This is a genomic window from Candidatus Paracaedibacteraceae bacterium, from assembly GCA_019636055.1.
Lineage (GTDB): Bacteria > Pseudomonadota > Alphaproteobacteria > Paracaedibacterales > Paracaedibacteraceae > Paracaedibacter.
Window position 1 is genome coordinate 115,343 of the sequence record JAHBYH010000001.1, and the last position, 115,343, is coordinate 230,685.

Below are 115,343 nucleotides of genomic sequence, written 5' to 3' on the forward strand. Positions count from 1 at the left end.
CGCCTCTATATTGAGTTTATGCGCCACGGCATGGTGGATGAGCAAAAAATTGAAACAGCTCTCCTTGATCTTGCCTATACCCACAATATTCCTATTGTTGCAACTAACGATGTGTTTTTCTCAACCCCTGAGATCTATGAAGCCCATGATGCTTTGTTGTGTGTTGATGAGGGTGTTGTTATTGCAACGGAAGACCGTCGCCGCCTAACACCTCAGCATTATTTTAAAACAGCTGATGAAATGACCGAGCTTTTTGCAGATTTGCCAGAAGCTATTGAAAACACCGTTATCATTGCTCAACGGTGCTATTATCGCCCCCTGCCCCGCAAGCCGATTTTGCCCCCTTTTGAGTCACCTTCAGGCCTCAGTGAGCCGGAAGAAATGCGTCTTCAAGCTAAAGAAGGTCTGGAAAAACGTCTGCGTGAACAAGTCTATACCGCAGACATGAGCAACGAAGATCGTCAAAAAACCCATGACCATTATTTTGAACGATTGAATTATGAAATTGGCATCATTGAACGCATGGGATTCCCCGGGTATTTCTTGATCGTTGCTGACTTTATTAAATGGGCGAAATCACAAGGCATCCCTGTAGGTCCAGGTCGCGGATCCGGTGCCGGATCTCTGGTTGCGTGGTCACTCACGATTACCGATATTGACCCGATTCGTTTTGGCCTGATCTTTGAACGGTTTTTGAACCCAGAACGTGTATCCATGCCTGACTTTGACGTGGACTTTTGTCAGGATCGTCGCGACGAAGTGATTTCGTATGTTCGTCAGAAATATGGTGACGACAAAGTTGCACAGATTATCACCTTTGGTAAGTTACAAGCCCGCATCGTCTTACGCGATGTGGGGCGCGTCCTTCAGATGCCGTATTCTCAGGTCGATCGTATCTCAAAGCTTGTCCCCAATAATCCAGCCAATCCAACGACACTACAACAAGCATTAGAGATAGAACCCGCACTTGAGGAAGCACGCCAAACTGACACAACCGTTGAAAAATTAATTGATATTGGGATGAAGCTCGAGGGATTATATCGCCACGCCTCAACCCACGCAGCCGGTGTTGTGATCGGTGATCGCCCGCTTTATGAGCTGGTTGCCCTATACAAGGATGACCGTTCAGAACTCCCTGCCACCCAGTTCAATATGAAGTTTGTGGAAATGGCAGGCCTTGTTAAATTCGACTTCTTAGGCCTTAAGACCCTGACCGTTATTCAAAAAGCATGTGAGATGGTCCGCAATAAAGGTATTGATATCAATATATCCCACATCCCCCTTGATGATCGAACCACATTTGACCTTTTAACCCGCATCGAAACCGTCGGCGTTTTTCAGGTTGAAAGTGCGGGAATGAAAGACGTTTTAAAACGCATGAAGCCGGACCGTCTGGAAGATCTCGTGGCATTGGTTGCGTTGTATCGTCCAGGTCCCATGGACGATATCCCACGGTATACGGCTTGTAAGAATGGTGAAGAAGAAATCACATATCTTCACCCAGAACTCCAGCCTATTCTAGAAGGCACCTACGGTGTCATGGTTTATCAAGAACAGGTTATGAAAATCGCACAGGACTTAGGTGGCTACACTCTGGGAGCCGCGGATTTGCTGCGTCGCGCGATGGGTAAAAAAATCAAAGAGGAAATGGACGCCCAAAGCGCCCTCTTCGTTAAAGGAGCAACAGAGCGAGGCATCGATGCTGATGTTGCCCAACAAATCTTTGATCAAATGGCAAAGTTCGCAGGCTATGGCTTTAACAAATCTCACTCGGCACCCTATGCTCTTCTCACCTATCAAACGGGTTATTTAAAAGCCAATCACCCTCTTGAGTTTTTCGCTGCTTCAATGACATACGATATGCAGAACACAGATAAACTCAATATTTTCCGTCAAGATATGTTGCGTGCAGGCCTTCCTCTTCACTGTCCTGATGTTAATAAATCCATGGTCACCTTTGCTGTTGAGGGGGATGGTGTTCGCTATGCTCTTGCTGCTGTTAAAAATGTCGGCGAAGTTGGTATGGAATCGCTTGTAGCAGAGCGAACCGCTAAAGGCCCGTTTAAGGACATTCATGATTTTGCAAATCGTATTGATCCAAAAGGACTCAATAAACGCCAATTAGAAAACTTGATTGCAGCCGGTGCCTTTGACAGCCTTTATGGCAATCGTGGAGAGTTATATATCAATGCCGAAGAAATATTAAAAACAGCACAGTTATGCCAGTATGAAAAAACCAGTCAACAAGCCTCGCTGTTTGGTGCAGTAGAAAACACCGTAATTCCGGTTAATATTCGCAAAGCCATGGATTTTGACCCTCTTGAAAAACTTCAAAAGGAATTCGAAGCCCTCGGGTTCTTTATGTCCGCTCATCCTTTGGATGTCTATGGCGACAGCCTAGCCCGATTAGGGATTGTTAAAAGTGTTGATTTGCCAAACCAATCTGATGGTAGTTCTATCAAACTTGCCGGCGTCATTATTGTCAAGCAAGAGCGAACCTCAAAGACTGGGCAAAAATTTGCCTTTATTCAACTATCAGATTCTACAGGAGTTTATGAAATTGCTGTATTTTCCGAAGTCTTTAGCCGCAGCCGAGATATCTTAAACCCGGGAACAGCAATCCACGTATCAGGCATTATCCGTTTTGATGGTGATGATTTCAGGATCACAGCCCAAGGTATTGAACCTCTTGAGAAAATGACGCAAGGCACATCCCAAGCTATCACAATTCACGTGGACAGTCGCGTCAAAATTCCAATCCTAGCTGCATCGCTAAAGAAAATCCCAGAAGGACCGACAAAACTTCTTGTAAACTTTGTCCAGGATGCCCAAATATCTGTGAAGTTAGCTGGTTTTTCCGGAATTTCAATGACAGCCGAAGCACGATCAAAACTATTAGGAATTGAGGGCGTCAGAAAAATCGAAGGATAATACCAATATAAAAGGATTATTCTGATGATTAAATTAAAAAGTCTTCTCTTCGCAAGCACCCTATTTTCCACAGCAATAGCTGCTGAGACAACGTTAACAACACTTTTTCCTAATTGTTCGGATGACACCTATACAAACTGGATTACCCCTAATTGCCCAAACTACCAGCCCTGGTCAGGACCGAGTTTTCTTGCAACAGATGATTTATCACTCGACCAAATAAATGCGCGAAAAACATTCCATCGCCAAACAAGGTCACATTTCTTAAATCTCTTTAGAAATAGCCCGGACGTTCCGAATGGTGTAAAAATACAACTCGACCAAGTATTAGATAGCTTTGTTCATAAATGGGAACAAATTGTATCCCCCATCCCCCCAGAATCACCTAACTTTTTTTACAATGCAAATTATAACAGTAGTTTAACTGCTTTGATTCTTGTGACTTATTTAGGGGACATCATTCAACAAAAAGAAAGCCCTTGGACAAGACCAACGTATACACTGTCTGAAAACGACTATTTTTTCGTATCCGATTCTAAAATTGTCGAGTATAAAAAGGGAGATAAAGAGAAGCTAGCCAACTTTATTTTAAATAACAAAGAGTCACTCTGGACAGCCTATAAAAATAGCCCGCTCATTCGCGATCTTATAAATTTTGGCATTATCCGCGCCCAACAAGCAATTCAGATTAAGCCTGAAATTTTACAAACCCATGAGTCGATAATTAATAGATTAGACCGAATGATTGTACTCTTAAGTGCTCATTTTCCTGAACTGCGAAAAATACGTATTAATCCCCTACCTGACGCTCCAAAAACCTATGATCAAGGACGTAAAATGGCGCAGGCACTCGGCATGGCCCTCACCGATCAAGACCTAGATGAGATGGGGGCGATCGACTGGTCCCACGGTCGTTTTGATTTAACAACACTTGACTCACAATTAGCAGAACGGCAAGCCTTACATCTTGCAGCGTTCTTGATGCTCAAAAACTTTTTAAAAGATCAGAATTTTGAATATACGGATGAATTCCCAAGCATCTTAGAACAGCAACTATCCATGTTCCATTCGACAATGCAGAATCTAAAATATGTTATTACAAGGCAAACTACTGAAGCCCCTCATATCTATAACACCCTTGAGCAATTGAATATGAATTTGACGAAATTATGGTATGATTTCCAAATAGTTCGTGGCAAAAAACACTATTCAGATGAGGTCAGCTTTATTGGTTGGAATAACACAAAGACACAAAAACCTGAACCTTATTATCTCATTGGTGGTAACTTTGAAATAACAAAAGAATGGAAAGAATTTATCAGCACCAAGTCTGCTGCTTTAATCTCATTCCTACAACACAATCCAATTATCCAAGACGTGATTACCTTTACCACATCCGGTACGATCCTTTGCCTTAAAAAACTAAAGGACCACTATACCAAAGAATTCAATACTCAGGATAAAAAGTACCAAAAGTGCAAAGATAAGAAAATCCCTCCAAAGGATAAAAAACTTTTTATGACGGCTCGGGCTGCCGCAAAAGAAAAACTTGATAATATCGCGGCCATTATTGCCAACATGAACGAGTTGGTTCAGAACTTCACACCTTATTTTCCGCACCTAAAAGGCGTCAAAGTTGGCAAGGATGAAGCAGAAACTCTAGTGTTCGATACAATCGAAAAACCACTTGATGTGGGTACAGCGAAGAAGAAAAAGAAGAAGAAAAAATCAAAGGCGGCTGCTGTGGAAACAGCAGCAGAAGCGACAGTCACGGCTGAGCCACAAGTTGATCCTGCCGTTGAAGCTGATCAACAACCTGTTTTGCCTGCAGCACAAGAGCCAGAAGCCGCACCGGTTATTGCGAGTGATGACAAACCTGTTGAATTGCCTGCTGCATCAGAACTAGAGGTAAAACCAGTTGTTATTGACAAAAAAGCCGACTCCTCGGCCGCTCAACCAACATTAGAAAGATCAACATCCGTCAGAGAAATAATGACTGTGGATGAGCGTCGTAGAATGATTGATGAGCGTCGTAGATCCCGCCAGCTGCAACGAACTGAATCCGGCTGTTTTGTCAAAGGGGTTGATTATCAAGCTAAACCATCATCAAGACCACCATTAGAACGCACTCAGTCTGTATTGTTCACACGGGTTAGTAAGGTGCTGTTTGCTAAGACTAAACATCAGAAGAAATACGACACCATCTGTGATGAATACCCAGAAATGATGGCAGAAATAATGGCTAATCCTTGGGCCACATCCGGGCTTGGAAGTCCAGAACTATTGTCTGGAAACTTTGCAGGGTATATATCACGACGACTCAACGATAAGGATCGCTTGGTCTATAAGGCCGACCGAGACAAAGACGGGAACGTGATTCTGACAATCATGAGTGTGTCAGGCCATTACACCAAAGGGAAAAGCTGATCCCTATAACGGTCAGCTTGTTCTTGTCCAGTTGTCAACCCATACAATGTAAAATTTTTGAATATCTCGTTCATAACATCGGTATTGTCGTTAGGATCTTGTAAAATTAACCCCAAATGTTGTCGACGCAAATCAAGTAAATACTTGTATTTTTTAGCCTCACCGGATGTCATCCTATGTTTTGTTATTAAGAATCTTTCAAAGACTTGAGGTAAAGTAACTTCATTAACTTGTTCAAATTTCTCCTGACAAAATTCTGAAATAATGCGACGCCATCTGAAAAACTCGCCAATTAATCGAACGGTTTCGTCTTGATCTATGCCTTGAACTAGCTGATACTTAGATCCCTTCATGAGCATTTGCAGAACTAAATCATCAAGTTCAGTCCAATTATGGCTGTATGTTTTCTTCTTTAATGGTGCCTGATAACTGGATATTTTTAAACCATCGTAATCAACATATTTATCTAAAAAAGCCCGAATACGTTGAACCCCTTCAACAGCAGAGAGTCCTTCCTCCTTCAAATTTAATTTACCAATTCGCGTCGGGTTTTCTAAAGTCTGATTGCCAATATACAGCGTGAGGCTTGTTCTTGTTTGTTTTATTGATGGAAATCCCCAAATGATCCAATCCGGCATGTGAATACCGCGTACGGTCTTTTCCCCCTGTACACAATGAAAAGCTTGCTTTAATCGCTCTAAATATTGGGGAATATCATGGCGATAAACGCGATACGCCCGGGAGAGTTTCTTGTTCGGAATTCTGAGAGGAGCTAAGCCTTCTGCATCGTGGTGTAGCGGAATTAATTTTTCCCGCTCCAACATTCCAGATGTTATATCTTGGCTAAATACAGCCCCCATAAATAATAGTGTACCAATGTGAAGCACTTTATTCCTCCATTAATATCCTATATTGACAGTATACATTTTTAGTATAATAATTATTTATTTATTTTTTTATTAACACCAATTGTATTAAATAAATCCTACTGCGAAATGTACGGAACATGGTATAATACAGCATTTCCTTGCAAAATACTGTAAATGCGCTATACATTATTTATGTATAGAAGAGGATCATATGCAATATAATTTTGAAATCACAGACAGCGCAGCTAAACGAATTACCCATCTAGTTGATCAAGGACAGGTGCATGGCAAAAACTTGCGCATATCCGTATCGGGTGGCGGTTGTTCCGGATTCCAGTATGCATTCTTGTTTGATGACACCATTCTGGCTGAAGATAAAGTCTTTGAACATGGGGATGCGACAGTAATTATCGATGATATTTCGCTGGGACTCTTAGAAGGATCTGTCCTAGATTACGTCGAGGATATGGTCGCCTCAACCTTTGTGATCAAAAACCCTAATGCAGCCTCATCCTGTGGATGTGGAAATTCATTTTCTGTTTAAACAGATATAATCACCGATCCTCTAACTCGACCAAACACCCGAGACAATCTTTCGGATGGAGAAAAATCACAGGTTTACCATGAGCACCGATCTTAGGATCACCTAAGGGACGAATCCCTTTTTCTTGCAAACTACGTGCAGCCACGGTTACATCATCAACTTCAAGGCAAAAATGATGAATACCGCCAGTAGGGTTTTTCTCAAGGAATTTTGCAATTGGGGAATTTTCGCCAAGGGGGTATAGAAGCTCAAGCTTCGTGTTCCCTAAATCAACAAACACGGTTGTCACCCCATGTTCAAGCATATCATCAGCTTTTGAAACATTTCCACCAAGAACATCTCGGTAAAAACTAACCGCTTGATCTAAATCAGGAACAGCAATAGCAATGTGATTTAAGTTGCCAATCATTCATTCCTCTCACGTTCGATCTCAACCCCAACACTTGTCGCATTCGAATAAACATCGAGCTTTTCAACACGACACCAAACATGATTCATTCTTTTGTCCGCCAGACATAAAGTTGCAATTTCTTCAGCCAACGTTTCAACGAGGTGAATATGCCGACTCTGAGCCAACGACGTAATAGATTTGATCAGTTGATCATAGCAAACAAATTGACCATGGTAGTTTTTATCATCCGGCACAGGCATAGAAACTTGACACCGTAAGTTTAGGCGAACAGTTTGACGCGCCAAGGCTTCTTCCGGGTTAATACCAATATAGGTTTGAAAGACGACATCATTGATCAGAAGCGTCCAGGTTTTATTAAGTTTAGGCACACGCCGAGCATTAGGAAAAACAAGTGTCTTGACCATTTTTAATCGTACCTCGCTGATTTACTAGGTGGCATTGCCCAACCTAGATGCTGCCCCCCATCAACAGCAATAATTTGTCCCGTGACAGATGGCGATTTCCAAAAATATTCTACCGTTTCGGCAATCTCTTGTGGCGAAATTGGTTTTGCAAGAGGCAACTCTTTATACTGACGCTCAAACTGTTGATCTGTTTGCCTGTCATTTTTTAAGGTAGGCCCCGGCCCTATTCCGTTGATGCGTATATCAGGAGCCAGTGCCAATGCCAAAGATTGTGTCGCGCCCCATAGTGCATACTTGCTTATGCTATAGCTAAGATAATGGGGCGTCAAGTTTAGAACGCGCTGATCTAAAATGTTAACGACCAGCCCTTGTTTACATAATCGCGCAAATTCTTGTATCAATAGCATTGGGGCCCTGAGGTTGGGCTCTATATGATAATCCCAAGATTGTCGATCCATAGTTGCAATTGAGTCATAAGCAAATGTAGCAGCATTGTTCACCAATATATCAATCCCACTAGCTTGATCTATTGCATTTTGGATCAAAGATCGAACCTGAATTTCATCGCTCAAATCCGCCTGAACCAACCAACACTTTTGCCCAAGATTCTTGATCTCGAGCCGCAATGCTTTGGCCTGATCCACTGATGTATGATAATGGGCAATAACATCCCACCCTTGTTTTGCAAAGTGCAAACACATTTCGCGACCAATTCGTTTAGCCGCACCAGTGACAAGGATGACCGACATTGTCACTCCCCATAAATACTAGTACCTGACAGCTCTTCTTCGATACGAATCAACTGGTTGTATTTTGCAATACGGTCAGAGCGGCATAAAGATCCTGTCTTGATTTGACCGGCATTTACTGCCACAGCCAAATCAGCGATTGTTGAGTCCTCTGTCTCTCCTGATCGATGAGAAATAACCACCTTGTATCCAGATCGCCGAGCTAAACTGATTGTATCCAATGTTTCGGACAAAGTACCAATCTGATTAACCTTGATCAAAATTGCATTGGCGGCCTTTTCTGTAATACCCTTATGCAAACGCTTAACATTAGTCACGAATAAGTCATCTCCGACTAATTGAATCTGATGGCCAAGCTTTTGAGTTAACAGCTGCCACCCTGTCCAGTCATCTTCGCCAAGCCCATCTTCGATCGATACAATCGGATAATCTTTGACCAAATTCGCATAATAATCCACCATGCCAGCAGAATCCAAAACCTTACCTTCGCCCTTTAGATGATAATCCCCATCCTCATAAAATTCATTAGCAGCAACATCTAAAGCCAAAGTCACATCCTCACCGGCTTTATATCCGGCTTCAGAAATCGCTTTCAGGATAAAATCAAGCGCTTCACGCGTACTTGCCAGATTTGGCGCAAATCCCCCTTCATCACCAACGTTGGTGGAGTGTCCTGCTTTTTTCAACAATCCTTTAAGATGATGGAAAATTTCTGCTCCCATACGAATTGCTTCTGCCATTGAGCCCGCACCGTTGGGAATAATCATAAATTCTTGGATATCGACCGGATTATCTGCATGCGCCCCACCGTTTAAAATGTTCATCATAGGAACGGGCATAACACGCGCATTGATTCCCCCGATGTAGTTATAAAGAGTTTGCCCTAGACAGTTAGCTGCAGCTTTTGCCACCGCGAGACTAACGCCGAGAATAGCATTAGCCCCCAGTTTTGCCTTGTTTTCTGTGCCATCTAAGTCAATCATCGCCTCATCAATACGTCGTTGATCAAGAGCATCCATTCCTTGCAGAAGTGGAAAAATCTTATGCTCGACAGCCAAGACAGCTTGTTGAACACCCTTTCCTAAATAACGGTCTTTTTCACCATCTCGCAATTCTACGGCCTCATGACTACCTGTTGATGCCCCAGAGGGAACAGCTGCTCGCCCAAACGAACCATCTTCAAGAATGACATCAACTTCAATTGTTGGGTTTCCACGAGAATCAAGAATTTCACGAGCTAAGATATTTTCAATTATCGACATGATTGGCCTTAGTATTTTGATAGTATATACAGAAATTGTATCATGGCTTCTTGGGACATTCTAGCTGAAACCACCTCACTCTCAATGGGAGAGGTGGGAGTCCCCCACAACAAAATCAGCTAACTTAACCGCAGCATCTGAAACAGCAAACTGACGAATTCTCATCGCATATTGATGACGACACTCGGAATCTTGAATTAAACGATGCAGCACTGAAGCAAGGCTCTCTGACGTTAGAGCTTTTTCTTCGATCATTTCTGCGACACCTGCATCAACCATAGGCTGAACATTCCAATACTGATGATTATCCATGGCAATTTTTAAGGGAACAAAAATCGCAGCACGTCCAACAATGGCAATTTCGGTGACCGTCATTGCACCAGCTCGGCAGATGATGATGTCTGCACCAGAGATACGCTGAGGCATATCAGGGAAAAAGGGTTGTAAGAGATCAACCTGACAGTCTGTTTCAGCATACGCCTGATGCACATTATCGACAATCTCAGAACGAGCTTGATGAACAATGTGAATCCGTTGCTGGATCTCCGTTGGCAATAAGGCAACTGCTTTGGGTACAATGCGACCGAATAGATCCGCCCCTTGACTTCCGCCAAATACAAACAAGTTAACACAAGAATTATTCGGTATAGATTCAGGCGGACTCAAAAATACATCCCGAACAGGATTTCCGACAAACACAGCCGAATCCGGGGCTCCCTTTGTAATAGGCATCCCGATGGCGATCCCTTTTGCGACCCTAGCCATTAAGCGATTCACCCGGCCCAGAACGGCGTTTTGTTCATGAATATAGATTGGTACCCCTGACAACCAAGCCCCAAGCACAACAGGAGCCGATGTATAACCGCCAAATCCGACAACAGCATCCGGCTTTGTTTTATAGAAATCAACAGCTAATCTAAGACCATGAAATACAACAGACACAAGTTGTTTGATCTTCCCAATCAGACCTACGGCTTTGGGAATAGATAAAATTTTTACCTGATCAAACTGTGAGCTATCTTGGTACTGTGAACCCCGTTGATCTGTTATCAGGTCAACTTTGTGTCCCCGTTTTTTAAGTTCAGCAGCTAAACTCAAAGCTGGAAAGACATGTCCGCCCGTACCGCCTGTCGAGAGAATAATGTGTTTCATAAATGATCGATTACCCCATATCGTTTACGTGTCAAGGCCAATACAATACCCATTCCTAAACCAAGAGCTAACATGGAAGATCCGCCATAGCTCACAAACGGCATCGTCATCCCCTTGGTCGGGATAATATGCAAAGTTGACGCCATGTTAACTAAGGACTGCATTCCAAATTGAAATGCAATTCCAGAAGTTGCCAAGATAACAAACAGGCTATTCTCATTGACCACTCGCAAATATGACCGAATAACAACAAAGCCAAACAAAGCCACAATAAGCAAGCAAACAAAGACGCCAAATTCTTCACCCGCTACTGCAAAAACAAAGTCAGCATGGGCATCCGGAATGTGCTTTTTGACAATTCCCTCCCCTGGGCCTCGACCAAAAAACCCTCCATTTTTAAAGGCTTCTAAGGATTGCGTAATCTGGTACAAATCATGTTTTGGATCCCCTGATGATGGGTCTAAGAACTGGTCAACACGACGGGTAACATGAGGCAAAAACAAATAGGCTCCTAAAGCACCAATAACGCCTACACTCGCAACTAAGGCCATCCAAAACAAGGGAATCCCTGCGACAAAAAGTTGACATCCCCACGTGGCAACAGTGACAATCGTCATCCCAAAGTCTGGTTGTAGAATCAACAAAAAAACATACAGACACAAAAACAAAAAAGACATAGAAATCCCAGGGAACGTAGGATTTCTTAGTTTTTCAGACATCATCCATGCACTAATCACAGCCAACACAGGTTTTATAAATTCCGAGGCTTGTAAAGAAAACCCACCTAAGTTAATCCAACGCTTTGCACCCTTAACCTCGGTTCCAGTTAAAATTGTTGCAACCATCAAAGCCAAACCGACAAAGTACACAATTACCGCCAACCGTCGAATATGACGGGGCATTAAGAGCGACGACCCAATCAAGACAGCAAGGGCCGGCAAAATCATCAACATGTGACGCTTGACAAAAAAGAAGCCACCAATCCCCAATCGATCAGCCACAGGAGGGCTTGCCGCAAAACTCAACAATACCCCAATAATCATAATCATTAGGATAACACCGAAGCTCCAGCGGTCAACGGTCCACCACCATCGTCCTAAGATACTGCTGTCCCGTCGTGAAAACGTGTGCTTAAACATGCCCTTCCCCTATTTCTAGCAACCCCCATAGCAAATGCGATCAAAGTCCCATCTGTGCAGCAATAATAGCATTACGAGCCAGAGCATCAGCATGTTCATTTTGGGGATGCCCTGCATGTCCTTTGACCCAATGCCATGTAATATCATGATGTGACAAAACCTCATCCAATGCTAGCCACAGATCTTGATTCTTAACAGGCTGTTTATTAGCTGTTTTCCAGCCATTTTTCTTCCAACCATCCATCCATTTTGTAATCCCATCCTTTAAATACATACTATCGGTATAAAGATTAACCTTACAACGCACAGGCAAAGCTTTTAAGGCAAACAATGCCGCTGACATTTCCATGCGGTTATTGGTGGTCTGTGCCTCACCGGCACTTAGCTCAGACTCGGCTGCTTGGAATTCAACAACAGCCCCCCACCCCCCGGGACCAGGGTTACCACTGCAGGCACCATCCGTATAGATAGCCACAACAGGCAATACCGCAGATTTATAAGTTGAAAGAAGATCAAGGGCATCAATAGGTTTTATCATCAGAGCAGGATTCATTTCTCAATTATACTTGAATTACTTTAATTCAGAATGCCTTGAATGAGCTCTGTCGTCAAGAATTGCTGTTCCAGGTTTTTTGTATTTGTGTTTTTTCCATCTCCCCCTCCGTTAGAGAGATATGAGACCCCGCTACCTACACGGCGAATATCGGCGATTTTGATTTGATGTCTCTTACGTCACATTCACGTTAAAACAGATAGATATCATCATCCTTAACGTCGGGCACCTTAGTAACGGTATTCCATAACCACCGAAGCGCAGCTCTTGAAACCCCAACTGCAGGTCGGATCACTGATTCTATTCGTTTCTGAGTTGGCGCATGAAGCATTGCAGCTTCGGCTGCCGACTTTGCAACTAACACAGCCCCAGCAGCAAGGACAGCAGATGTTGTACCATCATCAACACCGACACTAGATAAAGCAACATTACATCCGGTCATAACAATCATACCTGCTGCGGCTGAGCACGCCATCGCTGCGCCCTGCATCAAGGCAGACGGTTTATGTTTAGCAACCTCATTAGGGTGACTTACACTGAAACGTGCTTGCCCCTCTTCCTTGACAAGCGAATAAGGGTCTATTTTTTGTTGAGTGAACTGGCCGACAACACTTGGCAAAGCAGCAGTACAAGTTGCAGCTGTAATCGTCGTATCTAGAAATTTAATCGGGGGAGCAACCGTTTCAACAACTGCCGATTGAAGCATGCCCATTGCCCACGGCAATTTGCCCAACCCCAATGACAAAGCATTATACAATGTGTACTCAGCAAATATCGAAGCAAAAGTACGATGGGCAACCGGATTGAATGTCCCCGTCTGCATCATATTTTCGACATCTGTTTTAAACCCATCTATAACAGCTTGCCGCTCATCCCGACTTAACGCTGGATCATCAATTTTATGACGAATCAGATCTGCCATCATTGCCATATATTCCCGCTGAGCTTTATCTGGAATCTTAGAAAAATCTATCGCAAGGATTTCCTCACCCTTGACCGGAGTACGAATCACCATTCCCGAAACATTTTCTTCGCGCACCGCTTGAACCAAAGGTTTCCCCCCCACAGGAATAAGCGCCCGTGATAATTCTGTGGGTATTGAGCGCGGACAAGACAAATGATCATGAACAGGTTCAGCAACAACAATCCGACGCTTATCAAGATTTTGATCAACAGTTGGCCTAGATAGTAATTTTTTCAAAAGAATGGATTTTTCTGATCGAAAACTGCCGCTAAACATTTGTAGCCTGAGTATATCTGCTAGGATTTTTCGTTTTTCAGCAAGCGAAAAGCGACCATAACCATCCATTATAGAGTAAAACTGTTGGAAATTAATTCGATCAATCTTAACTTTTACTAAAGCCCTATCTGTTTGATTCGGTTGCCCCATAAATATCATGATTCCGGAACGCGCCCCATCACGCATATTACCAAAATCTCGGCCAATAATTCTAAATTCAAAATTACCAACATAAACTAGATACCGTTGATCAACATTGTAAAATAACCCTCGGATAGATCGACCAAAAGTGGGGTTTCTTTCTAAAATTTGGCCATTTTGCAATGTTATACCCAAACCAGGAAATCGCGTTTTCTGATAGGTTTGTGCATCAGGAAAAAGCGCATCGAACATTGTATCCAAAGAAATACCAGTCAAATCAAATAATAGCTTAGACGATGAAATAATTTTTGCGAGAGACTCAGGAGTTTCTACGCCTGGCAACGGCTCAGCAATAAGGGTCATAAGCAATAAACGTTCCAAATATTGGCTTTGCGGCGTTGATTTTTCAGGCAGAGCCGTATCAAGCATTTTTTGTTGTTCTGGTGTCAGTCGCGTTGGCATAGTTTTCGATGAGGGAATTATTCTTTCAGGCCAACCAGCAACTAAAGAATAGCTAGAAGAAAGAACCAGCAGCAAAGATATAATAACCCTAAACATCTCTCACCTACATCAATAATCGATCCGTTAATTTATGAATAACCCCTTTGGCCGCACGCTCTGTCGCTATCTCGACTTTTTCACCACGACGCCACGCATCTTTATTCGTTGCAAAAGCATCATTATCATAAACTTCAGAAAAAACATTGGCCTTTGTTTTCGTGTTCAACAAAGTAAACTTCACAAATAACTTTGTTGTCGGTTTTTCACCAAAAGATTGCTGATCGAATTTTGTTATATCGACAGTTAGGTGGTAAGTTCCTTTCCCATCCTCAGACAATAAGTCACCAGAATTCAAGGATTCTTCAATAGCTTTCTTAAAATTATCATTGTCAATTTTTGCGTCATTGTAAAATTCGGTTTCTTCGCCACCTATCACTTTTTCAACCACAACATTTTTGTAATACTTAGACGTATTTGTAACCTTTTTCTTTTCCGGAATGGTATAGACCATATCCGATACATCTGCCGGGCTACTGCAACCGGCAATAATCAGACATAACAAAATGGCACAGCGCTGCATAATCTAAACCTCAATTTATAGGTAAATCATGATGAAGCGGTTCTTGAGTTCGCCCTTCACCAGGAAATCCATATTCAACTCCTGCAGACGACCACGGCTTCTCCTGAGGACTCATCTTGTCAATATTGTTTTCTTGAGACGGTATTGACAAAGGTGCATTTTCATCGGTAGGCATATCAGAGCCATAAACTAACGCTGGCATAGAATCTGGCACCAGAGGACGGGCATCCTCAACTTTATTTAAGTCTACATCAGGATTTGAATTATCGGATTGTGAATCTAAATTAAGATCAGACGGTAACACTGGTATTTCAGCCACAGTTTTATCTTCTTCACCGTGAACCCCAGACAAAACCGATGAGTCCGTTTGCTGCATATCTTCTGTTTTTGAAGATGAATCCGTATTATTGACTCCGGGTGCTGACATGATACGTCCCGGCCCGTCTAAAAGCTCGGGTTGCGCTAAAACAGCAACCTCACCACCGGCCCAATCACCATTACTAACTTCTGACTTTATAGGGGGAATAATTCTTGTCTGTCCGTCCAATCGTGTGTCTTTAACAGGAATATCAGGTTGAGTCAGCCCAAAGAACATTTTAATACGATCAATTATGCCAACATCTTTCGATGTATCATCTTTTTCACATGCTGAAAGCATCAGAAAAACCATCAACGCAGATTTTTTCATGGTAGACTCCTCTATTTAATTTTAGAGTGCCTTAATTTAGTTAATAAAATCTAAATATCAATATTTATTAAAATTAAATATTTTATAATAATAGTAAGGGCAACCAATAGTAAAATTGTTCAAGCTGATTTTTCAATCAACGACTAAACATGAAGCATACGATGTCAAAAAGCCAAATAAGATGGCTGTCTATCAAGGGATGACAATGATTAAATTAATGTTCTTAATACTCTCTAGCAATGCGTTTGAATCGGGAATTGACCTGCCTACGAATTAAACAAAAAACTCTATTTAACGAGAGTTCGATATAAGAAAGATCAAACACGCTCGTCATCTCCGACGAGCAAGGCTAGGGTTTCGCTAGAAAACCTTAGCTTTGCTAGTCGAGGATGACGGATTCTATTGCTGGATAGACCTTCTTATGTCGAACTGACGTTATTAATAGAAAGAGCAACCCTGCAGCACAAATATTTACAGAATCTCAGAACGAAACGGAAACACTATTTCTGCCTTATATCGATGGATTTGCAAAATACCTCGCGGATCTTGAAACCCAGAAAGGGCGCAGCAGAGAAGCTTATCTAGAAACCATACAATCCCTAGATAATTACTTACTAAATTTCAAATTACCCGCAGGCCTTAGATTCCGAGAACCTCTGCCATGGAATAGTTCCCGGCAGGACGATGAATCAGCCATAAAGCAGCCTTGACAGCACCTTGAGCAAAAAGTCGCCGAGATAACCCTCGATGGGATAACTCTATCATTTCATCTTGTCCGATAAAAGCAACCGTATGATCCCCAACGACGCCACCTCCTCGACGTACAGAAAAACCAATTTCTGCACTGCGTGGGCCACGACGGTCCATGTTGACATCCTTTCGATCAAAACTCTGACTGCGCCCCTTAGCGGCAAACTCAGCAAGACTCAGTGCAGTCCCCGACGGCGCATCAACTTTATGACGATGGTGCGTTTCCGTGATTTCAATGTCGAATGTTTCATCAAGAACCTTTGCTACTTCCTGAGAAATCCTAGCAAGAACAGCAATTCCCAAACTCGTATTCGATGCTTGAATAATAGGGATATGCTCAGAAGCCTTTTTTATAGCATCCATATGATCTAAATCTAAACCCGTTGTACCAATGACAAGAGGCTTATTTTGAGAAACAGCTAAATCCAAAACATAAGACAACGCCTGAGGCACTGAAAAATCAATCAAGACACTCGCCTCACTAACCAAACCTTCATCCCCACTCGATGTACGGCCACCACAACATTCAGCGTGCGAATGACTGCTCAGAACAGAACAGATTTCTTGCCCCATTCGGCCAGACTTACCAAAGATGAAAACCTTGGTTTTACTTACCATTCCATAAATCCTTTACTTTTTTAAAGAACCCGGATGATTCAGGGCTATTCGCTTCATCTGTGGTAATTTTGGCAAAATCCTCTAAGATTTCTCGCTGTTTTTTGCTTAGGTTTTGTGGTGTCTCAACAGCAGCTTCAACATACATGTCCCCTCGATAATCAGCCCGCATAATGCTCATCCCTTTACTTTTTAAGCGGAATTGATGACCGCTCTGTGTGCCCATCGGGATTTTCATTTTTGCTTTACTACCATCAATTGTTGGCACTTCGAGCTCTCCACCCAAAGCAGCTGTTGTCATCGGAATCGGAATGCGACAGAAAATATCGCCGCCTTGACGTTTAAAGAGTTTATGGGAACGCACACTCACAAAAACATACAAATCACCGGCTGATGCCCCTCTAAGTCCAGCTTCGCCCGCCCCAGAAACACGAATTCGCGTGCCATCATCAACACCCCCGGGGATCTTGACATCTATAGATTTTTCACGGCGTTTGCGTCCACTGCCATTACAAGTTTTACATGGCTTGCTAATTGATTCGCCAACACCATGACAAACAGGACAAGTCCGTTCAACGGTAAAGAAACCTTGCTGAGCACGAACACGTCCTCGGCCATTACAACCGGCGCACTTGACAGGTGCTGCACCATCTGCCGAGCCTGATCCCTGACAGGTATCGCACTGATCAGCGACTAAATAGCGAATTTTGGCTGTTGTTCCGTGAAAAGCTTCTTCTAGGGTGATTTCCAAATCATAGCGAATATCCGCCCCACGCATATTAGTTTCTGATTGACGACGGCCACCGCCATCACCAAACATTTCATCAAATATATCGGCAAACGATGATGTAAAGTCAAACCCACCAAAACCAGCACCTCCGCCACCAGGACCACCGCCCATACCACCCTGATTAAAGGCAGCATGACCAAAACGATCATACGCAGCACGTTTTTGATCGTCTTTTAAAATATCATAGGCATCTGTTGCTTCTCGGAATTTTTCTTCAGCAGCCTTATCCCCCGGATTTTTATCCGGATGGTACTTCATGGCAAGCTTACGATATGCTTTCTTAATTTCATCACCACTGGCGCCTTTAGCAACGCCCAGGACTTCGTATAAATCTTGTTTTGACATTAGTTTTCAACCCCAAAGTGAAGTAATGCGTTTGAGCTATTATAGCCATGATCACAAAGTTTTAGCAATCCCAAAGTGCGACTGCTAATTCAGGCCACTTGACCCCATTGCCAAGAACTTATCATAACGATGACGCAATAAGGCATCACCATCCATTTTAGAAAATGTTGAGATATAGTGCTCAATTTCACGAGTTACAGCCTCAATTGCGACCTTTGGTTCACGATGCGCCCCGCCAACTGGCTCTGGCAAGATCTTATCGATCACACCTAAACCATACAAATCTTGAGCTGTTAGCTTTTGCGCTTCTGCGGCCTCAGATGCTTTTGTTGCACTGCGCCATAAAATTGAAGCACAACCTTCCGGAGAGATCACAGAATAAACAGAGTTTTCCAGCATCAAAACAGCATTTGCTGCAGCAATCGCAATTGCACCGCCAGAACCACCTTCACCAATAATAATACTGATCAATGGCACTTTAACACGCAAGCAAGATTCAATACTTTTAGCAATTGCTTCGGCTTGGCCGCGTTCTTCGGCATCAATCCCTGGATAGGCACCCGCTGTATCAACAAAAGTTACAATTGGAAGGTTAAAGCGATCAGCCATCTCCATCAGCCGAACAGCCTTACGATAGCCTTCAGGTTTTGCCATGCCAAAGTTATGTTTAACACGGCTTTCAAGGTCATTCCCTTTTTGCTGACCAATAACCATAACAGATTGGCTCCCAATTTTACCTAAGCCACCAATAATTGCTTGATCTTCAGCAAAGCAACGATCCCCTGCAAGAGGCAAAAAATCAGTAACAATTGAGTTTAAATAATCAAAAAACTGTGGGCGATTTGGGTGACGTGCCACTTGTACTTTTTGCCATGGTGTCAAATTTGAATAAATTTGTCGCAACATCCGATCAACTTTTGATTGCAGGCGCGAAATCTCCTCAACAATATTTAAGTCACCTTTTGATGATAGATGTCGCAACTCTTCAATCTTGCCTTCCATCTCTGCTACCGGCTTTTCAAAATCCAAAAACACAGCCATTTAATTATTCCTTATTCTTAAAACATACTAGGACTATACCGTAACTTATTATTTCGATGCTAGATGATTTTTAAAATCTCAATTAATATGTCGATTTTCAGCAAAGTCTATATATAACAATAGTGAATTAATGCACTATTTATAGGTGCTCCAAACGAAAATCAGAGAGTTATAGCCATAATACAAATCTGACTGAAGCGTGAGATCCTCATTTCCGATGAGCAAAGCTAGAATTTCCAAGAAAGCCCTAACTTTGATTGATTGAAGATCCCGCAAATATGATTTGGCAATTGCTAGAATGACGCGTTCAATTAAGAAATAAAAGATATGCTTCTTTGGTTTAAAATAACAACGAGCTAGTCTCTCAAACCTTTTTCGTGTATTCTCAGCATAAACAATCAACTTATGTTATGGTCTATGTTGAGAATACGCTATTTACTCGAATATCTTCCGCTTTATCTTATATATTGCCTTTGCCGAGTTCTTGGTTTTTCAAAAGCATCCGCACTAGGTGGCTTTGTTGGCCGTACAGCGGGATATGCCTATGCACAACTAAGTGGCGTCGCAGATAACAATATTCGCCGCGTATTTCCCAAACTCTCGACAAACGAACGTCGTAATCTGATAAAAAAAGCTTGTGATAATATGGGACGCACGTTCTTTGAGTATTTCGTCCTTGATATCGCTGATCGCGATCCAAAATTTAAATGCACCCAAGTCAACGGCAAAATTATGGAATTGATGGCTGAGGATAAACCACCAATAATGCTATTTTCTGCTCATCTTGGAAATTGGGAAGTCGGCGCAAAAAATATCACAGATTCGGGCTATTCCTTAACACCGATTTACCGCCCCATCAATAACCCCTATGTCGACGCCTTAATTTTAAAATGTCGTGGTCGAGTTGTAACAAGTCAAATTGCAAAAGGACGACGATCTGGAATTGAGTCTATCCGCACATTAAAAGCAGGAACAAATATGGTTGTTTTGGCTGATCAAAAATATAACGAAGGTCTTGACATCCCATTTTTTGGCGTTTCTGCAAAAACAGCTGATGGATTCGTCAAACTTGCAAAAGCATCAGGTGCCAAAATTGTTCCCATTGTTATCACTCGTCACAACAAAACAGAGTTCATAGTCCGTTTAAGTGCACATATTATGAACCCTGAAATTGAATCCATCGAAGAAATTCTAACGAAATGCAACTCGCACATAGAAGACTGGATTAAAACCTATCCGGAACAATGGTTTTGGTTCCATCGACGTTGGGATAAAAAATTATATAAAAAGCAATAAGAATGGCAATACCCCTTCAAACTTTACTTTATGGATTCATCAGCGGATTTTGCCTTCTTCTTAGCGGAAACACACTAAACTTCTGGCTTGCTGAATCAGGCACGAGTCTAATTACTCTTGGATTATTTTCACTAGTCGCTCTCCCCTATTCTCTCAAATATCCAATCGCCATCCTCATTGACCGTATCCCCATTAAAGATGCGTACAAGTTACTTTCAGCAACAGTCGGGATAACATTCAGCCTTTGGCAACTTTCTGAAACCGCAGCCGCAAATTTCACAGCTATCGCCCTTTGGGCAAGCCTGATCGCGACAACCGCTGTCATCCAAGATATTTATTTAGATAAATACCGCATTGATAAAACCCACGCGAAAAATACAGGAAGCAGTGCCGGTGGGTACATTACCGGCTATCGCTTAGGAATGCTAACTTCAGGCGCGGGATTGATTTTTACATCAACGATGGTTGAATGGTCAGCCTTATTTAAAATTAGCGCTGGACTATGTTTATTTCTTGGAGGTTTAGTCTACACAACCTTCCCTTCTCAAAAAAAGAAACATAAATCAACATCATTTAAGAATTTTTGGCGCCCTATTCTGAAAATTGGCAAAGGTAAAGAACTTGCTTTTATCATCGCAATCGTAATTTTGTACCGACTTGCGGATAATCTTTTGGCAATTCTCGTCAATCCATTCCAGTTATCACTGGGGTTTTCGGCCGCAGAGATCGCAACAGCCTCTAAATTTTTCGGAACTGCCATGGCCCTTGTCGGCGGAGTTATTGGCGGAAAATTATTGCAACACAAAAGTATTAATTGGGGGTTGCTGACATTTGGTCTTATTCACGTTATCACCCATGTGTTATTTATTATGCAAACCTATGTTGGCTATAACCTTGCTTTTTTATACCTTACTAACGGAGCAGAAAGCTTAACAGGCAGCATGGCAATGGTTAGTTACATCGCTTTTATCACCAGCCTATGCAACAAACGTTTTGGCACAGTGCAGTATGCGCTCCTCAGTTCAGTCATGGGGTTTTCTCGCACGTTAATCCCCTCTAGTATTGGACTACTAGCACAGAACACGACATGGACAGTTACATTTATCATCATCACGCTAACAGGCATACCAGGCCTGATATTGTGTTGGTACAGGAACAGGTGATTCTGTCTAGAATATCGCCACGCTCTATGATAAAGTTTCTATAATTAATCACGACAGATAGAAACCACAATGAAACTCAGTCAATACTTTATTCCAACTTTGAAAGAAACCCCTGCCGAAGCTCAAATTGCGTCCCACAGACTGATGCTACGCGCGGGTCTTGTTAACCAAGAAACCAGCGGCATATATACATGGCTGCCTTTGGGGCTCAAGGTCCTTGAGAACATCCAAAAGATCGTTTGCGAAGAACAAGAACGGATTGGCTGTCATAAAGTTCTCATGCCGACGATTCAACCGGCTGAATTATGGAAGAAATCAGGCCGTTACGAAGCGTACGGCAAAGAAATGCTACGCATCACAGACAGACACGACCGTGAAATGTTGTATGGCCCAACCAACGAAGAAGTCATCACGGACGTTGTTGCACAATATGTAAAAAGCTATCGTGCTCTCCCTCTCGTCCTCTACCAAATCCAATGGAAATTCCGCGATGAAATTCGCCCTCGTTTTGGTGTCATGCGCGGTCGTGAATTCCTAATGAAAGATGGTTATTCTTTTGACTTAACAGTTGAAAGTGCAACAGAAACCTACAAAAAGATTTACGAAGCCTACTTACGAACATTCAATCGCATGGGGCTGACGGCTATCCCTGTTCGTGCTGATACAGGTGCTATCGGTGGGAATCTATCCCATGAATTCCAAATCGTCGCACCAACAGGCGAGAGTACAATCTATTACGATGCTAAGTTTGACGATTTATCCCCGGAACAAATGACATTTGATGTTGCCAGCAATCTTTATGCTGCCGCAGATGAAATGCACAAACCAGAAGATTGCCCTGTTGCTAAAGATCAACTCAAAGAAGCGCGTGGCATCGAAATCGGTCATATTTTCTATTTTGGAACAAAGTATTCTGAACCACTTGGTGCTAAAGTGACAACACCAGAAGGAAAAACCATTCCCTTGGAAATGGGATCTTATGGTATCGGTGTTTCTCGTCTTGTCGGCGCAATTATCGAAGCCTCTCACGATGACAAAGGAATTATTTGGCCAGAAGCCGTTGCCCCATTCAAAGTTGGCCTGATCAACTTGAAAGCTAGTGATACCAAAGCAGATACCCTTGCCGAAGGATTATACACACAACTCAAAGCGGCAGGCATTGAAGTCTTATACGATGATCGCGATGAACGTGCCGGTACTAAATTCGCGGATATGGATTTGATTGGCCTTCCTTGGCAAGTTGTCATTGGCAACAAAACAATTGACACAGGCATGGTTGAAGTCAAATACCGGAAAACAGGTGAAAAGAAAGACATTGCGCTGGATAAAGTTATTGAGCTAATTTAAAAAAGGGAGCAGAAATTGCTCCTCTTTTATTTTTGGGTCATTGCCACCTTGTGATAACAACAGATTGCATCAATATAAAGTAAAATTCTATGGATAATTTACGATATCTTAAGATGATTGCTGTAGGATTTATAATAGGTTCACTCTGTTTAGGCGATGTTTTTCATGTTTGAATATTTAAAAAGAATTACCATCCAACTGCTCACAAAACGCAACTTACGCTTTGACATTTTATCTAGTTTTTTTGTTATTCAGGTTCTTACAGCTACATCAATCGTCTATTACACTTATTCAAACAATACTGCATCCATGCTTGAACTCTCTCAACAGATGATGGATGACTTAAGCGAATCGAAAATTGATCGTATTCGCAATAGATTTGAAGGCATTCAAACAGCCGTTCTTATGGGATCCTATATCGTCAAGAACCCAGAATTAGTATCGACGCAAAACAAAGTACTTTTGGATTACTGTGTTGCTGTCGTAAAACAGTACCCCTTCCTAGAAAGTATTTTTATTGGAACTGAAGAGGGAACTTTTTTCCAGGTAAAAACACTTCCCCCAAACTCGACATACAGAGCCAACCAACGACTTCTGCCCATCAAAGCCAAAGTCGCTGTTCGTGTCGTGCAGCAAAACAAAAACGAGGCATCAGAAACTTGGTCATATTTAGATAGTGATTCAAGAGTCATTGAGACCGAAAAACTTCCTATGTCACAAGTAAACTATAACCATAAGGTTCGCGAATGGTATCAACGCGCCCTACAAACTCGAAGTCAAATCTGGACAAACATTTATATTTTTTCTACAACGCGTTTACCCGGTGTCGCCAATGCTATTCCAATAAGCACAGAAGATGGCAACTATTTTGGTGTCATCGGAGCAGATGTCCCATTAGATAGTTTTTCAGAAATCCTTAAAAATATTCACTTCAAAGGTTTATCTCTTGTCTTAACACAAAAAGGTGAGATTGTCGCCTCTCCTTTCGAAAGCCATCCAGCTCGAGTCTCGATTACAGGCGGAGAAACTCAGTTGGTGACTGTGAATGATCTCACTAATAAAATCCCAGCAGAAGCATTTCGAGTCTACAGTTCCACAGGAGAGAAAAAATTCCTCTTTAATTTTGAAGGGAAAAAATATATTGCTAACTTTAAAGAATACGATCCAAAAATATTTAAAGATTGGATCTATATCTTTATCATGCCTATTGATTCGTTAATTGGTCAAATTAAGCAAACACAACAAAATACCCTAATTATCAGCTTCTTTATTTTATTCCTATCGATAATTTTCATAACATACCTAGCCCATCGTGTTTCAAAACCAATTACCCAACTGACCCATCAAGCTAATCGCATATCAGGATTTGATCTGACTTACCCCGAACAGGTTGTCTCTGCTATTGAAGAAATTCAGCAACTTCAAGCATCAATAAATACCATGCGCGTTAGCCTTGTATCCTTTGGAAAATTCGTCCCCAAAAAATTAGTTCAAAAGCTCTTAGAAAATGCTACTGAGGTTAAAATTGGTGGTAAATCGAAGAAAATAACGATCATGTTCACAGACATTGCCGATTTCACAACAATCAGCGAAAATTACCCCGCTGACAAACTTGTTACCCACCTGTCAGAGTATTTCGAAGAAATAACAAAAATTATTGCCGACTGTAATGGGACTATTGATAAATTCGTAGGTGATGCAGTTATGGCTTTCTGGGGCGCGCCAACTCAAGATAAAGATCAGGCTTTGAATAGCTGTGCTGCTGCTCTTTTAATTCAAAACTGTCTAAGTGATTTAAATCGGAAATGGAATTTTGAGAAAAAGCCGATCCTCGTTACGCGAATTGGAATTCATTCAGGAGAAGCCATCGTCGGTAATATGGGATCGTCATGGCGCATGTTTTATTCAGCCCTAGGGGATAATGTAAATCTTGCCTCTCGTTTAGAAGGAATTAACAAAAATTACGGTACATCCATCGTTATTAGCGATGATACACTCCACCAAATACAAGATCATGCCATCGTTCGCCCACTTGATTTAGTTGCCGTAAAAGGTAAGAAAAAGGGTGTAAAAATTTACGAGTTGATTGCTTTAAAAAATAGCAATCCTATTTTACTCCCAACTGATGAACAAATTGATTTCTGTAACAAATTTGAGCGTGGCGTTACTCTTTACAGAGATAGGCGCTGGGAAGAAGCGATTGAAATCTTTAAAAATATTGAAATTAATTATGGTAAAGATAAGGTAGCTGAAATTTATATTGATCGTTGCCAGCAATATAAGAAAAACCCACCCCCCAATAACTGGGATGGCGTTTTCCAAATGAAAGAAAAATAGGGTATTTCTAATGGGCTTTTGACTTTGTTTTCACAAAAAATAAATTTCGCGCATAAATAAAAAGCCCCAGACCCTGCCCCACAATAAAGACCGGGTCTTTAATATGGATGGCATAGATAAAAAGAATGATACCACCCGATAGACTCAAAATCCAAAAACTATTGGGAATAATACTCTTCTTGACTTTCTCACTTGCCAGCCATTGAACTAAAAAGCGAGCGCCAAACAAAATCTGTCCGATAAAACCAAAGATTTTCCAAAATAAGACGAGGGTCAAATTAATCCTCAATAAAATTTATTTTAGTTTATCTTAGAATTATCCGCTATTTTCTTCAACCATCTAATTTTACTGGCGCGTAAATTTACCAATAACCTCAAGATGTTCTGACCATAAAAATTGATCCAATGGCGTCACAGAATCCAAAACAAAACCAGCATCACATAAAACCTTAGCATCCCGAGCAAATGATGCCGGGTTACAGGAGATATAAACCACGTGTTTCAATGCTGATCGAGCAATCAGTTGTACCTGAGCTAACGCACCAGCCCGCGGCGGATCAACAAAGATAAAGTCGTATTGCCCTAGCTCATCCACAGACAGGGGATTCTCAAACAAATCTCGTTTTGTCACCGTGATTGGAACCTGAGCTTGATTCGCTGCGTTTTGTAAGGCAGTAATCGCATCATTCTCGCACTCAAACGCATCCGTTGGTCCCTTCTGTGCCATCAAAAAGGTAAATGTACCTCGCCCTGAGAACAAATCAACACCGCGTGAAACTTTCTCCGGCATATACTCTGATACTCGTGACAGCATAAAGTCATCAGCATCGTCACTGGCTTGTAAGAACTTACCAGCTTCGACAGGAACATCCACGCCTGAAAAATTGACAATAGGCTCACGGAACGTCACAAAAGAACGATAATTCAATAACAATCGCGCGACATTATTCTCACGAGCAAACTCCGTTAAGGTTTCAATTTGTTCTAGTGTCGGATTCTTAAAGTGCATTGACTTTAGATTAACGTCTAGACCGACTTTGGTTGCCAAAATATCAACTGTACCTGACTCACGTTGTTGGAACATCCCAGCAAGCATGTCTCTGAGTTTTGGAATTAAGGCTTCAATTTCAGGCAAAACCAAATGACATTCTTGATTATCAATAATCCATTTTGTTCCCCGACGCATATACCCAATCATCATCCCTTCATATCGATGAGCAAATGTCAAAGAAATCCGACGACGACGGCGTGCCGGGATAATATGAAGATCTCGCCATTCCTGTGATTCTACACCATGGAATTCAAGCGCACGTTTTAAAAGGCCAACCTTATAGTCACCATAAGCTTGTGAATTCAAATGCTGAAGTTTGCACCCGCCGCACTGTTCAAAATGCACACAAACAGCATCCTGCCGTACAGGAGAACGTTCAGAAAAACCGGTCACTTCAATCCGCGAGTACTTCTTTCCCTTGATAACGTCAAACTCAACAACATCACCTGGTGCAGTAAAGGGGATAAAATACTTCTGGTCATCAACAACGCCAACACCATCACCATCAATACCAATCGTTACTATTTTTGCTTTCATCGATACTTCCAAATTAGACAGAATCCCTAATTATGACCTATAATCTATTTAAACGCCAGTTTATTTAAATTTAATTTTATATTTATTTTACTTAAATTTTAAAATACTCTAGTTCTAGAGTTATTTTTAAATTGAGGTTAAGATGAATAAAATTATGAGGTTAACAATAATATTAGGAATAACATCAGCAATATCTTATGCTGCTGAAGATGATCACACATCTTATCCTCCCGACGCACCATCACAAATTGTTAGCCCTAATCAAATGGTAAATGGTGAGAACTACAGTTCATCTCAGAAAGTACGCGTTCTATTCCAAGAGGGAATAGACCATAAATCGAGCTTAGAACAAACATCAGGGACAATAGTATTAGAACCCGACATGTCTCCTTTAGAGGCTATTACCCTAGCTTTAAAATATCCGGCATCTATCCCTAATAGGATAGAACAACAAAAGATTAAATATACATCATCATATGCCATCCTGACTGATAGTTTCCCAATTTATGTAACTTATCCTTTTTATAATGAAAGTTCATATGTTTGGGCAAACGGCATCAGCACCACTCAAACCATCCGACAAGCAGAATTGAATGGTATATCCTTAATAACGTTCGACATTGAAGCAGGACTTAGAGTCATGATTGCAACAGGCGCTAAACTTCCAATTATCGACGATCAATTTATAACAAAATCCGCAGAAACTTTAGCCGGAGCAACTCCAGCCCTTAAAAATCTGACTCTTCCCCTTTTCTCTCTATCGACTCAAAGCCTAGTGAACACCGAAGAACTTGTATTGAGATCTGCCTTTATTTCTACGCGTTATAATGTGCCAGAAGGGACTCTATTCGGCAAAATTGCTCCACAATCAAATGATCATATTATTGATCGGTGCTTTTCATTTGCACTCTACGCATCACAAACACGTCGAGCCTATTTATCCGGACTTGTTAATTCAACAAAAGATATAGAATCCATGCCGGCGACTTACTGGGATTACATACCCAACATTCCGGGAAGTCAATGGTTCACCAGCACACTCAAATGGGCAGGTCTATCATGAAATTATGTTCACTTATCCTTATGCTAAACATCCATCAAACCAATGCAGCAGAGTGCGTTTGCCCGTATGCGGAAGCACTACTGGACAATGATATTTCGGATTTAATTGGTCATAGCCGCGGGCATGAACCAGCCCCTCCTCACTATAAAGCAGTTGTTGCCTCAAGTTCACCCCCAACATCACCACGTCAAAAGGTTTTTCACCCCGCAGCAAAAGAAGAGCTAGATTCACACATCAGCACAGAGACAGAAAACCATTTCACTGAAATATCAACGGATGAATTCGAGAAATTACCAAAATTCGGAACAGCATACCTTGGTTTTTACCATTTAGACATATCGACAAGCTTTCCTTTTAACCCCAAGTTTAATTCTCTACAGTTCGATAATTTCAATGCGAGAGCATCCACAGGTATTGGTCTTTGCGACCATGCAAATGGTATGATTCGCCTCTTAACAACAGATAATAATTTCATATACTTTAAGTTTGGCTCAACCCCTATTACAGATACAGATATTTTCTCTTTTTCTCAAAAAGTAGAAGTTGATATCTGTGAAATAACGCTTCCGCATTTCCTAATTCATGAAACAAAAGAATTTCAGGCTCCCCAAAAAGAGTGCATATTAACGAAGACCCCTTTTGGAATTGTCCGACAAAAATACGCCATCGAATTTGATCCGACATGTGGTGAAAAAAAGGATAGAGGAAAATACACGACTCCTTCTCTTAAATATACCTTTAATTCACCATTCAGTTTTTGCCTGACTGATATATTACATACAAAAACATTTGCTCTTGGCTCTATTCAAAACTCAGAGCAACTCGTTCAATTCACTCAATCCCGATTTAATCTCGGATGTATACCGCCAAAATACGGAGAATATGATGAATAGATTTATCCTTTTAGCCTTTTTAGGAACAGCAATGATTAGCCCCCAATCCATAGCCACAGAAATCCAGACTCCGTCAGAAACCACAACAAAAGCAGATCTTCGATTGGCCAACAAAGTTGCAGAAACATTCTTAAAAGACATGCCACCTGAAGTCCAATGCGATGCAGGTTATAAGGAATTTGCTCCCCACGGGACGCTTATATCAAAAGATTTTACTGATAACTGGGCTAAAACTATTGAATCACTTCTGAACAACCTCGGCTTATTTAAAGGCATGGCGAGCGATGCAATGACTCAACGTCAAGTCGCACTGGTTGAATCTATTGTCAAAGACTACCAAATGATGCTCGCCCTCAACAATCACTATCGACGCCTCAGTCTTTTCATGCCACCAAATCTTATTGATCCACAGGATGCGATGGATGTCGTCGGTTACATCTTTGGCAATGTTAACAGCTTGATCACCAAGGGATTTGATAAACAAACCGCAGCAGCTCGCTTTACCTGTTATATTGGCACCGAAGAAACCCCCGGTTTTATCCAAGGGGCAATCGATGAACTTACCCGATTAATTGCGTTATACAGCCAGTCCGGAGATATTCTTTACCCATCAATTCGCCAGATTAATGATATTGTGGGGCAAGAAAAAATTGATGCGATCCTAAAGGAATTGCCATCCCTTATCGGCGAAGGTCACGAAGAAATTATCGCACGATTTGCCCAACAAATTAAGCAATACCAAGAGTTTATTGCAATCCACATCACGCCACATGCCCCGCAAGAAAGCCAGCTACCGCGTGATATATACCTTACATACCTCAGACTCTATGGTGTATTTGATACTCCGGAACAACTGATTGAGCGCGCGGAACAAGACTGGGATATTTATTACAAACGGTATCAAGACCTAGCTGTAGAAGTTGCCCGTGAGCATGGCCTTGATATAACCGATCCAGCACAGTTAATTGAAAAACTAGAAAAGGAAAGCGGATCAACCGACAAAGATGTTGTAATGCAACGATATCGTGATGCCCAAGCAAAAATGGAAGAGTTCATTAAACGTGATAACCTTATGACTCTGCCTAACAGACCAATTCGCGTCCGTCCGGGAACAGATGCTGAAGAGGCAAGTTTCCCTGTCCCCCATGTCAATACGCCAAACTTCATAGGAAACACAGGCAATATTTGGCCTGAGTTTGTTTTGTGTGATCTGGTTAATAACTCTAGCCCCCTTACAGCAGATCCTCTGATCGTTCATGAAGGACGGCCAGGCCACGATCTGCAATTTTCACGGATGGTAGAACTCTATCTTCAAGGAAAAATGAATTTAATTGAAACAGTTATTGCTAGTAATTCAGCCAATGCTGAAGGCTGGGCGCACTACGTTGAATATCTCATGACACCGTACATGAGCAAGGAATCACAACTCTCTGCCTTAAAAGATCAATTACTCCGCATTGCTCGCATGTTCTTAGATCCGCAACTCAATACTCAACAAATCGGCTATGATAACGTTGTCAAATTTGTCACCGAAAAAGTTGGACACGCAGGCATGGCAAAATCAGAAGCCAATCGTTATAGTTTTATGATTCCGGGACAAGCAACATCCTATCGCTATGGCGCCATTAAGATCATGGAATTAAGGAACAAACTACAAACTGAAATGGGCGATGAATTCACGCTTCAAGCCTTCCATGATGCAATTCTTTCTTTCGGATTACTGCCCGTAGATCTGTATGCCGATGTATTACCGCAACGGATGCAGGAACTCAAAACAAATTAGCGAATTGGTCTAAATAGTTTTTCAGAGGAACACCCCATCCGAGCAATTGTGATGGGGTATTTTCTATTCTGATATTTCTCAAAAACCTTTTCTGTAGGAATACCCTTTTTCTTAAAGACTTCCTGACGGACCTCTTCGATTATGTTATGAAAATCCAGATTATTTAATTGCTCGAGGGGTTTGCCAAACTTCATACGAATCATCAAACTGACTTGTTGGGATGCTTCTTCTGGTTTCATTGTTCTCAATTCCGGATACATCTCCGCAAAATAACTTGCCAGAACATTGCGAACAGAGCCAATGTTTCTTGCTTGGGCATGCCCCCCTGTTTGTTCAAAAAAGATTATAGTTAGCGTATTTAGATTTTCTGGGGTAATTGTTCTATTATCATTCCCCTCGAATTTCCATTCTCTAAATAAGGGAGCATAGCAAATAGCATGTTGACGATCCTGTCGATTAGCATCAGGTCTAACATCAGGCACAGCTGTTGTTAAATTCTTTAGCGGTTGATTATTAGAGCATAACTCCGGATGACTCGCACAAAAACTTTGTTTACATTTGGTACCCACGAGTTTGGGATTACAGTTATTACATTTTTTCATATAGTAATCAAGACTAGCACATTTATTCGTGCGACAGTCCGTTAAACAAATAGCCTGGACTTGTGATGCACATAAGAAAGCAACCAAGAATTGAACTGAACGCATATTTCCCTCCATATATCCTTAAGAATAGGATAGAAGGAAAGCATTAACGTTATGTTAATTTTCGCCTAAGATTTCCTTGAAAAATGGCAGAGATAAAGAGCGTTGATGTTTTAACGTATTATCGTCAATTAGCTGTACTAAATTATGAATCGTTTCATAAGATCGATCAAATCGTCGGTAAATATATTCCATGATTTCATCACCACAAATGATCCCTTTGTTATATAGCTCTTTTTTCAACAATTGACGGAATAAATCATCATCCGGTTCTTGGATCGTAAGACAGGGTAAGCTTCGCAATCGAGACGCCAAATCAGGGAGATTAAAAGAATGACCTGACGGGGTTTGCTTGCCAAAATAAACAGCCTGACCATGATGCTCTTTAATCAAATTAAACAAGTGAAACAACCAAGATTCATCATCAAATCGATCATAGTCATCAATGATCAGGAATGATTTGGACTGCACTAGGGTTAATTGATCGTATTGGCGATAATTTTCAGGTGATAAGTATATCCCCAACAATGATCGAGCCATATGCGTTTTACCGCTCCCCTCGTCTCCACAAACGACAACCTGAGGCAAAGGCCAATTTGGCCATGATGATAACCACTGCCACACATCCATATTAGATGAACTCAGCAATAAACTGTCTTGGTCAGTAGGCATCTGATTGGGCAGAGAAATCGACAACTGCATCATTTAATCCAGATAACACTTGGTCGTTTTATACCATTCCGTTGTTGTTCGGATAATCACACCGACAATAGCAGCCACAGGCAAGGCAACCAAAACACCTGCAAAGCCAAACCATGTCGCGCTGGCTAACAAGGCAAAAATAATCCAAACAGGGTGCAAACCAACACGCTCACCAATCAAGCGAGGCGATATAAAGTTTCCTTCGATAGCCCCAACTCCAATAAAAACGACTAAAATCATAATGATTTGATTCCAACCATCAAAATGGGCAAAACCATTTGCCAATGTGGCCAGCAATCCAAGAACGGTTCCAACATACGGAATGACGGACATAAATCCAGTCATAAACCCTAAAAAGAATGGTTGCTTCACACCAATCATCCACAGCGAGAACGAATACAGCACCATTAATGTTAGGCAAACTAAAATCTGCCCCTTTGCATAATCCGACAATGTTCGATCAATACGCCCGGCATACAACTGAACTGTATCTCGGTAACGATGGGGGATCATTTCATAAATACTGGAGACAACACGAGGCCAATCTTTCAAAAGATAGAACATGATAACCGGCGTTAGAATAACCAGTGATATAATATTTGCCAACGCCATACCATTGCTCAAAAGATTCGTGATAATCTTAAGTGACCAACCAAAAATATCACCAACATGTTCTGATATTTTTTGCTTTAAATCGTCAGGTGATGTGGCCCCGCCAACCTTATGGCTTATATCCTCCAATAATGGTTTAAGACTCTGCAACCATCCGTCAGCAAGTGCAGGAGCCCTAACAGCCAAGGTAACAATCTGCTGTTGAACAAACGGAATAAAAACCATCAGCAATAAAATAAAACTCAACAAAACCGTCAAAACAACAAATGCACTTCCTAAACTTCTATTGATTTTAACTCGTTCAAGCCTAGAGACGGTTCCATCCAAAGCGTAAGCACCGATTACCCCAACTAAAAACGGAAAGAAAATGGCACTTAAGCTGTGAAAAAAATAATAGACAACAAGCGCACCTAGGGCTGCAACCCAAAATACCACTGATTTGTTCATGTTTCTCTCCTAAAAACCTCTCTAAGGTTTTTGCGAACAAAATAGATAATATACTCAATGCCAGACAACACCGTTGTTGCTGCGGTTATATAGACCAGTCCCCACATCATTGGATGATAAAGAGCAGGTGTCAACATTTGATAAACACCCATGTCTAAGAATAAAACAAGACCGACAAATAACAATTGGAAAAATGTGTTAATTTTACTCAGCACAAAAGGGGAAAGCCTTACAGGAAGGTTAAAGAGATAAACAAGCAAACCGCCAGCCAGAATAAGAATATCCCGCGCTACAATCAAATACATCAGAAAAAGAGGGATATACCCTGTTATTGCCAACGTTACATAGCTTCCAATCATCAATGTTTTATCTGCAATCGGATCCAAGATACGACCAAACTTAGATTCAACGTTCCATAACCTTGCCAGAAAACCATCAATATAGTCCGATACAGCAGCAAAGGTGAATAAATAAAAAGCAAGTGTCAGTTGTCCACGAAAAATCGCAACCAATGTAAATGGAACGACCAACAAACGCAAAGCGGTCAAGAGATTAGGCAGAATTCTTTTTAATGTTATAACCATACAATAAGCATTTTTCTAAAAATACAACACAATATTCTATTCTAGTATACCTGATCAACAACAAATGTGGAATGGGGTAATGCAGCTCATTTTACGTAAATTTTTAGCATAATTTTCCGCACCTGTCATAAATTTTACAGTTGATAATTAAAAGAGAATCATTTTATAATGCAAATCGAAAGTTTTAGAAAAATATATATATCATGCAATTTAAAATAAACGCCAAAGACTTAAGATCCGCTCTCATCACCAATCAACTTAAGGTATTTTTACAGCCTAAAGTTGAACTAAATAACTATAATGTTATCGGCTACGAAGCTTTGCTCCGCTGGCACCACCCAAGACATGGCCTAATCTCTGCAGACCAATGGATTAAAGTGGCAGAGGAACACAATATTATTACCCCTGTCACCCTATGGTTACTAGACGAATGCCTAAAACAAATTTCCAAAAAGGTTCAGTTATCCATTAATGTGTCGGTAAAAAGTCTGACCCTTGATTTTGCGATTCGCCTTATGGGTATCGTTAAATTATACAAATTCCCCCCTGAAAATTTAACTATCGAGTTAACAGAAACTCAAAAAATAGAGAATTATAATTCAATTTCAGGCACCCTAAGCTACCTAAGACGCCAAAAAATAAAAGTATCGCTTGACGATTTTGGAACAGGTTATAACACATTAAAAACTCTGGCTGAACTCGAAGTCGATGAAATCAAGATTGATACGACATTGATCCAATCAGATACCCCTAATTCGAATTTCATCTTAGGTATGATTGTCAGCCTAGCCCAAGAAATCAATGTTGATGTCGTCTGTGAAGGCATCGAAACAAAAGACTTGCTAGAAAAGGCAAAAAATTTGGGCGTCCTGCGCGGACAAGGTTACCTTTTTGCAAAGCCATGCCCGATTGAAGTATCAACAGCACATTACAACCAAGTTAAGAAATCGGCATAAAAGTCCACAGAAAAAGCCATTGACTGTAATTTTATTGTCACACTTCTTGACACGGAGGTTCTAAATCTGGCACATTAAAAAAGTTAATCCTTTGTTAATATTTTTTGGTTGTTATTCTCTGGGAGGAACAGTTGACGCAATTTAATAAAATAAATCTTGCAGGCATATCAACCCTTGCCCTTGCGTCATCTATTGCAATACACAGCTATATAACAGAGTCGACTCACAACGTTCTTGTAGAACAAAGCGGCACTGTCCTGAGTATCCCTGAGATTCAGATAGACCAAGTTATATCTAGTGGCAACACGAATGTCGCAACAGCAATGCCTATTGCCGTAAAAGTGGCTCAAGATATCGAGAAAACAATAACGATTAATAAAAATGAAACACTTCTCACAGCCTTGACAAGCCTTGGTTTTGACCGCAAACACGCCACTCGTGCAATCAACGAACTTAAGAAAGTTTACAACCCACGTGCAATTAAACAAGGACAACAGATCACAGTCCAGTTTGTGACTGCAGATGATAAAAACACGGCACAACTAAAGGCAATGAATTTTAAAACTTCTGCAGGCAATTCAATTGAACTGACATATGATAACGAACAGTTTTTAGCCAAAAAATTCGAACTCAAACTGATCAGGTCGCTGCGTAAAGTTGAAGGAACGATCAACTCAAGCTTTTATTCTGCCGCTTTAAAACGTGGTGTGCCGGCAACTATCGTGAAAGAAGCGATTTCCGCATTGAGTTACGATATTAACTGGCAACATGATCCCAAATCAGGTGATGAATTCAAAATACTCTTCGAAGTTTTTGAAGATGAAAGTGGCAATGTCATCCGTACAGGCGACCTCAAATACGCAGCATTTGCCCCCCAAGGGACATGGAAACGGATTTATGCCTTCAAAACAAATGGCGGAGCCGGTTTCTACAATGATCGTGGCGAAAGCGTTGTCAAATCCCTGCTAGCAACACCAATAGACCCAACTCGCATGCGTATTACCTCCAAGTTTGGTCGGCGCAACCACCCTATTCTGGGATATTCAAAAATGCACACCGGTGTTGATTTTGGCGCCCCAACAGGAACACCTGTCTCCTCTGCCGGTGACGGTGTTGTCGTCAAGGCTTGCTGGAATGGTGCCTATGGAAATTACGTAGAAATCAAACACAATAATCAATACTCCACAGCCTATGCCCACCTTAGTAAAATAAATGTAAAACCTGGCCAAAAGATTCGTCAACGTCAAAATATTGGCTCAGTAGGCAGCACAGGACGATCAACCGGTGCTCATTTACATTATGAAGTCATTTCCCACGGAAAAAAAATCAACCCGCTGTCGATAAAACAGCTACCAGCTGTACGGTTGAGCAAAAAAGAACTGAATCTATTTCAAGATGTAAAGTTGAAATGTGACAAAGAATTCACAACAGCAGCACCGGCCGTAGTGGTTGCAACGAAGCCTGAAATCGTATCAGTTGGATAGATATTAATAACGTAATGCGGAAATTGCTTCGTTTACAAGAGTAGTCTATGAAATATTTGACTACAAATAATCTGGACGAGTAGCAAACAACCGTTCGACTTTGGCAACAGACGGTTCAGCCACGACTAAAATCAAGCGATCACCCACACGAATAGATGTTTTGGTCGGACGAATATAAAACTGGTTACCGCGATACAATCCCGCAACATCAATTTGCCCCCGAATAACAATATCCTCAATCGGCAAGCCAACAACACTTGTTGTTTCGGTTGCTAAAGCTTCTATAATCTCTATCTGACCATCTTTTAAAGAATGAACCGAACGAATTTGCCCCTGACGCACATACTTTAAAATTGACGAAACAGTTATCGCATGAGGACTAATCACTGCATCAATTCCCAAAGAGGTTACAAGTGGAGCATAGTCCATATTATTCAACAAAATTAAGGCTCGTTTTGCCCCTTCTTTCTTGGCCAAAAGCGCTGTCAAAATATTGACTTTATCATCCTCAGTAACGCAAATAATCGTGTCTGTTTCATTGATATTAACTTCGGCAAGAATCTCACTATCAAGGGCATCACCACACAAAATTTCCGTCTTACGCAACTGCCTTGCAACGATTTCTGCGCGATGAGCCTTTCTTTCGATGATCTTAATATCACTCAGATGAGATGATGCTTCCATTTCCTGTGCTAAGGCAAGCCCAATACTCCCTGCACCAACAATCAATGTTGTATGGGTATAATCCGGATCATGGTAGAACTGTTGCATAACAACAGGAATAACATCTTGATGGGCGATAAAATAAACTTCATCGTCAAGCAACAGCTTATCATCGCCGGATGGAATAAAGAACCGCCCTTCACGGTAAACACATGCAACCATGAAGTCAAGGTTAGGCAATAACGTTGGCAGAAACTTTAATGGGGTATTTAGGATCGGTGACGGTTGATCACAGCGAACGCCGATGGCACTGACATTCCCCTCGAGGGATTTAACATCAAAAGCCCCCATAACGGATAAACTGCGCCCAATATTTAAGGCTATTTCTTTCTCAGGTGAAATAATGTGATCAATTGAGATCCGTTGAGCCGCAAACATCCATTGCAAATTAGGATCCAAATAGCTTTGATTTCGAATACGAGCAATTTTTCTAGGGACTTTAAAAAGGGAATTCGCAACTTCACAAGCAACAATATTGACTTCATCAGAAGCAGTCACTGCAATCAATAGATCAGCTTCGTATAAGCCTGCTTTCTCAAGCACATCAGGATGCGATGCGTAACCGACAATTGGTTGTATATCAATAGAATCACTCAAACGACGCAACAATTCCGCTGACTGATCAACGATTGTAATATCATTATCCTCACCCGACAGGTATCGTGCTATGTTAAAGCCGACCTGCCCTCCGCCTAGGATGACTACTTTCATGCGCTGTGTACTTCCTTATCCGACGATTCATCGTCATCACGACCGTCATTAACACCCAAAGCTCTAAGTTTACGATGTAAAGCTGAACGCTCCATACCGATAAAACGAGCGGTTTTGGAGATATTTCCGCCAAACCGATTAACCTGGGCCAATAAATATTCACGCTCAAAAGCTTCTCGGGCTTCACGCAATGGCATAACAACGATTGAGGTATTTCCAACACTTGGCAATTTCACATCAGAACGAATTTCAGGCGGTAACATGGCACAGGTTACAGGTTCACGATTATCCCCCCCGGCCATTAAGAGAACCCACTCGATTGTATTCTTTAACTGACGCACGTTCCCTGGCCATGGATATGATTGCAACATAATCATTGCCTCAGTTGAAATAATTCGCTCCGGACGGCCATGCGCCCGACTTGCCCTTGTCATAAAATGATTGACGAGGTCAGGCACGTCCGTAAGACGTTCTGTCAACGCCGGAACTTGAATCGGAATAACACTAAGGCGATCATATAAGTCCTGACGGAATCGGCCTTCTTTAATTTCTTCAGCAACAGTCATTGATGTTGATGCGATGATCCGCACATCGATTTCAATTTTCTGATTATCCCCTAATCGACAAAATCCCCCTTCTTGAAGGACACGGATTAATTTCGCCTGTACAGACAGAGGCAAATCACAAATTTCATTAATATATAAAGTCCCACCGTGGGCACGCTCAATCAAGCCAATTTTGCGTGGCTGAGATTCATCATGGCCAATAATCTCGGTACCAAATAATTCCGCATCAATATAATCAGGATTCATTGTTGAACAATTAACACTGACAAAAGGCAAGTTTGAGCGTCGTGAATTTTGGTGGATCAAACGCGCAATCACTTCTTTGCCGGATCCCGCCGGGCCGCCAATAAAAATACGGCTATTTGTCGATGCCACCTTATCAATCGTCTGTCGGATATGGGAAATCTGAACAGATGAGCCAATCAACTCTGTCCCATCTGCCTTTACTTTTAACTCCTCATTTTCCCGACGAAGTTTTGCCGCTTCAAGGGCACGACTGATAATCACCAATAATCGATCAGATTCAAACGGTTTTTCAATGAAATCATAAGCCCCACGTTTTATAGCTGAGACCGCCGTTTCAATGGTTCCATGGCCACTCATCATAACAACAGGAACATGAGGATGATCACGTTTTATCATCTCAAGAATACGGATACCATCCCGCTCACCATCACCCAGCCACACATCTAAGACGACTAAATTGGGTTGGCGAAACTTTATCGCAGCCAAAGCCTCTACCCCATCCCGAGCAACACGAGTACCATACCCCTCGTCACTTAGAATGCCAGAGACTAATTCACGAATATCAGCTTCATCATCTACGATCAAAATGTCTTGTGTCATAAAACCACTCGATTATTTGGTTACTATCGGTATTTCAAAAAGCACGCGTGCCCCACCCAAGGGACTGTCACCAAGTTCTAATCGTCCCCGGTGATCTTCTATAATTTTAGCAACAATTGCCAGCCCAAGACCAGTCCCTTTTGAATGAGTCGTATAATACGGCTCTGTCAGCCGTTCACGACCGTTAACAGGCAGTCCAGGACCATTGTCCTCTACACTCACAACACATTTATTATCCGCCAAACGCAAAGATATTTTTATTATTGGCCTATCCGGTTTGGCTTTTCCAGCAATTTCATCCAAGGATACAGCATTTATAGCATTCTGCAAAAGATTTGTCAGCACCTGAGTAATCTGAGCAGCATCACAATTAACCCAAATGTTATTAGAGTCAACACTCAAGTCAAATTCAATATGAGTATGAGCCTGAATCTGTAAATCTAAAGCATTCTTAGCAATATTGACCAAATTATCCTTAACAAGGATCGGTTCCGGCATCCGAGCAAATGATGAAAACTCATTAACGAGACGCCCAATTTGACCAACTTGACGGACAATTGTATCAACACAAGTCTGAAACACCTCAGGATCTGTCTGTATTTCTTTAAGATATTTTCGCTTTAGCCGTTCGGCAGACAACTGAATCGGTGTCAATGGGTTTTTGATTTCATGAGCAATCTTTCGTGCCACATCAGACCAAGCGGCTTTGCGTTGAGCAGACATCAGCGGTGTCACATCATCAAAAGTTAAAATAACACCTGATTTTTTACGCCCGGAATGATCTGCGACAAGAACAACTTGCAATATCCGAGGGACACCACGACGCATGATGGAAACTTGGGAAACAACAACACCGTCTGCCGAAGCCGTTAAGTCAACAAGCAACGGTTTAACTTCAGGTAAGACGTCAGCCAATTTCATAACCAGACCTTCATCACGGATATCCAAAAGTTCACGGGCTCGCCTATTGATCAAACTAATCACGCCACCCGAATCTGTACTAATAACCCCCGCCGAGATACGTGATAAAACGGCCTCCATAAACTGACGTCGTTGATCAATCTGCAGGCTTGCATTAATCAACTCTTGACGCTGGTTTTTTAATTGTACGGTCATTCGATTAAAAGCTTCAGCCAAAACCCCCAACTCATTATTAATAGAACCTTGCGCTTCGACTTGAACTTCAAGATTACCTTGACTCACAGCATCAGAGGCCGTGATTAAACGACTAATCGGCCGGACAAACAAATTAGCAACGGTCAAGCCCGCCCAAACAGCAGCCAAAAGCAAAAGAAATGCGACCAATGAGAAAAATAAAATAAACGTAATTTGTAGGCCGGATCGTTGAGCATCTAACCTCTCATATTCAGAGATAGCACTATCTGTTTGCTTAACATGCCTCAACACATCAGGATCAATAACCTTACCAATATAAAGGAAAAAGCTCCCTGCAGGATCCAACCGCGTTAAGGCTCGAACACGATCGTCTTTATCACTTGATAAAACAACCATTTCACCATTTTTTGCTCGCTGAAACGCATCAATAAGGGCTTTTTCAAACTCAAGAGCAAACGTTAGAAAAGCTCGACCAACAACATTCCCCTCTTCATCTAAAATAAGCGCTTCATCCACGCCTCGCTCACGCGTCAACCTTGTTAATGACTCAGACAATTGTTCCGGAAATCTTGACCTGGCTTGAATTGTTGGCCCTAACTCATTAATTAAGGCAACAGCATCCTCTTCGATCCCCTTAGCCCGTTCATACAAATAGGCATTCGCAACGAATTTCGCTTCACTTAATGCCAAACGCACCGGCTCACTGAACCACGCCTTTAACCCTACATTGAAAAATAAAGCAGAAAATACTGTCACAAATATACCGGGCGTAATAGCAACAAAGGCAAATAAAGCGGCAATTTGCACATGAAGTTTAGACCCGGCAGTCCCCTTGCGCCGCTCAGCCCAGATTTCAAGCAATCGCTTAGCAATCACAACAGAGAGCATCAACATAAGAGTGACATCAAGATAGATCAAGGGCAGAACACGACTAGATTTATCTGCAAAATCATCAGTTCCCGTCAAGACAACATACGTCGCCACACCAGACAGAATAGCAGCAATACTCAGGATTAACCCAGCGCGACGCATAAGGATATCCCGTTGAATAGCCTTTTCCATCCAGCTTGTTATTCGTTGAAAATATCCCGTTTCTGTCATGGTTTAATCATGCATCAGAGCCGGGTCGATTTGCAACTCTGTTAATCTTTTCCGCAATGTATTACGGTTAATCCCCAGAATCTCGGCAGCTTTCTTTTGATTCCCACGAACTGATTGAAGGGTCGCTTTTAAAAGAGGGCGTTCAACCTCTTGGATAACGCGATCATACAATCCTGATGCCGGCAATGCACCCTCAAGCGCTGAAAAATATGCGTCAATAAACTCTTCAACGATATAAGATAATCCACCTTGATTTGGGAGTGTGGCCTTTATTTTAGACGGCATGAGCAGACACCTGTTGCTTATAAAATTCATCAATCAAATTATGCATTGCTTTGGGATCTTCGGTTTTATTTACTTCAACTCGGTAATCGGTCGAGTTTGTTAGTCCCTTACTGTACCATCCCACATGTTTACGAGCAATCTTGATTCCCGTAGAAATACCATAATGGGACAAAATATCATCAAGATGTTGCTTAACAGTCGCATGCTGCACCGAAAGTTCAGGATCAGGAAGATGCTGACCTGTTTTTAGGTAATGGCCAATCTGATTAATAAACCAAGGACGACCATAAGCACCCCTACCGACCATAACACCATCCGCACCACTTTGTTCAAGCAATGATATAGCATCAGCAATACTAACAACATCCCCGTTACCAATAACAGGGAGTTTTACCGCATTTTTAACATTGCGGATAAAGCCCCAATCTGCACGGCCGTTATATAATTGACAACGAGTTCGACCATGGACGGTGATCATTTTAACCCCACAATCTTCGGCAATACGTGCCAGATTTGGAGCGTTTCTATTACTGTCATCCCAACCGGTACGCATTTTTAAGGTAACAGGAACACTAACCGCTTTTACAGTCGCCTCAATAATTTTACCAGCAAGAACTTCATCCCGCATCAAAGATGACCCGGCATGACCGTTAACGATTTTTTTAACAGGACAGCCCATATTAATATCGATAATTTGCGCCCCCAGATCGGCATTGAGTTTAGCTGCCTCAGCCATGACAGAAGGCTCACACCCGGCCAATTGCACAGCCATCGGCAATTCCTCAGGAGATTTTTCAATCATCTTCATAGTTTGACGCACCTGACGAACCATAGCTTGACTTGCAATCATCTCAGAAATCACAAGCCCCGCTCCCATCCGTTTTACTAAACGACGGAATGGCATATCTGTTACGCCTGACATGGGCGCCAGTATTACAGGCATCTCTAATTCAATAGTGTCAATCTTGATTGTCATAAAAGTCGTCTTTAAAAAATTAGGAGTTATACTAATTAAGTCCTAGAGCGAATTCAGCGGATCATCAGCTTTATAAGCGCACTCAATGTAGGGTTGCGCAGCCTTATCTTTGAATCCATCTATATTACTTATTTTCAATAATTGATATTAACTATACTACAAATTTTATACGTGCGCAATATTTAGGCACAAACGATAGATTTAAAGTATGACAATTATTATTTTCATAAAAAAAGGGGCACTTTCCTCCCCTTTTTGAAAAAAATAAATTTAAGCGTAAGTCCCAGAAATAAGTAATACGGCTGAATTTTAGTGTATTAGCTATGCACACAAACCGAAAACCTGTATAATTCGCCGCAAGACTATTACTAAGATTTTGTATTATGCACTCTCAAGCCATTCGACGAGTTTACCTTTTGGCTGAACCCCAACCTTTGTAGAAACAGCTTGCCCACCTTTGAACAAAGTCAGCGTTGGGATACTGCGAACACCAAGAGATGCAGGTGTACTAGGGTTTTGATCAATATTCATCTTGACGATTTTTACTTTATCACCCATTTCAACTGCAACTTCCTCGAGAATTGGCGCAATCATTTTGCATGGACCACACCATTCAGCCCAGAAATCAACCAATACAGGAACATCCGCACCCAAAACTTCAGCTTGAAAATCTGAATCGCTAACCTGTTGTAAACTCATAACTTTACCCTCTTTACTAAAACTGTTTACCTAATTGTAACATACACGCCCCCTTGTCGATAAGCGAAAAAATATTTTTATTCACCACCATATTCTATATGATGTTATAGTCGTTCTAGTTGATTTTACCACCGCTTCCACACAAGGGATGAGGTGAATAATAAGGAACCATAATAATGTCCGAAGTCGTTAACGTCGTTTGTATGAAATGGGGAACAAAATATCCAGCCCTTTACGTCAACAATCTTGCATCAATGGTAAAACGCAATCTGACCCTGCCCTATCGTTTTGTCTGTTTTACAGATGATCCTACAGGACTGGATAATGACATTGAAACCTTCCCCTTGCCCGTTATCAATGTACCGCCAAAGTATGATGTATCTCCTTGGCGAAAACTAGGTATGTTTTCCAAAGAACTCGGCAGCCTAAAAGGGAAAACTCTCTTTCTGGATGTTGATGTCTTGATCACAGGATCCTTGAACGATTTCTTTAGCCATTCAGACAAATTCTGCATCATTGAAAACTGGACGCAAAAAGGCCAAGGGATCGGAAATTCATCTGTTTATTGCTTTACAGTCGGCAAGCATACAGATGTACTTGACCATTATAATGAGAATATGAACAAGGTTTTATCGTCCTATGATAATGAACAAATGTACCTTTCAAAAAAAATCGGCGATATTGTCTATTGGCCAGATGAATGGTGCCGCAGTTTCAAACGACACCTAATGCCTAAAGGAATCTTAAAATATTTCATGAAACCGAGCAGACCCGATACCCAAACCCGGATTGTGGTTTTCCACGGTCGCCCTGAAATTCCAGAAGCTTTGGCCGGTGGATTTCATGGAAGTTGGCGGAAGTTTGTGCGGGCATGCCCATGGATTAGTGATCTGTGGCGTTAAAACCGGGCAATGTGATTTTCCCTTTAAGCTCGTCCAACTTAGAGCATTGAGTGTAAGAACATAAAGCATAAACTAACTCAGGAAAGTTCCAGATCGGAAATTGGTTTCGGGTCTGGGCCACATTCATATCACCGCCTAGGCTACCGGCAACCTCGGGCACAAATGTTGTCGCAGTCACAACTTGACGCCCTAATGCACTTAATTTATTAACATTTTCCTTATCAACCTTATCAAGTTCGATTGCTTCGCTGAGTTTAGGGTTGAGGCGCACATAATTAACATGAACACCTTGCGCTTCTAATTCCCGAGCATAACGTCGCATGTTCTTACGTGCCCTGATTTCTCCATCACGCAGGCTAATTAAAAATGACATTCCTAATCCCCCCAGACCTGTAGCAACAGTGTCAGGATTATACTTATAAAGTTCCTCTCCTGTTCCAATAGAGAGGATATTGATTTTCTTAGCATTTGGATAGATTTTCCGAGCTTCGATTAATGCTTCATAAACCGGATCATTATTGGTAATGCCACCATCGACAAAAACCCCTTGCTTTCCGTCATACCGAAAAGAAACTGGCGGAAAATAGGACGGTGCAGCACTTGTCGCCCTTGCCGCAAGCCACGCAGGCAAATCGCGCCGAGGATCCAAACCATCTCGGGATGAAAATGTAACGGATTTCCCCTCACTAAAACTAACGCTTGTCACCAAAACAGGTTTTACCGTATGGCTGAGCTTATATTCCCCAAAATATTGCTTAAAAATTCCCTCAAGACTATCCGCTTTATATGCAAATCCCCTCAGTTGATTCACATATTTCATAAACGCTGAACTTTTAGCATAGGGTGGGAAGATTCTGGTACCTTGCGTTGTATAGAGAGACAGTAAGGTGTTAGTACTATTCCTTGGAATATGACTATTCGGATCCTGAGGCACCGTTAGACCAATCGCCATAATCCCCCCTGTCGATGTCCCCGCAAAAAGATCAAAAATCTCAGCAGGATGTTTTCCTGTTTTTTTAGAGATTTCATCCAAAATTGTTGCACCAATGATTCCTCGGATACCACCACCATCAAGAGAAAGAATCCAAATCTCATTTTTATTCCGATCAAAAATAACGTTACGACCTTGGGTAGCTGGCAAAAGACCACCACGAGGAACTTTTGCGTATTGGTCAGACAACATTTGATTGTGGGTTTTGAGTTTTTCATATTCTTCGGTGAAATAAGTGTTATAGCCCTTTATCTCATTCAATGCCATAACTTTAGCAACACTAAGTTTAATAACCGTAATAAGACCTAGGATTTTATTTCGATGCGTCTGAATCTCGTCAAACCTTGGCAATCGTGCCCCCAGCTTAAAGACTTCACGTTTCAACCAACTTTTTTGCTGCACAGGGTTATAAGATTCCAAAGCGACTCTTAACTCATCCAAAGTATAAACAAATGGCTTTGTCCCATAATCACGAGGCGTTTCAGTTTTATCCGTTTTAGGAGTGTTCAACATATCATATATCCAACCAAGCTTTTCTTTTGATTGTTTATAATAGGGTAGTTTCTGCAAAGAATTTCTCAATCCTCTAGTCCCAAACATAAGCTTTAATTCGCGAACAATTTCATTCAATGAATTTGTAATAACGCGATTAGCCTGAAACGCTGATGTCGCAATTGCTTCTTTGTTTTGATCAACATTATTTCCCATTTTAATCTGCTGAAGTCTCTGATTCAAAGAATCAAGAATTTGCTTATTTATCGGACTAACGATCAAATCACCCGCAAAAATTGAATAGGTAGGATTAGCCTTAACCCCACTTTCCTGAACATCCCGCAAGAGTAACATCAATGTTTCTTTCAGATGCTGAAGGAATTTATATTCCTCTCCTAAAATCTTACTTGATTTGATAAGATCTTGGATTCTATTTGACACAAGCGCCAAAAGACTAACCAAAGCATCAACATTAGATTGTTGAATGGATCTTGACGTCTGGATGTAATCAATCGTATTGACGATTTCTTGTTTTTGATGGTCATTTAGGTATGGAGTACCCTGAATGATTTGAGGAAGTAAAGTTCGTCCCATCTGTGTATTAAATTGATTATTTAAATAGTCAATTGTCCTACGTCTTTGCGTCTCTAGATTTTTATCAAAATTTTCTGCCGATTGAGAGCGCGGCATAGCCTCTGTACTTGTCGACTGAGTAAGAACACTCAATGATCCATTTTCTGCATAGACTAGGCTTAACAAAACCAAGAATACCTTCATCACCTGCACCCAAAACAGAACTACCCTGACCAATAGGTTAACATTAATCTTTTAAAGATTGGTTAAGATAAGGGGGAGTTTATTTAAAATTGCGAGCAAGTTTAATAAATTGTTCTAGCAGCAACTCTTCCGCACGCGCTGTTTCTTTTATTCCCAGAAAAGCTAAATCATCCACAGCAAAAAGCGAACCGAGAGAAGATCGAATCATTTTACGGCGCTGACCAAAAGCAGCATGGGTGATTTTTTCCAAAGCAGGCAAGATAGACAAATCAACATCAGGTTTTGGAATGAGATTAACGATAGACGAAGTCACTTTGGGTGGCGGAGAAAAAGCCCCGGGCGGCAAGTCAAACATCTTTTGAACATTCGCCAAGTATTGTGAAAGAATCGTCAAACGACCATAATCAGCCGTTCTTGGCTTTGCGATAATACGCAAAGCGACTTCTTTTTGGAACATAAGTGTCATCGATTGTATATTGTCTAGGTCATGCAACCAATTAACCAAAAGCTGTGTCCCAACATTATAAGGTAAGTTAGCTACAATCTTAAGCGGTTCGTCCGGACATAAATCCTGAGGCCGAACGGTCAACGCATCCGCATGGACAACGCGAAGTCGCCCTTCTGCCTTGATAATAAGCGGCTGTAAAGCCTCAATACACCGAGGATCATGTTCAATCGATATAACGCGTTTAGCGCCTGCTTCGAGCAGTGCCCGCGTTAAGCCGCCTGGTCCTGGGCCAATTTCGACAACGGCACAATCCCCAAGCTTACCCGCCATACGCGCAACCTTGCGAACCGTATCCATATTCAATAAAAAGTTTTGTCCCAAAGATTTTTTAGCAGCAAGACCAAACTGATCGACTGTTTCTTTTAGGGATGGCAGGCCGTCAAGCATTAAAGCTTAAGCATCCGTTTAGCAGATTCATCTTTCGCATCAATATGAGCACTTCCCATCAGTTTTTGGATTTCACGAGCAGCTTGGCGTCCAAATCGTTCCTGTTCTAAATTATTCATAACATCATCTTTTGTATGAACAACGGGCTGAGGCTGACGCTTATCACAAACAAAGGTAACGATAAGGCCATTCGGGGTCATAACCGGTTGAGTACACTTACCGGCACTCACACTTTTGAGTAGGTTACGGAGCTGCTCAGGCATCTGCGCCATACGAACATGGGGGGTATCTTGAACATCTGCATTATAAGAACTGGCAAGTGTTGTAAACTCATTCTTGTTTTTCGCCCCCATAACACGCTGAATCGACGGCGCTAAAGCCTCAATTTCCTCAGGTGATGACTGAGGTGTAATCGGAAAAACTGCTTGTGTAAAACTGATTTCAATATCATCCTTTGAAATCTTACCTGCATGACGCAAATCTTTTACTTTGACAATTTTATAACCGCCAGGAACTTTGATTGGGTCTGAAATTTGCCCAAGCCCAACACCTTTAATTTTTTCAAGTACGGGTGCATCCAAGGATGTTTCTGCCAACCACCCTAAATCACCGTCTTTTGCAGCAGAGGCACTTTTAGACAATTGATGAGCTAAGGCTTCAAACTTTGCCCCTGATTTTAGATCTGCAAGAATGGACTTTATCGATGCTAGGGCTTGCGCATCATCGCCCAACACAACAATTTCGCCCAGGTTATACTGCTTTGTTGTTTGGTCTAAAGACAGCTTTGCTAATTGTTTTTCAGCTTCGGCTTCTGAAACATAAACGACAGGAGCATACTGTTGACGAATATAACGCGCCCATGAAATCTGAGCCCGAATACGCGAAACCATCGTTTCTTTATCAATCCCATTTGACTTTAATAAACCAACTAATTGGTCATAGGACATGTTGTTGTCTTTTGCCATATCTTTCAGGACATCGTCAACTTCTTTTGCGCTAACATCAATCTTACGAATCTTTGCAGCTTGGGTCTGAAGTTTCTCTTGAACAATTGACCTTAGAATTTCAGCTTTCTGTGCTTCGCCAATCTTCATTTGGCCGCCTGATGAAAAAATCATAAGTTTGACGCGTTGATCGAGATCATGCTCCGTTATCGGATCTTTGTTTACAACCAACAAAATTTTTGATGTGGCACTTGCAACAGAAGATATTGATAAACAAAGACTTGCAACAGCAAACAGTCGAGAAAACTTAGTCATTTATACACCTTTGGTTTGGATCTGATTAAAGATTTGTATTTTAATGCTAAAATAGTGTAACTTTGAGGTAATGTCTATAAATATCGCAACTATCCATAATTTTACTTAGCCTTTAAATGACCAGAATTATCTCTAGACATACGTTCTTACACGTTGCAATTACCACGATCATCTTAACGATTGTCTTGGTTTTTGGAGCATGGCTTACTCAATCACTCCGTTTTATCGAAGTTATTATCGAAAAAGATGTTTCAATGACACGATACCTGTCGATGATCTGGTTGCTCTTACCAAATTTAACATCTATTGTTCTACCTGTTTGCACCCTATTAGCAACAGTCTATACGCTCTACAAACTCATGTCTGAAAATGAACTTATTGTCTATAAGTCCATTGGACTCAGTAATATTCAGATTGCATCTCCCTTTATTTGTTGGGCTGCATTAATGACTGCTTTTTGCGCCGGTCTCAATAATTACTGGGGACCAAAATCAAATGAAAAGTTTTATAATGTGCGCGGAGAAATATCTCGCGAATTTTCATCCGGTCTTTTAAGAGACGGTATTTTCAATCGAATTAAAGACACGGTAATTTATATCGGTTCCCACACAGATTCAAGCCAACTCGAAGGCGTTTATATTCATGAACGCTCAAAAAATGGTAAGCCTGCCGTGACTGTTTATGCCCAACATGGTTTCTTGATCCAAGAAGGTGAAAAAAACACACTCTATCTTTTTAACGGGAATAGACAATCCGGAGACCCCAGTCAACCAAGCTATAACATTGCCTATTTTAATGAATTTAAATACGATCTCGACTTTTATAAAAACATCAATGCAAAAGTTAAATTGCACACAACCCTTAGCTTTAAAGATTTATTAAACCCGCCTCAAGATGTTAATTCAGGCTCTAGAATTAAAATGATTGTCGAAGCGCATAAACGTATCCTCAACCCATTTTTTGTCATGATCTTTGTTCTGTTTTCATGCGCGGTCATGCTTGGCGGGTTCCATCAACGCCGCGGTCGCTGGAAACGGAATTCATTTGCGGTGGGCGCATCCCTTGCTCTTGAATTAGGCGTTATTGGTATCCTAAATAGCCTAACAAAAAATCCATACGCCATTATCCTAAGTTATATTCTCAGTTTTAGCGTCTGTATCATTAGCATTGTGTGGCTTATGAAACCTGAGTTTGTTTCCCGTTTATTCAGAAAGAAACAAGAAAATGCTTAGCTATTGTAAATCAACATTAAATCTGTATTTTTCTAAGCTCTTTGCCATCTGGGTTGCATCCATCAGTGCGATTGTCACATTTGTGATGGTTTTAATTGATATCGCTGAATTTAGCAGAAGAACAGTCACAAGCTCTCGCGTTAGCTTTTCCGAAATTATTCATATGGTTATTCTCAAGATACCAAACCACATTCAAACACTTCTGCCGTTTATTGTCCTGGTTGCTGCGATTGTTAGCTTATCTCGACTCAATCGCACCCAAGAGGTCATTGTTGCTCGGGGTTTTGGTGTCTCTGTTTGGCAAATTGCCACAGGCCTTTCTGTTGCGGTACTAGCACTTGGCTTCTTTAATATTGCGATTATAAATCCAATTGCCTCGGTTTTTAGTTATAAACAAGAAGAGATCGAAAAAAGAATATTTTCAGGACGCGATGTCGCAATAACCGTCTTTGAAGACGGGTTATGGATTCGTGAAAATGACAAGAACCGCCGAAGTATTATTAGTGCGGGACGAGTTAACCCAGAGACAAAAGTTTTCGAAGATGTTAGTTTTGAAAATTTCGATACCAACTACAACTTTATTGAACGTGTTGATGCAAAGTCAGCCACGATAAAAAATAAATCATGGGAATTAGTCGGGGTCACTGTTGTTCCCAATAAATCAGAACGCATTAAAAAAGATAAACTCACATTTAAGACTGACCTAACGTTTTCTAAAATAATCAATAGTAACCTTGAGCCGAAATTTATTTCTTTCTGGGCTTTACCTGATTATATTGATGTTCTGGAAAGATCTGGTCTGTCAAGTTTGCCTTATAAAATGTACTGGCATAGTTTTATGGGCAAAATCGGCTTTATGATTTCATTAATTTTTCTGGCAGCAGCGTTTACTATCCGTCCACCACGACACGGTTATGCAACATTATTAACTGTTTTAGCCATTGCAAGCGGCCTTGTTCTTTATTTTTTCAGCGATCTTGTCTATGCTTTGGGCTTAGCTCGACGCCTCCCCGTTCTTTTAGCCGTGTGGGCACCAGCTGTTACAGTTATGTTATTAAGCGCAACATTGATATTGCACTTAGAGGAAAGCTAGGGTTACAGTAGTAACAAGACGTCTTAATTTTTTACTAACATTCTATGTCGCTACTTAAAACATCGTTATTGATAACATCCATTGTCGTAAGCACGGCAGTTGCCTCTTTTCCATCAAAAGACAAAACAAAAAAAAACGAAACACCGTCCTTTTTACAGAGTGACGTCATTCATTATGATGAGACGACCCAAACCGTCAGGGCTTTGGGACACGTTCAGATCGCACAAAATGATCAATTATTGTATGCAGATGAAGTTTCTTATAACCAAATCGCTGACGAAGTTACAGCCGCAGGGCATGTGTGGTTGCGCGATAAAGAAGGGAATTTTATATTTACCAACAAAGTCATTTTAAAAAATAAGATGGCTGACGGGTTCGTTGACCAGATTAAAGTCCTGATGACAGATGATTCAAGATTAGCCGGTAATAAAGGAAAACGCTATAACGCCCGTAAAACTATCCTATGGCAAGGTGTTTACTCACCTTGTACGGTATGTAAGACACACCCTGAAACAGCACCAACATGGCAAATAAAATCAGATAAAGTTATCCATGATCAAGAACGCGAACTTGTTGAATATCACCATGCTTGGCTAGAAATGTGGGGATGGCCTATATTTTACATGCCTTATTTTTCTCATCCTGACCCTGCTGTAAAAAGGAAATCCGGTTTTCTTATGCCTATCTATTCACATGGTCGCGATTTAGGCATGAGCATTACCACACCCTATTATTGGGCGAGCGGTCAAAACCATGATTTCACGTTTTATCCGACATTTACCGGTAAACAAGGTGTTATCCCTGCCGTAGAACATCGATACAGATTCAATGATGGTGAATATACAATGCACGGGAGTTATGCACATCATACATCACGAACCAGTGCCCCTAACTCTAACCCCAACAATTATGGCAGAGCCGCCCGTCACCGTTGGCATTACTTTTTATCGTCACGCTACGAGACAACGCCTGACATCTTACTAACGTTAAATATCCAACGCGCGAGTGATTTAACCTACTTAAAACGATTCCCTGTCTTGCCGCGTCATTCAACGGATCCCTTTGCCGCCAGCACATCACTGACATCCATGGCCGCACTCGAACGATTTAAACCCGATAGTTATGGCGTTATTAAAAGCTACGTTTTCCAAGCAGAACGCCAGAAAACAGTACCTGTTGTTTTGCCTATAATCCAATATTCGTATGAAAGTTTGCCCGGTTTTTATGGTCAAACATTTATGGGTGACTTCAACTTTCTTCATCTTTTCCGTGATCGGGCAATCACAGGGCAAGTTGCCGAAAAAATGGCCAGATCTTCATTGGGATTTGGGGGGCAGATCCCCTACATCTCTCCATGGGGTGATATGTGGACTTTACGCGGGTATATTCGGGGTGATGTTTATCATACATCGGGATACAAACCCACAATAACCGCTCGATCTAAAGATCGATACGAAGCTCGTTACTTCCCACAAGCCTCATTAACTTGGCGATATCCGTTCCTGAATGCGTCACGCACGATGCACTGGATCTTAGAACCAGCCTCGATGATTACCACTTCGTCCATTGGTGGAAACGCTATTGAAATACCAAATGAAGATACCCCCCTTGTCACCATTGATACAACGAACCTATTCTTGCCAAACCGCATGTACGGTATTGATCGAATTGACTCAGGTCACCGTTATGTCTATGGGTTAAACTCACGCCAACTCTTTAGCGGCTCTCGCAGGTTTAATCTCTTCTTTGGGCAAAGCATCCGTTTAGATCGCAAACAAGTTTTACCGATAAACTCGGGCGAAGATACACGAGCATCTAATTTCGTCACAGGATTGCAAGTCGTTCCGTTTAGCTGGTTAGATCTGCGGTCTAGGGCACTCCATAATCGCAAAAACTTTTCTGTTGAAATCGCCGAATCATCAGCAAGTATAAATTCTCCTTGGGCGATTGGTACTCTAAGCCATGTTTTGTATAACAAGAAATTTACCATCAACAATCAACGCGTTTCTCAGCTTGCGTGGAACATTTCATCCGGTCGATACAAAGGATTCTCAGTTGCCTATGGTGAAATGCGAAATATGGTTCGACACAATAATAATGTGCATGTCTTAAATCAAACCATATCAATCCGCCATGAAAATGAATGTTTAAAGACATCATTGTCTTTTATAAAAACAGGATTCCGTGACAGAGACCTTCAACCGGATAAAAGAATTGTTCTGCAGCTTGACTTCAAAAATCTAGGAACATTTTATCCCGTTAATATAAATAGTATCGGTGGCCAGAGACAGGCTCCTGTTCCTGATACAGCCAACACAAGAAATTAATCGATTATCATGAAAATTGTTACTTGGAATGTAAACTCTATCCGTGCACGTCTAGAAAACATCACGGATTGGCTTCGCGCTAACCAACCTGATGTTGTCTTGCTTCAAGAAACAAAATGTCAAGACCATGACTTTCCGCTCGAGGCAATTGAGGATTGTGGCTACAATATCGCTCGCTATGGCCAAAAAAGCTATAATGGCGTTGCCATACTCTCAAAACACCCGATTGAAGACGTTATCAATGGCATCCCAACATTTCCCGAGGATGAACAAGCGCGTTATATCGAGGCTGTGACAAACGGTGTTCGGGTCGCCTCGGTGTATGTTCCTAATGGCAATAATGTTGGGACAGAAAAATACGATTATAAACTCACTTTTATGAAACACCTCAAAGAACATCTTAAAGCGACATTGTTATATGATGAACCATTTGCCATTGGCGGGGATTATAACATCGCCCCAACTGATGATGATGTTAATGATGAGAAAGGCTGGCATGAACAAATTTTGTGTTCAACGCCTGAGAGGAAATCCTTGCGAGCCATCCTCAATCTTGGGTATAGTGATGCTATTCGCATACATCATCATGGTAAGGGCCCGTATAGCTGGTGGGATTACCGCAGCGGCGCTTGGCAAAAGGATGATGGTCTGCGGATTGATTTGATTCTTTTGTCTCCACAAGCCGTTGATCGGTTATCAGGTTCCGGTGTAGACCGTAATCCGCGTGGCCTTGAGAAAGCATCTGATCATGCGCCCGTTTGGTGCATCCTATAGTTACGTATTTAAAAGAGAAAGATATGTCATTAACCAAAGAAAACGTTGCGAAAGTCGCAAAGCTGGCTCGGATCCGATTAGAGGATAACGAGCTAGACGCCATGAAAGAAGAAATTAACGGAATTTTGACTTGGATTGATCAGCTCCAGCAAGTCAATACGGATAATGTAGCAGCGTTTACTGACCAACTGGATCAAGATCTTCCTGAACGACAAGACATCGTGAGTGACGGAAATATTGTCACAGAGATCCTTGCCAACGCCCCTGAAAAGGCCCATGGCATGTTTGCTGTTCCAAAAGTTGTTGAATAGGGTTTAAAAATGACAAAATTAACTGAATTAACCTTAACAGAGGCCAAAGAAGGTCTTGCTAACAAAGAATTTTCAGCGACAGATCTGACACAAGCTTTCATCAAAACTGTTGAAGATAATCGCCATCTAAACGCCTATGTTACCGAAACACCGGAACTGGCGTTGGAACAAGCAAAAGCTTCGGACGCACGCCTTGCAAATGGCACAGCCGGTAAGCTTGAGGGACTGCCAATCGCCATTAAAGATCTGTATTGCACGAAAGGCGTCAAAACCACAGCATCATCGAAAATGTTGCATAACTTTGTGCCTCAATACGAATCTACTGTGACGCAGAACCTGTGGAACGAAGGTGCGGTCATGCTCGGCAAAGTGTCCATGGACGAATTTGCCATGGGTTCATCGAACACAACTAGCCACTTTGGTAATGTAATCAGCCCTTGGAAAGAAAAAGATCGCCCGGAAAAACAACTCTGCCCGGGCGGGTCTTCAGGCGGATCAGCCGCAGCTGTCGCAGCCCGTACTGCACTCGCAGCCACTGCATCTGACACAGGTGGTTCTATTCGTCAGCCTGCAGCCTTTACCGGTCTTGTCGGGATTAAACCAACCTATGGCCTATGTTCCCGTCGCGGTATGATTGCATATGCGTCATCTCTTGATCAAGCCGGTCCCCTTACCCACACGGTGCGCGATGCAGCGTTGATGTTAGAAGTAATGGCGAGCCATGATCCTCTAGACTCAACATCCCTGAATGTTGAAATTCCTGACTATTCGACCCTTCTTAAAAATGACCTAAAAGGCGTTCGTATTGGTTTACCTAAAGAATATCTAGACGGTCTCAGCGATGAAATGATGGCTGAGGTTAACAAAGGAATCGACTGGGCAAAATCATGCGGTGCAACCATTGTTGAAGTTAGCTTGCCTATGACAAAATACGCCCTTCCAACCTATTACGTGATCTCTCCTGCCGAAGCATCCTCAAATCTTGCTCGTTATGATGGCGTACGGTATGGTCTGCGTGTTGACGGGGCTACCCTTGATGAACTTTATGAAAATACACGCCGCGAAGGATTTGGCTCAGAAGTTCGCCGTCGGATCATGATCGGTACATACGTTCTGTCTGCCGGATACTATGATGCTTATTATATGAAAGCCCAACGTGTTCGTACCTTGATTCAAAAGGATTTCGAGAATGTGTTTAAAGATGTCGACTTATTGCTGACACCGACAACGCCAGGCTCATCCTTTGCCTTAGATGAAAAACCAACTGACCCGGTCCAAATGTATCTCCAGGATGTTTATACCGTGACCGTTAACTTAGCTAACCTTCCGGGTATTGCGATCCCAACAGGTCTCGACAAAAAGGGACTTCCATTAAGCCTACAGCTTATTGGGCCCCATCTCAGTGAACAACGTCTTCTGAATGCAGCCCTTGCGTTAGAAGAGTGCGCCGGCTTTGCAGCCCTGTTAAAAGATCTAAGAAAGGCAGCCTAACATGTCAGAAAATAAAAACTTAATCGAAGGAAGAACGGGGCTGTGGGAAGTTGTCATTGGCTTAGAAGTCCACGCCCAAGTCACATCCGATGCTAAATTATTTGATGGTTGCGCCACAGATTTTGGGGCAGATCCGAATACCCAGGTTGGATTCTTTACCGCAGCTATGCCTGGGATGTTACCAGTTATTAACCACAAATGTGTTGACCAAGCCATCAAAACAGGTCTAGGGCTCAACGCTGTCGTCAATAAGTTTTCAGTCTTTGATCGTAAGAATTATTTCTATGCGGACTTGCCGTGTGGCTATCAGATATCTCAGTTTACCCGCCCTATCGTTACCGGCGGATATATGGATATTGATCTTGATGAAGGCGAATCTAAACGTATTAATATCACGCGCCTTCACTTGGAAATGGATGCAGGCAAAAGCATCCACGACTTGCACCCAACCAAGACTTATATTGACTTAAACCGCAGTGGTATCGCTTTGATGGAAATCGTTTCTGAACCTGAAATGCGATCCAGTTCTGAAGCCATGGCTTATGTGAAAAAGTTACGCTCAATCTTGCGTTACCTTGGCACTTGTGATGGGAACATGGAGCAAGGATCCATGCGTGTAGATGCAAACATTTCCTTGCGTCGCCCCGGTGAACCTTTTGGAACACGTGCAGAAATTAAAAACGTCAACTCCATCCGATTCCTTGGCCAAGCCATCGAATTTGAAATTGAACGCCAACTAGAAATCTTAGAAGATGGTGGAGAAATTGTTCAGGAAACACGCCTATTTGACCCGAACAAAGGTGAAACGAGATCCATGCGCAGCAAAGAAGATGCCCATGATTATCGTTATTTCCCAGACCCGGACTTGTTACCATTAAAACTGTCAGATAAGCGTATTGATGATGTAAAGGCAACAATGCCGGAACTTCCTGATGATAAGCGCGCACGCCTGATTGCGGAGTTTGGCCTTCCCATTTATGATACATCAGTCATCGTGTCAGAAAGGGAAACAGCAGATTATTTCGAAGCAGCTGTTGCGACTCTGGCAGCAAAAGATAAAGCTCAAGGGGCCAAAATGATTGCTAATTGGTTAATGGGTGAAGTTTTCGCCGCCATGAACCGAGATGGCAGCACCATGGAAACCTTGTCTTTGAAAGCAGAACATCTTGCAGGTTTAGTCGACCTTATTCTGGATAATACAATCTCTGGTAAGATCGCAAAAGATGTTTTCTCGAAGATGTGGGAAACAGGAAAAGCTCCGGCAACATTGGTTGAAGAACTTGGTTTGAAACAAATCACAGACACATCTGTTATTGAGCAAGCTGTTGATACAGTCCTTACGCAAAATGCAGATAAAGTTGCCGAATATAAGTCAGGTAAAGAAGCCCTATTCGGATTCTTTGTTGGACAAGTCATGAAAGCCACCCAAGGCAAAGCCAATCCTGGTTTGGTTAATGACTTGATTAAACAAAAACTGACTTAAAATATCCCCTCTCTCTTTTAAAAGCGTACTTAAAAAAGTACGCTTTTTTTTACTAAATATTAAATATAACAAACCTATTATGGAGTAAGTATATAGCGTTATTCGATTTAAATTGTCGACAACGAACAAGATGCAACATGTACAATTAATACGTAAGTTGCGATGTCGGAGAGTCAAAATCAATGACTATAAATTAGCAATGTAAGTAGCTATGTTTAAATATCGAATAGTAACTTTTTTTCTTATACAGTGTACAATCAGCGAAACTATACCCCCTAACTCATACCAAAATCTGACACAAAATGCAAAGAGATGGGGGATATAATTATCCGATGGATATAAATACAAAACGCTGGATGGAGCAATTAGCACCCCATATTCAAGAGCAATCGATTACACGTATTTTTATCCCAGGATCCCATGATTCTGCAGCGTACTCATTGGAACATAAGTTCGGTAAGAATCAAAATGTAACAAGTAAAGTCAATGCCTTGAAATATTTATTATTTGGTTTCGTCGTTACTCAAGTAGCACAACGTTGGGCAAAAACTCAAGACCGATCAATTCTCCAGCAATTAGAAGATGGCGTTCGTTATCTTGATTTGCGCGTGATCTACCGTGACAGTAAAAAAGATTTTTACACGGTCCATGGTCTATATTGCCCAATTCTGGACACTATTTTATCGCAAATTGAGACATTTCTTAGTGAAAACCCAAAAGAAATCATTGTGATTCAAGTTGGAGATTTAAGATATATGCCAAACGGTGATGATGACCATCTTACTTTAATTGGAAAACTCAAACATAAATTTGGCAATCGTCTCTCTCCCAAGTCTATGCTCTTAGATACCCCAATTAAAAAATTATGGGAACAAAACAAACAAGTCATCTTGATCTATAATGATCACAAAATAGCTCAGGAGCATGACTTTATTTTCTCACAAGACATTATTGATTCCTACTGGGCAAATTCTGATAACCTTCTAGACCTAAAAAAGAGGCTTGATGATAATTTAGCAAAACGCATACAACGGTTAGATCAACTGTTCGTAATTCAATCACAAATGACAGCCAATACCAAAATCATATTCACATCTCTTAAGCCACTTTCCAAAAAGTATAAATCTTTAAAAAAAATGGCAGACTCTGTCGAAGAAAAATTACCTGTATGGCTAAAAGAGTGGTACCAACATGGCCCTTGTATCATCATGCTTGATTTTACAAGCAAACATACAAGCGAGCAAATTATACGCCTTAACTTACCGCATCAACCATAAATAATCCTTCATATTAGCGATTAGACATCACAACAGCGTCGCTGGCGTACTAAGTCTATTAGATGCTTCTAATCACTAATTTAAACAACTATAGCTTATTAAAGATTGCCCCATCATAAAGATTCTTCCATTTATTTGGGTTACGTTCATACAGTTTCTTAAGCAGAGCCAAATAAAGCGCAGGACGAATTTTATATCGAATATTTATCCATTCAGGCGAAGAGGATGATTGCCGATCTAGCTCATCAAGAAGTTCTGATTCCATACTACTATCTACAGTTAGCAATAAAACTTTCCATTCGAGGTTGCTAGGTTCCAATTCGAATAATGCCTGTAATATTTGTCCATAAGGACGCATATTAATCATTACCAATATAAAATATGCCTCCGCACTCACTTAATCGTTCTGTAAGAGTATTGCCCATTACTGAATATAATGATAAAAATCTACATCTGCTACTCTCAATAAATAAAACAGTTCCATCCGTTAGCGCAATTAAAGACTATATATCGTGCATTTTTCTTGTTAAAGGGCAAGCTTGACCGTCCTTGATTTGCTAGAGTTTCTTCTGGTTTTATCACTCGCTATAACGCAATAGAGCGCACCGGTCACAGAGACAACAAATGACCATTCATCGACGATACCACCGACTGTTGCAAGATTCTGCCCCCCATAAACTATGTTGGTTTTGAAACCGTCTCGTTTTAAGAAAATTAAACTTCCGGGAATTAACTCTCAACTTGTTCAGACTGCAAATTCTGTCCTTGTGTAGGCATTGAACTCTCAGCAACCTGAGGCAGCTCTATAGCAAATAATGTCGTTGAAATCAATAATGCAACAAGAGCATTTTTATACATTGTTTATATATCCCATAACGTAAAATGTAATTCGCAAGTTGGTTATGGGCAACAGAAGAATAACTTACAACATATTTTATAGCTAACAAATTATTTTAAATATTAACCTTTAATTAACTTTTTACAAATAGAATCAGCCCGTTAGTTAGTTTTTTATTAATAACGGAGGGTTCCATGAATAAGTCTTTACTAACAATTACTTTATGTTTATTTTCATCAACTGCATTCGCATCTGATCTCGATTTTGATATGGATAATTATGTCGCTAAACATACATACTCATTACGTCCATCAGAAGAATCAACAAGTTTATCCTGGGCATTACAAAATTCAGAGCAACCAAAACTGACTACTGAAGAAATTCAAGCACTCCCTGCCAAATTTGATTTTAGTGACCAAATGCCAAATATCCATGACCAAGGGACTTTGGGTTCTTGTACAGCCCAAGCCATTACAATCTCCATGGAATACCAATTAAAACAACAAGATAATGCCCAAGTTTTATCTCCTCTATTCCTATATTATAATGAACGTAAATTGATGGGAACAATAAAGGAAGATTCAGGCGCTAGTCTATCAGATGGGATCAAAGCCATTAGTACATGGGGTGTTTGCCGTGAATCCATGTGGACCTACAGCGATGACCAAAAGAAATTTATGATCAAACCATCAAAAGCAGCCTATGAAGATGCAAAAAACTATATGGGGCTTGATGGTATACGGACCAGCTATGTGAGTTATAGCTTAGATGCGATTAAATCACGCTTATCCAAAGGTATTCCAGTTGTCTTTGGTATCTATGTCTACCCGTCGTTTGAATCTGTAAAAACAGAAATGACAGGTAAAGTTCCGATGCCGGGAGCCAAAGAACGACCGCTTGGTGGTCATGCTTTGATGTTTACCGGATATGATGATGAAACCAAAGAATTCAAATTTGCGAATTCATGGGGCAAAAAATGGGGCGATAATGGTTACGGTTATTTAAAATATGATTATGTTATGAACGTTGGTGCAACGTCCCGCTATCCATTCTTCTACTCCAACGACATTTGGAGCATTGATAAGGTTGGAAAAGAAGATGCGTTAACTTTAGGCGAAGAATCACCACGTGAAGAAGCTGCATAATTTGGAAATAGAAGCACCTCTCCCTCAAGGGAGAGGCATTCCATTTTCTTGACAAAATTTGATAGTTATGGCTCTCTTAAAGAGAGTATTTAAACAATTATAACTGGATTATTCAAATGCATAGCTATCGCACCCATACCTGTGGTCAACTCAGAAAGTCAGATGCTGGTCAAACTGTTCGCCTATCAGGCTGGGTTCACCGCAAACGCGATCACGGAAATCTTTTATTTATTGACCTTCGGGATCATTACGGACTGACCCAGTGTGTTGTTAACGTTGATAGCTCTAGCTTTGAAATTGCAGAAGGTTTGCGCAATGAAAGTGTTATTCGGATCGACGGAACTGTTTTGGAAAGAACAGCCGACACGGTTAATGCTAAAATGGATACTGGTGATATCGAAATTATGGTCACTGAAATCGAAATCCTATCCACAGCAGATACGCTTCCCCTTCAAGTCAACAGCGATGCTGAATTTCCAGAGGATACACGACTACGCTATCGTTTCCTTGATCTTCGCAAAGAAAAAATCCACAAGAATATTCTTTTGCGATCTCAAGTTATTGCATCACTGCGTCGTCGCATGATTGATCAAGGCTTCACTGAATTCCAGACACCAATCTTGACAGCATCTTCCCCGGAAGGTGCCCGTGACTTTTTGGTACCAAGCCGATTAAACCCGGGGACATTCTATGCGTTACCCCAGGCCCCACAGATGTTCAAACAACTTTTGATGGTTGCGGGATTTGATCGTTACTTCCAAATCGCGCCATGCTTCCGTGATGAAGATGCCCGTGCGGATCGCTCTCCCGGTGAATTCTATCAGCTTGACTTTGAAATGTCATTTGTCACCCAAGAAGATGTTTTTGCAGCCATCGAACCCGTCCTGCACGGCGTTTTCGAAGAATTCAATAATGGTCGCGACGTGACACCATACCCATTCCCACGGATTAGTTTTGACGAATCTATGCTAAAATATGGGAACGACAAACCGGACTTGCGCAACCCAATTGAAATTCGTGATGTTTCAGAAATTTTCGCAGGGTCTGACTTTGCTGTGTTCAGTAACCTTGTTGCCCAAGGTGCCGTTGTCCGTGCAATCCCAGCACCAGGTGCCGCAACTCAAGCCCGTAGCTTCTTTGATAAACTGAACGATTGGGCACGCGGTCTTGGTATGCCAGGCCTTGGTTACATAACCTTTACTGAAGGTACAGCAAAGGGACCTATTGCTAAGTTTTTGGATGAATCTCGTCTGGAAAAGCTAAAAGTTATGGTAGACCTTAAAGAAGGGGATTCTGTTTTCTTTGTCTGCGACAAGCCAAAAGCTGCCGCTAAGAATGCTGGCCTTGCCCGCACAAAAATTGGCCAAGAATTGAATCTTATTGATGAAAATAAATTCAAATTTTGCTGGATTGTTGATTTCCCAATGTACGAACAAGACGATGATACCGGTAAAATTGATTTCTCACACAACCCGTTCTCAATGCCACAAGGTGGAATGGATGCCCTACTTAACCAAGACCCATTGACCATCAAAGCATTCCAATATGATATCGTTTGTAATGGCATTGAACTGTCAAGTGGTGCAATCCGTAACCACTTACCAGAAGTCATGTACAAAGCCTTTGAAATTGTGGGCTATAGCCAAGACGACGTTGAAAAACGTTTTGGCGGTTTGCTCAGCGCGTTCAAGTTTGGAGCCCCTCCTCATGGTGGAAGTGCCCCGGGTGTTGATCGTATTGTTATGTTATTGGCAGATGAACCAAACATTCGTGAAGTTATTGCTTTCCCAATGAATCAACAGGCTCAAGACCTAATGATGGGTGCGCCATCGATTGTTGAAAAAGATCGTCTTAAAGATCTCTCGATCGAGGTTCGCCTACCTATCAAGGCTGCTAAAGCCGGCTAATAAAAATAAAAAGAGGGGAATTTTCCCCTCTTTTTTAAAAAACACTTACATGCCCAACCTCTGATTGAGGGGACTCTATTTTTGGCATTGCCAGATCTGCCGTTCGCCAAACATCAGCCATTTCACCCAAGGCAACCTCAACGTCTTGACACAACTGAAGATCCTCTTTCATATTGATGTCCAAAATAAACAGGATCATCTCTTGAAAAAACTTACTCAGCTCTACCGCTTCTGCTGTTCTCTCAACAGCCAAGGATGCTTGGATTGAACTAATAATAACAATTGCTTTATCTGTCGCGTTATAACGCCCCTCGTAATCTTTAGCCTCAATCGCAACCTTAATGCGACGCATAAGCCCTGAACAATGATCCAATAGAATTGCCACCTGCCCTAATGGCGTAGCAATTACCGCCTGCGAACGTTGGTATTGACGTAGTTTTGCATTATACATTCTTAACTCCTATCCTGCTTTCTTAAATGAATCCAACATGTTCATAATGTTTTCAAGTTCCATGGTCGCCTCATAAACACGCATGAATTCTCTTTGTAATCGCGCTGTTTCTTGTTGCGAGTTCTTTTCAATTTTGTCGATAATTCGTTGTTGGGTACTATTGCTCTTGGTTAAGGTATTAATTTCAGCAAAGAGTGTCCCTCGTTTATTCCCTGTCCCATCAACATAGTTTTCGTCTAACACTTGTATTGTTTGAGCATCAAGAGCAGCCATGCGCCCTTGAGTGACAGAAAACGTTGTCGAAACTGATGCACCATTAGCGACTGTTCCCGTATAATCAAGGATTAATCCTTGAAAAGAGTAAGTATCGCTTGTTCCGGGGGGAATCCCTGTCACTGTAAACCCTGAGGATGTTTCAACAACCTGTGCGGAATAAGTTGAGGTTCCAACACCAAAAGTTGCAGATAAATTCCCCGAGGCATCTTTAGCAATATTAACAGAGATGGAGGCTCCCCCCAGATTAGCAGGAAGTTTGGTCGGCAAATTTCTTAATCTAAAATCTGAATCATTCATAACAACAGTATTCATAAAAAGTTGTTTAATATCATCATAGTTATTGTCAATTGCTGATGTTAAGTCAGCTTCGCTAGTCTGAACAATTGTGCCGTCAGCTTGAAAAGATAATCCCAGAGATCTTAGCGAGGTTATCCCTGAGGAACTTGTCATAATTGAACTGCCCGGAACCCCACCTGTCAATGATGCTTTAAGCGCTAGGATTGTATCACGAGCAAAGTTGTTTCCATACAAATCAGCACCTTCACTGGCACCTTCAGGAATACCATTCACAACTTTTGCTTTGGTCTGATCATTATAAAATTGCATTAAATCATTATAGTTCTGAACAAATGAATTCAGATTTGAAAAGAAAGTACTTTTATCATCAGAAACAATGGCATTAACTGTTGTTGCTGATGTTGAACGAAGGTCTAACGTAACACCTGTCAAAATATCTGAAATTGTATTACTACGCTTTTTATAAGCCGTCCCATCTACGGTTAATTTAGAACATAACGAATTAAAATCAGTAATCGGCTGATCAAGACCTAGCCCTGCCACCGCACCTGCAGTATCGCTAACTTGAACAATTTGCCCCGAAATCGCTTCTAATTTGATTTGGTATTTACTCGGGTCACCATATCCCAGCATATCATAACTTGCTGTGATGCCTGTTGTCCCTGTCTGGGCATTTATTTGGCTCACGATATCTGATAATGATTCATTGCCAGTCAAATTTAAGGTTGCGGTTGTCCCACTTTGGACGCCAAACGTGAAATCACCTGTTAGATTAAGCGCTGTTGTTTCGTCAGTCGCAGCAAGAACGCCGCACATCACATTTGTTGTTGCTGTTGAAATTCCTAAATCTGTCAGCGGGGTACCACTTGTGTTGGATAGAATAATAGGAGCACCGCTTGCTTGCGCTTTTAATTTTAGCTCATAGGTACTGGTTGAACCAATACTCACTAATGAAACATCGGCAACAACTTTTGTATCTGACTGAACATTATTAATTGCTAATTGGATATCAGATAAAGACATATCGGATGTAATATTGATTGTTTTATTTACTCCCAAAGGAGTCCCCAACTCAAAACTTCCGGTGATATTGAGTGCCGTCCCCATTGCGGTTGTCTGTATTGAGCCGCGTTTTAAATCATAGGTTGCAAGTTGATCCACACGTACTGAAAATGGTCCGTTACTTGCGCTATCAAACGCAGTCAATCCAACAATACTATCAGAACCAACCGTTGTTGACTGAACTGTATGAGAGCTAAATGATGTTGGTTTTATTGTTTTCTGGGTTGATGAAATACGATTTGCCATTGTTGCTGTGACATTTTGCAATGCTTGAAGTTTTGTCTGAAATGTCGATAAAGCAGAAAGAACTTTTGTGTTTTTGTCGATTTTATCTTGATAAATTTTTTCTTCAGATTTTCGGGCATCTTTTATGGCACCAATATATTCTTCGATATCAATACCGGCAACCTTTTGTGAAACCCTTGGTGTTCTTGATCCTTCGTCAACGACGACTCGACCAAGCCCCATTCCATAATCACTTTTCACACTGTTTACCATAAAATCCTCTTAAGGAAAATTGATGAGGAGGAGACTGTCCTCCTCATCCGTCTATTAGCGCAATTGTTGCACCATAGATGTTAGGTTTGATTGCTCATTCAGTGCTTGTGTAAACACAGAACTTGCAACGCTGGCCAACCCTTTGAAGCGTTGAAGAGTCAACATGGACTCTGCAATGTTCGCGTCAATAAAGGTTGAACGTGCAGCAGTTTGGTTTTGGATGCTGATCTTTAATGTATCAGCCATAAAACCAAGCTGAGCAGCCTTACCACCAAGCTCAGAAATCATCGCACCAACCTGATCTTGAGCACCGTCAATCAAGAGAGATGCAGCTTGAGCATTCCCCATAGTCAAGATGTTCAAACCAGAGATTGCTAGAGCTGATGTTGTTGCACCTTTGAATGTGACATCCAACATATCAGAAGCTTTTTCACCATATTGGAAAGCTTGTGAAATGGCTGTCCCTTCAGCAACACTAAAGGTTTCTTGAGCCAAGCTAGCTGTACCATCGAATGCATTCAATGCTAGGTTAATACCATTCGTGAATGATACTGTTGTTGTCATGCTGTTAGAAGCAGCAACAGTAGACGTATAGTATTGTGTTCCATTGGATACACGGAAGGTTACTTCTGATGTTGCAGCATCATAAGATGATGTCAAAGCCCATTTACCAGCATCTGTACCAGAACCAGCGTTAAATGTTAATGAACCACCTGTAACAGCAGCATCGTTTGTGCTTAGTGACACAAAAGATGCACGTGTTGCACCAACACCAATACCAAGCAATGCGCGAAGGCTTGTTTGGAATGTTGCAGCATCCGTAATTGCAGTAACAGCAGCATCATACGTAAAGCTGATTGCTGATGAAGGATCACCAACAGATGTCAAAGTTAACAAAGCACCTGCAACCGGAGCAGCAACTGTACCTTTGAAGATTTTTCCGTCACCTAAGTCAACAGAAACATCATATAAAGCACCATTTGCAACAACTGTTGCATCATTAGCGAAACCATCAATGTTACCTTGGGTGTTTGTTGCGTTCATAGCGTTTGTAAAAGCGTTTGCAACAGCAACTAGACCTGTTGCAGCTTCAGCCACAGCACCGCTGTGTGTTGCTGCACCAGAACCACCTGTAAACAATGATACACCACCCCAACGAGCATTAACCGCATTGACATCAACCTGATTAAGCAACTGTTGGAATTCTTCGTTCATCATTTTACGTTCAGAGTCACCAACAGTATTGGTGTTAGCCTTAACTGTCAATTCCTTCAAGCGAGTCAGAACATCCTGAGTTGCCCCAAGAGCACCTGTCGCCATCTGAATCATAGCTGTAGCTTGCGCAACGTTGTTGCTGGCTTGACCAAGAGATTGAACGTTTGCCGTCAAACGATATCCAACAGCAGAAGATGCCGGATCGTATGATGGGTTAGATGCACGAGAACCAGAAGCCAATTCTTCTGTTGCACGTGTTGCTTTTTGTGTGTTGACTTCAAGATACCTCTTGGCTGCGTTTGCACCAAGGTTTGTAGCAGCTGAAACCATTTTTTACCTCTTTTCACTTCCTGTGATTAAAACCGCTCATGATCACCACGACCATAAGCCGGACTTCCTGTCCGTGCTCAAAGGTAGCAAGAGGTATGCCAAGTTAAGATTAATGGTAGGGAACCAGCATGTAAGTCCGCTCTAACAGTATGCGACCTGCAGCATTATCCGGATCATTACCAATAAGCTGAGCAGTCATAGAATGACCGTCAGCACTCATTCTGAGTATTCCAGCATGGTTTTGTCTGATCAAATCTGACTGATTAACAATACAATAGGACTTTTGGCCGGATGTTCCTAACGGCTTCATAGGATCAAGAGCCAAGGATTCAAACTGGATCGGCCAGTTAAACGGCGAAGCAACAGCCTGTGCCAAGACAACATTTGTCATGTCAACAACCAGTTTAGGATAGCTTTCTATACGATTAAAGTGACGTAACCTAAGACTTTGAGGGTCTCTTTTAGTCGTTACAATCTCATTAAACATCCCGGCATGAATGTCTCCACCTAACCAAAATGTGTTGGCAACCCCCGGTGTAGCACAGAAATCTAATATCGCTGTTCTTGTTTCCTTATATCGATCATTGCCCCATTTATCTGAATCCTCTTCCCCCTTTTGATCGGGTCCAATGGGAATTTGACTAATCAGCAACTTTGGATGCTTACCCCACTTTTTTATAAAGGTTTTGATTGCTTGTAATTGCCGCTGGGAAATTTTTTCCTCATCAGGAAAGGCTTCTGACCTAAAATCCCCAACAAAAGCAGGGAGACCATAATATTCTGTCTCATACCAACGATATCCAATATGACCAGAAACAGAGTCATAAATTGGCGACTGTCGTTGCAGTAAATCCGCCAAACGCCAACATGTATCATCTAGTTGAGTATAACCATCCCGCAAATCAGCACCAGTAAAGTTATCTCTGATGGCATGGTCATCTATTAAGACAGTCGTTGGCACGATCCTCTGTAATTCTGACCTCCCAGGTGTTGTGACAGCATCCACAATCAATTGCTGAACTTCTTCAGCAGTGTATGCCCCTGCATACTTATTTAACCAGTCCCGATAATAGGTATCTCCCATATCAATGAATCCGCGGTTCCTAAGTGCCTGCTGAACTATAAATTCAATGACTGTACGAAAGATCTGACTATCATCTGTTCGAATAAAATCACCTTCTTGTTCCGCAAGAGAAAACATAGTCAAAAGATTACCAACAACAGAACCGTCTATAGTATTTTTCAAACCTGGAATTGTCAGTATTTTTGAAGCAAGACCCAACTTACGAAATATGCTACGCTTTGTATACCAATTGATTATCGATAAAGGAGAATTCTCTAAACAATCCAACAACGGCCCATCATATTGGCATGATCCAAATACCAAAGCAAAAGCTTCACTTCCGACCAGATTTGAATAACTATAGAATGTTTCGTAAACATAAGTCGCTTCCGTTAACGGCGCCCATGATAGAGTGGCGTTTGACAGTTCCGATTGATCGCTAATATAAAAGACACCACACCGATATTCGTATTTTGTTGCAGATCGTAACTCTGTCAGATCAATAACATCAACATAATTTTTTGCTCTTGCCAATGGAAAAACCTGTGTTGTAGACCAATCATCTGTCCCTGCTACCCGATACTGGATCACGCCCATCGCAAGCTGGTAGTTTGGCTTTGCCATAACAGAAAAACGTACCCCATCCTGAGTTACAGGCCCCATGATAACAGCCAGTGGCGCATCAACAGTATATTGTTTTTCTGGTTCTATTGCTTGACCCAGGCCGATACTAATCATCAAGATAGGCAAAAATTTCCTAGTCATCGTCACATCCCTCTATATAGTTAAAACGATTCAGTTTAAAATTATTACTTAGGACGCTTAGTAATCTGCCCGATATATTTTATCCAATTCTTATAAACATCGATTACTGAAACTTAATCACAAAGGATATTGAAGGATCATCAACCGCCGTTAATAAGACCTCTGTATCCCCTGATTTAAATGTTCCTGCATATGATCTTCCATCATAATCAATACTAACTTTAAACGACGAGATGGTATTAGAGACACCAATTTCCACAGATCCACTTTCTTGAAATGGCCATCCCCCATAGCCTTCAACATCAGGGTCTCGCAAGTCGTTAGCAACTGCAAACACCAGACTTGCATATATCGTAATCAAACAAACAATCTTTTGGGTCACTAATTAAAATTTCAGAAAAATCTTCTATATTTTATATTAGAAATATAATTTACCAATTTCAAGAAACCATTTTTTAATTAAAAGAGCTATATATTATAGCGAAAGGATTTTTTTCCAATGAAAAGAATAATATATCTAGCCTTATTATTAAGCATATTAGCGGCCTTAATTTCTGGCCTGATCTATCTTATCCCCAATCCCAATCATTTATTATGGCTCAAAAAAGGCCTAGAGATCTTGCTCTTAACTTTTGCGACATGGGTCTTACTCAGGCTTCTCAATAGATTTATATGGCCAGCCCTTAGAGAAAGTTTTTCAGTCAGAATTTCCCATTTATTCGTTGTCGTATTAAACCTGCTTTTTGTGATTGGGCTTTTCTTTTCCGTTACCATCGGCATTTTAGGAATTTCACCAGCATCCATCATAACCGCAAGCGGGCTTGTAACTGCCGGTCTTGCAATTGCTTTACAGGGCATTATTGGCGATGTAGCTGCATCAATTATCATTGATCTCGATAGATTGTACAAAATAGGCGACTGGATTAGGATTGATGATTACACGGAAGGTAAAGTAACGGATATTGGGTGGCGACATACTGAAATTCTAACGCTAAGGAATGAGCGATTAATCGTCAACAACGGTAAAATGCTAACCACATCATTCCATAATCTTGGGCAATCGCCAACGTGGGCCGTGGATGAGTTTTTAATCTCGGTAGGACACGATATACCATCCCATCGGGTTCAACGAGTTGTTGAAACTGCCCTGCAAAAACATCCTGAATCATCAAAATATTACACTCAAGTCTTAGCACGAACCCTCGATTCAGGTGGTGTTAATTATTATGTTCGTTACGGATTAGCCGATCAAGATCAACGTTGGCAAACTCGACACAGTATTATTGAGGCTTTACGGACAGAACTTCATGCCCATGGTCTACGCATTTCCGAAGGATTAGGAGAATATGGCATTTTCCGTGGCAACCAACCCCTCGTTGAGCAGGAATATCAGGATGTTATACTTTTACTGTCAAGAACTGAGCTTTTAAAAGACCTAAGTCCTCATGATATAAAACATCTCAGCACAATCGCTCAAGAACTCGTTCTTCCTGCCGGCATTCAAATCATCCATAGCCATGACCTAGACCAAACTCTCTATTTAATTGGTGAAGGAACTGTTGAAGTTGTCCTCCCCAGTGGCGATACTCGATTATTATATAGCCTTGATTATTTCGGAGAACAAGGTTTCCTGATTGGTGATCCAAGAAATGCGGATGTCTATAGCAAAACGCCAGTAATCCTTTATAAATTTACCAAAGATTCATTCACTAAAATTTTAAAAGACAAACAAAATATCCTTAGGTCCATGATTGAAGTCATGGCCTATCGATCACGGGATCTAGAAACTGCGATTCAAGCCTCTAAGCAGAAAAAACCCCAAGAATCATGGGAAGACGTTGTCAAACGAACAATTAATGAATTTTTTAAGGGCTAAAAGGAGTTCTTTTACAGCCCTACTCCTCTTAATGCTCTTCTAATCTAAGCTTGCAATAATTCTTCCATCATTGCTTTTGCTCCGACCAAGTCTGTCTTACCTGTCGGAAGCACAGGGATTTTATCAACAATGAAGAACTTACGAGGAATCATAAGCTCGGGATATCCCCCGGCCTTGAATTCTGTTACAAGATCTTCTCGGGTAAGCTTAGCCGTCGTCAACAGGATAAGTTGTTCGCCCTTACGGGCATCAGGTGCGGCCAAAACAACATGACCATTCTCCGGATAGATTTTCTGCAAAGCTTCTTCCACGGCCCCCAAAGAAATCATCTCACCGGCAATCTTTGCAAACCGCTTAGCTCGGCCTTTAATTGTAACAAAACCATGCTCATCCACAGAAACAATGTCGCCCGTATCATACCATTCGGTTTGAGGCTCCTCCCCGTCAAAGAAACTTGCCGATGTCGGAATAACATCTCCTGTTTCAGGGTCCAGATATCCCAACATCACATTAGGTCCTTTAATAATCAACCGTCCTGCATTCTCAATTCCTTCGACAGGTCGCAAATGGTATCTTATTCCTGTTAACAAACGCCCAACACTACCAACTTTACTTAACATTGGAGTATTAACTGATACTGCCGGAGAAGCCTCAGTTGTTCCATAAGCTTCACGAACGTGAATACCAAATTTTTCAATCCAAACACGACGAGTTTCTTCTTTCAGTTTTTCTGCGCCAGCAATTACCAAACGCATAGAATAAAAATCGTATGGATGCGCTGATATGGCATAGCGGCTTAGGAACGTATCTGTTGCAAAGAAAATTGTCGCGTTAATATCATAAGCCATTACCGGGACAATACGATAATGAAGCGGTGATGGGTATTGGAATACCCGAATCCCGGCAGTCAACGGTGCAATAACTCCTCCCATCAATCCAAAAGAATGAAATGTTGGCAGAGCATTCAAAACAATATCCTGTGTCGTCAAATCAATCATTGATGTCAATTGATAACGGTTAGCGTTCAAATTCCGATGGCTTAAAGCAACGCCTTTAGGTAACCCTTCCGAGCCAGATGTGAATAAAATAACAGCAGGATCATCTTCGGAAATTGTTTGCTGAATTTTTTTGGATGCTAATTCAGGAACAAAACTTGATACAGCACCAACAATCTTATGAATAATATTGAGTTCTGATGCTAAATCCTCAAGATAAAAGACCCGAACATGCTCAGACAATTTTTTGATCGTATTTTCCAAACGTGCTACTTCCACAAATTTACGTGAGGTTAAAACCAAACGAACCCGAGCCAGTTTACAGGAATGAAGAATAACATTGGCCCCCAATGAGAAATTAAGCATTGCCGGCACACGCCCATATAACATCTGAGAGGTCACACACATCATGGATGCAATACTGGTTGGTAACAGGACACCCACCCGTTCTTTAGCTAAAGTTTGTTTTTCAATCCATCGCCCTAAAATAAAGCTACGCATAATAACCTGACGGTAAGTCAAGGGTTGACGCTGGATATCTTCCACAATTTCTTTATTCATGCCATGAATACGTGCCGCATCAAATATCGATTGGATCACTGTTTGCTGATATGGTGATGTATCAAAAAGCATTCCAACCATAATATCGTAAATCTGATTAGAGATAACCTGACGACGCGCCCTGCCCTTTAATTTTGGGTTCGTTTCAACCTGACGCGGTGGCAATACAGTCAATGATATTTTAGGGAAAAGCTTACGCTTTACCTTACCACGCAACCGCGAAAGCATTGAATATTGAGCCCCTTCAATACGAATAGGCAAGACCTGAGCCCCAGACCGATCTGCAATCATTCCGGGACCGTCAAAAATCTTCATCAATGCACCCGTTACAGTGATTCGCCCTTCAGGGAAAATCACACATTTTTTACCTTGACGGATCAACTCAACCAATTTCTTTGTCGCCATTGGATTGGTTGGGTCCACAGGAAGCAAGTTCACGCCCGGTTTAATGATCTTAATCCACCAGCGGTTGATGTATTGGCTCCAGATGGCATAGCTCAATTTTTCAGGAATAAAGGCAAACAATAGAATCGCATCAATAAATGATACGTGATTGGCAATAATCAAAACACGATCACCCGCTTGCTTAAGGTTTTCCATCCCTTTAACTTCTACACGGAAAAACAGCTTTAAAATAACCTGAAGAATAAGTTGCAAGACAGATTCAGGAACCAAACTTGATAACTTGTGCATGGCAAATAGATTGAGAAGCCCCACAATCAAAAATATATTTATGATTGTTACATCCAACGCCATTAATATCATGGTCGCAACAGATGATATAATCATGAAAAAGGCATTAACTACGTTGTTAGCAGCAATAATTCGCGAGCATTTTTTAGGATCAGATTCTGTTTGCAGCAAAGCATACAGCGGAACAAGACTAATGCCAACGGATGTTGCTATCATTAATAAATCAAAACAAATCCTAAAACTATAATGTTTAAGTAAAAATTCAACAACACCAATATCCTGGGTAAACGGAAGACTATAGCTGACATAAACTAAGTCTAAGATAAAGAGCGTTGTTGCAATAGCTCCCCAAGGCACAACCCGGGTATCAATATGGGTTCCCATTAGTCTATTCGCCAAATAAGATCCCAAACCAATCCCTCCGGCGAATAAAAACAAAAAGAAATTAGCAACACTTGGGTTTGCTCCCAACACAACCTTGCCGTAGAATGCAATTTGGGTAAGCATCGTGATACCAATCACCCAAAACCAGGATATCCCCATAATACTAAGAAAGATAAAGCGGTCTTTAGAAGCATCTTTGACTAAACTCAAAGTTTCTTGAACGATATTTGTGTTCACAGTTACCTTAGGATCAGCAGCAGGCACAGAGGGTAATTTAAGTGAAATATAAAATGAGGCACAAACGGATACTAACATCACAAGCGCCAACAGTTTAAAGCCGCTTCCCTCTACATAAACCAGAAAGTTTCCTAATGATGTCCCAGCTAATATCGCAAGGAATGTACTTCCTTCCACCAAAGCATTTGCGTTAACAATCTTGTCTCTCTTTAATAAAGATGGGATTAAACTGTATTTTATCGGACCAAAGAATGTTGATTGCGTTAAGGTCAGAAACAGTGTGAACAATAAAACACCAAAGGACTCGGTAAATAACCCATAAATAGCAAAAAAGACAACAGCTATTTCACACCCCTTAATAATCTGAGTGAGTTTGGCCTTATCGTATTTATCGGCGAGCTGTCCGGCCACACTTGAAAACAAGAAAAAAGGTGAAATCGCAATTGCACTGACCGTAGGAATCAACAGCGCATGGCTAAAGCCAATTTTAAGACCAACACCATATGTCACCATAATAACCAAAGCTTGGCGAAACAAATTGTCATGAAAAGCACCAAGCAGTTGAATCCAAAACAGCGGTCCAAACCCCCTATCACGGATTAGACTAAAAAAATTAGTGGTCACGTTGGCCTCCGGCTTTTACATAAGTACAATTATCTCACCTCTCCCCCTGAGGGAAATATTGTCGAATAAAACAGGATAACCCTGTTTTCAGATCTAAGGGCAAGGCGGAACCGTCCTCTCCGGCTAGCAAAGCTAAGGTTTCGCCAGAAAGCCTTAGCTTTGGTTGATTGAAGATCCGGCATTTTCCTACGACATCCTGAACCCCGATCAAGACACTCTTCCGCTTTTCGTTGAAAATCGAGAGTTCCTAGTCAAGGATGACGGCCTTTAATGATTCATAAATTTGCCTCACCCAAATCCATATTCCTTATTCATTCAACAACCCCGTCTTAAGCAGAGAGTTTTTTATATCGAATATTACTAAATATTACACGAAAGCCTCAACAATTAAAATCCTCTTCATAATGTTTTTTTACAAAAATTTTAGATAAAGTATTGATTATTTCTATTTTCACCTATTTTCATTATTATTCAAACGAATATATGGAGGAAATCGTGGCTATATACATCGGAACCAATGGAAGTAATACCATTACAGGCACATCAGGAAGCAATATCATACTTGGGCTTAATGGTAACGACACCCTAGTCGGTGGATCGGGAAATGACCTCCTATTAGGAGGAAACGGTAGCGATACTCTTAGCGGTGGAGATGGCAGCGACATTCTGGATGGTGGGAATGGTGATGATATCTTAAACGGGGGATCCGGTGACGATATTATATATGGCGGCAAAGGAAACGATCTCTTTATTCACAATGTTACTGACAACATTGATCTCAATCATTACACCTACGATTTTTACGATGGTGAACAAGGCAATGATACTGTTCGTTTCGATGTTACCTATCAACAATATTTGGATCTCCTAAATTCAGGCGCGCTTACTGCATTCAATTCGTTCAATAAAAACAATGTTTTTGACTTTTCAAAATATGTGTCTTATATCGATCTCAAGATTGTTCGTATCGAAAATCTAATTATTAATATTCTGACACCGTCGAACACTGCTCCTGTAGTTCAGAATTCGACAGCAACTGTTGACGAAGATCACTCCCTTAGCGGTACGTTAAGTGCCTCTGACGCAGAAAACGATCCTCTTACATTTTCATTGGTATCCCAGACTTCTCACGGAACAATTACCTTAAACGCCAATGGTTCTTATACCTATGTTCCAGCAGCAGACTTTAATAGCGTGGATACATTTACATTCAAGGTCAACGATGGACAATTGGATTCAGGCATTGCTACAGTTACAATTACCATCAATCCCGTCAACGATGCGCCAGTTGTGGCTAATGCTCTAGCCGATGTCGCCTTTGCTGAAGATACAGCAATTGACATCGACCTATCCATGGCCTTTAGCGATGTGGATAGTGCTTTGACCTTATCCAGTAATGCACCAGCTTGGCTTAGCATTGTCAATGGTCACTTGGTCGGCACACCGCCCCTAAACTTTAATGGCGAACTCGACATTATGGTTACGGCTTCTGATGGAGAGTTTTCCGTCAGTGATACCTTTAAGCTTACCATCAATCCCGTCAACGATGCGCCAGTTGTGGCCAATGCCCTAGCCGATGTCGCCTTTGCTGAAGACACAGCAATTGACATCGACCTATCCGCAGCCTTTAGCGATGTGGATAGTGCCTTGACCTTATCCAGTAATGCACCAGCTTGGCTTAGCATTGTGAATGGTCACTTGGTGGGCCAACCTCCCCAAGACTTTAATGGCGAACTCGACATTACAGTCACTGCTTCGGATGGCGCACTATCTGCCCAAGATACCTTCAAGCTCACCATTAATCCTGCCAACGCAGCGCCGACTGTCACAGTTAACAATCAAGCCGGATTTGTATCCGAAAACAATGACGGGGCATTCATCAAGATAGATATGTCTGCACCACCCCCAGCCGATCCTGGATCTTCAGGTGGCAGCACGTCAACATCAACAGGCACCTTTCCAGGAGGAGGTATTGTCGTAACAGACCCAGGCTCAGGTGGTGGCACAACAGAAATCAATCTTATCGTGTCCGGCAGCGACCCAGATGCAGGTGATACAGTAAGTTATCTTCTCTCGGACAATCGTTTTGAAATCGATGGTGCTGGAAACCTGAAACTTAAAGCTGGGGAATTTTTGGATTACGAAGATCCAGCTTTGGTTAATCACCAACTTCAACTCACAATCACTCCGGTTGATCAGCACAATCTCGCCGGCACACCAATTAATGTGACGATTGATGTTTTGAATGTGAATGAAGCACCAGTCAATTTGGCCCTAGTTGACGATAACGGAGCACCAATTGTGGCTCCCTCGGTTGATGAAAACGATTTTGGCGCTGCTATCGGGCACGTTCAAGCAACAGATCCTGACGGCGATGCTATCACATGGACAGTTGATGATGCTCGGTTTGAGGTTCTTAACGGCATCTTGAAACTAAAAGACAATGTGTCCTTAGATTACGAAGCTATAGCAAACCATCAGATTGTTTTAAATCTGACGGCTTCGGATGGTAGCTTATCATCCGATCTTCCGATTACAATAGATATTCAGGATGCCCCTGAATCTCTGGTTGCCAACCCGGATATCGCGGACAATATTTACAAGCCAAACCCACCATACGCCCCATATAACCAATATGTTTGGACGAATGTTCTAACGAATGATGTGATGGTTAGCGCAGGCAATCTTCAGGTAACAGAATGGTTTTATAACGGCATAAAGTTTGATGCCTCAACCGGACCTGCCTTACTTCATGTGGATGGTATTGGTGACTTTACAGGTTATCCTGATGGGTATATTTATCTGTCGCCTGACGCCAACTTTCTAGGGGAAGTGCCATTACCCGTTACATATACCCTTATCGATAATGTCGGAGGAACAGCCACCGGGTCCGTGACCTTTATCGTTAATGTTCCTAATGATTATGCCGCAGTCATCACTGAGGTACAGACCCCAGATGCGTTTGTTATTGAGGACTTGAAAGCCACAGTATCCGGTGATTTAGATGTATCTGACCCGGATGCTCCGAATCAAAATCATTTTATTGCCCAAGCCATGATCGCCGGAGCATATGGATCTTTGTCTATTGATAAATATGGGCAATGGACCTATACCCTCGATAATGACAATCCGGATGTTCAGGCCTTAGACACCAATGAAACTTTGGCCGATCATATAGTCGTTCAAAGTTTAGATGGAACACCACACACCATTGACATTACCATTAAGGGGCTCTCGGAAGACGCCCAGACCTATCCATTTGACTATAACTTAAGCTTTGCCTATGCCAAAGATTTCAATGGTGGGGACGTGATTCAGGCCGTGAATATGCCAGACACAAGCCTGAAAGGCTTAGCGAAAGTCCTGTCCGTTGATATCGTGAATGGCCAGTATCAATTTAATCTATCCCATGATGCGATCAACTTTGGCGCAGGTGTTATCAGTGGCGTTACTCCTTCGGCGGGACACCATTTAGACTTCAACCTGAATAATGGTGTATCCCGTACAGCCATTCTGTTGGATGATGGGAATAATGATTTCGAAGGGCATGGTAATTACGCCAACGTCGCAACCCCCTTTAATTTAAGTAATGCCGGTCAGTTGATTTATGGATTATCCGGGGATGATCTGATTGTTGGGGATATAAATTATTGGCATCCGACAACATCATATGCAAGTGGTCTTTATTCCTTTGGTCATGATGTTATTGTTGGGGGAGATGGCACAAGTACGATTGTTGGGGATGTCTACACCTATGATTCGTTTTTAATGGGAACTAATTCTACTGTACTTACTTATCCTATTATTGATTATGGAGATGATACTCTATACGGAGCAGCCCATGGCACTGTAATAGGAGATATAAGTTTTGTCCAAGGGACGGATTATAAAGTCCGTCATGAATTTGGTGGTGATACAATCTATGCCCCCTACCTTGGCGGAACTGCTATCGGAGATGTCGGAAACCTTGTTTTACAAGGGGCCCCCGGAACAAATGCTATAGAAGGAATAACTTCTTCTAGAAATAATATTATAGGCTCTGACTTTGATGATCTTCTTATTGGAAACTTCGGCAATTATACACAAGATATTAATAGTGCTATAACTCTATATGGAACTTTTGATATCATTTCCGGAAATAGCGGTAATGATACCATCATCGGTGATGTTAACTTCTTCAACATCGGAGATATAAGTTATCAGAACAATTCTTCCATTAATATGGGAAGTGATACCCTTTATGGGGGAGATGGTAACGACTTAATCATTGGTGATATCTTAAGGTATAATGCTCTGTATAGTCCCAATACAGCCCTTGTTGTCACTCTTGGATCTGATACGATCGAAGGTGGAGCAGGTGATGACATTCTTGTCGGTGATATATACAATCTTGGAAACGCTTATAAAGCAGGCCCGAATCTAGCTTACACAAAGATAACCGCCAGCAATGATACATTTGTTTTTGATTTAGCAACCCCCGGTGGTTTTGGCAATGATCGAATTCTTGACATGAACTTTAATAGCACTAAAGACACCCTCAGCTTCAAGAATGTTTTAGATGTAGATGGCCAGGTTGGAATTACACTAGCGGACTTAAATCTTCTTACTACACTAGAAACCGTTGGCGCAGACTTTAAAATTAGCGTGTATTCAGATATTGCTGACATAACCACTGGACTGCACGACAGCGCCAATCTATTAGGAACGGTTACTTTGGCTAATTATTATGGATTCGGTGCCACTGATATCAATACATTGATATTGACAAATCAATTCTACATTCAGGTAAGCTAACTCTCTTCATAGGGGGTGGATTACCTGTCATCACTAACTAGCAAAGCTTGGTTTTCACCAGAAGATCAGGCTTTGTTTTATTGGAGACCCAGGAAAAGCATACACCAAACCATGGATCCCCGATCAAGTAACTCTTACGGTTTTCTGACAAAAACCGAGAGTTCCTAGTCGAGGATGACGGGTTTTATGCATATACGGATGATCTCACGCTCCCCGACAAAAAACTTCTTGGCAAATTTATCCTAATCAAGGTACATTGATATTGAAGAAAGTTTTTTTGATGGAGCTTAAGACGATCAGCATGATGAGTTTGATATTAAATTATATCGCTGATGTTTTATTGACTCTGTCTAAGTCCGCAGATCGGGCTTTATATTTACTCCCGATTCACAAATTTTGTTATTTCAAATTAAGTCCTCTGGTACAGTCTCCTCATTATTTATACGACGATTATAAAACTCAGGATCACCGACTGCTGGGACATTACACTATGGAGATTAATGCCACATGGCTAAGAAGATGCTTATTGACGCGACTCACCCCGAAGAGTCACGCGTCGCAATTATTGATGGGAACCGCTTAGAAGACTACGAAGCTGAAACATCAACAAAACAACATTTTAAAGGCAACATTTATCTTGCCAAAGTTATTCGAATTGAACCGTCTCTACAAGCTGCATTCGTAGAGTATGGACAAGATCGCCACGGCTTCCTACCTTTTGCTGAAATTCATCCCGACTATTACCGCATCCCTGTTAGTGATCGTCCAATAGAAATTAAAAAAAATGAATCAACCGAAGATGAAAAACCGATTGCTGAGGCATTGCCTGAAGTCACAAATGGCGACGTACCAGAGGCTCCACTCATTACCGATGCAAATGATGATGAAGATAGCATCACAGCCCATCGTCCCCAATTAAACTATAAAATTCAAGAAGTGATTAAACGTCGCCAGATCATGTTGATTCAGGTCGTCAAAGAAGAACGCGGAAATAAAGGGGCAGCTCTGACTACATACCTGTCCTTACCCGGCCGTTACTGTGTCTTAATGCCAAACGCAGGCCATCGCAGTGGCGGTATTTCGCGTAAAATTACAGATGCCAACACCCGCAAACGCCTGCGCGATATCCTGAACGAACTACCGATCCCTGATGCCATGAGTCTAATCGTTCGCACAGCTGGCCAAGATCGCAATAAATTAGAGATTCGCCGTGACTTTGAATATCTTGTGCGTCTATGGAGTGATATCCGTGATAAAACATTATCCTCTATGGCACCAGAGTTAATTTACGAAGAAGGTGACGTTATTAAACGTTCCATTCGCGACAATTACAACAAAGACATTGACGAAGTGTGGATTGATGGTGATGAAGGCTATAAACAAGCTCGCACTATGATGAAAACGTTAACGCCAAGCCATGTCAAACGCGTAAAACAACATAAGGGCGAAATTTCTCTATTCCAGAAATTTGGCGTAGAAGCCCACATCGATGCAATTATGACACCAACGGCCTCCTTGCCGTCGGGTGGATCCATCGTGATTAATCCAACAGAAGCACTCGTTGCAATCGATGTGAACTCGGGCAAAGCCACCCGCGAACGCCACATTGATGAGACAGCCCTCAAGACCAACCTTGAGGCTGCAGATGAAGTAGCGCGTCAAATCAAACTGCGCGATTTGGGTGGATTAGTTGTTATCGATTTTATCGATATGTCCGATTCAAAACATATTCAGCAAGTTGAAAAACGTCTAAAGGATGCGGTCAAGGCTGACCGAGCACGCATTCAAATGGGTCGTATCAGTCAGTTTGGGTTAATGGAATTATCGCGTCAGCGTCTGCGCCCTAGTATTGTTGAGGCCAACATGCGCCCCTGCACCCACTGTCACGGCACAGGTATGGTCAGATCGATCGAATCCATGGCCTTATTTGTCTTACGTGGCATAGAAACTGCAGGTGTTGCCGGCAAAAGTAGTTCAGTCTTAGTGACCGTTCCTGCCGATATTGATCTCTATCTTTTGAACCAAAAACGTAGCAATATCCTAGCTTTAGAAAACCGCTATGAGATGTCGATCATGATTCAACGGGACAGCAAACTTATTGCTCCTGATTTTAAGATTGAGACAACAGTTACACGATCTAAGTCAAAAGCCAAAGGAATTGAAACAATTATTGAGCCTGAGGCTGAAGACGAGATCCTTGAAGATACTATCGAAGAAACGGAAGAAACAGTAGAATCAGAAGAAACCGTTGAACACAAACAACGTGAGCGTGGACGTCGCAATCCATTTCAGCGTCGTCGGGGCAAAGATCGCCGAGATAAAACTGAGCAACCGACCGTAGAGGAGACATCAGAAGAACCTGCCCAGCAAGCTCAAGAAACTGAGGAAACAGCCGGGGAGGAAAGACAGTCCCGCAACCGTCGCCGCCGTAACCGCAATAGAAATCGCAACCGTGGAGAGCGCATTGATCAAACAGGATCAGAAGCAGTAGCAAGTGAGACAGCACCTACCACAAGCGAAGAGCAATCAGAAATACCTGAAAAGACTGAAAAATCAGGGCGCAATCGCCGCCGTCGCCGCAAACCAAATCGCCCTCAAGGAGGTGATGATGCGGAACAATCCAGCGACCTCAAAATCGTCAAGTCTGATACAACAGAAAAATCAGAAAGTACAAGCGACGACAGTGAAACAACAGGGGATGGTAAAAAACGTCGCCGTGGCTTTTGGAGGCGTTTGTTAGAGGCGTGAGATCCCACCTTACCTCTCCCCTTTTGTGGAGAGGTTGACCGCAGGTCGGGTAAGGGGCACTTAAACAAAATATAATAAATGAAAAAGGTAATGGCACAGATTATAGACGGGAAAGCATTAGCAGCACGCTTGCAACATGATCTTACAATCAAAGCACGCGATCTCAAGGTCAAACTTGGTCGCGAGGTCTGCCTTGCTGTCATTCTTGTAGGAAATGATCCCGCCAGTCATATCTATGTCTCGAAGAAAGCTGAAAAAGCCGCAGAGATTGGTATTCGCAGCATAAAACATATCTTACCGGAGACAACGTCTCAAGAAGAATTGAATACTCTGATCAACCAACTGAACCAAGATGAGTCTGTCGATGGGATTTTGCTGCAGCTTCCCCTACCAAAACATCTTAATCGCCTAGAAAGCATTTCAAAAATCGACCCACGAAAAGATGTGGATGGGCTTCATCCGACTAATCAAGGTTTATTATTTCAAGGTCTACCAACCCTTGCCCCCTGTACGCCTCAAGGGTGCATCCAGTTGATCAAATCCTGTCGTGATGATTTGACTGGCAACCATGTTATTGTCGTTGGTACATCCGTTCTGGTTGGACGCCCCCTTCTACCTCTATTAATCGCTGAAGGAGCTACTGTGACTTTGGCCAACTCAAAAACACAGAATCTAGCAAAACTGACAAGCCAAGCAGACATCTTGATTTCCGCCACGGGGCGCGCCAGCCTTATTACGGCCGATCATGTTAAAAACGGCGCTATTGTTATCGACGTCGGCATCACACGCCATAATGGAAAGTTAACTGGGGATGTGGACTTTGATACAGTCAAATCTAAAGCATCCTTTATCACGCCTGTCCCTGGTGGGGTTGGCCCCATGACAATCATCAATCTAATGGCTAATGTGATCCGAGCAGCATCAAATTAAGAAAAAAATTATACATTAAAGACTACTTTCTTTATTTAAAATAAAATCTATGATAATTTAACAAAAATAAATATTAAAATAATAACACAAATGATACTCAAAACACTATTGACTGCCTGTTTGTTTCCTATAGTATTTGCTGCTGAGGAATGCCAAAATGGTATAAATCTAGGAAATAACACTTACTCTAAATCAGATTACCAACTCCCCGCCCATTCTAAAAAAGTAAAATATACCGAGACTCAGTCAGAAGACAAACAAGAACCATTAAGTACGCTACATCATGATATTTTTATTGAATTACAAACTCAGAATTTAACGACCGAGAGAAGAAGAGGCTTAACACTAAAACTTTATGAGTCATCGACAAACCCATACAACTTATCAGCTATTTTTCATCTAGCAAGATGCATGGAGATTGGCCTACTATCGTGTAACCCAAAGGATAGTTGCTATTGCTTCATAATGCTAGGTACTCCCGATCAAAGAAATCAAAGAATTGTTAAAATTTACCAGAATCTGTCCACGCAGAACTATATACCAGCTATTTTTAGGCTCGCAAAAATATATTCACGACCGGAGTCTTATAACAAAGACTTGCTAATTTTCTATCTGACAAAAGCTGCAGAATTAAATGACCCGGAAGCAAACTTTTTTCTCGCAACTTTATATCATACAGCAACTCACGCTGAACAAAACGGTGCATTAGCATTAAAACACTATACTATTGCTTCTAACCTTGGTTTTGCCGAAGCAACCTATCGACTGGCAGAGATCTATAGATCCGGCATTCTTGTAAAAAAATCCATGGCTCGAGCATACGAATTGTACCAAAAAGCAGCAGATCAAGGATCTTTCAAAGCTATGGTCCAAGTTTTAACACAAAGAATAGTACATGGTGATAATGTTACTGATTGCATACAAAAGTTACATACCCTGCACCAAAAAGGCATTATTGAGGCAACATATATACTTGGGACATTTTATGAATCAACAACTTACTCAGGCCTTTTATATGATACAGATAAAGCCTTTTCTTTTTTCCATAATGCCGCTAGACGAAACCATGCAAAATCACAGTATATAATCGGATCTTATTATCACAAAGGCATAGCGCCTCAGCAAAGTCATACAGATTACCCCATGCTAGCAGAAGAATTTAATCTTGAAGTTGATAATCTTTTACCGATACATCGTTTTGAAAGCCCAACCCCCTTATTAACAGATGACGATTTTTCATGGGAAATACTCCCATCCCAATACACATTACAATTCAGAAAAGCGGTCTTCTGGCTAAAGCAATCTGCTGAAAACGGGCATATTCCAGCTAAATTTTTATTGGCCAGAATATTACTCAATTCTTCAACAGAAGTTTTTGATCAACAGCAAAGCAAGGATCTTCTTGAATCAATTCCGCATCAGGATCTTATCAGGTTACTTATAAATTATATGGATAAGAACCCGGAATAATTATAAATCTTTTATAGGGATAGGGATTGAGTATATAATCAATCCTTATCCCTTGAATCGGCTTTTTCTTCACGCTATTCTGTAGACAGAAGTATTGATTAGATTCAGCCCCACACATAAAATGAAAAAATATACTTTTGATCTGCCATCACAAAAACCAAGTTCCCCTTGCTTTGGATCGGGTCCATGCAAGAAAATCCCGGGGTGGACGCCACAAATCTTAGATTCAGCTTTTCTAAGTCGATCCCACCGCGCTCCGGATGGTGTTGCCCGCGTTCAGCATTTACTGAATCTCACTCGTGAAATACTTAATATTCCCAACGATTACGCCATTGCAATTGTTCCCGGGTCAGGAACCGGTGCCGTTGAAACGGCATTATGGAATTTTTTAGGAGCACGACCGGTTGATGTCTTTGCTTGGGACGTGTTTGGCAAATTGTGGGTCACAGATACGGTTGAACAACTCCCTGTAGAAACTCGTTCTTTTGTGGTCGACTTTGGTCATATTCCTGACTTAAATCAATACGATCCAAAACACGACTGCATCTTTACATGGAATGGGACAAGTAGCGGCGTTATGGTGCCCGATACGGATTGGATTCCCCGTGACCGCACAGGACTGACGATCTGCGATGCAACATCATCCATGTTTGCTATTCCTGTTGACGACTGGTCAAAACTTGACATCACATGTTTCTCTTGGCAAAAAGCCCTCGGTGGTGAAGGAGGACACGGCATGATTATCGTAAGTCCCCGTGCCCTGAAACATCTGGCACAGCATACCCCCCATTGGCCAATCCCAAGATTATTTCGCCTTAAAAAGGATGATCAGGTCAATAGTGCAATTTTTGAAGCAAAAACAATTAACACCCCATCAATGTTGTGCATTGAAGATATGATTCAGGCTCTTGAATGGGCAAAGTCAATGGGTGGGGGAAAATCCCTTGCGGACAGAACCCTTAAAAATTTCAACATCATCAACGATTGGGTTAATAACCACAGCATACTCAGTCATATGGCACCAGATCCGACAATCCGATCTCATGCCTCTGTCTGTATCAATTACCCCGGATCTATTGATACTGTTGCTCAAGAACTAGCTGTATTGGGTGTCGCTTATGATATTAAAAACCATTTCTTAGCCCCGCCATCTTTTCGGATTTGGTGTGGACCAACCATTGAAACCAATGATTTGAAACTCTTAACACAATGGATAGATTGGGCAATCTCAAAAGATCAAACAAAATAATGATAGCTATATCTTAAAAAATCCGCTCTGACTCAAAACCTGAGAACGCCATCCTTTCAAAAAAGGAATATCAGGCTCACCTCTTACAAAGGCCTTTAAGTCCGCTGTGGAGGCTAATAATTTTTCAGATACGCCCAAATTATTTGCCACTTCAGAAAGCTTAAGCCTTATGGTTTCTAGTTTTTCCTGCTGCTTGATTGTCATTGCTCTGTGTTTTAGTCTTTTGGGCCAATTCACTTCTGGAACCTGTTGCAAATCAGACCAAGTTGAAACCAATGAGGCCAAAACATCATCAACGACTTCATTATCCTCGACAAACAACTCACTAGTTTCAGCAATCTTTAATATCACGTCATCAGACAAAACACGACGACGGTTATAGTCTAATTTAATCGCCATTTTTTCTCGCCAATCACATAATCCTTTTAGATAATGCAGTTGCTGAGGCTTATGATTACCGCGTTTAGCCAACCGTTGCCAATAATCATCCACAGGTTCAAACGTTTCAGGAATATACAAATGGTGCTGCTCTTCATAAAACCAAGACAGGCGATTTCGAGCAATTAATTCAGACTCAAGCTTTTGCTTAACTCCCGTTAAATAGAAAACATCCTTTGCTGCGTATTCTAGCTGAGAGCGAGGCAAAGGACGTCGCATCCAATTTGAATTCTGCTTAGATTTATTAAGAATGACACCCGCATATTCTTCGAGCAACCGTGCAAGGCTAATCTCATCAGCAGGATGTAAAAAAGTATAAGCCAGCTGAGTATCAAATAAATTGACCGGCAAACGACCAAAAACCTTATTTAAAACCTCAAGATCCTGACGACACGAATGAAAAATCTTCACAACATCGGGATTCGCTAATAAATCATCAAGTGGTGATAAGTCACGTCCCTTTTCCAATGGATCAATCAGGACTGTATCAATCCCATCGGACAACTGGATTAAAGCAAGTTTCGGCCAATAGGTTGTAACTCGAGAAAACTCTGTATCAATAGCAATATCAGTTTGGGCAGAGAATTTATCACACCAATATTTTATTTCGGAAGATTTAATAAGCTGAAATGTCATATGAAATCGCAAATGGTGCCCTCGGGGAGACTCGAACTCCCACGTATCTACATACAACAGATTTTGAGTCTGCCGCGTCTACCAATTCCGCCACAAGGGCGCACCAACAAGATATATATATTAGATACATAGTTTTTATGGTATAAGTCAATAGAAAACAATTTTTTTTGAAAAGAATTTCTAATCACAATGACCGCGGAAACCATGACAGAAAACAAATCAAAATTATATCAATGGCTTATGCGACAAGCCAATAGTCCTTCAGCGCGCTGGATTCTCGCAAGCGTTGCCTTTGCTGAAAGCTCATTTTTTCCAATCCCACCTGATTTTATGCTAATCCCCATGGTTATTGCGAATCGCACAAAAGCCTTTGTTCTTGCAGCAATATGCTCCCTATCATCAGTCTTAGGCGGAATTTTTGGTTATGCTATCGGCTTTTTCTTTATGTCAACACTAGGACAGTGGGTTATCGATGCTTATGGTCTTGAACAAGCCTTTGCTTCGTTCCAAAGCACGTTCCAAACCTATGGCTTTTGGATTATTGCACTCAAAGGCCTAACCCCCATTCCCTATAAACTTGTCACGATCGCTAGCGGTGCTTCACAACTTAACCTAGCCATGTTCATCTTGGCGTCTCTCATTAGTCGCACGATTCGCTTTATGATGTTAGCAAGTATTTTCTGGTATTTCGGAGAAGATGCAAAGAAACTTTTTGAGAAACACTTTAAACTTTTTACAATAATTAGTATTATGACCATAGTAGTTGGATTCTTTATACTTAAGGCACTATTATGAGACTTTTGGATTATTTGACACGGCGCAATTTCTTGATCTTATCCGCGATGGTGTCATTATCCTCCCTTGCCTTTGCCTATTATGCTCAATATTTTTTCGACATTGATCCATGTATTTTATGTCTATATGAACGTTATTTTTATTGGGGAATTGCCCTGATAGGATTTGTCGGTTTTATGTGGGATCACCCTCTGTTTTTTAATCTTAGCGGACTTATCTTACTGGGAGGTGGTGCCCTGGGATTATATCATCTCGGTGTTGAACTGCATTGGTGGCAAGGAACCGCTGCCTGTCATGGCATAGCCTCTGGTAAAGCTAGATCCATTGAAGAGCTTCGCGCTATGCTTAAATCAAAACCTATGGCTCGGTGCGATCAAGCAAACTGGCATATTCTGGGAATATCTGCAACTTACCTTAATCTTGCATGGTTTTTGGGTTTCCTAGGATTATGGGGAGGGATTACCCTAAAAAGTAAATCTAATTTGAAAAAAGAGAAAAACTAGACTGTTCTCTAGCTCTAATGCCCTGCGGTTTGTCCGCCAAACTCAACTTTTTTCATAAACGGGATGATACAGAGCGATACAAAGAATATCGCTCCCATCAACCAATACAGATCATCAAAAGTCATGACGATCGCTTCTCGCATAGCCAGATCTTGAAGAATTTTAAGAGCACTTAGATTTGCATCCGCTAAGTGAGAAAAACTAGACAGATAATCGGTTATATTATCGATAAAACTAACAACCTGATTATTGGTTAAATCAATATTTTCCCGCAGAACTGAGTATTTTTCTTTCTGCCAATTCGATAAAAACGTATTAAAAACAGCCAAACCAATCGCGCCACCCAGATTCCTCATTAAGTTATACAGACCACTGGCATTAGCAACTTCGCTTACAGGTAATGTTCCCAAAGCCAAAGTATTAATTGGCATAAAACATAACATCATGGATAATCCGCGCACAGCCTGCGCCGGAAAAAAGTCCCAAAACCCGGAATCAGCCGTTTGTCCTCCATTCAAGTGACACCCTAAACCAAATAAACCAAAGCCAAGAACCATCATAAGCCTCAAGTCCATAACTTTGGATAATTTAGCAGCAATAGGCGCTGACATAAACTGAAAGACACCAACAACAGATACATATAATCCAATCTGATAACTGCTAAGCCCTTGAATCAGTGATAATTCAAGGGGCAACAGGTAAACCATGACGTAAAGACCACAACCAATGATAAAGCTAAAAATACAGCCAAGACGAAAATTTGTATTTTGAAAAGCCTTGATATCAACCGCAGGCGATTCAATCGTCAACGAGCGTCGCACAAATAAAATACCTGCCAACAAAGATACAATTGACATATTACGAATAACTTTACTCTCAAACCACTGATCACGTACCCCTTCTTCCAAAACATACTGCAAGGACCCCAAACATAGCGCAATATAAACAATGCCTAAAAAGTCAATTTTCTTAAGTAATTCAAGATGCGGCTGGTCAACATGAACATAAACCCAAGTCGTTAAACAAACCAAAATTCCCGGAACAATATTAATTAAAAACAAAACATGCCATGAAAATACTTCGGTTAGATATCCGCCGAGCACAGGACCAATCGTCGGTGCCATCGTTACAACGCTACCGATAACAACAGTCATTAGTGGCTGCATCCGTTTCGGAAACATCGTATACACCACCGAAAATGTCGTTGGAATCATAATCCCACCAAATATTCCCTGTAATGCTCGGAATATAATCATGGAATTGATATCCCATGCACAGGCCGCAGCAACACTCATGATTGTAAAACCAAAAGCTGCGGTAAAATAAATGTAACGCGTTGAGAAAACCCGAGCCAACCATCCAGTCAATGGAATAATAATAACTTCAGCAATTAGATAAGATGTTTGTACCCAAGTGACTTCGTCTGTAGAAGCTGAAATTCCGGCTTGTATTTGGGCAATGGACGACGCAACAATTTGGATGTCCAACACAGCCATGAACATACCAAAGACCAGACCCATAAAACCAATCCATTGTTCTCGGTTCGGAGCAGGAACATCATCGACACGCAAGTCTGTCATCGACACCGTACCGTTGCATAACAAGACATTCCCGGCTTTAACTTATCTAGATCATCCCCTTTCAGAACCAACTTTACAGGAATTCGTCGAACAATCTTTGTAAAGTTACCTGTCGCATTTTCAGGCGGCAAAATAGAAAATTCAGACCCACTTGCCGGTGCTAAACTATCAACACGCCCTCGAAACTTCTTACCCGGATAAGCATCAACTTCAACCCAAATACGATTACCGGCACGCATTTTAGTAATCTGAGTCTCCTTAAAGTTTGCCTCGACCCAAACATCATTGGGCACCAAATAAGCAAGCGCAACGCCTGGGCGAACCAATTGCCCGATCTGCATGGCTTTGCGCCCTACTTTCCCATCAAAGGGGGCCTTAACCTCGGTATAAGATAAATCTCGCTGAGCCTGATCCGCTTGTGCCTGGGCATTCACTAGTTGAGCTTTCCCCTCTTCTAATTGCGCTTCAAAAGCAGCTTTCTGGTTTTCAGCCCCTAAATGTTCTGCTTTTGATTTTTGAACTAAAGCCTTAGCATTCTTATATTGTGCCGTTGCATTATCCATCATTTGTTGAGAGACAGCACCATCTTTTAAAAGCCTTTGAAGACGCTTATTTTCTTTTGAGGCCTGCTCATAGGTCGCATTGGCCGAATCCATTCCAGCTTGCGCCTGATCGATCAGAGCCTCTTGCAGAGCAACCTGACTTTCCAATGAGCGAATCCTTGAAGAAATCACACGCACTTGACTTTCAGCCTGATCCAATCGTGATTTGTAATCACGATCATCAATTTTAACTAAGATCTGGTCTTTTTGAACTTGTTGATTCTCATTAACCAAAACTTCTGTTATATATCCATTAACGCGCGGGCTTATTACCGTCATATCGGCCTTAATATAGGCATTATCCGTTGACTCGAAACCATGAATGAAAAAAAACCAATACGCAAGTAACAAGAAAGCAAAAATAGATCCAAGCAAAATAAGATTGCTTTTTAACCATAGTTTTAAAGAATCAGGAATTGTCATAATTTGCCAAACGTAAAGCCCTTCGATGCTATAATTATAACTAAATACGAAACAACATACTATAGTTATTCAAAGAATCGCAATTTCTTGTTTATAGAACTAAATCTGACTTGGGTAATTACAAATAGTCGTGAAATTCTGCTAAAACTTTTCGATATAAATCTTGTTTAAAACCAACAATAAGTTCTGGTAATTCTGCTGGGTCAATCCATTTATAAGCAACAAATTCAGGATGAGGTGTCGTTAAGTTAATTTCTGATTCATACCCATCATAACGCATCAGAAACCATTTTTGACGTTGGCCGATATACCGCCCTCCCCATAACTTATCTGATAGCTCTCGCGGTAAATCATAGCTTAGCCAATCTTTCGATTCCGCTAGAACTGTCACATTAGCTGTACCAATTTCTTCCTGAAGTTCACGAAAAGCAGCCGTTTGCGGGGTTTCATCATGATCAATTCCACCCTGCGGCATTTGCCAAGCATCCATCAACCCTGTCTGCGCCATATCAGCACGTTGACACACAAGAACCCGCCCGTGATGGTTTAAAACCATCATTCCAACGCCAAGGCGATAATAAGGGTCATGATGCAACAAATAGGAATCAGTCATTTTCTTTTAGTAAGTTTGATATCGATACAACATCTATCTTATTATCATCTAAAATTTTTATCCATTGTTTAATTTTATCGACAACATCAGGTGTATTAATATCAAAACTTAAGACAACAAACCCCGTCCTTCTGACTACACCCAAAACCTGATCCATAGCAGAAATCGGGCATTCATCAGCAGCCACCACCAGATAATTTAGTCTAGAAGAATCTGCCATTTTAAAAAATTTGTTATTAAGAACATCATCTCCTAAAACAACAAATTTATTATGATCGGACAAATAAGTCACCAGAGATTGAACATCCGCAGAAGATTTCAATAATTTGCGACCGCCCGTCAATAAAATTCCCTGAGCAGCGATAGAAGCATCCAAAATTGATGATAAAATCTTTTCACGGATATTCGGCTGCATGGCAGTTCTCACCGTCAGATAACCTTGGTCTTTATAAGGATTTGTATCCTCTAACGGAATCATCACAAGAACATCCAAACCATAATCCGATAAAGTTTCGACTTCATCCTGAAGGCCTGTAGTGTAGGGATCAATCGCAACGACAATATCCTCATAGATTTGATCTAAAATGGCATCGCTGTGGATCTTATTAAGGCCAAATCCTTTTAGAATAATAACTGCTTTTTGAACTTTTAGAATTGGGTTCTCAACCAAATACTGGGGGTTAATCGTTTGACTAATACCATAGGCAGTATGAGATGACGGCATAATCCGCTTTAATACCGGCAAATCCTTTTTTACCAGAGGCTCACTCGGTTGATCTTTATGATCGATGGCTGGCTGCGATTTTACCACAGCCCTGGAAGGATACTCTTTTTTTTCATCAGGCTGCGTTGCTGTTTTTTGCTTTACCCCATCCTTATTTTTTTCCACCCTAATCGTTTTCCCTGGTAAGAAACCAGTACTTTCCTCTTGGATAACAGCTAACGTTGTAGCCGCGAAAGAATGATCAGGCCTCGATCCTTTTGAAAAATTTGTTAGTTTTACCCATAAAACAATAGAGGTAAGGGCAATACCCCCAATTAACAAAGCAATAAGCAAAACAATTTTTTTAGATGAAATTTTTTCTAGAGTTGATAAATCAATATTATGGATAGCATCTGTTTCTTTTGAATGCGTTACTTCAGCTTTAAAATCTTTCTCGATTCGCCCAACGACCCCTGTCTTTTGTTTATATTTAGGAATAAGCAATCGAACAGAGTTAGCAGTATCGACAATTTTTTCAACCAGGCTTCTTATTAAATTGAGAAGATTATCCATAACTTAAGACCACTTTCTTAAGCTGACTAAACTTGTCACCAGCTCAAAAGCCCGCATTAATTGAACATCATCCTCGCTCAATGCGTTTTTATTACCTAAACTAATGTTATTAATATTAGGGTCAGCATCAACCGTCACATCCGGATATACTCCCCGACCACTAAGACTAGCGCCATCTAATGATGCAAACTTAGCCGTTGTAATTTTTACGCCGCCAACCCCAGGTACCGGAAATACGCTTTGTATAGACCCTTTACCATGGGATCGTTTTCCTAAAACAAGAGCACGGTGATGAAATTTCAATGCTGAAGCGACGATCTCGGATGCGGATGCCGAACCGGAATTAATCAGAACAACAACAGGAACAGTTGGCATTGACGTTTTTTCGTATGTCGTTAACGTTTTTTCAGGACTACCTCGTTCTTGAATTTTAATAACATCGCCAGACTTAATAAAGAATCCAACGGTTCGTATTGCCTGATTAAGAATACCGCCGGGATTATTTCGCAAATCCAAAATAATCCCACGCAAAGATTCTTGCCTTTTATCAAACGTTTCAATAACTTCTTTTAATCGATCTGCAACTTGTTCATTAAAATAAGCAATTCGAATATACCCCACCCCATCTTTAATAATAAGTTTAACCGGATTCACTGTAATTTTCTGTCGGATCAAACTCAGGTTTAATTCTCGATCTTGTCGTTGAATCTGCAACTTAAGATGGGTCTTCGGTGAACCATGTAAAGCACCTACGATTTCAGAATATGTCATATTATATGTTGGCTTTTGGTTAACGGCCACAATGACATCTCCGGATTGAATCCCCGCCGTGAATGCAGGCGACTCATCCAGCACACTGATGATACGGACACCACCATCCGCAGGACACATCTCTACACCGATACCGCCGAACACACCGTCAGTTGAATCCGTCAAAAGGTCATAAGCCTTTGGTGTTAAATAAGAAGAATACGGGTCAAGTGATGACAACATTCCGGATAACGCACCAATGCGCATCGCTTCTAAATTAGGCTGAGAAACATAGTTCTTATCAACGAGATCGATGACTTCTTTAAATAAGGGATCACACTCAAACGACGAAGGATGCTTATCTTTACCACTATCCCAACAGCCTGACAATAAGCAAGATAACGCACCTAGACTGATTGCAACTTGACGGAAAGTCACTAGAAACCCCTTACCCCTTTAGACACTTACTCTAAGAATGACGTAATTCCATTAGTAAATCAATAGGTTGATTACTTTAACCAATCAATGAAGAACCGGTCATCTCGGGCGATTTTTGTATTGCCATTAAGTCTAGAATTGTCGGCGTGATATCTTTTAACCCGCCGTCCTTAACCGTTGCAGCGTCACTATTCATTAAGACAAATGGTACCGGATTTAACGTATGCGCGGTGTGAACACCCCCTGTCTCGGGATCGATCATCAACTCAACATTGCCATGATCCGCCGTAATAATCATCACATACTCATTAACCTTAGAGGATTGCTCCAAGCGCCCTAAACATGAATCAACTGTTTCAACCGCTTTGACAATGGCTTTCTGAATACCTGTATGTCCAACCATATCCGGATTCGCAAAATTACAAACTACGAGGGAATAATCACCTAATGCCAGAGCAGCCTCTAATGAATCAGTTAATTCGAAAGCTGACATTTCAGGCTTTAAATCATAAGTTGCAACGTTGGGTGATGCAATCATTTGACGGTCTTCCCCCGGATAAACCTCTTCACGACCACCATTCAAAAAGAATGTCACATGGGCATATTTTTCTGTTTCAGCTGCTCTAAACTGCTTAAGTCCTGCCCTCGATACCAATGCCCCCAGTGTATCTTGGATATTTTCTTTCTTAAATAGGGTGAGCATTCTGGGTGATAAATCAGCAGAATATTCAACCATACCCATTATTTGTGCTAAACGCGAATCGTCAATCAGCTTGGATAAAATCTGTCGCATCCGATCTGCACGAAAATTCCCGACAAACAAACTGTCACCCTCAGAAAAACCAGCATAATCTTGATGACTTGCCGGAAGAATAAACTCGTCAAAAACACCGGCGTTATAACTATCTTTAATATATTGGACAGGATCCGTAAAGCTTGCTCTGGCACCGTCACCAATGACCTGTATGGCAGCATCAATTCTGTCCCAGCGCTTATCACGATCCATCCCATAGTAACGCCCACTTAATGTCACAATTTGGATATCATATCCCCGACAATCATCCACAAATTTTTGAACATACATTGCTGCTGAATCAGGTGGCGTATCCCTGCCATCTAAAAACCCATGCACCTTAATTGAAAATCCCGCCTTAGCCATTTCCACAGCACAATAAGCCATCTGATCTTGATGAGAATGAACACCACCATCAGACAAAAGCCCCATGATATGAATCGTTTTATTGCGAGCAGATTCTATGAATTGCTTCCAAGCCGAAAGCCCTGTTAATTCATGGCGATTGATTGATTCATTAATTCGTGGAAGTTCTTGCAAAACAACCCGACCACTACCAATCGTCATATGGCCAACCTCTGAATTCCCCATTTGACCTTCAGGCAATCCCACATTCAATTCAGACGCTTGCAATAAACTATGCGGATACGTTGTTAAAATGCGATCCCAATTTGGTGTACTGGCCATTGCAATTCCATTATGGTCAACAGCATTACGGATTCCCCATCCATCCAAAATGCACAAAAGAACCTTATTACTCACGATATTTCTCCAATAATTTCTTTGGATCGTCGCCAAAACTGCAGTTCATCACGTCATAGACCCAACTAAGAATTTTTCCTTTATATAAACTAGAAAGAGAGGATCTAAATAGAGTGACATGATGCCCCCCATCAACAGATTCAATCCCCCAAATTCCCGGCTCGGCTGCCCCCGGCATACCGAATCTTAAATCGTAAAGTTTTATTGAGTGATGATCCCGTTGGATCAGACATTCCCCTGCACAGAACCATAGATACATTTGAACATCCTGTAATTTCATAAAATCTGCGGATTTTTCTGCATCATCCCGATAACTGAACCACTGAATTGGATATTTAGCTCCCGGATAAGTCGTAACAAGGCCAATCTTAACGTCATTTGAGCTGTGCGCTACAACACGACGTAAATGAATCTGGAACAGAGTTGGATAACTTTCAAGCCGATACGAATCACCCAAATCATCTCGCGCTTGCTGCAACGCAGATGAATTACAGGAAATGCCATAAAATAAATAGCTCGTCGTCAATAATAAGACAAACGAGGTCAACGTCCGAACAAGCTTATCCCATGGTATAATAAGCCCAAGGATTACAACAATTAACAACGGCACTGAATATAATAAATCAACAACAGGAATAGCCCCTAAACTAAACCGATAATTTGATACAGGGTTGAGAAGTTGCGTTCCATAATGCGTAAAAACATCTAATAACGGATGGGTTATCAATGCCCAAAAAATTAACCACATCCAAGACCAATAATCATCGGTCTTATACAATCGACGCATCAAGATCGCAGCAATTGGCGCAACAAGTGGTGCAAAAAATAAGGAGTGGGTAAAACCACGATGGTATAATTGTTCAGCAAAGGGATTACCGGAAAATTTTACAAGGACATCCAAATCAGGAAGCATCCCGTAGATCCCCCCCCACAAAACGGCTTTTCGCCCTAGTTTGTGTTGAAATCCAGCCTGACCAACAGCGGCCCCTAGGATACCTTGAGTAACTAAATCCATGAAAGTTCCAATATGTATGGTGCGATCGGCGGGATTCGAACCCACGACCTACGGATTAGGAATCCGTCGCTCTATCCTGCTGAGCTACGACCGCATCTTGTCCCACATTACCACAGTACAGGAGAATCAGCCAAGATGATTTACGCTACTTTTTTGAGTTCCGGCTCGTCAAGAATTTTTGAATCAACAACCGTCTGAACACGCCATTGATTGACAATCAGCCCCACAAAAATCATAGCAGACGCAATCATGTTCATCTGGGTAAACTGTTCCCCTAATATCAAGGAGGCAAACGTAATACCGAAAACAGGAACAAGTAATGAGAATGGCGCGACTTTATGCGGCGGATAAGATTTTATTAGAACAGCCCAAAGCGTTGCCCCAACCCAAGATGAAACACATGCTGTATAGGCTAAACACAACCACCCTATTGTTGTCATCGTCTGAATACTTGCAATGACGACATCCCATCCTTCAGAATATACACTCACCAAAAACATTGGGATAGGTGGTATAACTGATGACCACGCTGTCATCGCAAACATATCCACATCTCCAACCATTCGATACAAAATATTTGCAATGCCCCAAGCCACAGCTGCCGATAAAATTAAAATAAACCCAAGCGTTGAACTCTGATCTTGCGTATCCACAGCAATTAGAATCATACCAACCGCAGCAATTGTCATTCCTATCAGTTGATTTGGTTTAATCTTTGATTTAAAGATTAAAAATGAAAATAGCAGAGTGAAAAAAGCTTGGCTTTGCAAAACAAGTGATGCTAGCCCAGCCGACATCCCATAATGAATCCCCATAAACATCAAGGTAAACTTAAAAACTCCAAGCGTCAGACCGATTCCGATAATCATTGTCCAACTTGTTTTTGGCTTAGCAATGAACAAAGCCGGCAGTGCGGCAATTGCAAAACGGCCGGCTCCGTATAAATAAGGTGGCATCTCATTAAGGCCTGCCTTAACGGCAATAAAATTAAAACCCCAGACCGCAGCGACTAGGATTGCCATAGCAATATGATGGAAAGACATAAAACACCAAACTTACCCTTTTGTGGGCAATGAAATTTTTGATTATAACGCAACAATCTTAGCACAATATCGCCTTATTTGCAAACATTAAGGACATATGAACTCTTTAAAATTAATCTACAATAAAAGAATTATTATCCCTTAATTTCAAAAATTAACAACAGGCAAAATATAATCATTTTCTAGAAACATTTAACAAGAAAAAATTAAATCAAACAAAATGACCGTATAATACTTAACGGGGTATTTTTATTAGCATTTATTCTCAACATTCCCTATATTGTTCATAAGACAAACAACACAGAAAAAAGCAATGACTCATAAGTTTAAACTCGATGGAATTCCTGATGGCGCCTTGGTTGCAGTAGCAATGTCCGGGGGCGTTGACTCATCTGTGACAGCAGCCCTTATGGTCGAAGCTGGCTACCAAGTCATTGGCATTACCTTACAACTTTATGATCATGGTCAAATGATTGACAAAAAAGGTGCGTGTTGTGCCGGCCAAGATATTTACGATGCTCGGACAGTTGCAGACAAACTTGGCTTTCCTCATTATGTTCTCGATTATGAAAGCATTTTCAAACAAAGTGTCATGGATGATTTTGCAGACAGTTATTTGAATGGAGAGACCCCTATTCCCTGCGTTCGATGCAACCAGAAAGTCAAATTCAAGGATCTGCTAACAACATCTCGTGAATTAGGAGCTCAAGCTTTAATTACCGGACACTATGTTCAACGTTTACCCGGACAGGACCGCAGTGAACTTCACCGCGCCCTTGACCCAAGCCGAGATCAAAGCTATTTCCTATTTACAACAACTCAAGATCAACTTGATTATTTGCGGTTTCCACTGGGTGGCATTCCCAAAACAGAAACACGGGACTTGGCGCATCGCTTTGGGCTCAAGGTTGCGAATAAACCTGACAGTCAAGATATCTGCTTTGTCCCCAACGGAAACTATGCCTCAGTAGTAGAACGCTTACGGCCCGGCGCTCTTGATTCAGGTGATATCGTCCATATGGATGGTCGAGTTCTGGGACAACACCAAGGGATCATCAATTACACGGTTGGGCAACGCAAAGGCCTTGGCGTTTCCGCAAGCGACCCCTTGTATGTTATTCAGATTGATCCAATCAAAAAACAAGTTATTGTTGGCCCAAAAGAAGCTCTTGCTAAACATCAGATTTTAGTGCGTGATGTCAACTGGTTAGAAAATGAATCCCGATTTGACAACCCCCTTAGTTTAATAGTAAAAATACGATCAACACACCCTGGTATTCCGGCAACGATCAAACGTCTGTCTTCTACCGAGGCTCTAGTCGAGTTCCAAGAACCAGAATACGGAGTTTCAGCAGGTCAGGCTTGTGTTTTTTATGAGGATTCAAGAGTTTTGGGGGGCGGATGGATCGCACGGGAATCAATAAAAAAATAGCCGCTATCATTGTCGCTGCAGGAAAAGGCTCACGTTTTGGGTCAAGCATCCCAAAACAATATTCGCAATTGGGCACAAAGCCTCTGATTCGTCACAGCATCGAAACTTTTCTAGAAATAGGGATCAAGGACATTATTGTCGTCATTCATCCCGACCACTATGAGTATTACGAAAAGGCCCTATCTGATTTAAATCTGCATGAACCAGCCTTAGGAGGCGCCACACGCGGTGAATCGACGCTTGCTGGCCTCAAAGGCTTACGCGATATCAACCCAGATTTTGTTCTTGTTCATGATGCAGCCCGCCCTTTTGTCGACATTCCCTTGGTTCGTCGCGTCATTAATGGTCTAGAATCAGGACAAGGTGTCATCCCAGCCATTGAAGTAACCGACACTGTTAAGCTTGTCGCCCATTCCAAAGTATTGCAGACTCTCCCCCGTGAAAGTTTATGGCGCGCCCAAACCCCTCAAGGTTTTGATTATAAGACCATCATGGGATGTTTTGATCAAATTACAGATTACTCATTCACAGACGAGGCATCACTGCTCGAGTTATGTAATATCCCTGTGACTGTTGTCCAAGGATCTGGTGAAAACGTAAAAATAACATTCTCTAGCGATTTACGGGGGCATTAATGGACTTTCGCATTGGCAATGGCTTTGATGTGCATACTATTGGATCGGGTGACGGCGTTACCCTAGGTGGAATATTCATCCCTTGCAGTTTTTCCTTAATTGGCCACTCAGACGCCGATGTGGTTCTCCATGCGATTACAGATGCCATCTTGGGGGCTGTGTGCCTCGGAGATATTGGCCAACATTTCCCCCCCAGTGATCCGCAATGGAAAGGGGCAGATTCTACCCTATTCTTAAAACATGCGCAGAAACTAGCCCTTGATATGGGATTTAAAATTAATAATATTGACGTCACTGTTATTGGTGAATCCCCGAAAATATCACCACATCGCGATACAATACGCCAACGAATTAGCGAAATCCTTTTAATAGATATCTCGCGCATCAGCGTTAAAGCGACAACAACAGAAAAATTAGGATTTACCGGACGCGGTGAAGGATTAGCCGCCTTAGCAACGACCATGTTAAGTAACACCAACAATTAACAAACAATGACTTGACATTTTGTCTCGAGTCCCCCATAACATGGTAGGATGATTCTATACTTCTTCATGAATGACATATTGGTCTGGTTTTGAATTGGTATAACTTTACACTTGTAAAGTGGATCAAATACTAACTCATACCAAGTATATGAAAAAAGTATATACACGAATTCATCAGGACTGGATCGCATTGCGTCACTCTTGGGTATAATTGTATTACTGACTTCTAACAATTGGTATACATTATATAAAAGAGAAAAAATGACTACATTTCAATCTCTTGGCCTTCCAGCCGAGATCTTGTCCGCTATTGAACGCCTCAACTTCACAGCACCAACACCAATTCAAGCTCAGACGATTCCTTTGGCTCTTGAAGGGCATGACGTTTTGGGCTCAGCCCAAACAGGAACAGGTAAAACAGCAGCCTTTTCTTTGCCTTTATTAGCCTATTTGATGGCTAATCCAAAAAATACAGCCTTGATTATGACACCGACCCGCGAACTTGCTCAGCAAGTCATGGACAGCATGCGTACATTTATGAGCAAAGAAAGCCGTATTTGGATGGCCCTGTTAATCGGCGGTGATTCCATGGGCAAACAATTACAACAACTCAGACAACGCCCACGCTTGATTATCGGAACACCCGGTCGTATTAACGACCACTTGGAACGTGGTACACTCAGCCTTGATAAAACAGGATTCCTCGTTCTTGACGAAACAGATCGTATGCTTGACATGGGATTCGTTGTTCAATTAGAACAAATTGCAAAATATATGCCTGAAAAGCGTCAAACCTTGATGTTTTCAGCAACAATTGCGCCGAACATTGAACGTCTAGCTGGTCGTTATCTGGTTGACCCTCAACGCATTTCTGTTGGATCAACAATCAAAGCATCAGACAACATCACTCAAGAAGTGGTTAAAACAACCGAAGGTGATAAGTTTGGATTATTGGTTGACGCCCTCAATGAAAAACAAGGTAGCTTTATCGTTTTCGTTAAAACAAAAATGAATACAGAGAAATTAGCAAAACGCTTGAATGACGAAGGTCACTCAGCCGAAGCCATTCATGGTGATTTGCGTCAACGTAAGCGTTCCAACGTTATCCACGCCTTCCGCAAAGGAAAGAATCGTATTTTGGTTGCAACGGACGTTGCAGCACGTGGTCTTGACATTCCGCACATTGAATATGTTGTGAACTTTGACCTACCACAAGCACCAGAAGACTTTATTCACCGTATTGGCCGCACAGGGCGCGCCGGAGCAGAAGGAACAGCCATCAGCTTTGTTTCCGCACCAGAAGCCAGCAAATGGCGTGCAATTTGCCGCCTAATGCATCCGGAAGATCGCAATAAGCATGCCATTGATTTTGGTAAAGAAGGTCGTGAAGACCGTGGTGGTGGCCGTGGTCGCAATCGCAACCGCCGTCGTGACAATGACAACCGTGATCGCAATACCGATGGGCGTCGCAGAGATTTTGACGGTCGTGACCGCGGTAATGACAACCGTGATCGCAACAATGATGGTCGCCGCAAAGATTTTGATAGTCGGGACCGAGGTACAGACAATCGTCGCCGTGACAATGATAACCGTCGCCCATCTGCACCAAAATCAGAAGACTTTGGATCAGTGCCAACAGCTGAAAGAAAATTCCGTGACAAGCCACGTGCGGACAAGGTAAAGAGCGCAAACACACCTAACCGTGGCAGCAAAAAGCCAAGCAGCCGAGGAAAGTTTTCTAATGGCAGTGGTAAAAAATTTGCAACAGGCGGACGTAAAAGCCGATAAGTGATTTCTCGCCTCTCCCCTTGTGGGAGAGGTGAGCTATATCATCTGCCGGTACAGCGCTAACGTCTCATCATACATTCTCTCAGCTGTAAAGTTCTTAAGAATATGCTGACGAGCACTTTTTTCCATAGCTTGCTTTTCACCTGTAGACATATCGATGACCTTTTCTATCCGATTAATCAACGCATCAAGGTCAGCTTCAGGGATAACATATCCGGTTTTTTCTTCATCAATCAATTCAGCCACAGCACCAATATCACACGCAATCACGATTTTTGCCATCGCACCTGCTTCAGCCGTAATCCGACCATAAGTTTCAATATGAGACGTTGGAAACAGAACCAAATCAGACACAGCATAAGCCAAAGGAATATTTTTAAAATCCTTGACCAACCTAACACGTTCAGACACGCCTAACTCCTCGGCGAGATCTAAGAGAGATTGCGATAACTCTGTCCGTCCTTGATCGGATCCTGCGAGAACAAGGTAAAGTTTGGGATTATGCTTCAGGCGCCCTAAAGCTTGGACAGCCAGATCAAAACGCTTAGCTTTGGCAATACGCCCCACCATCAACATCACAAATGCATCATCGGGGATACACCATTCTTTACGTTGTACAGAAATATCCTCTTTTGTAAAACGCTCTGGGTTCAATAACCCATTGGCATCAACCCCCGGATAAATCTTATGAATTTGTGGCTTTAAATGACCATGACGTTCTTGCACCAACCGCGTGACAAAATCGGAAATGCTAACCACACATTTGCCACGCGCCATCGATGAATTATACCAGTTTTTTAATGGTACGTTTACATGATAGGCACCATGATAGGTCGTAATATAGGGTTTGCTTGATATTTTCGATGCAACCCATGCACTCCATGCAGGGGCTCTCGATCGGGCATGCAACAAGTCAACCCCCAACTCTTTGACGATTTTTGCTAAACGAAAACCGTTAAGGATAATTTTAAATGGGTTCTTAGTCGCCAAGGGCAAAGTGATATGCTTAACCCCACGATTTTCTAGCTCTGCTTGAAGTAACCCACCTTGGGATGCAACATAGGTCGGCACATCATCATATTGCGCTAGGAAACCTGCTGTGTCTATGGTAACACGCTCAACGCCTCCGCTATTAAATTTAGGGACAAGTTGAAGGATGACGGGTTTTTTAGACATGATGGTGCTCATTATTCATTCAAATTTCTGTTATGGAGAAGGGACAAGCAAATAGATATTTATGTCCCCCTCCCCCCTAAAGAGGGGAGAGGTATTTTATTACTGACCGGCAGCAATCGCAGCAGCACCACCGGCAACACCGCCAGCAGCAGCACCGGCAAGAAGACTAATAGGAACAACTTGCTCAATTTCAAGAACAGAATTGCCTTTTGAATCCTTAGACTCCTTAGCCATACTTCTCAGTGTTGTCTTAGCCAATGACGCATAGAGCGGTAGTTGCGTCTTAAGGTCCGGATTGACCATATCGGCCATTTCCGGATCATTGAACAACTTAGCCGTATAGGCTTCGAAATCCGCAAACAATTGATCTGCATTTGTCACGCGTAAAACCGCTTTAATGTTTCCATCTTTTGAATCAACGGTTAGTTTGGCACCATACAAATCACAATAAATGTCAAGCAACGCATTACCTTCCAGACGGGATGGTTCTGCATCCACATCTAACTTAGCGCCAATATTCCCCATACTGACAAGATCAGGTGCATGATTGGTCAGAGTGATCTTAACCTTCTGGATCAATTTTTCTGATTCTTGTTGCATATCAGGGGTAACAGGCATATTTTGACGTAATGATTCAACAATAATATCAGGTAACTTATCTTGGAATTCTTTGGATGACGTTCCATTGATATCCAATTTACCTTTTACCCGACCTTCTGGAAGTGATGTCGGAACATCAGCATCAATTAAAGTATTAATTTTAGCACCCAAGAGTTGGTCTTGGCCATCAATAAAGAATTTAACCCCCTTTAGTTTGACCAAAAGTGACGCAAATTCGGCTTGTTTAGCTGCTTCATCAGACAAGGTCAAGGACGTTATAATTGAATCAATGATTGCATTAAAATCAGTCTCAATAGAAATCGTCGATGTCTTATCTCGTTTCAAACCTTTGAGTAACGGAGAGGGTTTAATTTGACTGAACGCTTCTTTCATTCCTGGCACATCTTGCGGTAAATATGCCGCAAACGCATCAAAAATGGCTGCTATATCTGATTGCTCACCCTTTACAGCATTAAACAGAGTTACCTTCTTCCCAAGTTCAGATGGCTTAACCTCGACACTTGACTCTATAGAGTCCGCAGAAAACATAGCGTTATTAGAACCTTCTACACGCATATCAACATTATTTCCTGACGTTTTTACCCCCGTGACGTACTCTTTGATAAATTGCGCCAGACTCTTATCTTTCAACGTCGGAGTTGACGACAACTCAACAATGGTTTCCCCCTTATAATTTGACAAAATATAGGATGATTTTTGTCCTTTGAAATCAACAACGACCCGATTATCCTTAGCCCGACTAAAGATTGTCATCTTTTTATTTAATGGTGAATAATGAATTTCAAAAGGATGTTCATTTCTAATCTTCAGAGTCGGTATTTGAGCATCAGTAGCTTTATTAATTAGATCCGGCACCTCAGAAAGGTCAATTGTGAACCCTGCAACATCCACAGTAAATGTATAAGGTTTAATTTGAACACTGTCTGCTTTGAACATACTGCCATGTTCCAGTGCATCTTTCAGATATCTTGCTTCTGTAGCAAATTTTTGAGTTGCATAAAAGTACCCGCCACCGCCAATTAGGGCAACAACAGCAGCTGAAGCTAGAACCTTCTTCATTTATCTCTCCTATTGACGCGCCAGAAATTCTGACGCTTGATTAATTAGATCATCCATAATAATTTGTGTCGGCTGTTCATCTTTGACAAGTCCAACGCTTTGCCCCGCCATAACAGAGCCACTTTCAATATCCCCATCGATAACAGCACGGCGCAAAGCTCCACCCCAAAAATGTTCAACATGAAGTTGTGCTTCTTTCAAGTCAACTTCGCCAGCATCTAATTTATTAATCATTTCTCGCTGGAATTCCGCAAATTTTTTAGAAGCATCATTTTCCAAAGCCCGCACAGGAATAACAGGCAATCGCGAATCTAATTGGACTGATGCTACGGCATCGCGAGCACTTGCACGTATAAAAGCTTTTTTAAAGGCAGGATGGGCTTGACACTCCGTTGCACACACAAAGCGCGTTCCCAACTGAACACCAGATGCCCCCATCAAAAGATAATTGGCGATGGCTTCACCCCGGCCAATACCGCCTGCAACAAAAACGGGAACGTCGGTTATATGGGGCAAGATTTCTTGAGCTAAAACGCTTGTTGATACAGGACCAATATGTCCACCGGCTTCTGAACCTTCAATGACGATCGCATCACATCCCAAACGCACAAGCTTTTTAGCCAGAGTCAATGTTGGAGCAAAACACATGAGCTTAAGACCGGCCTCTTTGATTTTTGCAATAGCATCAGCAGGAGGAAGTCCCCCCGCTAAAACCACATGACTCACTTGATTGTTGATACAAACATCAATCAACTCCATCAAATCAGGGTGCATTGTGATCAAATTCACGCCAAATGGCTTACTTGTCATTGCTTGTGTTGCCTTAATTTCAGCATCTAACAAATGGACAGGCATCGCACCACAGGCAATCACACCAAATCCACCAGCGTTCGAAATAGCAGAAACAAGATTACGTTCTGACACCCAGCTCATGGCACCACCAAGGATTGCGTGTTCAGTTCCTAAAAAATCACAGCCGCGCTGCCACAGATTGTTTAATGTTTTCATCGATTCGATCCAAATTAAAATAAGTGTGTAAATAGTGCACAAGTTGTATTGCTTGTGATTCTGGCACAGCAACACTAATTCTGGAAGCTGTAATTTTCACTAAGAACGACGATAGCTTCATCGTCTTAAGCATTTCAGGAAGAGTTTGGCTATATCCGCCTTCTTCTAACATTCCTCGCCCAACCACAGAAACCTTAGCAAGATCAGGATCAACAGTTAATTTATTCGGTTGAATCCCCTGCTCTTCCAAGATCAACCTCGTCTGGGTTAGTTGTCCTGCCGGAATCAACATTTCAATCACATGACACGAGGGCAATGATGTTACCATCACTTCATGTTGAATATCAGCTTCCTTAAGGAATTCGCGAGTTGTACGCAATTCTTGACAATCTTTATCAAGAACAGAAAAAGAAATCTTTAACCACCCCATAGAATGGGCTATCCCACTAATACCAGTTTCTGCTATAGCTTCCTGAGGGATTACCATTGTTCCCGGTTGGTCAGAAAAACTGGATAAAACCTGAACAGGGGTTCTTGAAACCAATGCCGTCGCAACCGAGCGTGGGTGAAGGACTTTCGCGCCTTGTGCCGCTAATTCAAGCATTTCCTCATAAGAAATTGCATCTAATTTACGCGCCATTGGTACAACCCGTGGGTCTGCAGTATAAACCCCATCCACATCCGTGTAAATATCACAGCGGTCAGCATCCACAGCTGCGGCCAAGGCAACAGCAGTTGTATCCGAACCGCCGCGTCCTAATGTTGTAATGCGATTATCGTCTGTAATTCCTTGAAAGCCTGCAACAACCGGAACAACACCTTCAGCCCAACAATCTTCAAAAATCTGAGAGTCAATATCTTCGATAATTGCAGTACCATGTTGGCTATTTGTTCGAATAGGAACCTGCCACCCCATACAAGATCGAGATTTCAACCCTATTTGTTGCAACGCCAAAGCCAATAGCCCTGTCGTAATTTGCTCCCCCGTTGCAACAACAGCATCATATTCAGCCAAAGATTCATAACCACCTAAAGACTTAGCATAGCCAACCAACTGATTGGTAACCCCTGCCATAGCAGAAACAACAACGATAACATTGTCACCAAGCTCAACCTGTCGACGCACCTTAAGGGCGACTTGCTCTAACCGAGCAATGTCTGCAACTGATGTCCCCCCAAATTTCATGACTATACGCACGATGTCGTCTCTCTTTAAACTTGTTGTATAGTGTGCCATACTCTTACAACAGACAACAAGACCCGTGGGGATTTAAATGTCATCCGCAACAATTAACACACTCGACACTGAAGAAATTGCGCGCTTTTCAAAAATTTCGTCCACATGGTGGGATGAAACTGGCCCATTCAAGCCCCTTCATCACATGAATCCGACCCGTTTGCAATACGTTACGCAGCAAATTGCTCAGTGCTACTTTCAAAATACGGATATTTCCCATAACTTTCAAGGACTATCCATCGTTGACATTGGTTGTGGCGGCGGATTAATGGCTGAACCGCTAACCCGCCTTGGCGCACAAGTTACAGGAATCGATGGCAGTGAAAAAACAATAGATGTTGCAACCTCTCACGCAAAGTTAATGGAACTTGATATTGATTATCGCTGTACCACGGCCGAAGTTTTGGCCGAAACCGGCGTTCAGTATGATGTTGTCCTAGCCCTCGAGATTGTCGAACATGTAGCAGATGTTCCTGGGTTTATTAAAACGTGCCAAAGCTTAGCAAAACCCGGCGGCCTTGTGATTTTCTCAACATTGAACCGCACAGCAAAATCTTATGCGGTCGCAATTCTTGGTGCTGAATATATTATGAGATGGTTACCCATCGGAACCCATGAGTGGAAGAAATTCCTAACCCCTGGGGAGTTGGGCAGCCACATGCGCAATGCAGACCTTCAGTTAACAGACATCTCCGGCATGGCGTTTAATCCCTTGAGTTGGTCGTGGAGCCTGTCAAAAGACCTAAATGTTAATTATTTCATCAGCAGTAAGAAACAACATATAGATTAAAATAATCTAACTCGATTTCTTATCAACAGCTGCCTCGGCATTCAATAATTGCGTTTCAATCTCTTGGCGTGTAACAGGGATGCCGTGGTAGTCAAAGTCAATCATGAGTTTGCGAATGATATCATTGTCACCAGGTTCCTCTAGATCTGAAAAAACAACCTCGGTCGCATAACGCACCGCATCATCACCCTTATACCCAAAAAGACTAGCTGCCCACATCCCCACGATTTTGTCGCGCATGGCTATCCGCTGAAAGGAATGACGATCACATTCTGCGTATTGACGGCTATTACCCTTATCGTTTGTACTGTCTAAATACCCACTCATCTTATCCCCCCATGCAATAATATTGTACATTCAGAATAAGCATAAATGAGTTAACAAAAACTTACCGACTCTTAATTAGGTCAAACTCCCGTGGCTTAAACAGTTGATAATGCCACCACTCATTCACATAAAAATCCCAGCCAGCACTCATCATAATTCCCAACAACATATAACGATTTCGGGATGCTTCCGGAGAGATCTGCTGGCTTCCATGATGGGAAGATAGATCAAAACTATCAAAAGGTGTCCCCATATCTAACTCTTGACCGTCTTTATCTATCAAAGTCAAGTCCACAGCAACCCCCCGCGTATGGTGCGAACCACTCGCAGGGTTAGCAATATAATCAGGGTTCGGACAAACATCCCACAACCGTTCCTGCGCATACTGAGGACGATGCGCATCTAAAACCTTAAAGCGATATCCCTGCGCATCAGCCAAAACAATTGCTTTTTCAAGCAACGTTAATGCTTCCGGCCGCAAAAAACACCGCGAACAATCATAAATTGTTTGCCTCGTAAAATTATTCTCTGTTGCATAACGCATATCTAGGATTATATTATGAGTAACTTCAGTGATTTCAACGAGCGACATTTTTTACTCCTCCTATTCAAGATGACCAAAGATACCATAATCCTTAGCTTTGATACAACCGGGCGTCAAGATTCAATTGCGTTAAAATATAGCAATACTGTTGATGTCAGACTTCTTCCTCAAGGAGGGAGCGGATTGCAATCAGCGATTCTTGTCCCTGAACTTCAAAAACTACTTCAAGACCACGATCTAAATTTTACTGACGTAACAACTTTATGCACCCTAACAGGCCCCGGTTCATTCACAGGAATACGTATTGGCCTTGCGACAGCCCAAGGTCTAAAATTAGCAAAACCAATCACGATCTTTGCCCCAACAACTTTAGAGGTTTTACATAACCTAACAGGTTATACATCAGTTATAGATTCACTGCGCGGCGATTTTTTTGTCCGTCATCAAGGGGAAAACCAAATCCTAAGCCTTGAAGACTTAAAAGACCTGATCGGCAAAAATCCAATCGCATCAACACAATCGATTGATCAACTCGACACAGTCGTTGTAACACCCCCTATGGCAGAACTTCTCATTCAATTTTACGAACGGTGTCCAGATAAAAACGCCTTTCCAAATTTAGAGCCATTTTACATTCGAACCCCCGAATTTGCTAAGAAAAAAGCAGATCTATGATTCAGTTATCAGCACACTACTCTAAATTATTACATGAAATACATAGCCTCAGTGTTGATCCTGCTTGGTCGGAACACTCATTCAATTCACTTTTGGCTCTTCCGACTGTTTTTTGTTTTGCCAATGATAACCTAAGTTGCTTTATCCTATACTCCGTTACAGATGATGATGCTGAGATATTAACATTGGCAACCCATCCCGATTATCGACGCCAAGGTCTAGCAAGGATCTTACTCAATGAATCATTCATCTATCTGCGTCATTGCGGTGTAAAAACGCTTTTTCTTGAGGTTGATGTATCCAATACCCCCGCTATAAATCTATACAAAACCCTTGATTTTCAACTTTATGGAACCCGAAAAAACTACTATAAAAATTCTGATGGACTATTATCCGATGCCCTATTAATGCGAAAATTTTTTTAAGACATTTCATTACCACCAATCCTATAAAATTGGAATTAGATTTCAAAAAAAACAACCTTTAGACAAGGTATGAAAATATAAGTAAGAAATTGATTCTTATCTAATTTTTTAACATCAAATAAGCTATTGACAACTTATAGTAAAGCGTATTTTTATGACTATAATTCATTATAATTTTTTACTTAAAGGAACATCATGTCACTCGATTTAGTTTATGATCAAACAATAGAAAAATCAGATATTCTAGAGTTTACTACCGCTATCGTTTCTGCACATTTATCCAGTCGAGAGACAGACCCAACTGAAATTCCCAATCTTATTCGAACAATTCATCAAACATTGGTTGATTTGTCCGATACGCTAAAGCCATTACAAAGCAGACCCACCACTCCTGCAGTTCCAATCGATCAATCTGTTCAACCGGATTATATTGTTTGTCTCGAAGATGGTCGCCACTTACGCATGCTAAAACGCCACTTAAATACGGCCTATGGGATGAGCGTCGAAGAATATAAGGCTCGTTGGGGACTTCCGGCTGACTATCCAAGTGTTGCGCCAAACTATTCCAAACGTCGCAGTTCTATCGCAAAAAGTAACGGCCTTGGTAATACCCCCAAAAAGAAAGCACAAAAAGCAATCGCTGCTTAATATTGCAACCTTTAAAATGGTGGATTAATCCACCATTTTTTTGGTAAAATAAAATTAGTTTTAGATAAAGTAATTTAAAAATGATTAAAAGGCAGTCCTATGAAAAACTTCATATACGGATTTCTCACAGCTGTAGTATTATCCCCATCAACAGCAAATGACAAACACACACCGATATCAAGTTTTACACAAGGACTCTATAATCCCCCCTTAAAAACACAAACCACATCCTCGTCAGTTAGCACTTTTGGCATTAACTATACACTTGAATGTCTTGCTGCTATTCTCTCTCCAGAACAAGGCAAATTTCTCAACGAAATTCGGACGTACACTCAATTTAACGGTTCCCCTCAAGAACTGGGTGAACTCGCTAATGAACTGGCTCAGCATATGACAGTTGGAGTTTATGCCTATACTCAGACAGGACTCCCCTATAATCAAAATGCCTTAAAAACACTAAAAGATGTCGGTGCAACCAATATAGAAATTGACTTTACCCAACCGGAACGCGCCTCTAAAACCATTAATGATCGTATCGCTACAGACACTCAAAACCGAATTCAAAATCTAGTAACATCTGCAGATATAAAGCCGGGAACTGCGCTGGGATTACTCAATACTCTTTTCGTAAAAACCCCATGGAAAGAAACGTTTACTGCGGATAAAATTGATTTTATTTCAGGCAAAACAATAACTGAGGTTAAATCCCTTACCGGGACAGTCCAAACCAAAGTAATGGAAACAGACGAATTCACTCTTTTTGCTATTGATACAGAAAAAAATACATTCTCACTTTTAATCAAACTCCCTAAAAACCACCATCAACAAACGTCAATAACAGCTGACGATATCCAACGCTTGGCTCATGATGGAAAATTCAATCGTGCAACCCTCAACGTCCCCTATGTTTCAATGGAATCAACCATTGACCTAAAAGATCAACTTCAATCGTCTCTCCCTACCCTTTTAGGTGACAATTTCTTTAAGACAACCCTCATCAATCAAGATTTGAAAATAGGCACATTTAAACAAAAAGTGGTTATAAAATGGGATCACAATGGATTCGAAGGAGCAGCAGCAACCTTCATGGCTATGGTTATGCGCGCTATGCCCATGACACCCCCCATTACAATCACCGTCAACAAACCATTTTCCTTTGTCTTTGTCTATAACGACAAAAAAACAAAGAACCTCGTGCCCTTATTTTCCGGAGAGATCAAAGACGCAAAACCCTTGGTACAAACCTCATAATTTTTGCCTCTATCAATCCAAGGTTACTATAACATTTCTCGGGCAAAAAGATGATCCGCCCCTTGACAGCATTTTAAATATATGAGATAAAGTTAGCACTCCCTGATGGTGAGTGCTGATAGTAATTAATGGAGAAACAAATGAAATTCAGACCGCTACATGATCGCGTTCTTGTAAAACGCATTGAATCCGAAGAAAAAACAAAGTCCGGAATCATTATCCCTGATACAGCCAAAGAAAAACCGCAAGAAGGTGAAGTAATGGCTACTGGATCAGGTATGCGCAAAGAAGATGGGTCCTTGATCGCCCTTGACGTTAAAGTCGGAGATCGTGTCCTATTTGGCAAGTGGTCCGGTACTGAAATTAAAATTGATGGTGACGAATTTTTGGTTATGAAAGAATCCGACATCATGGGAATCATGAACTAACACCTCGGAAATAGTCCTACGGCGAATTCTGAGGAACACCGGCTTTGCACGCCTACTAATGTAGGCTTACGCAGCTTCGTCCTTGAATCCATCCGTATTACTTATTTCTGATAATTGGTACTAGCAAATCTAAAAACCTATCCATTTAAAGGAGAAAAATTATGGCTGCAAAAGATGTACGTTTTGGCGCAGAAGCCCGTGAACGCATGCTACGTGGTGTCGACATTCTAGCCGACGCTGTGAAAGTTACCCTTGGACCAAAAGGTCGCAACGTTGTTATCGAAAAATCTTTTGGTGCACCACGCATCACAAAGGACGGTGTTTCCGTTGCTAAAGAAGTCGAACTATCAGACAAGTTTGAAAATATGGGCGCCCAAATGTTGCGCGAAATCGCCTCCAAGACATCCGATTTGGCTGGTGACGGTACGACAACAGCAACCGTTTTAGGTCAAGCTATCGTTCGCGAAGGGATCAAAGCTGTTGCCGCCGGCATGAACCCAATGGATCTACGCCGTGGTATCGAATTGGCTGTTGACACAATCGTGACAGACCTCAAGTCACGCGCTAAAAAAGTTTCCACATCCGATGAAATCGCCCAAGTCGGAACCATTTCCGCTAATGGTGAAGTCGAAATCGGCGAAATGCTTGCCAAAGCTGTAGAAAAAGTTGGTAAAGAAGGTGTTATTACCATCGAAGAAGCAAAATCTCTCCACACAGAACTTGATGTTGTTGAAGGTATGCAATTCGATCGCGGTTATATCAGCCCGTACTTTGTGACAAATTCAGAGAAAATGATTGCTGACTTAGAGAACCCATTTATCTTGATCCACGAAAAGAAAGTTTCCACATTGCAACCGATGCTGCCAATCTTGGAAGCTGTTGTTCAATCCGGTCGCCCGCTCTTGATTATTGCTGAAGACGTTGAAGGTGAAGCATTGGCAACTCTCGTTGTGAACAAACTTCGTGGCGGATTGAAAGTTGCTGCAGTTAAAGCACCTGGTTTTGGTGATCGTCGTAAAGCAATGCTTGAAGATATCGCAATTCTAACAGGTGGTACCGTTGTATCCGAAGATGTTGGCATTAAACTTGAAAACGTGACCATGGACATGCTGGGAACAGCCAACAAAGTTGCCATTACAAAAGATGACACAACCATCGTAAACGGCGCTGGCGACAAGAATCAAATCGATGCACGTTGCAACCAAATCCGTGCTCAAATCGAAGAATCCTCTTCTGATTATGACAAGGAAAAATTGCAAGAACGCCTTGCTAAACTTGCTGGTGGTGTTGCTGTTATCCGTGTTGGTGGTGCAACCGAACTTGAAGTTAAAGAACGCAAAGATCGTGTTGAAGACGCCATGCATGCAACACGCGCAGCTGTCGAAGAAGGCATCGTTCCTGGTGGTGGTGTGGCCTTGCTTTATTCTCTTCGTAAACTCGAAGGTCTAAAGACAGCAAACAACGACCAAGAAGTTGGTATCAAAATCGTTCGCCAAGCTTTGTCTGCCCCGTGCCGTCAAATTGCGTTTAACGCCGGTCAAGATGGTTCCGTTATCGTCGGGAAAATCACAGACGCCAACGACGTCAACTTTGGGTATGATGCTCAACAAGACCGCTTTGGTAATATGTTTGAATTCGGTGTTATCGATCCTGTTAAGGTTGTTCGTACAGCTCTACAAGACGCAGCATCCGTTGCAAGCTTGTTGATCACAACAGAAGCGATGATTGCTGAAAAACCTGAACCAAAGGCACCTGCTGCTGGTGGCGGAATGTCAGGCATGGGTGGTATGGGCGGAATGGGCATGGATTACTAATACAAAATCCCAGATTACCTGATCTAAGCGGTTTTATCTGAGATCGACCTACTCACCTACTTCATGTAGGCTCCGTGGGCCTCTTCATCAAAACCACTTATCTAAGTTAGTCTGGAACTTGGTATCCACGCTTATCTCTGCTAAAAAATAAAAAGCCTCCGTTAAGGAGGCTTTTTTATAAGGATGTTACTTATTAAAGTTCGCCCCTGTTGACCTCATCGGCTTTTGATCTTACGATAAAGATCATTAGAGGAATTGATCTGAGGCACCCCGTGAAATCATTATTTTTTTATATAGCTTTTCTTTTTCCTCTCAATGCTCAAGACTTAATTATAGAGCCTGATGACGGTACAGCACCAATCCTGCAAGCCATTGAGTCAGCACAATCATCCGTCGATATTGCAATCTATCGACTTGATCATATGGATGTGATGAGTTCCCTTAAACAAGCCCGGTTACGGGGTGTTCAAGTACGAATCATTCTTAATCCACCAATAAATACATCAAATCTACAATCTGAAGTCGATTTGACCCCTGCATGGGAAAAGTTGAAAAAAAATGAAGAAACAGCCAAACATCTCAGAGAAAATGGGATTGGCGTCTACTACGCATCATTGGAAAATATTATCTTATTTCACACAAAACTGATGATCATTGATAGTAAAGCAGCCTTTGTCATGACATTTAATATGAATCAAAGTGGTCTTAACTGTGGTCGAAATTTTGGCTATATAACGCGGAAGTCAGAACAAGTTGAAGATCTAACATCTTATTTTAATAGTCAAATAACAAGAGAATCATTACCGCTCGCCCTAACAACTATCTGTTTTGACCCTAATTATCAACGGGACTTTATCTTACTTTACATACTGCAAACCAATAAAACGCTAGAGCTTTATCAAGCCTGCTTAGTAGATCGTGAAATGGCGCTTTATTTACACTTACTGGCAAGTATTGGTAAAAAAATTCGGATTCTATTTACGCCTGACTTATTTGGTAAAGACGAAACTTCTTATATCCGTGAGAAACTCCATGAGGTTGGCGTTGAATTTCACTACATGACGTCCCCCTATGTCCATGCAAAGTTGATCATTCGTGATGGTGAATCAATGCTGATTACGTCCTGCAATTTTTGGGCAGATGGACTTGATCGAAGTGGTGAGTTGTCTTTAATTATTGATGATACTGAGGCTATCGACAAAGCAAAAACAGTATTTGATACAGACTGGAAAAATGCAACATCTAGCTGGACTGCAACAACAAATAGTTCTAGTTTAGAGTGATGCGAATATTACCAATAATTAAGCATCACGATCACTCAGTGTCAGCCAGACAACCGCAACGATAATGACCAAACTCCCAAGGACTGTCCAGATATCAGGAATTTCAGAAAACATAAAGTATCCAATTGGAATACTCATACAAAGGCGTGTATATTCAAAAGGTGTTACAAAAGATGCTGGCGCCCGCTTGAGCGCATTGATATAGCAATACTGGGATAACACACCCGCCACCCCAATAACCGCCAGACGCCACAAATCATCCGGTTGCGGCGACTCCCAGAACCAAAGAGCAGAAACACCACTGACCGCTAAAACTCCGAATGTGGCATAGAACAGAACAGTCTCTGAACTATCGGTTCGTGTCAAACTTTTCGCACAAATGATCGCCAAACCGGCCGATAAATTCGCCATCAATGCAACTAAAACAGAGGGATCCAGTTCCCCTTCAGTCGGGCGAACCATAATCATGACACCGACATAGCCTAGGGCTAATGCCATCCACTTTGAAAGATTCACGCGTTCACGCAACAAAAGAATAGCAAGAACAGTTGTGAACAAAGGCCCAGTTTGACCGATCGCAGCCGCATAAGCAATTGGCAAATGCCGATAGGCATAATACGTACACCCCATGGATCCGGTCACAAAAAGAATGCGAAGCAAGTGCAATCCTAAACGGGTTGTTGCAAAATGCACCTTAAAGCCAACCCGCATGAACAAAGGCATGGCAACCAAGGCACCAACCAGACTTCTAGAAAAAATGAGACTCACTTGATTAACGGAACCATTTAAGGTCTTGGCCATGGCCATTGCTAGAGAAAACATCGATGACCAAAGAATAATCCAAGCAACCGCTCGATATCGGCACTGAGAAACGTTCATATGTTGGGGGCTCCTGTGCTAAATCTAGTATGGCTGGGGGACCAGGATTCGAACCTGAGTTGCCCGGTCCAGAGCCGGGAGTTCTACCGCTAAACTATCCCCCAGTGTATTTTTATGCTGGTTACGTGCCACTTTAGTAGATTTACACATTTTTTTACAGACTTCCAAGTAAAAAAAACCATTGAATTGAGGTTTTTTAGTTGAAACTGTGTTAGAATAGCATCAATTATATAAGTATGATCGTCAATAAAGGAAATGGCATGTTCAGGCCACGCAATCGCAAACAGTCATCCCCTAGCCAAAACTGGGATAGCCCGACTATTGCTGCTATTGACCTTGGAACA

General features: G+C 41.6%; 96 protein-coding genes and 3 tRNA genes (2 of these 99 running past the window's edge). 44 read left to right on the forward strand and 55 right to left on the reverse strand.

What is annotated here, in order from left to right; genetic code table 11:
- Nucleotides 1-2,931: the 3' portion of a DNA polymerase III subunit alpha gene (gene dnaE / locus KF820_00545; GenBank protein ID MBX3456837.1), read on the forward strand. The gene continues 507 nt to the left of window position 1, outside the view; the window shows 2,931 of its 3,438 coding nt (coding positions 508-3,438); its start codon lies off the left edge, out of view; the stop codon is at nucleotides 2,929-2,931.
- A 24-nt stretch (nucleotides 2,932-2,955) separates the two neighbouring features.
- Complete coding sequence (locus KF820_00550) at nucleotides 2,956-5,358, forward strand: type II toxin-antitoxin system YoeB family toxin (protein MBX3456838.1); 2,403 nt, start codon at nucleotides 2,956-2,958, stop codon at nucleotides 5,356-5,358.
- Here the strand turns inward: KF820_00550 and KF820_00555 are convergent.
- Nucleotides 5,337-6,245 (reverse strand): hypothetical protein, encoded by a 909-nt coding sequence (locus KF820_00555; protein ID MBX3456839.1) that lies wholly within the window; start codon nucleotides 6,243-6,245, stop codon nucleotides 5,337-5,339. The two genes, KF820_00550 and KF820_00555, sit on opposite strands and share 22 nt — an antisense overlap.
- A gap of 193 nt (nucleotides 6,246-6,438) precedes the next feature.
- Between KF820_00555 and erpA the strand changes: the two genes are divergently transcribed.
- On the forward strand, nucleotides 6,439-6,771 hold the full coding sequence (gene erpA / locus KF820_00560; protein MBX3456840.1) for an iron-sulfur cluster insertion protein ErpA: 333 nt from the start codon (nucleotides 6,439-6,441) through the stop codon (nucleotides 6,769-6,771).
- A 10-nt stretch (nucleotides 6,772-6,781) separates the two neighbouring features.
- Here erpA and mce read toward each other — a convergent pair whose 3' ends face one another.
- The 13 genes from mce to KF820_00625 all read right to left on the reverse strand — a co-directional run bounded on the left by mce (nucleotide 6,782) and on the right by KF820_00625 (nucleotide 19,133).
- Entirely contained in the window at nucleotides 6,782-7,180 is a 399-nt protein-coding gene (mce, locus tag KF820_00565; GenBank protein ID MBX3456841.1) for a methylmalonyl-CoA epimerase, read from the reverse strand.
- Nucleotides 7,177-7,587, reverse strand: a complete 411-nt coding sequence (locus KF820_00570) for a dihydroneopterin aldolase (GenBank protein ID MBX3456842.1) — start codon at nucleotides 7,585-7,587, stop codon at nucleotides 7,177-7,179. The genes mce and KF820_00570 overlap by 4 nt, the downstream gene beginning before the upstream one ends.
- Before the next feature lie 2 nt (nucleotides 7,588-7,589).
- Entirely contained in the window at nucleotides 7,590-8,336 is a 747-nt protein-coding gene (locus tag KF820_00575; protein ID MBX3456843.1) for an SDR family oxidoreductase, read from the reverse strand.
- 2 nt (nucleotides 8,337-8,338) lie between these two features.
- The gene (eno, locus tag KF820_00580; GenBank protein ID MBX3456844.1) at nucleotides 8,339-9,598 is read right to left on the reverse strand and encodes a phosphopyruvate hydratase; all 1,260 of its coding nucleotides are present in this window, start codon (nucleotides 9,596-9,598) and stop codon (nucleotides 8,339-8,341) included.
- Between the two features lie 81 nt (nucleotides 9,599-9,679).
- A complete protein-coding gene (murG, locus tag KF820_00585) occupies nucleotides 9,680-10,750 on the reverse strand; it encodes an undecaprenyldiphospho-muramoylpentapeptide beta-N-acetylglucosaminyltransferase (protein MBX3456845.1) in 1,071 nt (356 codons plus the stop codon).
- Nucleotides 10,747-11,889, reverse strand: a complete 1,143-nt coding sequence (locus tag KF820_00590) for a cell division protein FtsW (GenBank protein MBX3456846.1) — start codon at nucleotides 11,887-11,889, stop codon at nucleotides 10,747-10,749. Before KF820_00590 ends, murG begins: the two co-directional genes overlap by 4 nt.
- A gap of 40 nt (nucleotides 11,890-11,929) precedes the next feature.
- Nucleotides 11,930-12,442, reverse strand: a complete 513-nt coding sequence (gene rnhA, locus KF820_00595; GenBank protein MBX3456847.1) for a ribonuclease HI — start codon at nucleotides 12,440-12,442, stop codon at nucleotides 11,930-11,932.
- Between the two features lie 190 nt (nucleotides 12,443-12,632).
- Nucleotides 12,633-14,381, reverse strand: coding sequence for a hypothetical protein (locus tag KF820_00600; protein MBX3456848.1), 1,749 nt, complete (start codon nucleotides 14,379-14,381; stop codon nucleotides 12,633-12,635).
- Nucleotides 14,382-14,388: 7 nt separating this feature from the next.
- Nucleotides 14,389-14,904 carry a hypothetical protein gene (locus KF820_00605; protein MBX3456849.1) on the reverse strand — a complete coding sequence of 172 codons (516 nt, stop codon included), beginning with the start codon at nucleotides 14,902-14,904 and terminating at the stop codon, nucleotides 14,389-14,391.
- 10 nt (nucleotides 14,905-14,914) lie between these two features.
- Nucleotides 14,915-15,592 (reverse strand): hypothetical protein, encoded by a 678-nt coding sequence (locus tag KF820_00610; GenBank protein ID MBX3456850.1) that lies wholly within the window; start codon nucleotides 15,590-15,592, stop codon nucleotides 14,915-14,917.
- A gap of 639 nt (nucleotides 15,593-16,231) precedes the next feature.
- The gene (gene dapB, locus KF820_00615) at nucleotides 16,232-16,960 is read right to left on the reverse strand and encodes a 4-hydroxy-tetrahydrodipicolinate reductase (GenBank protein MBX3456851.1); all 729 of its coding nucleotides are present in this window, start codon (nucleotides 16,958-16,960) and stop codon (nucleotides 16,232-16,234) included.
- Nucleotides 16,950-18,092, reverse strand: a complete 1,143-nt coding sequence (gene dnaJ / locus KF820_00620; GenBank protein ID MBX3456852.1) for a molecular chaperone DnaJ — start codon at nucleotides 18,090-18,092, stop codon at nucleotides 16,950-16,952. Before dnaJ ends, dapB begins: the two co-directional genes overlap by 11 nt.
- A gap of 84 nt (nucleotides 18,093-18,176) precedes the next feature.
- Nucleotides 18,177-19,133, reverse strand: a complete 957-nt coding sequence (locus KF820_00625) for an acetyl-CoA carboxylase carboxyltransferase subunit alpha (GenBank protein MBX3456853.1) — start codon at nucleotides 19,131-19,133, stop codon at nucleotides 18,177-18,179.
- A 417-nt stretch (nucleotides 19,134-19,550) separates the two neighbouring features.
- Here KF820_00625 and KF820_00630 point away from each other — a divergent pair, with 417 nt between their 5' ends.
- From KF820_00630 to KF820_00645, 4 genes are all read left to right on the forward strand, one after another.
- Nucleotides 19,551-20,429, forward strand: coding sequence for a hypothetical protein (locus KF820_00630; GenBank protein ID MBX3456854.1), 879 nt, complete (start codon nucleotides 19,551-19,553; stop codon nucleotides 20,427-20,429).
- Between the two features lie 2 nt (nucleotides 20,430-20,431).
- Nucleotides 20,432-21,592, forward strand: a complete 1,161-nt coding sequence (locus KF820_00635) for an MFS transporter (GenBank protein MBX3456855.1) — start codon at nucleotides 20,432-20,434, stop codon at nucleotides 21,590-21,592.
- A gap of 69 nt (nucleotides 21,593-21,661) precedes the next feature.
- Entirely contained in the window at nucleotides 21,662-22,939 is a 1,278-nt protein-coding gene (locus KF820_00640; protein ID MBX3456856.1) for a proline--tRNA ligase, read from the forward strand.
- Between the two features lie 165 nt (nucleotides 22,940-23,104).
- Nucleotides 23,105-25,276: a HAMP domain-containing protein gene (locus KF820_00645; protein MBX3456857.1), complete on the forward strand. Its 2,172-nt coding sequence runs from the start codon at nucleotides 23,105-23,107 to the stop codon at nucleotides 25,274-25,276.
- A gap of 7 nt (nucleotides 25,277-25,283) precedes the next feature.
- On the opposite strand, the gene KF820_00650 is transcribed toward KF820_00645, so the two are convergent.
- A complete protein-coding gene (locus KF820_00650; protein MBX3456858.1) occupies nucleotides 25,284-25,553 on the reverse strand; it encodes a lipid-A-disaccharide synthase N-terminal domain-containing protein in 270 nt (89 codons plus the stop codon).
- A gap of 69 nt (nucleotides 25,554-25,622) precedes the next feature.
- Nucleotides 25,623-26,864 carry a class I SAM-dependent RNA methyltransferase gene (locus KF820_00655; protein MBX3456859.1) on the reverse strand — a complete coding sequence of 414 codons (1,242 nt, stop codon included), beginning with the start codon at nucleotides 26,862-26,864 and terminating at the stop codon, nucleotides 25,623-25,625.
- 142 nt (nucleotides 26,865-27,006) lie between these two features.
- On the opposite strand from KF820_00655, the gene KF820_00660 reads away from it, so the two are divergent.
- From KF820_00660 to KF820_00670, 3 genes are read left to right on the forward strand one after another with little or no spacing between them, the layout of a single operon-like run.
- Nucleotides 27,007-27,927: a hypothetical protein gene (locus KF820_00660; protein ID MBX3456860.1), complete on the forward strand. Its 921-nt coding sequence runs from the start codon at nucleotides 27,007-27,009 to the stop codon at nucleotides 27,925-27,927.
- On the forward strand, nucleotides 27,924-28,820 hold the full coding sequence (locus KF820_00665; GenBank protein MBX3456861.1) for a hypothetical protein: 897 nt from the start codon (nucleotides 27,924-27,926) through the stop codon (nucleotides 28,818-28,820). The genes KF820_00660 and KF820_00665 overlap by 4 nt, the downstream gene beginning before the upstream one ends.
- On the forward strand, nucleotides 28,813-30,603 hold the full coding sequence (locus KF820_00670) for a DUF885 domain-containing protein (protein ID MBX3456862.1): 1,791 nt from the start codon (nucleotides 28,813-28,815) through the stop codon (nucleotides 30,601-30,603). The genes KF820_00665 and KF820_00670 overlap by 8 nt, the downstream gene beginning before the upstream one ends.
- Here KF820_00670 and KF820_00675 read toward each other — a convergent pair.
- Genes KF820_00675 through KF820_00690 form a run of 4 tightly spaced genes read right to left on the reverse strand, consistent with a single transcriptional unit; the run spans nucleotide 30,600 to nucleotide 33,652 of the window.
- On the reverse strand, nucleotides 30,600-31,310 hold the full coding sequence (locus KF820_00675; GenBank protein MBX3456863.1) for a hypothetical protein: 711 nt from the start codon (nucleotides 31,308-31,310) through the stop codon (nucleotides 30,600-30,602). The two genes, KF820_00670 and KF820_00675, sit on opposite strands and share 4 nt — an antisense overlap.
- A gap of 54 nt (nucleotides 31,311-31,364) precedes the next feature.
- Complete coding sequence (locus tag KF820_00680; GenBank protein ID MBX3456864.1) at nucleotides 31,365-32,009, reverse strand: hypothetical protein; 645 nt, start codon at nucleotides 32,007-32,009, stop codon at nucleotides 31,365-31,367.
- A 3-nt stretch (nucleotides 32,010-32,012) separates the two neighbouring features.
- Nucleotides 32,013-33,068 (reverse strand): AI-2E family transporter, encoded by a 1,056-nt coding sequence (locus KF820_00685; GenBank protein ID MBX3456865.1) that lies wholly within the window; start codon nucleotides 33,066-33,068, stop codon nucleotides 32,013-32,015.
- Nucleotides 33,065-33,652 carry a CDP-alcohol phosphatidyltransferase family protein gene (locus KF820_00690; protein MBX3456866.1) on the reverse strand — a complete coding sequence of 196 codons (588 nt, stop codon included), beginning with the start codon at nucleotides 33,650-33,652 and terminating at the stop codon, nucleotides 33,065-33,067. Before KF820_00690 ends, KF820_00685 begins: the two co-directional genes overlap by 4 nt.
- A 203-nt stretch (nucleotides 33,653-33,855) precedes the next feature.
- On the opposite strand from KF820_00690, the gene KF820_00695 reads away from it, so the two are divergent.
- Nucleotides 33,856-34,608, forward strand: a complete 753-nt coding sequence (locus tag KF820_00695) for an EAL domain-containing protein (GenBank protein MBX3456867.1) — start codon at nucleotides 33,856-33,858, stop codon at nucleotides 34,606-34,608.
- 131 nt (nucleotides 34,609-34,739) lie between these two features.
- Nucleotides 34,740-36,092: a peptidoglycan DD-metalloendopeptidase family protein gene (locus KF820_00700; protein MBX3456868.1), complete on the forward strand. Its 1,353-nt coding sequence runs from the start codon at nucleotides 34,740-34,742 to the stop codon at nucleotides 36,090-36,092.
- A 60-nt stretch (nucleotides 36,093-36,152) separates the two neighbouring features.
- Here KF820_00700 and trkA read toward each other — a convergent pair whose 3' ends face one another.
- The 6 genes from trkA to trxA form a co-directional block, all read right to left on the reverse strand.
- The gene (trkA, locus tag KF820_00705) at nucleotides 36,153-37,526 is read right to left on the reverse strand and encodes a Trk system potassium transporter TrkA (GenBank protein MBX3456869.1); all 1,374 of its coding nucleotides are present in this window, start codon (nucleotides 37,524-37,526) and stop codon (nucleotides 36,153-36,155) included.
- Nucleotides 37,523-38,938 carry a sigma-54-dependent Fis family transcriptional regulator gene (locus KF820_00710; GenBank protein ID MBX3456870.1) on the reverse strand — a complete coding sequence of 472 codons (1,416 nt, stop codon included), beginning with the start codon at nucleotides 38,936-38,938 and terminating at the stop codon, nucleotides 37,523-37,525. Before KF820_00710 ends, trkA begins: the two co-directional genes overlap by 4 nt.
- Before the next feature lie 12 nt (nucleotides 38,939-38,950).
- Complete coding sequence (locus tag KF820_00715; GenBank protein MBX3456871.1) at nucleotides 38,951-41,155, reverse strand: PAS domain-containing sensor histidine kinase; 2,205 nt, start codon at nucleotides 41,153-41,155, stop codon at nucleotides 38,951-38,953.
- A gap of 3 nt (nucleotides 41,156-41,158) precedes the next feature.
- Complete coding sequence (locus KF820_00720; protein ID MBX3456872.1) at nucleotides 41,159-41,440, reverse strand: hypothetical protein; 282 nt, start codon at nucleotides 41,438-41,440, stop codon at nucleotides 41,159-41,161.
- A complete protein-coding gene (dusB, locus tag KF820_00725; protein ID MBX3456873.1) occupies nucleotides 41,430-42,416 on the reverse strand; it encodes a tRNA dihydrouridine synthase DusB in 987 nt (328 codons plus the stop codon). Before dusB ends, KF820_00720 begins: the two co-directional genes overlap by 11 nt.
- Nucleotides 42,417-42,797: 381 nt before the next feature.
- Nucleotides 42,798-43,115, reverse strand: a complete 318-nt coding sequence (trxA, locus tag KF820_00730; protein ID MBX3456874.1) for a thioredoxin — start codon at nucleotides 43,113-43,115, stop codon at nucleotides 42,798-42,800.
- Between the two features lie 176 nt (nucleotides 43,116-43,291).
- Between trxA and KF820_00735 the strand changes: the two genes are divergently transcribed.
- Entirely contained in the window at nucleotides 43,292-44,017 is a 726-nt protein-coding gene (locus KF820_00735; protein ID MBX3456875.1) for a hypothetical protein, read from the forward strand.
- Here the strand turns inward: KF820_00735 and KF820_00740 are convergent.
- From KF820_00740 to KF820_00750, 3 genes are all read right to left on the reverse strand, one after another.
- Entirely contained in the window at nucleotides 43,998-46,277 is a 2,280-nt protein-coding gene (locus tag KF820_00740) for a patatin-like phospholipase family protein (protein ID MBX3456876.1), read from the reverse strand. The two genes, KF820_00735 and KF820_00740, sit on opposite strands and share 20 nt — an antisense overlap.
- A 79-nt stretch (nucleotides 46,278-46,356) precedes the next feature.
- Nucleotides 46,357-47,172, reverse strand: a complete 816-nt coding sequence (gene rsmA / locus KF820_00745) for a 16S rRNA (adenine(1518)-N(6)/adenine(1519)-N(6))-dimethyltransferase RsmA (GenBank protein ID MBX3456877.1) — start codon at nucleotides 47,170-47,172, stop codon at nucleotides 46,357-46,359.
- Entirely contained in the window at nucleotides 47,172-48,431 is a 1,260-nt protein-coding gene (locus tag KF820_00750; protein ID MBX3456878.1) for a peptidylprolyl isomerase, read from the reverse strand. The genes rsmA and KF820_00750 overlap by 1 nt, the downstream gene beginning before the upstream one ends.
- 116 nt (nucleotides 48,432-48,547) lie before the next feature.
- Here KF820_00750 and KF820_00755 point away from each other — a divergent pair, with 116 nt between their 5' ends.
- The 8 genes from KF820_00755 (at nucleotide 48,548) to KF820_00790 (ending at nucleotide 58,419) form a co-directional block, all read left to right on the forward strand.
- A complete protein-coding gene (locus KF820_00755; protein MBX3456879.1) occupies nucleotides 48,548-49,663 on the forward strand; it encodes an LptF/LptG family permease in 1,116 nt (371 codons plus the stop codon).
- Nucleotides 49,656-50,756, forward strand: a complete 1,101-nt coding sequence (locus KF820_00760; protein ID MBX3456880.1) for an LptF/LptG family permease — start codon at nucleotides 49,656-49,658, stop codon at nucleotides 50,754-50,756. Before KF820_00755 ends, KF820_00760 begins: the two co-directional genes overlap by 8 nt.
- A gap of 44 nt (nucleotides 50,757-50,800) precedes the next feature.
- The gene (locus KF820_00765) at nucleotides 50,801-53,083 is read left to right on the forward strand and encodes an LPS-assembly protein LptD (GenBank protein ID MBX3456881.1); all 2,283 of its coding nucleotides are present in this window, start codon (nucleotides 50,801-50,803) and stop codon (nucleotides 53,081-53,083) included.
- Between the two features lie 9 nt (nucleotides 53,084-53,092).
- A complete protein-coding gene (xth, locus tag KF820_00770; protein ID MBX3456882.1) occupies nucleotides 53,093-53,857 on the forward strand; it encodes an exodeoxyribonuclease III in 765 nt (254 codons plus the stop codon).
- A gap of 23 nt (nucleotides 53,858-53,880) precedes the next feature.
- Complete coding sequence (gene gatC, locus KF820_00775; GenBank protein MBX3456883.1) at nucleotides 53,881-54,168, forward strand: Asp-tRNA(Asn)/Glu-tRNA(Gln) amidotransferase subunit GatC; 288 nt, start codon at nucleotides 53,881-53,883, stop codon at nucleotides 54,166-54,168.
- 9 nt (nucleotides 54,169-54,177) lie between these two features.
- Nucleotides 54,178-55,659 (forward strand): Asp-tRNA(Asn)/Glu-tRNA(Gln) amidotransferase subunit GatA, encoded by a 1,482-nt coding sequence (gene gatA, locus KF820_00780; protein ID MBX3456884.1) that lies wholly within the window; start codon nucleotides 54,178-54,180, stop codon nucleotides 55,657-55,659.
- A gap of 1 nt (nucleotide 55,660) precedes the next feature.
- Nucleotides 55,661-57,142, forward strand: coding sequence for an Asp-tRNA(Asn)/Glu-tRNA(Gln) amidotransferase subunit GatB (gatB, locus tag KF820_00785; GenBank protein ID MBX3456885.1), 1,482 nt, complete (start codon nucleotides 55,661-55,663; stop codon nucleotides 57,140-57,142).
- A gap of 332 nt (nucleotides 57,143-57,474) precedes the next feature.
- Nucleotides 57,475-58,419, forward strand: coding sequence for a hypothetical protein (locus KF820_00790; protein ID MBX3456886.1), 945 nt, complete (start codon nucleotides 57,475-57,477; stop codon nucleotides 58,417-58,419).
- 88 nt (nucleotides 58,420-58,507) lie between these two features.
- Here KF820_00790 and KF820_00795 read toward each other — a convergent pair whose 3' ends face one another.
- On the reverse strand, nucleotides 58,508-58,684 hold the full coding sequence (locus KF820_00795; GenBank protein MBX3456887.1) for a hypothetical protein: 177 nt from the start codon (nucleotides 58,682-58,684) through the stop codon (nucleotides 58,508-58,510).
- Between the two features lie 767 nt (nucleotides 58,685-59,451).
- Here KF820_00795 and KF820_00800 point away from each other — a divergent pair.
- Nucleotides 59,452-60,402 carry a C1 family peptidase gene (locus tag KF820_00800; protein ID MBX3456888.1) on the forward strand — a complete coding sequence of 317 codons (951 nt, stop codon included), beginning with the start codon at nucleotides 59,452-59,454 and terminating at the stop codon, nucleotides 60,400-60,402.
- A gap of 116 nt (nucleotides 60,403-60,518) precedes the next feature.
- Nucleotides 60,519-62,309 carry an aspartate--tRNA ligase gene (aspS, locus tag KF820_00805; GenBank protein ID MBX3456889.1) on the forward strand — a complete coding sequence of 597 codons (1,791 nt, stop codon included), beginning with the start codon at nucleotides 60,519-60,521 and terminating at the stop codon, nucleotides 62,307-62,309.
- Between the two features lie 34 nt (nucleotides 62,310-62,343).
- Here aspS and KF820_00810 read toward each other — a convergent pair whose 3' ends face one another.
- The 5 genes from KF820_00810 to KF820_00830 all read right to left on the reverse strand — a co-directional run bounded on the left by KF820_00810 (nucleotide 62,344) and on the right by KF820_00830 (nucleotide 68,627).
- Nucleotides 62,344-62,760 carry a flagellar protein FliS gene (locus KF820_00810; GenBank protein MBX3456890.1) on the reverse strand — a complete coding sequence of 139 codons (417 nt, stop codon included), beginning with the start codon at nucleotides 62,758-62,760 and terminating at the stop codon, nucleotides 62,344-62,346.
- Nucleotides 62,761-62,769: 9 nt separating this feature from the next.
- A complete protein-coding gene (gene fliD, locus KF820_00815; protein ID MBX3456891.1) occupies nucleotides 62,770-64,893 on the reverse strand; it encodes a flagellar filament capping protein FliD in 2,124 nt (707 codons plus the stop codon).
- 54 nt (nucleotides 64,894-64,947) lie between these two features.
- On the reverse strand, nucleotides 64,948-66,438 hold the full coding sequence (locus tag KF820_00820; GenBank protein ID MBX3456892.1) for a flagellin: 1,491 nt from the start codon (nucleotides 66,436-66,438) through the stop codon (nucleotides 64,948-64,950).
- Nucleotides 66,439-66,547: 109 nt separating this feature from the next.
- Entirely contained in the window at nucleotides 66,548-68,266 is a 1,719-nt protein-coding gene (locus KF820_00825; GenBank protein ID MBX3456893.1) for a hypothetical protein, read from the reverse strand.
- A gap of 103 nt (nucleotides 68,267-68,369) precedes the next feature.
- Nucleotides 68,370-68,627, reverse strand: a complete 258-nt coding sequence (locus KF820_00830; GenBank protein MBX3456894.1) for a hypothetical protein — start codon at nucleotides 68,625-68,627, stop codon at nucleotides 68,370-68,372.
- Nucleotides 68,628-68,765: 138 nt separating this feature from the next.
- On the opposite strand from KF820_00830, the gene KF820_00835 reads away from it, so the two are divergent.
- Nucleotides 68,766-70,142, forward strand: coding sequence for a mechanosensitive ion channel (locus KF820_00835; protein ID MBX3456895.1), 1,377 nt, complete (start codon nucleotides 68,766-68,768; stop codon nucleotides 70,140-70,142).
- Nucleotides 70,143-70,186: 44 nt separating this feature from the next.
- On the opposite strand, the gene KF820_00840 is transcribed toward KF820_00835, so the two are convergent.
- Complete coding sequence (locus KF820_00840; GenBank protein MBX3456896.1) at nucleotides 70,187-73,636, reverse strand: acyl-[ACP]--phospholipid O-acyltransferase; 3,450 nt, start codon at nucleotides 73,634-73,636, stop codon at nucleotides 70,187-70,189.
- 495 nt (nucleotides 73,637-74,131) lie between these two features.
- On the opposite strand from KF820_00840, the gene KF820_00845 reads away from it, so the two are divergent.
- The 5 genes from KF820_00845 (at nucleotide 74,132) to KF820_00865 (ending at nucleotide 84,827) form a co-directional block, all read left to right on the forward strand.
- Entirely contained in the window at nucleotides 74,132-78,430 is a 4,299-nt protein-coding gene (locus KF820_00845) for a tandem-95 repeat protein (GenBank protein ID MBX3456897.1), read from the forward strand.
- Nucleotides 78,431-78,937: 507 nt separating this feature from the next.
- Nucleotides 78,938-81,178, forward strand: coding sequence for a ribonuclease E/G (locus tag KF820_00850; protein MBX3456898.1), 2,241 nt, complete (start codon nucleotides 78,938-78,940; stop codon nucleotides 81,176-81,178).
- A gap of 90 nt (nucleotides 81,179-81,268) precedes the next feature.
- Nucleotides 81,269-82,108 (forward strand): bifunctional 5,10-methylene-tetrahydrofolate dehydrogenase/5,10-methylene-tetrahydrofolate cyclohydrolase, encoded by an 840-nt coding sequence (locus tag KF820_00855; GenBank protein MBX3456899.1) that lies wholly within the window; start codon nucleotides 81,269-81,271, stop codon nucleotides 82,106-82,108.
- 90 nt (nucleotides 82,109-82,198) lie between these two features.
- Nucleotides 82,199-83,578: a sel1 repeat family protein gene (locus KF820_00860; protein MBX3456900.1), complete on the forward strand. Its 1,380-nt coding sequence runs from the start codon at nucleotides 82,199-82,201 to the stop codon at nucleotides 83,576-83,578.
- A gap of 121 nt (nucleotides 83,579-83,699) precedes the next feature.
- Nucleotides 83,700-84,827: a phosphoserine transaminase gene (locus tag KF820_00865; GenBank protein MBX3456901.1), complete on the forward strand. Its 1,128-nt coding sequence runs from the start codon at nucleotides 83,700-83,702 to the stop codon at nucleotides 84,825-84,827.
- Nucleotides 84,828-84,833: 6 nt separating this feature from the next.
- Here the strand turns inward: KF820_00865 and KF820_00870 are convergent, their stop codons facing one another.
- Nucleotides 84,834-85,901 carry a ribonuclease D gene (locus tag KF820_00870; GenBank protein MBX3456902.1) on the reverse strand — a complete coding sequence of 356 codons (1,068 nt, stop codon included), beginning with the start codon at nucleotides 85,899-85,901 and terminating at the stop codon, nucleotides 84,834-84,836.
- 13 nt (nucleotides 85,902-85,914) lie between these two features.
- Nucleotides 85,915-86,001, reverse strand: a tRNA-Leu gene (locus tag KF820_00875).
- A gap of 140 nt (nucleotides 86,002-86,141) precedes the next feature.
- Between KF820_00875 and KF820_00880 the strand changes: the two genes are divergently transcribed.
- Nucleotides 86,142-86,696, forward strand: a complete 555-nt coding sequence (locus KF820_00880; protein ID MBX3456903.1) for a DedA family protein — start codon at nucleotides 86,142-86,144, stop codon at nucleotides 86,694-86,696.
- Nucleotides 86,693-87,199, forward strand: coding sequence for a disulfide bond formation protein B (locus KF820_00885; GenBank protein ID MBX3456904.1), 507 nt, complete (start codon nucleotides 86,693-86,695; stop codon nucleotides 87,197-87,199). The genes KF820_00880 and KF820_00885 overlap by 4 nt, the downstream gene beginning before the upstream one ends.
- 14 nt (nucleotides 87,200-87,213) lie before the next feature.
- Here the strand turns inward: KF820_00885 and KF820_00890 are convergent, their stop codons facing one another.
- The 9 genes from KF820_00890 to KF820_00930 form a co-directional block, all read right to left on the reverse strand.
- Entirely contained in the window at nucleotides 87,214-88,779 is a 1,566-nt protein-coding gene (locus KF820_00890; GenBank protein ID MBX3456905.1) for a DHA2 family efflux MFS transporter permease subunit, read from the reverse strand.
- The gene (locus tag KF820_00895) at nucleotides 88,776-89,804 is read right to left on the reverse strand and encodes an HlyD family secretion protein (protein MBX3456906.1); all 1,029 of its coding nucleotides are present in this window, start codon (nucleotides 89,802-89,804) and stop codon (nucleotides 88,776-88,778) included. The genes KF820_00890 and KF820_00895 overlap by 4 nt, the downstream gene beginning before the upstream one ends.
- 118 nt (nucleotides 89,805-89,922) lie before the next feature.
- A complete protein-coding gene (locus KF820_00900) occupies nucleotides 89,923-90,417 on the reverse strand; it encodes an RNA pyrophosphohydrolase (GenBank protein MBX3456907.1) in 495 nt (164 codons plus the stop codon).
- Complete coding sequence (locus KF820_00905; GenBank protein ID MBX3456908.1) at nucleotides 90,410-91,693, reverse strand: divergent polysaccharide deacetylase family protein; 1,284 nt, start codon at nucleotides 91,691-91,693, stop codon at nucleotides 90,410-90,412. The genes KF820_00900 and KF820_00905 overlap by 8 nt, the downstream gene beginning before the upstream one ends.
- A gap of 3 nt (nucleotides 91,694-91,696) precedes the next feature.
- Nucleotides 91,697-92,881, reverse strand: a complete 1,185-nt coding sequence (locus KF820_00910; GenBank protein ID MBX3456909.1) for a S41 family peptidase — start codon at nucleotides 92,879-92,881, stop codon at nucleotides 91,697-91,699.
- A 76-nt stretch (nucleotides 92,882-92,957) separates the two neighbouring features.
- Nucleotides 92,958-94,439, reverse strand: coding sequence for a 2,3-bisphosphoglycerate-independent phosphoglycerate mutase (gene gpmI / locus KF820_00915; protein MBX3456910.1), 1,482 nt, complete (start codon nucleotides 94,437-94,439; stop codon nucleotides 92,958-92,960).
- Nucleotides 94,429-95,451, reverse strand: a complete 1,023-nt coding sequence (locus tag KF820_00920; protein MBX3456911.1) for a metal-dependent hydrolase — start codon at nucleotides 95,449-95,451, stop codon at nucleotides 94,429-94,431. The genes gpmI and KF820_00920 overlap by 11 nt, the downstream gene beginning before the upstream one ends.
- Before the next feature lie 17 nt (nucleotides 95,452-95,468).
- Nucleotides 95,469-95,545 (reverse strand) — tRNA-Arg (locus KF820_00925).
- Between the two features lie 46 nt (nucleotides 95,546-95,591).
- The gene (locus KF820_00930) at nucleotides 95,592-96,494 is read right to left on the reverse strand and encodes an EamA family transporter (protein ID MBX3456912.1); all 903 of its coding nucleotides are present in this window, start codon (nucleotides 96,492-96,494) and stop codon (nucleotides 95,592-95,594) included.
- A gap of 313 nt (nucleotides 96,495-96,807) precedes the next feature.
- On the opposite strand from KF820_00930, the gene mnmA reads away from it, so the two are divergent.
- From mnmA to KF820_00950, 4 genes are all read left to right on the forward strand, one after another.
- Nucleotides 96,808-97,926, forward strand: coding sequence for a tRNA 2-thiouridine(34) synthase MnmA (mnmA, locus tag KF820_00935; GenBank protein ID MBX3456913.1), 1,119 nt, complete (start codon nucleotides 96,808-96,810; stop codon nucleotides 97,924-97,926).
- Nucleotides 97,896-98,561, forward strand: a complete 666-nt coding sequence (gene ispD, locus KF820_00940; protein ID MBX3456914.1) for a 2-C-methyl-D-erythritol 4-phosphate cytidylyltransferase — start codon at nucleotides 97,896-97,898, stop codon at nucleotides 98,559-98,561. Before mnmA ends, ispD begins: the two co-directional genes overlap by 31 nt.
- Nucleotides 98,561-99,046, forward strand: a complete 486-nt coding sequence (gene ispF, locus KF820_00945; GenBank protein MBX3456915.1) for a 2-C-methyl-D-erythritol 2,4-cyclodiphosphate synthase — start codon at nucleotides 98,561-98,563, stop codon at nucleotides 99,044-99,046. The genes ispD and ispF overlap by 1 nt, the downstream gene beginning before the upstream one ends.
- A 261-nt stretch (nucleotides 99,047-99,307) precedes the next feature.
- Nucleotides 99,308-100,834, forward strand: a complete 1,527-nt coding sequence (locus KF820_00950) for a DEAD/DEAH box helicase (GenBank protein ID MBX3456916.1) — start codon at nucleotides 99,308-99,310, stop codon at nucleotides 100,832-100,834.
- A 36-nt stretch (nucleotides 100,835-100,870) separates the two neighbouring features.
- On the opposite strand, the gene KF820_00955 is transcribed toward KF820_00950, so the two are convergent.
- The 4 genes from KF820_00955 to KF820_00970 all read right to left on the reverse strand — a co-directional run bounded on the left by KF820_00955 (nucleotide 100,871) and on the right by KF820_00970 (nucleotide 105,896).
- Nucleotides 100,871-102,010 (reverse strand): glycosyltransferase family 4 protein, encoded by a 1,140-nt coding sequence (locus tag KF820_00955; GenBank protein MBX3456917.1) that lies wholly within the window; start codon nucleotides 102,008-102,010, stop codon nucleotides 100,871-100,873.
- A 99-nt stretch (nucleotides 102,011-102,109) separates the two neighbouring features.
- The gene (locus KF820_00960) at nucleotides 102,110-103,690 is read right to left on the reverse strand and encodes a hypothetical protein (protein ID MBX3456918.1); all 1,581 of its coding nucleotides are present in this window, start codon (nucleotides 103,688-103,690) and stop codon (nucleotides 102,110-102,112) included.
- 9 nt (nucleotides 103,691-103,699) lie between these two features.
- Complete coding sequence (locus KF820_00965) at nucleotides 103,700-104,698, reverse strand: nitronate monooxygenase (GenBank protein ID MBX3456919.1); 999 nt, start codon at nucleotides 104,696-104,698, stop codon at nucleotides 103,700-103,702.
- Nucleotides 104,661-105,896 carry an aspartate kinase gene (locus KF820_00970; protein MBX3456920.1) on the reverse strand — a complete coding sequence of 412 codons (1,236 nt, stop codon included), beginning with the start codon at nucleotides 105,894-105,896 and terminating at the stop codon, nucleotides 104,661-104,663. Before KF820_00970 ends, KF820_00965 begins: the two co-directional genes overlap by 38 nt.
- Before the next feature lie 76 nt (nucleotides 105,897-105,972).
- On the opposite strand from KF820_00970, the gene ubiG reads away from it, so the two are divergent.
- A complete protein-coding gene (gene ubiG / locus KF820_00975; GenBank protein MBX3456921.1) occupies nucleotides 105,973-106,725 on the forward strand; it encodes a bifunctional 2-polyprenyl-6-hydroxyphenol methylase/3-demethylubiquinol 3-O-methyltransferase UbiG in 753 nt (250 codons plus the stop codon).
- A 6-nt stretch (nucleotides 106,726-106,731) separates the two neighbouring features.
- On the opposite strand, the gene KF820_00980 is transcribed toward ubiG, so the two are convergent.
- Both KF820_00980 and ddpX read right to left on the reverse strand, forming a co-directional pair.
- Nucleotides 106,732-107,052 carry a DUF1476 domain-containing protein gene (locus KF820_00980; protein ID MBX3456922.1) on the reverse strand — a complete coding sequence of 107 codons (321 nt, stop codon included), beginning with the start codon at nucleotides 107,050-107,052 and terminating at the stop codon, nucleotides 106,732-106,734.
- A gap of 61 nt (nucleotides 107,053-107,113) precedes the next feature.
- Nucleotides 107,114-107,644, reverse strand: a complete 531-nt coding sequence (gene ddpX, locus KF820_00985; GenBank protein ID MBX3456923.1) for a D-alanyl-D-alanine dipeptidase — start codon at nucleotides 107,642-107,644, stop codon at nucleotides 107,114-107,116.
- Here ddpX and tsaB point away from each other — a divergent pair.
- The 7 genes from tsaB to KF820_01020 all read left to right on the forward strand — a co-directional run bounded on the left by tsaB (nucleotide 107,612) and on the right by KF820_01020 (nucleotide 114,120).
- A complete protein-coding gene (gene tsaB, locus KF820_00990; protein MBX3456924.1) occupies nucleotides 107,612-108,271 on the forward strand; it encodes a tRNA (adenosine(37)-N6)-threonylcarbamoyltransferase complex dimerization subunit type 1 TsaB in 660 nt (219 codons plus the stop codon). The genes ddpX and tsaB overlap by 33 nt on opposite strands.
- Nucleotides 108,268-108,696: a GNAT family N-acetyltransferase gene (locus tag KF820_00995; protein ID MBX3456925.1), complete on the forward strand. Its 429-nt coding sequence runs from the start codon at nucleotides 108,268-108,270 to the stop codon at nucleotides 108,694-108,696. Before tsaB ends, KF820_00995 begins: the two co-directional genes overlap by 4 nt.
- A gap of 195 nt (nucleotides 108,697-108,891) precedes the next feature.
- Entirely contained in the window at nucleotides 108,892-109,344 is a 453-nt protein-coding gene (locus KF820_01000; protein ID MBX3456926.1) for a MucR family transcriptional regulator, read from the forward strand.
- 99 nt (nucleotides 109,345-109,443) lie between these two features.
- On the forward strand, nucleotides 109,444-110,595 hold the full coding sequence (locus tag KF820_01005; GenBank protein MBX3456927.1) for a serpin family protein: 1,152 nt from the start codon (nucleotides 109,444-109,446) through the stop codon (nucleotides 110,593-110,595).
- A gap of 140 nt (nucleotides 110,596-110,735) precedes the next feature.
- Nucleotides 110,736-111,023, forward strand: coding sequence for a co-chaperone GroES (gene groES, locus KF820_01010; protein ID MBX3456928.1), 288 nt, complete (start codon nucleotides 110,736-110,738; stop codon nucleotides 111,021-111,023).
- 161 nt (nucleotides 111,024-111,184) lie between these two features.
- Entirely contained in the window at nucleotides 111,185-112,837 is a 1,653-nt protein-coding gene (gene groL / locus KF820_01015; protein ID MBX3456929.1) for a chaperonin GroEL, read from the forward strand.
- 272 nt (nucleotides 112,838-113,109) lie between these two features.
- Nucleotides 113,110-114,120 (forward strand): hypothetical protein, encoded by a 1,011-nt coding sequence (locus tag KF820_01020; protein ID MBX3456930.1) that lies wholly within the window; start codon nucleotides 113,110-113,112, stop codon nucleotides 114,118-114,120.
- 18 nt (nucleotides 114,121-114,138) lie between these two features.
- On the opposite strand, the gene KF820_01025 is transcribed toward KF820_01020, so the two are convergent.
- Both KF820_01025 and KF820_01030 read right to left on the reverse strand, forming a co-directional pair.
- Complete coding sequence (locus KF820_01025; protein ID MBX3456931.1) at nucleotides 114,139-114,999, reverse strand: DMT family transporter; 861 nt, start codon at nucleotides 114,997-114,999, stop codon at nucleotides 114,139-114,141.
- 30 nt (nucleotides 115,000-115,029) lie between these two features.
- A tRNA-Gln gene (locus KF820_01030) sits at nucleotides 115,030-115,103 on the reverse strand.
- Nucleotides 115,104-115,259: 156 nt separating this feature from the next.
- Between KF820_01030 and KF820_01035 the strand changes: the two genes are divergently transcribed.
- Nucleotides 115,260-115,343, forward strand: partial view of a Ppx/GppA family phosphatase gene (locus KF820_01035; GenBank protein MBX3456932.1) — the 5' portion only. Its footprint extends 981 nt past the window's final position; the window shows 84 of its 1,065 coding nt (coding positions 1-84); the start codon lies at nucleotides 115,260-115,262; the stop codon falls past the right edge of the window.

Coding starts and splice junctions, on each gene's coding strand:
- KF820_00710 (MBX3456870.1), bottom strand. CDS start 38,938: ATGACACAAGACATTTTGATCGTAGATGATGAAGCTGATATTCGTGAA.
- ubiG (MBX3456921.1), top strand. CDS start 105,973: ATGTCATCCGCAACAATTAACACACTCGACACTGAAGAAATTGCGCGC.
- ispF (MBX3456915.1), top strand. CDS start 98,561: ATGGACTTTCGCATTGGCAATGGCTTTGATGTGCATACTATTGGATCG.
- KF820_00960 (MBX3456918.1), bottom strand. CDS start 103,690: ATGAAGAAGGTTCTAGCTTCAGCTGCTGTTGTTGCCCTAATTGGCGGT.
- KF820_00930 (MBX3456912.1), bottom strand. CDS start 96,494: ATGTCTTTCCATCATATTGCTATGGCAATCCTAGTCGCTGCGGTCTGG.
- mce (MBX3456841.1), bottom strand. CDS start 7,180: ATGATTGGCAACTTAAATCACATTGCTATTGCTGTTCCTGATTTAGAT.
- KF820_00855 (MBX3456899.1), top strand. CDS start 81,269: ATGGCACAGATTATAGACGGGAAAGCATTAGCAGCACGCTTGCAACAT.
- KF820_00865 (MBX3456901.1), top strand. CDS start 83,700: ATGAAAAAATATACTTTTGATCTGCCATCACAAAAACCAAGTTCCCCT.
- KF820_00880 (MBX3456903.1), top strand. CDS start 86,142: ATGCGACAAGCCAATAGTCCTTCAGCGCGCTGGATTCTCGCAAGCGTT.
- KF820_00680 (MBX3456864.1), bottom strand. CDS start 32,009: ATGCAGTTGTCGATTTCTCTGCCCAATCAGATGCCTACTGACCAAGAC.
- KF820_00885 (MBX3456904.1), top strand. CDS start 86,693: ATGAGACTTTTGGATTATTTGACACGGCGCAATTTCTTGATCTTATCC.
- KF820_00640 (MBX3456856.1), top strand. CDS start 21,662: ATGAAACTCAGTCAATACTTTATTCCAACTTTGAAAGAAACCCCTGCC.
- KF820_00980 (MBX3456922.1), bottom strand. CDS start 107,052: ATGAGTGGGTATTTAGACAGTACAAACGATAAGGGTAATAGCCGTCAA.
- trxA (MBX3456874.1), bottom strand. CDS start 43,115: ATGAGTTTACAACAGGTTAGCGATTCAGATTTTCAAGCTGAAGTTTTG.
- KF820_00895 (MBX3456906.1), bottom strand. CDS start 89,804: ATGACAATTCCTGATTCTTTAAAACTATGGTTAAAAAGCAATCTTATT.
- KF820_00570 (MBX3456842.1), bottom strand. CDS start 7,587: ATGGTCAAGACACTTGTTTTTCCTAATGCTCGGCGTGTGCCTAAACTT.
- groES (MBX3456928.1), top strand. CDS start 110,736: ATGAAATTCAGACCGCTACATGATCGCGTTCTTGTAAAACGCATTGAA.
- KF820_00950 (MBX3456916.1), top strand. CDS start 99,308: ATGACTACATTTCAATCTCTTGGCCTTCCAGCCGAGATCTTGTCCGCT.
- KF820_00690 (MBX3456866.1), bottom strand. CDS start 33,652: ATGGTTATAACATTAAAAAGAATTCTGCCTAATCTCTTGACCGCTTTG.
- KF820_00715 (MBX3456871.1), bottom strand. CDS start 41,155: ATGACAGAAACGGGATATTTTCAACGAATAACAAGCTGGATGGAAAAG.
- KF820_00665 (MBX3456861.1), top strand. CDS start 27,924: ATGAAATTATGTTCACTTATCCTTATGCTAAACATCCATCAAACCAAT.
- KF820_00965 (MBX3456919.1), bottom strand. CDS start 104,698: ATGAAAACATTAAACAATCTGTGGCAGCGCGGCTGTGATTTTTTAGGA.
- trkA (MBX3456869.1), bottom strand. CDS start 37,526: ATGAAAGTAGTCATCCTAGGCGGAGGGCAGGTCGGCTTTAACATAGCA.
- KF820_00955 (MBX3456917.1), bottom strand. CDS start 102,010: ATGTCTAAAAAACCCGTCATCCTTCAACTTGTCCCTAAATTTAATAGC.
- KF820_00870 (MBX3456902.1), bottom strand. CDS start 85,901: ATGACATTTCAGCTTATTAAATCTTCCGAAATAAAATATTGGTGTGAT.
- KF820_00600 (MBX3456848.1), bottom strand. CDS start 14,381: ATGTTTAGGGTTATTATATCTTTGCTGCTGGTTCTTTCTTCTAGCTAT.
- KF820_00630 (MBX3456854.1), top strand. CDS start 19,551: ATGTTGAGAATACGCTATTTACTCGAATATCTTCCGCTTTATCTTATA.
- gatB (MBX3456885.1), top strand. CDS start 55,661: ATGTCAGAAAATAAAAACTTAATCGAAGGAAGAACGGGGCTGTGGGAA.
- KF820_00695 (MBX3456867.1), top strand. CDS start 33,856: ATGCAATTTAAAATAAACGCCAAAGACTTAAGATCCGCTCTCATCACC.
- KF820_00655 (MBX3456859.1), bottom strand. CDS start 26,864: ATGAAAGCAAAAATAGTAACGATTGGTATTGATGGTGATGGTGTTGGC.
- KF820_00635 (MBX3456855.1), top strand. CDS start 20,432: ATGGCAATACCCCTTCAAACTTTACTTTATGGATTCATCAGCGGATTT.
- KF820_00890 (MBX3456905.1), bottom strand. CDS start 88,779: ATGACAGACTTGCGTGTCGATGATGTTCCTGCTCCGAACCGAGAACAA.
- KF820_00670 (MBX3456862.1), top strand. CDS start 28,813: ATGAATAGATTTATCCTTTTAGCCTTTTTAGGAACAGCAATGATTAGC.
- gatC (MBX3456883.1), top strand. CDS start 53,881: ATGTCATTAACCAAAGAAAACGTTGCGAAAGTCGCAAAGCTGGCTCGG.
- dnaJ (MBX3456852.1), bottom strand. CDS start 18,092: ATGTCAAAACAAGATTTATACGAAGTCCTGGGCGTTGCTAAAGGCGCC.
- KF820_00920 (MBX3456911.1), bottom strand. CDS start 95,451: ATGGATTTAGTTACTCAAGGTATCCTAGGGGCCGCTGTTGGTCAGGCT.
- KF820_00590 (MBX3456846.1), bottom strand. CDS start 11,889: ATGTTTAAGCACACGTTTTCACGACGGGACAGCAGTATCTTAGGACGA.
- dusB (MBX3456873.1), bottom strand. CDS start 42,416: ATGACAATCAAGATTGACACTATTGAATTAGAGATGCCTGTAATACTG.
- KF820_01025 (MBX3456931.1), bottom strand. CDS start 114,999: ATGAACGTTTCTCAGTGCCGATATCGAGCGGTTGCTTGGATTATTCTT.
- aspS (MBX3456889.1), top strand. CDS start 60,519: ATGCATAGCTATCGCACCCATACCTGTGGTCAACTCAGAAAGTCAGAT.
- KF820_00995 (MBX3456925.1), top strand. CDS start 108,268: ATGATTCAGTTATCAGCACACTACTCTAAATTATTACATGAAATACAT.
- KF820_00645 (MBX3456857.1), top strand. CDS start 23,105: ATGTTTGAATATTTAAAAAGAATTACCATCCAACTGCTCACAAAACGC.
- KF820_01000 (MBX3456926.1), top strand. CDS start 108,892: ATGTCACTCGATTTAGTTTATGATCAAACAATAGAAAAATCAGATATT.
- KF820_00675 (MBX3456863.1), bottom strand. CDS start 31,310: ATGCGTTCAGTTCAATTCTTGGTTGCTTTCTTATGTGCATCACAAGTC.
- xth (MBX3456882.1), top strand. CDS start 53,093: ATGAAAATTGTTACTTGGAATGTAAACTCTATCCGTGCACGTCTAGAA.
- murG (MBX3456845.1), bottom strand. CDS start 10,750: ATGAAACACATTATTCTCTCGACAGGCGGTACGGGCGGACATGTCTTT.
- dapB (MBX3456851.1), bottom strand. CDS start 16,960: ATGGTAAGTAAAACCAAGGTTTTCATCTTTGGTAAGTCTGGCCGAATG.
- KF820_00610 (MBX3456850.1), bottom strand. CDS start 15,592: ATGAAAAAATCTGCGTTGATGGTTTTTCTGATGCTTTCAGCATGTGAA.
- KF820_00835 (MBX3456895.1), top strand. CDS start 68,766: ATGAAAAGAATAATATATCTAGCCTTATTATTAAGCATATTAGCGGCC.
- KF820_00790 (MBX3456886.1), top strand. CDS start 57,475: ATGGATATAAATACAAAACGCTGGATGGAGCAATTAGCACCCCATATT.
- erpA (MBX3456840.1), top strand. CDS start 6,439: ATGCAATATAATTTTGAAATCACAGACAGCGCAGCTAAACGAATTACC.
- KF820_00575 (MBX3456843.1), bottom strand. CDS start 8,336: ATGTCGGTCATCCTTGTCACTGGTGCGGCTAAACGAATTGGTCGCGAA.
- KF820_00685 (MBX3456865.1), bottom strand. CDS start 33,068: ATGAACAAATCAGTGGTATTTTGGGTTGCAGCCCTAGGTGCGCTTGTT.
- tsaB (MBX3456924.1), top strand. CDS start 107,612: ATGAGTAACTTCAGTGATTTCAACGAGCGACATTTTTTACTCCTCCTA.
- KF820_00720 (MBX3456872.1), bottom strand. CDS start 41,440: ATGCCGTCTAAAATAAAGGCCACACTCCCAAATCAAGGTGGATTATCT.
- KF820_00740 (MBX3456876.1), bottom strand. CDS start 46,277: ATGAAGGTATTCTTGGTTTTGTTAAGCCTAGTCTATGCAGAAAATGGA.
- KF820_00765 (MBX3456881.1), top strand. CDS start 50,801: ATGTCGCTACTTAAAACATCGTTATTGATAACATCCATTGTCGTAAGC.
- KF820_01005 (MBX3456927.1), top strand. CDS start 109,444: ATGAAAAACTTCATATACGGATTTCTCACAGCTGTAGTATTATCCCCA.
- KF820_00760 (MBX3456880.1), top strand. CDS start 49,656: ATGCTTAGCTATTGTAAATCAACATTAAATCTGTATTTTTCTAAGCTC.
- fliD (MBX3456891.1), bottom strand. CDS start 64,893: ATGGTAAACAGTGTGAAAAGTGATTATGGAATGGGGCTTGGTCGAGTC.
- KF820_00755 (MBX3456879.1), top strand. CDS start 48,548: ATGACCAGAATTATCTCTAGACATACGTTCTTACACGTTGCAATTACC.
- rsmA (MBX3456877.1), bottom strand. CDS start 47,172: ATGCTTGACGGCCTGCCATCCCTAAAAGAAACAGTCGATCAGTTTGGT.
- KF820_00820 (MBX3456892.1), bottom strand. CDS start 66,438: ATGGTTTCAGCTGCTACAAACCTTGGTGCAAACGCAGCCAAGAGGTAT.
- ddpX (MBX3456923.1), bottom strand. CDS start 107,644: ATGTCGCTCGTTGAAATCACTGAAGTTACTCATAATATAATCCTAGAT.
- KF820_00850 (MBX3456898.1), top strand. CDS start 78,938: ATGGCTAAGAAGATGCTTATTGACGCGACTCACCCCGAAGAGTCACGC.
- rnhA (MBX3456847.1), bottom strand. CDS start 12,442: ATGAATCCTGCTCTGATGATAAAACCTATTGATGCCCTTGATCTTCTT.
- gatA (MBX3456884.1), top strand. CDS start 54,178: ATGACAAAATTAACTGAATTAACCTTAACAGAGGCCAAAGAAGGTCTT.
- KF820_00905 (MBX3456908.1), bottom strand. CDS start 91,693: ATGGATAATCTTCTCAATTTAATAAGAAGCCTGGTTGAAAAAATTGTC.
- KF820_00660 (MBX3456860.1), top strand. CDS start 27,007: ATGAATAAAATTATGAGGTTAACAATAATATTAGGAATAACATCAGCA.
- eno (MBX3456844.1), bottom strand. CDS start 9,598: ATGTCGATAATTGAAAATATCTTAGCTCGTGAAATTCTTGATTCTCGT.
- KF820_00750 (MBX3456878.1), bottom strand. CDS start 48,431: ATGACTAAGTTTTCTCGACTGTTTGCTGTTGCAAGTCTTTGTTTATCA.
- KF820_00900 (MBX3456907.1), bottom strand. CDS start 90,417: ATGACTGATTCCTATTTGTTGCATCATGACCCTTATTATCGCCTTGGC.
- KF820_00550 (MBX3456838.1), top strand. CDS start 2,956: ATGATTAAATTAAAAAGTCTTCTCTTCGCAAGCACCCTATTTTCCACA.
- KF820_00795 (MBX3456887.1), bottom strand. CDS start 58,684: ATGGAATCAGAACTTCTTGATGAGCTAGATCGGCAATCATCCTCTTCG.
- KF820_00825 (MBX3456893.1), bottom strand. CDS start 68,266: ATGACTAGGAAATTTTTGCCTATCTTGATGATTAGTATCGGCCTGGGT.
- ispD (MBX3456914.1), top strand. CDS start 97,896: ATGGATCGCACGGGAATCAATAAAAAAATAGCCGCTATCATTGTCGCT.
- mnmA (MBX3456913.1), top strand. CDS start 96,808: ATGACTCATAAGTTTAAACTCGATGGAATTCCTGATGGCGCCTTGGTT.
- KF820_00625 (MBX3456853.1), bottom strand. CDS start 19,133: ATGGCTGTGTTTTTGGATTTTGAAAAGCCGGTAGCAGAGATGGAAGGC.
- KF820_00605 (MBX3456849.1), bottom strand. CDS start 14,904: ATGCAGCGCTGTGCCATTTTGTTATGTCTGATTATTGCCGGTTGCAGT.
- KF820_00800 (MBX3456888.1), top strand. CDS start 59,452: ATGAATAAGTCTTTACTAACAATTACTTTATGTTTATTTTCATCAACT.
- groL (MBX3456929.1), top strand. CDS start 111,185: ATGGCTGCAAAAGATGTACGTTTTGGCGCAGAAGCCCGTGAACGCATG.
- KF820_00860 (MBX3456900.1), top strand. CDS start 82,199: ATGATACTCAAAACACTATTGACTGCCTGTTTGTTTCCTATAGTATTT.
- KF820_00810 (MBX3456890.1), bottom strand. CDS start 62,760: ATGTATAATGCAAAACTACGTCAATACCAACGTTCGCAGGCGGTAATT.
- KF820_00735 (MBX3456875.1), top strand. CDS start 43,292: ATGTCCGAAGTCGTTAACGTCGTTTGTATGAAATGGGGAACAAAATAT.